The following is a 112,302-nucleotide window of genomic DNA, read 5'->3' as shown; positions in this document are numbered from 1 at the left end:
GGCCGGACCGCGATCGCTTCGTGCTGTCGGCCGGGCACGGCTCGATGCTGCTCTATGCATTGCTGCATCTGACCGGCGGCGACGTCAGCCTCGACGACATCAAGGCCTTCCGGCAATGGGGTTCGAAGACGCCGGGCCATCCGGAATACGGCCATACGCCGGGCGTGGAGACCACGACGGGGCCGCTGGGGCAGGGGATCGCGACCGCGGTCGGCATGGCGCTCGCCGAACGGATGGCCAATGCGCGGCACGGCGACGGCCTCGTCGATCACTTCACCTATGTGATCGCGGGCGACGGCTGCCTGATGGAAGGCCTCAGCCAGGAGGCGATCTCGCTCGCCGGCCATCTCGGGCTCGGCCGATTGATCGTGCTGTTCGACGACAATGGTATCTCGATCGACGGACCGACCTCGCTGGCCACGTCCGACGATCAGCTCGCGCGTTTCGCCGCCTCTGGCTGGTCGGTGCGCAGCATCGACGGGCACGATCCCGAAGCGATTGCGCAGGCGATCGCCGAGGAGCGGGAGACTGCAAAACCGTCGCTGATCGCCTGCCGCACTATCATCGGCTACGGCGCGCCGGATCGGCAAGGCACGGAGAAGGCGCATGGCGCGCCGCTCGGCACTGAGCAGACGGCCGCAGCGCGGCGGGCGCTCGGTTGGGACTATCAACCCTTCGTGGTGCCCATGCCGGTGCTCAAGGCCTGGCGGATGATCGGGCAGCGCGGGCAGGTCGACCGGCTCGCCTGGCTCGATCGCTATGAACGCGCGACGCCGGAGCAGCGCGATCTGTTCGTCGAGGGCAAGGCCGTCGCTCTGCCTGCCGCCTATGCGCTGGCCGCGGCGAAATTGCGCGAGCGCTTTGCCAGCGAGCGTCCGAAGCTCGCGACGCGGCAGGCCTCGCAACAGGTGCTCGACGGTATCGCCGGGACCATCCCCAGCCTGGTCGGCGGCTCCGCGGACCTCACGCATTCGAACCTCACGCATGCCAAGGCGCAGGCTCCCGTCAAGCGCGGGGCGTTCGCCGGCGACTACATCCACTACGGCATTCGCGAGCACGGCATGGCCGCCGCGATGAACGGCCTCGCGCTCCATGGCGGCTTCATTCCCTATGGTGGCACGTTCCTGGCGTTCTCCGACTACAGCCGGCCGGCGATCCGCCTTGCGGCGCTGATGCGGTTGCGCGCCATTCACGTGATGACGCACGACTCCATCGGCCTCGGGGAGGATGGTCCGACGCACCAGCCCGTCGAACACCTTGCCGCGCTGCGGGTGATCCCGAACCTCCTGGTGTTCCGTCCCGCCGACGCGGTGGAGACGCTGGAGGCATGGGACTGCGCACTCAGCTCCGAGAACCGTCCGTCCGTGCTGTGCCTGTCGCGGCAGGCGCTGCCGACCTTCCGCAGCGATGCGCGCGGCAGAAACCGTGTTGCGCACGGCGCCTATCTCGTCGTCTCCCCGGACGGCGGTCGCGACGTGACGCTGATCGCAACCGGATCGGAAGTGTCGATCGCCTTGGAAGCCGCTCGCCTGCTCGCGACCGAGCACGTCCGTGCGGCGGTGGTGTCCGCGCCCTGCTTCGCCCTGTTCGAGGAGCAGCCGGACGACTACCGCGCCACCGTGCTCGGCACCGCGCCGCGCGTCGGTGTCGAGGCAGCCGTCGCCGGCGACTGGCATCGCTGGATCGGCCCGGACGGCGAATTCGTCGGCATGCGCGGCTTCGGCGCCTCGGCGCCCGCGCCGGTGCTCTATCGCGAATTCGGCATCACGCCGCAAAGCATTGCGGAAGCGGCCCGCCGGGCGATTGCCCGCAAGCGTCAATAGGAGGACCAATCGTGGCTCGTATCACCCTTCGCCAACTGCTCGATCACGCGGCCAGCCACGGCTACGCGGTGCCGGCATTCAACATCAACAATATGGAGCAGGGCATCGCGATCATGCAGGCGGCGGCTGAGGTCGACGCGCCCGTGATCATCCAGGCCTCGCGCGGCGCGCGCAGCTATGCCGGCGATCTGATGCTCTCGCACATGATCGACGCGCTGGAGCGGACCTATCCGGACATCCCGCTCTGCATGCACCAGGATCACGGCAATGACGAAGCGACCTGCGCGTCCGCGATCGCCCATGGCTTCACCTCCGTCATGATGGACGGCTCGCTCAAGGCCGATGCCAAGACGGCGGCCGATTACGACTACAATGTCGCGATCACCCGCCGTGTCGTCGATCTCGCCCATTGGGTCGGCGCTTCGGTCGAAGGCGAGCTCGGCGTGCTCGGTTCGCTGGAGCACGGCGGCGGCGAGCAGGAAGACGGCCACGGCGTCGAGGGCAAGGTCAGCCACGACCAGCTGTTGACCGATCCTGATCAGGCCGTCGACTTCGTCCGTGCCACCAAGGTCGATGCACTCGCCATCGCGATGGGCACCTCGCACGGAGCCTACAAGTTCAGCCGCAAGCCGGACGGCGATATCCTGGCGATGCGCGTGGTCGAGGAGATTCATCGCCGGCTGCCGAACACGCATCTCGTCATGCACGGCTCCTCCTCGGTGCCGCAGCCGCTGCAGGACATGTTCAACCAGTTCGGCGGCGAGATGCCGCAGACCTGGGGCGTGCCGGTCGAGGAAATCGTCCGCGGCATCAAGAGCGGCGTGCGCAAGGTCAATATCGACACCGACTGCCGGCTGGCGATGACCGCGATATTCCGCAAGGTTGCGGCCCAAAACCGCAATGAGTTCGATCCACGCAAATTCCTCAAGCCCGCGATGGACGCGATGCGCGAGCTCTGCCGCGAGCGCTTCGAGCAGTTCGGCACCGCAGGCCATGCCAGCAGGATCAAGGCGGTCCCGATGAGCGAGATGGCGCGGCGCTACCGCGCCGGCGAGCTCGATCCGCGCGTCGACGCCCGCGAGTCCGTGGCAGCCTAGTCAATCGCAAAGAGCAGAGAAAAGAGCAGGAGAGAGACATGAACGCACATGCAGGCACCGTCCGCGGCAAAGAGCGTTATCGCTCGGGTGTGATGGAATACAAGCGCATGGGCTATTGGGAGCCCGACTACACGCCGAAGGACACCGACGTCATCGCGCTGTTCCGCGTGACGCCGCAGGAAGGGGTCGATCCGATCGAGGCCTCTGCGGCGGTGGCCGGCGAATCCTCGACCGCGACCTGGACCGTGGTGTGGACCGATCGCCTCACGGCCGCCGAGAAGTATCGCGCGAAATGCTACCGCGTCGATCCGGTCCCGGGCTCGCCCGGCTCGTATTTCGCTTATATCGCCTATGACCTCGACCTGTTCGAGCCGGGCTCGATCGCAAACCTGTCGGCCTCGATCATCGGCAATGTGTTCGGCTTCAAGCCGCTGAAGGCGCTGCGCCTGGAAGACATGCGCTTCCCCGTCGCCTATGTGAAGACGTTCCAGGGGCCGGCGACCGGCATCGTGGTCGAGCGCGAACGCCTCGACAAGTTCGGTCGGCCGCTGCTGGGCGCAACGGTGAAGCCGAAGCTCGGTCTATCCGGGCGCAACTATGGCCGCGTGGTCTACGAGGCGTTGAAGGGCGGGCTCGACTTCACCAAGGACGACGAGAACATCAACTCGCAGCCCTTCATGCACTGGCGCGACCGCTTCCTCTACTGCATGGAGGCGGTGAACCGGGCGCAGGCCGCTTCCGGCGAGGTGAAGGGCACGTACCTGAACATCACCGCGGGCACGATGGAGGACATGTACGAGCGCGCAGAGTTCGCGAAGGAACTCGGGTCGTGCATCGTCATGATCGACCTCGTGATCGGCTACACCGCTATCCAGTCGATGGCGAAGTGGGCGCGCCGCAACGACATGATCCTGCATCTGCACCGCGCCGGTCACTCGACCTATACGCGGCAGAAGAGCCACGGCGTGTCGTTCCGCGTCATCGCGAAGTGGATGCGGCTTGCCGGCGTCGACCACATCCATGCCGGCACGGTGGTCGGCAAGCTCGAAGGCGACCCCAACACTACGCGCGGCTATTACGACGTCTGCCGCGAGGATTTCAACCCGGCCAAGCTCGAGCACGGCCTGTTCTTCGACCAGTCCTGGGCGAGCCTCAATAAGATGATGCCGGTTGCGTCCGGCGGCATCCATGCCGGCCAGATGCATCAGCTGCTCGACCTCCTGGGCGAAGACGTCGTGCTGCAATTCGGCGGCGGCACCATCGGCCATCCCATGGGCATTGCCGCCGGCGCGATCGCCAACCGCGTGGCGCTGGAAGCGATGATCCTCGCTCGCAACGAGGGCCGCGACTACGTCCACGAGGGCCCGGAGATCCTGGCCAGGGCGGCCGAGACCTGCACGCCGCTGAAGGCGGCGCTCGAAGTCTGGAAGGACGTGACCTTCAATTATCAATCCACCGACACGCCGGACTTCGTGCCGACCGCGCTCGAAACCGTTTGAGGAGATTTGACATGAAGCTGACTCAAGGCTGCTTCTCGTTCCTGCCCGATCTCACCGACGATCAGATCACCAAGCAGGTGCAATATTGTCTGACCAAGGGCTGGGCGGTGAATATCGAGTTCACCGACGATCCGCATCCCCGCAATACCTATTGGGAGATGTGGGGCCTGCCGATGTTCGACCTTCAGGACGCCGCCGGCGTGATGATGGAGCTCGCCGAATGCCGCAGGGTGTACGGCGACCGCTACATCCGCATCAGCGGCTTCGATTCCAGCCATGGCTGGGAATCGGTGCGGATCTCCTTCCTCGTCAACCGGCCGCCGCAAGAGGCGGAGTTCGAGCTGGTGCGGCAGGAAGTCGGCGGCCGCGCGATCCGTTACACCACGGTGCGCAAGCCGGCTGCCCACGCCACTCAATAACCAATCTCCTCCGCACGGAGCTCTCCCTGCTCCGTATCCTTGGCGGACCACTGCTTCGCCGCTCCCCCGCGGCGAAGCTCCTTTCTTCGAGGGTAGCTATGCTGGATGTTCCCCACGCAGCCACGACCGAGCCCGGCGAGACACATTTCGATCTCCGCAAGGAGGCCGAAGCGGCGGGGATCACCGAGACGCTGCAGCAGCTCGAGCGGGAGCTGGTCGGATTGAGGCCGGTGAAGAACCGTGTGCGCCAGATCGCGTCATTGCTGCTGATCGAGCGGATCCGGCAGCGTGTGGGGCTGGCGTCCGCGCCACCGACGCTGCACATGTCGTTTACCGGCAATCCCGGCACCGGCAAGACTACGGTGGCGCTGCGCATGGCCAAGATCCTGCACGGTCTCGGCTTCGTGCGGCGCGGGCAGGTGATCTCCGTGACGCGCGACGATCTCGTCGGCCAATATATCGGCCACACGGCGCCGAAGACCAAGGAGATCCTGAAGAAGGCGATGGGCGGCGTGCTGTTCATCGACGAAGCCTATTACCTGCATCGGCCCGACAACGAGCGCGACTACGGTCAGGAAGCCATCGAGATCCTGCTCCAGGTGATGGAGAACCAGCGCGAGGACCTCGTCGTGATCCTGGCCGGCTATGGCGAGCGCATGACGAACTTCTTCGCCTCGAATCCCGGCTTCCGCTCGCGCATCGCCCACCACATCGAATTTCCCGACTATGCCGAGGCCGAGCTGCTCGTCATTGCCGAGCTGATGCTGAAGGAGCGGGGTTATCGCTTCTCGGCGGCGGCGCGCGAGGCGTTCGAGACCTACATCGCGCTGCGCCGGAGCCAGCCGTTCTTCTCCAATGCACGCTCGATCCGCAACGCCGTCGACCGCATCCGGTTGCGGCAGGCCGATCGCCTGGTGTCCGATCTCGACCGCATGCTCGATGTCGCCGACCTCGAAACCATCGATCCCGCGGACATCCTGGCGAGCCGCGTCTTCAGCGGCGGCACTGAAGCGCGGAGTGCAAAGCCATGACCGGAGAGATCGTCATTGCGCCCTCGATCCTGGCTGCGGATTTCGCACGTCTCGGCCAGGAGGTCGCGGCAATCGACACCGCCGGCGCCGATTGGATCCATTGCGACGTCATGGATGGGCACTTCGTGCCGAACATCAGCTTTGGCGCCGATGTCATCAAGGCGATCCGGCCGACGACTAAGAAGATCTTCGACGTGCATCTCATGATCGCGCCTGTCGATCCTTATCTCGAAGCGTTCGCAAAGGCCGGAGCGGACGTCATCACAGTGCACGCCGAAGCCGGCCCGCATCTCGACCGTTCACTGCAGGCGATCCGTGCGCTTGGCAAGAAGGCCGGCGTCAGCCTGTGTCCCGCCACGCCCGAGAGCGCCATCGCCTACGTGCTCGATCGGATCGATCTCGTGCTGGTGATGACGGTCAATCCGGGGTTTGGCGGCCAGTCGTTCCTCGAATCCCAGCTCGAGAAGATCGAGCGGATCAAGGCCATGATCGGCGACCGGCCGATCCGGCTCGAGGTCGACGGCGGTATCACGCGCGACAATGCCGCTGCCGTGGCTGCGGCGGGCGCCGATACGCTGGTAGCGGGTTCTGCAGTGTTTCGCGGCAACAGCGCTGCCGACTATGCCGCAAATATCCAGGCCATCCGCACCGCCGCCGAGACGGGACGGGTTCCAAAGGGTCAAGATAATGCTGTGCAGCCGATGCGCCTCGGCGAAGGCGCGCGCACCCGGTAGATTACGGACCGGCGCAGAAGTCGACGGCTCGGCGCGGGAACTTCCCGGAGTCTTACGGAGAATCTTGGCACGACTCGGCAATACGCTTCACGCCGGGGTAACCAACGGTGTCGAACGACGCGCGCGATTAACGGCGACGCAATGCGCCGTCTCACAATCTGTGGTTCAAGGACTGCAGAGGGCGTGGGATGCAGATTCAATACCTTCACTGGAATGCTGCCCATGGCTGGCGCCGAGCGGACGCCCTGCGCGAGCCTCCCCAGCTCGTGCTCTATTTCGGCAGCCGTGAGCAGCTGCTGGACGGCCAACGTTATCGCGAGCTGCGCGGCCTCTATCCCGATAGCCATATCGTCGGTTGCAGCACCGGCGGACAAATCCACGGCGACGACATCTGCGATGATGAAGTGGTCGCGGTCGCCTTGCGCTTCGCCCACACGCAAGTCCGGCTGGTGCAGGAAGTCGTCGAAACGCGCGTTGCGTCGCGGGCCTGCGGCGCGCGTCTTGCCCGGCAGGTACTAGCGGCGGATCTGGCCGGCCTGTTCGTCCTGTCGGATGGATTGGCGGTGAACGGGGGCGAACTGCTTGCCGGACTCACTGAAGTCCTGGGGCCGGATTTGCCCGTCACCGGCGGGCTCGCCGGCGATGGAATCCGATTTGAACAGACGATCGTCGGAGCCGACGCGGAGCCGTCGCCGAACCGCGTCGCCGCGATTGCATTCTACGGTGCTTGGTTCCGATTTGCGCACGGCTGCGCCGGCGGCTGGGATGTATTCGGGCCCCGCCGCAAGGTCACGAAGGCGCTGGGATCGGTGGTCGGGGAGCTCGACGGCGAGCCGCCGCTGGACCTCTACACCCGCTATCTCGGCGAGGAGGAGGCCGAGGCGATGCCGGGTTCGGGTCTGGCATTCCCCTTGCGCATTCACGACGAGGCTGAGCCGAACCGGCAGATCGTGCGCTCGGTGTTCGCGGTGGACCGCAATGCCCGCACCCTGACGTTCGCCGCCGACATTCCGGAAGGATGCACCGCGCAATTGATGCGCGCCAATTTCGACAGTCTCGCCGCCGGTGCAGGCGAGGCCGGCAGGCAGGCGCGCAGCGCACTCTCGGACGGGGTCGACGGCGACAAGCTGGCGATCCTGGTGAGCTGTACCGGCCGCCGCAGGGTGATGGGGCAGCGCACGCAGGACGAGCTGGATGCCGTTGCCGCCGAACTCGGCGAGGATTTCGTCCGGATCGGATTCTACTCCTACGGCGAGTTCGCCCCGCCGGCGGCGTCCGGCCGCTGCGAACTGCATAACCAGACCATGACGGTCACCGTCATCGGGGAGGCGGCAGCTTGACCACGCATCGGCTGCTCGCAAGACAGATCCGCCAGGCGACGGACGAATCCGGACAGGTCGATCTGACCAGGCTCGGTGAACTCGTCAGCGCGGCCTATGAGGAGAGCGATCGCGATCGCCGCCGCACCGACCGTGCGATCAAGCTGATGATCGAGGAGCTCGAGCAGACGCATAAGCGCGCCGAACAGGATCTGCTGCGGGCGCGCGAATTCCTCGACAGCATCATCGAGAATATCCCGATCGCGGTATTCGCCAAGGATGCGAAGGACTCCCGCTACGTTCTGCTCAACCGCGCCGGCGAAGAATACTACGGAATGCCGCGCGAGGCGATGTTGGGCAAGACTCCGGCGGAGATCTTTCCGGAGAATATCGCCCGCCTCGTCAACGAGCAGGATCGCGGCGTCGTCGAGAGCGGCACGCCGCTGTTCCTGGAGGGGCATCCGCTCGATGTCGGCGGCAAGGGCCGCGATCGTCTCGTCAATTCGCGCAAGCTGCTGATCAGGGACGGTGCCGGTGCGCCGCAATATCTGGTCGGCGTGATCGAGGACGTCACCGAGAGGATCACGAACGAGGCGCGGATCAGCCATCTTGCGCATCATGATGCGTTGACCGATCTGCCGAACCGCAGCGCCTTCAACGCCGCGCTCGGCGAGCGATTGGAGCTGGCCCAGGAGATGGCGACCAGTTTTGCCGTGCTGAGCCTCGATCTCGACCGCTTCAAGGAGGTCAACGACGTGTTCGGCCATCCCGTCGGCGACATGCTGATGCGGGCGGTGGCGGACCGGCTCGCCGCGGAAGCCGACGACGCCTTCGTCGCCCGTATCGGCGGCGACGAGTTCATGATCCTGATGCCCGACCACGTCAGCCGGGAGGACGTTCAGGCGCTCGCCGAACGCCTAATCGAGACGATCGGCAAGGAGCTCGAGGTCGACGATTATCTCCTCCATGTCGGTCTCAGCGTCGGCATTGCGTTTTATCCGGACGACGGCGTCAATGCCGCCACGCTGCTCGCCAACGCCGATTCAGCCCTCTATCGTGCCAAGCGCGAGGGCAGGGGGCGGGTCCGCTTCTTCGAATCCGAGATGGACCAGGAGTTGCGCGACCGCAGGCTGCTGCAGCACGATCTGCGACAGGCGCTGGAGCAGAACCAGTTCGTCGTCTACTTCCAGCCGCAGGCGCGGATCGATGGCGAGGTCATCGGCTTCGAGGCTCTGCTGCGCTGGAATCATCCGACGCGCGGCTTCGTGCCGCCGGACCGTTTCGTTCCGCTTGCCGAGGAGAACGGCCTGATCGTCGAGATCGGCGAATGGGTCTTGCGCGAAGCGTGCCGCGAGGCGGCATCCTGGCCGCGGCCGCTGCAGGTCGCGGTCAATCTGTCGCCGGTCCAGTTTCAGGCCGGCGATCTCGAACGTTCGATTCACCAGATCCTGCTGGAGACGGGGCTGACGCCGACGCGGCTCGAAGTCGAGATCACCGAGGGTGTGCTGATCGGCGATTTCATCGGCGCGCTCCATCTGCTGCGACGGCTGAAGGCGCTCGGCATCCGCATCGCGATGGACGATTTCGGTACCGGCTATTCCTCGCTGTCCTATCTCCAGTCGTTCCCGTTCGACAAGATCAAGATCGATCGCGGTTTCATCTCTAATCTGGAGGCCTCGCTGCAATCGGCCGAGATCGTCCGCGCGGTCCTGAGCCTCGCGCACGCCCTGAATATCCCGGTCATTGCCGAAGGGGTGGAGACGGAAGCGCAGCGTGCCTTCCTGGCGCGCGAGGCCTGCGAGGAGATGCAGGGCTATCTGGTCGGCCGGCCCGACCTGATCGAGCGCTATCTCGACCTGGTCGGAATGACCGTGGAGCGCCGGCACTATGCCTAAAGCGCGATGCGATCAGGATGAATCGTCATCGCGCTTTAGGGTGTTGTTCAGCATGATCTTCTCGGAAAACCGCTGCGCACGTTTCCGGATCGTGCTTTAGTCCTCAGGTCCGGCGACGCGGTTCCGGGCGTCAGCCGGCACCGTTTGGAACTTTGGCCCGGACATATATTTCCTACCAGCGAGGCCAGGCGCGCGGTGGGCGCAGCAAATCTTTTGCATAGCCGCCATCGGCCTGACGCAAATAAGGGCAATAAGCTCTGCAAATGCGAGGGAGGGTCTCATGGAGAACGTACGTCGCTACCGGGCGCTGGCGTCCCTCTGTCGTCAGCAGGCGGCCTACCGGCCGCTTCAGAACTGGGAACTCCTCGGCCAGGCCGAACATTTCGAATATCTCGCCGAGGTCGAGCTCAAGGCGCATTTCGACGCGTGCAACGTGCAACATGACGAGGGCGCCGCAACGCCCCCGACATGGGAGACCCCGGTTGCGGCGTGACGGCGCCTGTTGGTCTCAGTGCGACATCAGCGTCGGGACCGTCATGGCTTCCAGCATGGCGCGGGTGACGCCGCCGAGAACGCGTTCCTGCAGTCGCGAATGGCCGTAGCCGCCCATCACCAGGAGATCGAGCCCCTCGTCGGCCGCCAGCGACAGGATGGTCGGCTGGATGTCGGCGCGCGTCGCCGACAGGGCGACCGTGCGGGTCGACAGTCCGCGCCGGCCGAGATGTCTTGCCAGACTGTTCGCTGAAGCTTCGTCGGAGACCGCGTTCGACTCGTTGATGGTGATGATCACGATCTCATCGGCGCGCGCCAGGAACGGTGCTGCGTCGTGCACGGCGCGGGCGGCGACGCGGCTGCCGTCCCAGCAGATGCCGACCCGCTCCGCCTTGAACGCTCCGTGGAAAGTGTAAGGCAGGAACAGCACCGGGCCGCCCGACTGGAACAGGATCTCGCCCGGCACGTCGTTGTCGAACGAGCCTTGCGCCGGATCGGGCTGAAGCACGACGCTGAGGTCGTGCAGCCGCGCCATCTCGCCGAGCGAGCCGGCTGCGTCCACCGGGATCGCGCCGAGCGGGCGGCAGGCGTAGGAGATGCCGGCGTTCGCCGCTTCGATTTCGAAGACTGAGAGCGCGGCCTCGGCCCGCTCCGCGGCGCGCTCGCGTTCCAGTTCGAACACGGCCGCCACCGCGGCGCCGCCCTCCATCACGTAGGCTGCACTGCTCGCGACATAGCCGACCGCGACCGCGTCGAGATGGGCGTTGAACTGCGCCGCGAGCGAAATCGAGCCATCGATCGCGGGACGCATGGGACGTTCGGTGGGGATGTGGACGAGAATGTCTTTGTACATGGGGCGCCTCCGATGGCCATCATCCGGTGGCCGCAGTCTTTCACTGCCGGGCAGACCCGCGTTGAGCTGCATCAAATGCGAGGGACGACCTTGCCGCAGCCATCGCTTGTTCTTTGCCAAGATTTAATCGGACGGACGGGACGCCGTAAGGTGACGATGTCCATGTTGGACGCAAGGCGACAATTACCCAACATGGACATTAAGACATGAACGATCGCGCCAATTCCGACACCCCGACATCCCGCAAGATATTGAGGCCGCGCCGGCTCGCGCTGCTCGGCACCGTGGCCGCGCTCGGCGTCGCCGTGCTGGCGGCTTCTCCCGGCTCTTCAAAGTTCGGTCCGAGCTCCTTCATCGCGCCGGCCCAGGCCGCCGAATCCGCCGCGACGCCGCCGGGCTTCGGTGACCTAGTCAGCAAGGTCAAGCCCGCCGTCATCTCGGTGCGGGTCCGGATCGACCAGGACAACGACAAGAGCGCCATGCTGCAACAGAACCGGATGGATCAGGACGGCGAGACGCCGTTCGACCAGTTCTCGCGGCAGTTCGGCTTCCGCTTCCCCGGCGGCCCGAATGGCATGCCGCGCCAGCGCCATCAGATGATCACCGGCGAAGGCTCCGGCTTCTTCATCTCCGCCGACGGCTATGCCGTGACCAACAACCACGTCGTCGACCAGGCCGCGTCGGTGCAGGTGACGATGGATGACGGCACGAGCTACACCGCGAGGGTCGTCGGCACCGACCCGAAGACCGATCTCGCGCTGATCAAGGTCGACGGCAAGACGGACTTTCCGTTCGTCAAATTCTCCGACCAGAAGCCGCGCATCGGCGACTGGGTGGTCGCGGTCGGCAATCCCTTCGGTCTCGGCGGCACCGTGACCGCCGGCATCGTCTCGGCCAGCGGCCGCGACATCGGCAACGGTCCCTACGACGACTTCATCCAGATCGACGCGCCCATCAACAAGGGCAATTCCGGGGGCCCGGCCTTCGACATGAGCGGCAACGTGATCGGCGTGAACACCGCGATCTTCTCGCCCTCCGGCGGCTCGGTTGGCATCGGCTTCGACATTCCGGCCTCGACCGCAAAGCTCGTCGTCGCGCAGCTGAAGGACAAGGGCGCGGTGACCCGCGGCTGGCTCGGCGTGCAGGTGCAGCCGGTGACGGCCGACATCGCCGACAGCCTGGGCCTGAAGGAGGCGCGCGGCGCCATCGTCGACAATCCGCAGGACGGCAGCCCCGCGGCGAAGGCCGGCATCGCGGCGGGCGACGTCATCACCGCCGTCAACGGCACCGCGATCAAGGATTCCCGCGAACTCGCCCGTACCATCGCCACCCTGGCCCCGGGCAGCTCGGTGAAGCTCGACGTCTTCCGCAACGGCACGACCAGGACGCTGACGCTCGCCCTCGGCGAGTTGCCGAACGAGCGGCAGGCCAAAGCAAATGGCGGTGCCGACCAGGGCCGAGAGCAGCCGGGCGCCGGCGCGCCACGTCTCGGGCTCGGCCTTGCTCCGGCCGGCGAGGTCCAGGGCGCTGGCCAGAAGGGCGTCGTCGTCACCGAGGTCGATCCGCAAGGACCGGCGGCGCAGCGCGGCATCCAGACCGGCGACGTCATCCTCAATGTCGGCGGCAAGGCCGTTGCCAATGTCGGCGACGTCCGCTCGGAGCTGGCGGAGGCCAAAGCGTCCGGCAAGCGCAGCGTGCTGTTGCAGGTCAGAAGCGCCGAGGCGACGAGGTTCGTCGCGGTGCCACTCGCCTGAGGCGAACATCTATCGGCAGAAACCAAAAAGGCGGCCCTCCGGGCCGCCTTTTCCGTTCACCGACAGAATTGCGACGCCAATCGATAACATTCTCGTTAACGGCAGGGTTGGTGACCCGGTTCATATGAAAAAGCCGTGTTCGCACATAACACTTCGAACTTGGTCAAGGTCCGCCGCGGCAATGACGCCGTGAACGGGTTGCAAGCGTGGAACTCCGAACCTGCCGCCGCTTTGTGGAACTGGCCGGTGGTTCGGATTTGATCGGTGCCGACATGGATCGATTGAAGCTCTCGCTGAGGGGTGCGCTGCTTGCGGCGCCGTTGGTGCTCTGGGGTGGAACCGCGCTCGGTCGTGACGACGGCCGCTACGCGAACTCGCCGCTCAAGCCGTGGTTCGACAGCCTGCGCAGCCACCTCGGTCCGTGCTGCTCGGACGCCGACGGTTTTGCCGTCGCCGATCCCGACTGGGAATCGCACAACGGACGTTATCGCGTGCGTCTCGACGGCGAGTGGATCGAGGTGCCGGACGAAGCCGTAATCACCGAGCCGAACCGCGCCGGCCGCACCATGGTGTGGCCGGTGAAGACCGCTTTCGGGGTCTCGATCCGCTGCTTCATGCCGGGCAGCATGATCTGAGCCGGGTCAGCGTCAACGCTTGCTGGATTTGCGCTTCGACGATTTCTTGGACGATTTCTTGGCCGCCTTCTTGGTCGTCCGCTTCTTGGAGGACTTCTTCTTCGCAGCTTTCTTCGGGACCTTCTTGCCTTTCTTGCGCGCCTTCGACAGCCCGATCGCGATCGCCTGCTTGCGACTCTTCACGCGTCCGCCACGGCCTTTGCGACCGCTCTTGGCGGTGCCCTTCTTGTAGCGGCGCATCTCGCTTTCGACGTCGCTGCCGGAGCTGCGCGAGTAGCGGCGTTTCTTTGCCTTGCGTGCCATGCATGTTCTCCCTTGGCCGGGGAGAACCGTTCGACACAGGCATGGTTCCGAAGCAGCGCACGACGTTCCAGGCGAAAGCCTAGAGCGCGATGAGATGAGGAAGAATCGTCATCGCGCTCTAGGTTATTGTTTGCGCATGATCTTTTCGGAAAACCGCTGCGCACTTTTCCGGATCATGCTTTAGAAGGAGTTCGCCAGCTCGATCTCCGCTTCCAGCACCTGGATGCGCCGCGCGGCCTCGGTGAAGGACAGATCGCGCGCATATTGTGCGGGCTGATAGGCCTCCTCGCTCAACCGTTTCAGCCTCAGCCCCTGCGCCCGGGTCATCTGCGCGGCGAGAAAGATCCTGGCGTCGTATTTACCCTGAACCTGCATCCGTCGTCTCCGTCTTCAAATCGTGGCTTGACTATATGTTCTTATTTTGTTCTAACAAGTCATGGACAACAGAATTAATGAAATTCGACGTAAAATCAGCGCCTTGAGGCTGGAGATGGCCGACGTCGAGGCTTCCGTGCGTGATCGCATCAACGGGGATCGCGATTGCACCGAACAGGCTCTGGCGCAGATGGATCTGCGCCGAAAGATCAACTTGCTGATCGGCGAATGGAAGGCGGCCGGCGGCGGCGATGTCCTGCCCGACGTCCACGACCGGGTGCGCCTTCGTCTCGTGAAGACAGTCGGTATTCCCGGGCGCGCGGCCACGCGCCGCTGAAATCTTTGAGGGGGCGCCGTGGATGAGGGCCCGGACACTTACCGGATCTTGAGGTTACGCGCCGAGATTCTCGAACTGGGCTCTGCCATCCGGCAATTGCAGCGCGCGGGTCTCGACGATGCTACGGCCCAACTTCTGATCGGACGCAAGCGTCCCAGCTCGAGCATCTCGTGAAGACGAATGCTGCGGGCCGCGGGCTCAGCACTGATACACGCCGGCCGCAATGAGCTGGCGTCCCGCCGTGGTCTGATCCGGTGAGTTAAATTGACGCAGGTAGCCGACCGCCACTCAGGCAGGAGTTCCCAGCAAAGTTCGCTCCGCGCCTCAGCGCCGCTTCAAGATTGCTTGTCCTCGGTGAGGATGAACACGACGCCGGTGAGCGTCGCGCCGATCGCGAAGGTCGTCACCAATGTGAGAGCGAAGACGATCGCGGCCTGGCTTCCGCCGTTATTCAGCAGGCTGGCGACGGCGGGATTGCACAGGATCAGCGCGAGACTGAAGGCGAGGCCGAGGGCGGCACCCATCAATGTATGCGTCATCAGCTTGATGAGGCCGGTCGCAGAGATCAGGTCTGACGACTTCTTTGTGCGCATGGGAACTGCATCCCGATTTGGCATGCAAACGCGGGCGACAATTCGCTGGTTCCAGATGAATGAAGGAATTTCATCGCCGGCTTCATCCGACGTTCATGCCGGGTTTGCCAGGATGAGGTCCGGCAACACGGGGAGCATCGATATGGGTAAGGTGGTCTTTCTTTACCGCTCGCTGGCCTATCGCAACGCGGCCGCGGACATTCTTCGCAAGGCCCGCAAGCTGCCGCGCGGGGCGGAGCGAAGCGCGGCGCGCCGCTACGCCAGGGCATTACGCGATCTCGCCCAGACGGAAGCCTGGCTCGAGGGACGGGTTGCGCGCGAACTGCGGACGCCGCGACGCATGACGAGCGCCGCGTCCGGCTAGCTAGCCGGATGCGCGCTGCAATTCGGCCGAGCCGGTGTCCTCGAACTTCTCGGATAGGGGCGTCGCCGCCGGCTTGCGGGTCAACGGCACCTCCAGGCGGCACAACAGGCCCTCGGCTCGCCAATCGAACCGCGCTTGTCCGCCGAGCTGGGACTCCACGCTCGCCAGCAGGCTTCGCGTGCCGAAGCCGCGCGATTTCGGAGTCATGACGAGCGGACCGCCCGATTCCTCCCAGCTCAGCGTCAGCAATTGGTCCTCGACCTGCCAGCCGATCGTGAGCCGCCCCGACCTGGTCGAGAGGGCACCGTACTTGGCCGAGTTGGTGAAGAGCTCGTGCAGGGCAAGCGCCAGCGTCTGGGCCGTGGCCGGCAGCAACTGGACCTGCGGACCTGCCAATATGATCTGGCCGCCGAGCGAATAGGGCGCCAGCTCCTCGTCGATCAGCCTGGAGAGCTCGGCACCCTGCCAGCTCGACAGCGACAGGATGGTGTGCACGCGCGCCAGCGCGTTGATGCGGCCCTCGACGGCGTTGACATAGGCCTTGACCTCGTCGGCCCGGGTGAGACGCACGATCGACTGCGCCAGCGCCAGCGCGTTCTTGGCGCGATGATCGACTTCCCGCGCCAGCAGATTCTGCCGTTCCTCGGCACGCTTGCGTTCGGTGATGTCCACGGTGACGCCGCTGACGCGGACGACGCGACCGCTATCGTCCACCGTCGCCGCCGCCGTGCCGACGCACCAGCGCACTTCTCCGTCGGGCCGCATGATGCGGAACTCGGTCTCGTAGGCCCGCGTGCCCCTGTTGAACTCGGCGATCGCCTTGCGCAATTGATCGACGTCGTCGGGATGCAACAGCGCTTGAACGTTGGCCGGGTTGACCTCGAAGCTCTCGGGGCTGACGCCGAAGATGCGATACTGCCCTTCGTCCCACATCCAATCGCCGCTGATCCAGTCCCAATCCCAGGATCCCATCTTGCCGGCCGCGATCGCCATGCTGCGCCGTTGTTCGCTCTCGCGCAGCTTTGCGGTGGAGTTCTCCAGTTCCGCCGTGCGTGCGCGGACGCGATCCTCAAGCTCCTGGTTCAGCCGTTCGAGCTCGCGGGTCTTGCGGTAGAGCTCGGCAAACACCTTGATCTTGGCGCGCAGGACTTCCGGCACGACCGGTACCGGCACGTAGTCGACCGCGCCCATCTCGTAGCCGCGTAACCGGTCGATGTCGCTGACCTGGATGGCGGAGATGAAGATCATCGCGGTCTTCTGGAAGCGTGGATGCTCGCGGATCATCGCGGCGAGCTCGAAGCCGTCGAGCTCGGGCATGCAGACGTCGACCAGGATCACTGCGATCTCGGTCTTGAGCAGCACTTCCAGCGCCTCGCGCCCCGACGAGGCGATCACGAGGTTCTCGCCGAGATCCTTCAAGATCACCTCATAGGCGAGCAGCTTGGCGGGCTGGTCGTCGACGAGGAGGATGTTGACCTTTTCGTGGTCCATATGCGGATCCAACTCAGCGGTGCAGCCACATGCGGATCGCAAGCAGCAATTGATCGGTGTTGACGGGTTTGGCGAGATAGTCGGACGCGCCGGCCTCCAGACACTTCTCACGATCACCCTTCATCGCCTTGGCGGTCAGCGCGATGATCGGAAGGCGGGCGAAAGCCGGGTTTTCGCGAATGACGCCGATGGTCTGATATCCATCCATCTGCGGCATCATGATGTCCATCAGCACGATGGCGATTTCCGGATTGGATTCGACCAGCGTCACCGCCTCGCTGCCGGTCGTGGCCGTCAGCACCTTCATGCCGCGCCGTTCCAGCACGCTCGACAGCGCGAAGATGTTGCGGGCGTCGTCGTCCACGAGCAGGGCCGTCTTGCCGATCAGGTCCTCGTCGGAACTGTTCAGCTTCTCCAGCATGCGCTGCTTCTCGACCGGAAGCTCGGTGATCACGCGGTGCAGGAACAGTGCGGTCTCGTCGAGCAGCCGTTCTGGCGATTCCACGCCCTTGACCACGATGCTGCGCGCCATGGTGTGGAGTTCCGCGTCCTCCTCGGCCGAAAGCTCGCGGCCGGTGAAGACGACGACCGGAACGTTCGACAGCGCCTCGTCGTTGCGGATCTGATCCAGCACCTCGAAGCCGCTCATGTCGGGCAGGCGGAGGTCCAGCACCACGCAGTCGCAGGGCGTCTGGCGCAACGTCGAGAGCGCACCGGCGCCGGTGTCCGTCGTGACGATCTCGATGTCGTCGTGATGCAGCAGCTCGCGGATCGAGAGCTGCTCGGCCTCGTTGTCCTCGACGATCAACAGCCGCTTGCGCCGCGGCCGGGCATATTCCTTGATCTGGGTCAGCGCCGCGGAAACGCCTTCGGTCGTCGTCGGCTTGTTGACGAAGGAGAACGCGCCACGCGCCAGCGCATGCTGGCGGTCCTCGTCCAGCGTGATGATCTGCACGGGGATGTGGCGGGTCAGCGGATTGTGCTTGAGCTGGCTCAATACGGTCCACCCGAGCATGTCAGGCAGGAAAATGTCGAGCGAGACGGCTCTCGGCTGGTATTGCTTGGCGAGTTCGAGCGCCTCCGCGCCGCGGGCGGCGACAAGCACCTTGAAGCCCTTGTCGCGGGCCAGATCGACCAGCACGCGGGCGTAGTGCGGATCGTCCTCGACGATCAGGAGGATGGTGTCACCGGGCTCGATGTTGAGCCGGTCGTCGGGAAGCTGCTCGATGACGCGCTGCTGGTCGGGCGCGGCCGTCTGTAGCGCCGGCGGCTGGCCGTGTTGCTGCGGCGCAGGCGCCGCGCGCGGCGCGAGCGTCGGACCGGAATATTTGAGCGGCAGATAAAGCGTGAACGACGAGCCCTTGCCCGGCGAGCTGCGCAGATGGATCTCGCCGCCGAGCAGGCTGGCGAGTTCGCGGCTGATCGCAAGTCCGAGACCGGTGCCGCCGTATTTGCGGCTGGTGCCGGCGTCGGCCTGCTGGAACGCCTCGAAGATCAGCTTCTGCTTCTCCAGGGGAATGCCGATGCCGGTATCGGACACTTCGAACGCGATCACGGCCGGTGCGGAGTTCAGCACCGGGTGATCCGTTCCCCAGCCGCCGACCGCGGCGGTGACCTTCAGGCGCACCTCGCCTTCGGCGGTGAACTTGAAAGCGTTGGAGAGCAGGTTCTTCAGCACCTGTTGCAGCCGCTTGGAGTCGGTGACGATGCTGCGCGGAAGGGTCGGATCGACGTCGATCTTGAACGACAGATTGCGGTTGTCCGCCTCGTGCCGGAACGGCCGTCCGACGGTCTCGAGCAGGTTGGCGGTCAGGATTTCCTCGGCGTCGACCGTCACCGTGCCGGATTCGATCTTGGACAGATCCAGAATGTCGCTGATGAGATTGAGCAGGTCGGTGCCGGCGCCGTGGATGGTGCGGGCGAATTCGACCTGCTTGGCCGTGAGGTTGCCGTCCGGATTGTCGGTGAGCTGCTGTCCCAGGATCAGGATCGAGTTCAGCGGCGTGCGCAGCTCGTGGCTCATATTGGCGAGGAATTCGGACTTGTACTTCGAGGTCAGGGCGAGCTCGGTCGCCTTCTCCTCCAGGGCGCGGCGGGCCTGCTCGATCTCCTGGTTCTTGCGTTCGACCTCGACGTTGCGCTCGGCAAGCTGCTGCGCCTTCTGCTCGAGCTGGTCGTTGGTCTGCTGCAATTCGCGCTGCTGGGTCTGGAGCTCGCCGGCGAGCTGCTGCGACTGCTTGAGCAGGCCTTCGGTCTGCATCGTCGCTTCGATCGAATTGAGCACGATGCCGATGGAGTCGGTGAGCTGCTCCAGGAACGTCATCTGCGAGGTCGTGAAGGAGACGAGCGAGGCGAGCTCGATCACAGCCTTGACCTGGCCTTCGAACAGCACCGGCAGCACGACGAGGTTCTTCGGCGCGACGCGGAACAGCGCCGAGTTGATCGGCACCACGTCGGATGGAATCTCGCCGACGACGCGCGGCCGCTTGTCGAGCGCGCACTGGCCGATCAGGCCTTCGCCGAACTGCAGCACGCGGGGATACGGATAGATGCCGTCGCTGGCATAGGAAGCCAGCAGCAGGAGCTGCGGATTGTCCTCGCTCTCGACCTGGTAGATCACGCCGGTATGCGCGTTCACCAGCGGCGACAGCTCGGTGAGAAGCAGCCGGCCGACGGTGGCGAGATCGCGCTGGCCCTGCAGCATGTTGGTGAATTTCGCCAGATTGGTCTTCAGCCAGTCCTGTTCGGTGTTCACGTCCGTGGTGAGACGGAGATTCGTGATCATCGTGTTGATGTTGTCTTTCAGCTCGGCCACCTCGCCGCGGGCGTCGACCTGGATCGATCGCGTCAGGTCGCCCTTGGTGACGGCGGTCGCGACCTCGGCGATCGCGCGCACCTGCGAGGTAAGGTTGGCGGCGAGCAGGTTGACGTTGCCGGTGAGGTCCTTCCAGGTGCCGGCGGCGCCCGGCACGTTGGCCTGACCGCCGAGCCGGCCTTCGACGCCGACTTCGCGCGCCACCGATGTCACCTGGTCGGCGAAGGTGGCGAGCGTCTCGGTCATGTTGTTGATGGTGTCGGCGAGGGCCGCGACCTCGCCCTTCGATTTGACGGTGAGATTCTGCTTCAGATCGCCGTTGGCGACGGCCGTGACGACCTTGACGATGCCGCGCACCTGCTCGGTGAGGTTGGCCGCCATGAAGTTCACGGTGTCGGTGAGGTCCTTCCAGGTGCCGGCGACGCCCGGCACCTGGGCCTGGCCGCCGAGCTTGCCTTCGGTGCCGACCTCGCGCGCCACGCGCGTCACTTCGCCGGCGAAGGCGTTGAGCTGGTCCACCATGGTGTTGATGGTGTTCTTCAGCTCGAGGATTTCGCCCTTGACGTCGACGGTGATCTTGCGGGAGAGGTCGCCGCGCGCGACCGCCGTGGTCACCTCGGCGATGTTGCGGACCTGTGTGGTGAGGTTCGCCGCCAGGAGGTTGACGTTGTCGGTGAGGTCCTTCCAGGTGCCGCCGACGCCGGGGACGACGGCCTGACCGCCGAGCCGGCCCTCGGTGCCGACCTCGCGGGCGACGCGCGTCACTTCGGCGGCGAAGGAGCGGAGCTGCTCGACCATCGTGTTCAAGGTGTCCTTGAGCAGCAGGATCTCGCCGCGCACGTCCACCGTGATCTTCTTCGACAGGTCGCCGCCGGCGATCGCGGTCGCGACCTCGGCGATGTTGCGGACCTGGGCGGTGAGGTTCGAGGCCATGAAGTTGACGTTGTCGGTGAGGTCCTTCCAGGTGCCGGCGACGCCGGGCACCTCGGCCTGGCCGCCGAGCTTGCCCTCGGTGCCGACCTCGCGCGCCACGCGGGTCACCTCGCCGGCAAAGCCGTTGAGCTGGTCCACCATGGTGTTGATGGTGTTCTTGAGCTCGAGGATTTCGCCCTTCACGTCGACGGTGATCTTGCGCGACAAGTCGCCGCGCGCCACGGCGGTGGTCACTTCGGCGATGTTGCGGACCTGGGCGGTGAGGTTGCCCGCCATCGAGTTCACGCTGTCGGTGAGATCCTTCCAGGTGCCGGCGACGCCGGGCACGTTGGCCTGACCGCCGAGGCGGCCTTCGGTGCCGACCTCGCGCGCCACGCGCGTCACCTCGCCCGCGAAGCGGTTGAGCTGGTCGACCATCGTGTTCAGCGTGTCCTTGAGCTGAAGGATCTCGCCGCGCACGTCCACGGTGATCTTGCGCGACAGGTCGCCGCCGGCGATCGCGGTCGCGACTTCGGCGATGTTGCGGACCTGGGCGGTGAGGTTGCCCGCCATCGAGTTCACGGAATCGGTCAAGTCCTTCCAGGTGCCGGCGACGCCGGGCACGCCGGCCTGGCCGCCGAGCTTGCCGTCGGTGCCGACCTCGCGGGCGACGCGCGTCACTTCGCCGGCGAAAGCGTTGAGCTGGTCCACCATGGTGTTCAGGGTTTCCTTCAGCTGAAGGATTTCGCCCGAGACGTTCACCGTGATCTTCTTCGACAAATCGCCCTTGGCGACCGCGGTCGCGACCTCGGCGATGTTGCGGACCTGGCCGGTCAGGTTCGAGGCCATCGAGTTGACGCTGTCGGTGAGATCCTTCCAGGTTCCGCCGACGCCGCGCACGACGGCCTGGCCACCGAGCTTGCCTTCGGTGCCGACTTCGCGGGCAACGCGCGTGACTTCGCCGGCGAAGGCGTTGAGCTGGTCCACCATGGTGTTGATGGTGTCCTTCAGCTCCAGGATCTCGCCGCGCACGTCGACCGTGATCTTCTTCGACAGGTCGCCGCCGGCGACCGCGGTCGTCACCTCGGCGATGTTGCGGACCTGCGCGGTGAGGTTCGACGCCATCGAGTTGACGCTCTCGGTGAGGTCCTTCCAGGTGCCGGCGACGCCGAGCACGTTGGCCTGTCCGCCGAGCCGGCCCTCGGTGCCGACCTCGCGGGCGACGCGCGTGACTTCGCCGGCGAAGGCGTTGAGCTGGTCGACCATGGTGTTGAGCGTCTCCTTCAGCTGAAGGATTTCGCCCGAGACGTTCACCGTGATCTTCTTCGAGAGGTCGCCGCTCGCGATGGCGGTTGCGACGTCGGCGATGTTGCGGACCTGCGCGGTGAGGTTCGAGGCCATGAAGTTGACGTTGTCGGTGAGGTCCTTCCAGGTGCCGGCGACACCGGGCACCTGGGCCTGGCCGCCGAGCTTGCCTTCGGTGCCGACCTCGCGCGCCACGCGCGTCACTTCCGAAGCGAAGGAGTTGAGCTGGTCCACCATGGTGTTGATGGTGTCCTTCAGCTCCAGGATCTCGCCGCGCACGTCCACCGTGATCTTGCGCGACAGGTCGCCGCGCGCCACGGCGGTGGTGACGTTGGCGATGTTGCGCACTTGTGCGGTCAGGTTGCCGCACATCGCGTTGACGGAGTCGGTCAGGTCCTTCCAGGTGCCGGCGACGCCGGGCACGATGGCCTGGCCGCCGAGCTTGCCGTCGGTGCCGACCTCGCGCGCCACGCGCGTCACTTCGGAGGCGAAGGAGCGGAGCTGGTCCACCATCGTGTTGATGGCTTCCTTGAGTTGCAGGATCTCGCCGCGGACGTCGACCGTGATCTTCTTGGAGAGGTCGCCGTTGGCGACCGCGATCGTCACCTCGGCGATGTTGCGAACCTGGTTGGTCAGGTTGTTCGCCATCGAGTTGACGCTCTCGGTGAGGTCCTTCCAGACGCCGGTCACCTCAGGCACCTGGGCCTGGCCGCCGAGCTTGCCTTCGGTGCCGACCTCGCGCGCCACGCGCGTCACCTCGGAGGTGAACACGCCGAGCTGCTTGATCATGGTGTTGACGATGGTCGCCGACTGCAGGAACTCGCCGCGCAGCGGACGGCCGTCGACGTCGAGCTTGACGGTCTGGAGCAGGTCACCCTGCGCGACGGCCGCGACCGCGCGCGTCACCTCGCGCGTCGGCCACAGCAAATCGTCGATCAGCGTGTTGACGGAGCCTTCCATGTCGGCCCAGGAGCCCGAGGCGAGGCCGAATTTCACGCGCTGCCGGGTCTTGCCTTCGCGGCCGACCACCTGGCCCACCAGCTCGAGTTGCTGCGCCATGCGCTGGTTGGCGGCGATGATTTCGTTAAAAGTGTCGGCGATCTTGCCGTCGATGCCGAGATAGTCGCCGCTCATGCGCACCGAGAAATCGCCGCTGCGCATGGCCTGCAGGGCCAGCAGCAATTCGGCCCGGGAATCCGGATCAGACAAACCATTGGTTTTTGGCTTTGGGACGCGACGACCGGAGCGTGATGCAGTTCCGGGATCGAGGTCGCTCATACTTATTTTCCCCCGCAGGCGTCGCCCGAATCCAAGGCAAGACGCAATTGGTCAAAATAGAGCGTCAGCCAAATTCGAAATCAAGCGCCAAGGTTGCGGCGCGAGGAAATGGAACCTGTCTTGCTCAGCCCAACGCCATTAACCGCAAACCCCTGATTTGGTTCCACACGGCTTCGAAAAACAGACGACGCGGGGCCTGCGGTGTCACCGGTCCCCCTTCGGAACGGAGCGCCGCGCTTCGCGGTTAGCCCGCGCGCAGAGGGAGAATGGACATGAAAGCAGGACTTGCCGCGACGATCGTCGTGCTGTTTGCCGGGGCGGCCTTGGCCCAGGGCGGCGCCCCCAGCGGTCGCGGGGCGGTGACCGGCGACCCCGCCGCCAGCTCGGCCAACCCCAAGGCGGATTCCCCGACCACGGGAAGGGCAGCCCGCTCCAACCCTAGCGGAAGCGGGACCTCATCTTCGGGCGGCAAGGACGACAATGGCGATGCGGGCCGGGACAGGATGCCGGAGAGCAACCGCACCGTGCGGCCGGAGAGCCAGCAGCATCGTCCGAACGACAAATAGGGGGACTACTTGTCCGCCATGGTCCGCTCGGCATCCTTGACCTGCGCGCGCAGCACCGGCAGCAGCTCGCGCGCGAAGGCCGCGAGCGCAATGTTGTCGGGCGCCTTCAGATAGCTTTCGAGCAGCTTGATGGCCGATTCATATTCGGGAATCTGCGAGGCATAGAAGCTTCGGACGTAGCTCGGTCCGTCCGAAGTTTCGGGTTCGATCAGGCTGGCGGCGACGGGCGTCGTCTTGCCGACGCGGGGCTCGGCGCCGATCGTCTCCTGAATCTGCTTCAGCGCCTTGTCGCGTTTGGCCGCTTCCTCGGCGCGCAAGGCGGCGAGGTGCTTGACCTCGGCGTTGCCCTTCAGATCGGTGCTCTCCAGTAGACCCTGCTGAAAACGGCTGAAATTGTAGAGGCCGCTGATGACGTCGGTTGCGCTCGGCGGGCGGTCGGGAGGCTTTCGTGCACCGGTGCTGTCGGCAAGCGCAACAGTGCTGATGAATGCCATCATGATGGCGACGAGAACTCGCATCGATATCAACTGCGGATGGCGGGCGAAGTTCCCTGAACGTTACGATGCGGTAAGGGCCATTGCGACCCGGGAGTTCCGTCCCCACGTCCTTTCCATGAAACAGTCTGACATCTTCAGAGACAATGCCGACAATTGCCTTCAGCTCGCCGAGCGCGCCGAAGGACAACCCGCGCACAAGCGCTATTCGCGTATGGCGGACGCCTGGACGGCCCTGGCTCACGAGCAGGATTGGCTGGATGGCGAGGTCCCGCCCGTTCCGGGTCGCTTCCCTCAACAGCGGGACGCGTGAGCGTTCTCCGCTTGGTGATTCGGTGTGAGACCGCTCACGGAATGCAAGCGACCAATCCAGGATGATCGGGAAATAGTCAATCGCGTCGGTTTTCGATTCCAGTAGGAGGTTTGCGATGGCTCCACGTCTGGTTCTGCTTTCCCTGATTTTCGCCTTTGGCGTCTCGGTCGCGTTTGCGACGGTAACGACGGTGCGCCAGGTGCATCTGGGGAGTGCATCGGCCGCGGTCCATGCGACGCACAGCTAAAGCGCGATGCGATCAGGAAGAATCGTCATCGCGCTTTAGGTTGTTGTTTGAGCATGATCTTTTCGGAAAACCGCTACGCACTTTTCCGGATCATGCTTTAGGACCAAGCCGGAACATTCGACGCCGCAGTGCGTAAGCGCTTCGAGACATCACGAGAGGCGAAGGCACATCATGGCCCATTCCGACCACGGCATCGTCAAGGACAAGCGCGCTGAGGAGCAGCCTCGCGACAAGCAGCGTGCACAGTCCGTGCATAAGGCGGATCCGAAAGGTTCCCCCTCGCGGGAAGCGACGCGCGATCCGAAGCTGAACGATAACAGCAAGACGCCTGGCTCCGGCATGACGCCGGATGATTCCGGCGGCGCGCCGAGCGGCTAAAGCATGATCCGGAAAAGTGCGCAGCGGTTTTCCGAAAAGATCATGCTTAAACAACAACCTAAAGCGCGATGAATGATCCATCCTGATCGCATCGCGCTTCAGACCGAACTCCAGCTTTCGCGCGGGGAACGAATCCTCGGGCGTGGAGTCGACAGGTTGCTTCCGGTTGGCATGCCCCCGGTGCGCCGGAAGCAATCTCCAAGGACGGCCCTGGCACCCACCGTGCCGGGGTCGTTTGCTTGTGGCCGGCGTCTACGGCTCAGTCCCGTTGCCGCCCTCTGGATCTCCGTGGGTGTGTCCGTCCGGTCCGCGGCCGAATACGCCGAAGCTGCTGGACTTCACACCGGCCCCCGCCTCGACGCCCGCGGCGGCCAGTCCGAACCTGAGAAGATCGCGGACCGCTGCCGCCCGCGTCGGCATGCGGTGTTTGAACCGGAAATCGTCAACGGCGGCCAATTCTTCCGGTGAGAGCATGACCTGAAGGCGCTCAGCGCGAAGCTCGTTCATGGTCGTTCACACAAATTGAGTAGGTTGAGTAGGTTACTCAACGAACTAACCCCGGCGCGGGTTCCATGAGAGGGCGAGTGACCCGGTGGCGCATTTTCCTGAAGAAGGGAGAGAAGCCATGACGGACGAAGTCAGGTTGCCCCGCAAGCTTTCCCAAGAGCCGGAAGCCTCCAAACCGGTTCGTCCAAGCCACCAGAAGGTCATCGAGCAAGTCGAGCGCTGGGCCAACAGCCCGGGGCTGCAACCCCCCGCGGACGGAGGATGCGAAGACGGTCTGAGCCGAGACGTTGATGTTACGGGACGGTGCCGCGGCGCCTCGCTGAATGCGCGATGCGCTCGGTCCGCGCGGCGCGGGAGGTGATGCGAAGCTTTCGCCTCAACCACCACGCCGAGACCGCAACCGCCGCCCATACCAGAATGGCGGCGACGAATGCGCCGATCGCGGTCGTCGACACCACGACGTAGAAGACCGCGGCGAATGCTGCGAGACCGATGCTTCCGAGGCCGGCACCCGCAGCATCGAGCGCCGCGGCCTGCTGCCCGCGCCTGCGTCCGCTGAGGCCGGCCTTCTCCTTGGCGCGGCGCTCATGGCTTTCGATCAGCGTGGCGCTGGCGCAGAAGATGGCGGGAAGCGCGAGGAAGAGCCCGCCGACGGAGACGCCGAATCGTGAGCTTACGGCCCCCGTAACGACCGTTGCCAGCCCGCCGAGCAAAAAGCGAACACCATACTCGTACCATCGCGTCTGTTTGAGCGCCGATGAAGACAGCTTGACCAGCATCAGGCCGCACCTCCGAAGCCAGCGAGCAGACCGAAGGCGACGACGAGCCATACCGCAAAAGCAGCGACGGTGGCCGGCAATGCGGCGAGATGAAACCTTATCAGGAGATGGCAGACGGCGAGGCTGTAACAGGCGAGCGCGATGGCGCCGTAGATCATCGTCCAGCTCTCGGCGGCGGCATATTGCGGGCCGTGCTGGACGACGGCAATGCTGAGCGTGGCCAGCGCAACCGACGGCGCCGCGCCAAGCAGCCCGGCAAAACTCTTCGGCCGCAGCATGTCGCCCAAGATCGCGAAAGCGGAGACGATCAGACCGCCGGCGATGAAGCGCACGAGATATTCGGTCATGGCCGTATCCACGAGGCTTGAGGCGGCCGCTTCGCCAGCGTGAACGGCCTCAACAGCCGCTCGACGATCACGCCAAGCGCGAAGCCTGCCACCACGTCGCTGGTCCAGTGCGCGAGCACGACGACGCGCGTCAATGACAGGGCCACGGCAGTTGAGCGCACCAGCCGGCGTGGCACGGAGCTCAGCAGCCCGGCCGCCGAGGCCAGCGCGCCCATGTGCAAGGCATGGCCGGAAGGGAACGCATCGCGGGACCGCCCCGAGATGGGAACGCCGTGTGCATGACCCAGCAGCGTCAGTCGGTCGGGCCTGATCTGGTCAAACAGGGACTTGAGCAGGTGCGGCAGCACCGCAGTTGCCAACGAGACTGCCAACACATGATTTGCCGCAGGGCGCGCTTCGGGCCGCCGGATCTGGGCGTAGAGCCATCCAGCCGCAGCGAGCGCGAGCAGCACGTGCTCGTCCGCAGCCCAGGTCAGAGTCTGGGCGGCTTGCTCTATGCCTGAATTGGTGTCGCGCGCAATTTCGCTTGCGATCGCCTGATCGATCCGAGTGGGTTTTACTTTTACAAGTGCCATCGGTCTGGCGAGATATTTTTCGTGACCGTCGTGTAAATTCTGTATGACAATGAATGTTCCTGTGACGTGCCGTGTCGCGTATCACCCGTTGGCGGACATCGTTGCGGGACGAGGAGGACGCCGCGCGGCGGCCTCCCCGGTGAACCCCGTTACTTGGACTGGCCGACGCTCGGCGCCTTGCCGAGCTCCTTGGCCATGTCGAGATGGTGCTTCAGGGCGGGGAGCGTCTTGCCGGCCCAATTCTTGAGCTCGGCATTGTCGCCGCCCTTGGCGTAACGCTCGAACAGCGACACGGCGTCTTCATGAGCGCTGACCTGATAGGAATTGTAGTCCGAGCTGAAGTCCCTGCCGGTCGCGCTCTTGAGCTTGTCGAGCTTGCTCTGGTGTGAGCTGTCGAGCTCCGTCGGAAGCGTGGCCTGGATCTTCTTGTCGCCGACCAGGCCCTTGAGCTCGGTGCTGGTCTTTGTGTGATCGGTGATCATCTGCTGCGCAAAGCTCTTCTCCTGCGCGTTGCCCTTCTGCTGGGCAAGCTTGCTCGACTCGATCTCGAACATGTCGCTGATCGCGACCTGCTTGACGAAGTCGGGGGTGGAAGGTGCGACGCCGAGCGCCGAATTGACGCCGGTCTTCTCGCCCAGCGATTGGGCGAGCGCAGGGCCAGCGAAGAGTACGCAGGCGAGGACGATGACGGCACGTTTCATGTTCGGTCCCTCCTTTCGGATGCGCGGCCTCATGCCGCGCGATGTTGGCGCCGATCAACACGTCGCAGGGGCCGTTGTTCCTAACGGCTAATCTGCGGGATGCCGCCCGGTGCGCGGATTGATGGGGTCGGTCGGTTTGCGCCGAAGCCGCTCGGGCAGAAAGGGCTCGGCGGCGTCGGCCGTGGCGTCGGCACGCACGTCGGCATGGCGCTGCGCGCGTTGGTGCGGCGTCGTGTTGTCGTTGAAGTGGCGTTTTACGTCGACGCCATCGACGGGATCGTTGACGCCGTGCTGGATATCGCGGAAGTCGCTCATGGTTCACCTCATTCCTTTCCGGGCAGGATCGTTTCGAGCACCTGCCGCGCCGCTCCCTTGATCATCCCAGCTTCGTTCGGATCGCCCTTCAGCAGGGCGAGGGAGAAGTTCTTGGCCTGCTGCAGCGTGATATGCGGCGGCAGCGGCGGCACTTCGGGATCGGTCTTCACCTCCAGCACCACGGGCATCGTGCTCGCCAGTGCCTGCTCCCAGGCCGAGCCGAGCTGCTCCGGACTGTCGACGAAGATGCCGCGCAGGCCGATCATTTCTGCGAACCTGGAATAGGGGACGTCCGGTATGCGCTGCGAGGCCTCGAACTTGGGATCGCCATTGATGACACGCTGCTCCCAGGTCACCTGGTTGAGGTCCTCGTTGTTGAAGACGCAGACGATGAAGCGCGGATCCTTCCAGTTGCGCCAGTACTTCGCCGCGGTGATCAATTCGGCCATGTTGTTCATCTGCATCGCGCCGTCGCCGACGAGGGCGATCACTGGCCGATCCGGATGGGCGTACTTCGCGGCGAGCGCATAGGGCACGGCGGCACCCATCGAGGCGAGGCCGCCGGAGAGCGAGGCAATCATGCCGCGCCGCATCTTCAGGTCGCGTGCGAACCAGTTTGCGCAGGAGCCGGAATCGCTGGTGACGATCGCGCGCTCGGGCAGGCGCGGGGACAATTCCCAGGCGACGAGCTGCGGATTGACCGGCGCCGCCGGCTGATGTGCGCGGCCATCCAGCGTCTTCCACCATTTGGTGACGTCATCTGCGATCCGCTGGCGCCAGGCGCCGTCGGCCTTGGCTTTCAGTCGCGGCAACAATGCGCGCAGTGTCTCCGCGGCATCGCCGACGAGGCCGACCTCCATGGGAAAGCGGATCGACAGCATGCTCGCGTCGATGTCGATCTGCACGCCGCGTGCGGCGCCTTCCTTCGGCAGGAATTCGGCATAGGGAAAGGCCGAGCCGACCATCAGCAGCGTGTCGCATTCCATCATCATGTTGTAGCTGGGCTCGGTGCCGAGCAGGCCGATCGCGCCGGTGACCCACGGCAGATCGTCGGGCAGCGCCGCCTTGCCGAGCAGTGCCTTGGCGCAGCCGGCCGACAGCCGGTCGGCGACGGCGATCACCTCGTCGGTGGCGCCAAGCGCGCCGGCGCCGACCAGCATCGCAACCTTCTTGCCGGCATTGAGGACCTCCGCGGCGCGATCGAGATCGGCCTCGCGCGGCGTGATGCTGGGTGCGCTGTAGCCGATGCCGGAATGCAGCGTGCCGTGGGCGCGCGGCGGGCTTTCGTAAGGCTCCTCCTGCAGGTCGTTGGGCAGGATGATCACGGTGGGGGTCCGCCGCGCCAGCGCGATCCGAACCGCGCGATCAATCAGGTGCCGCACTTGTGCAGGCGAGGATGCCTGCATGACGTAGGCTCCGGCGACGTCCTTGAACATCGAGAGCAGGTCGAGCTCCTGCTGGTAGTGCCCGCCGAGGGCATTGCGGGCCTGCTGGCCGACGATCGCCAGCACCGGCTGATGATCGAGCAACGCATCGTAGAGCCCGGTGATGAGATGCGAGGCGCCGGGGCCCGAGGTCGCAATGCAGACGCCGAGTTCCCCAGAGAATTTCGCGTAAGCGGTGGCCATGAAGGCCGACATCTCCTCGTGCCGGGCCTGGATGAAGCCGATCTTGCCTTCGGCCCGGTTCATCGCGCCGAACACGCCGTTGATGCCGTCGCCGGGATAGCCAAAGACGTGGCGCACGCCCCATTGATGCAGACGCTGGACGATGAAGTCGGAGACGGTCTGGGACATCGTGCGAAACCCTGGCTGAGTGTGTGAGCTCAGAGAACGGCTCCTTTCCTGCGATGTTCCTGGCGCGCTCCGGGAACACGTCCGGAACGATCGCGGCCCCCTCGCGATTGATTCACATATGACTGAGTGGAGAATGACGATGCTGAATCAGGGCGAACTGGACCGCGACGAAATGGGCCGGCTGATCGGAAGCGACAAGGTCGAGGGAACATCGGTCTTCGGCGCCGATCGGAACAAGATCGGTTCGATCGAACGGGTGATGATCGACAAGATCAGCGGCAAGGTCTCCTACGCGGTGCTTGGTTTCGGTGGATTCCTCGGCCTCGGCAATGATCATTATCCGTTGCCCTGGCAATCCCTCAAATACGACACCGAACTTGGCGGCTACATTACCGCGATCACGGCCAAGGATCTGGAAGGTGCTCCGAGATACGGCGAGAAGACCGAATGGAACTGGCGCGATGAGGCGGCCGTGCGCGGAATCAATGCCTATTACGGCGTCCCGTTCGTGTAGCGGAAGGATCAACCGATGAGCAAGGAACGCCCTACCGACGATCCCCGTGATCAGAATGATTGGGGTTCGCACAGACAGACGGACAAGCCCTGGAAGGGCAACCCGGAAAAGGAGCAGGGATCGGACGAGGTGAAGCCCGATCTCGAGAAATGGCATCGGACGAAGACGCACTGAGACAGCTGCTCCTCTCAGACTATCGAGACGAGCGCGGCGTGATGCCGCGCTTCCTTTTTTGGCAGGGCGATCACGAATGACGGCGGCGCGTTGGCATGGCCGGAACCATGCTGCCGCCTGATCGAGCACGGCGGCCGTGCTGCGGCCGATCAAGCTGGGTGCGCCAGTGCGGGGCATTGAGGCATGCCCGCCGCCGCTTGCGTCATTGCGAGCGCAGCGAAGCAATCCAGATTCCCTCGGCGGAGAAGAATTCTGGATTGCTTCGTCGCAAGGGCTCCTCGCAATGACGGTATGAGAGCAGCACCGGCCGCCGCAACGGCGACAAGCTGGCGCCGCTGGTGAAGGATATCGAGGCCGCCTGCGGTGAGATCCTCGGGCCCGATGCGCTTGATAATCCCGATCTCTTGATGCCGCCGTCCTCGGTCGCGGACGCCTGTTGGCAGCTCTACCAGCATCCGAAGAGCGCCTGGACCTTTGAAATGGAGATCCGCCCATTGGGAGAGAAATGGTGACCGCGTCGCAAAAGTCCGGCTAGACTGCCTCCAACAGAAGCGAATTCCGGGAGGAGAAACCAAGTGAAGACAGCGATCACCGAGCTGTTCGGCATTGAACATCCCATCATCCAGGGCGGCATGCATTTCGTCGGCTTTGCCGAGCTGGCCGCCGCTGTCTCCAATGCCGGCGGGCTCGGCATCATCACCGGTCTCACCCAGAAGACGCCGGAGCTGCTCGCCAAGGAGATCGCGCGCTGCCGCGACATGACCGACAAGCCGTTCGGCGTGAACCTTACCTTCCTGCCGGCCTTCTCGGCGCCGCCTTATCCGGAATACATCGCCGCCATCGTCGAGGGCGGCATCAAGGCGGTGGAGACCGCCGGCCGCAGCCCTGAAGCCTACATGCCGGCGTTGAAGGCCGCCGGCATCAAGGTCATCCACAAATGCACCTCGGTCCGCCACTCGCTGAAGGCCCAGCGCATCGGCTGCGACGCCGTCAGCGTCGACGGCTTCGAGTGCGGCGGTCATCCCGGCGAGGACGACATTCCCAACATGATCCTGCTGCCGCGCGCAGCGGAGGAATTGAAGATCCCGTTCGTCGCCTCGGGCGGCATGGCCGACGGGCGCAGCCTGGTCGCGGCATTGTCGCTGGGCGCAGCCGGCATGAACATGGGCACGCGCTTCATCGCCACCAAGGAGGCGCCGGTGCATCAGAACGTGAAGAACGCGCTGGTCGCGGCAACCGAGCTCGATACCCGCCTGATCATGCGCAGCTTGCGCAATACCGAGCGCGTGCTCAGAAATGCCAACGTCGATCGTCTCATCGAGATCGAGCGCGAGAAGGGCGACAAGCTGAAGATCGACGACATCCACGACCAGGTTGCGGGCGTCTACCCCAAGATCATGCTGGAAGGCCAGATGGACGCCGGCGCCTGGAGTTGCGGCATGGTCGCAGGGTTGATCCATGACATCCCCTCCTGCAAGGAACTCATCGATCGGATCATGGAAGAGGCGGAACAGATCATTCGCAGCCGCTTGATGGGTTTCCTGGACGGGACGGGGGCGACGCGAAAGGTCGCCTGACACCGCCAAACTTCTTAACCACGGCGGCACCTGGCCGCTGGAATTACGCGCGATGCGTCCTAAATAGGGGTAAATTACCCCTTTCATATTGGAATTTCAGGAGGCGACCGTGGTCCTGAAAAGCGGTTCTTTTGCAATTGCCGTTGCCCTCGTCATCGCATGGGGCGGCATCGCTCGCGCTGACGACTACAAGCCAGACGAATATCTCGGTCTCGATCTCTCCAGGGCCGTGCTCTCGCCGAAGCGGCTCGGGCCCGAGACGCGGTTCGCACCGGTCGCCCTCGAGGCGCGCGGCGGCAACGAGGCGCAGGCGCGCGCGGAGCCCGTCGACGTGCCGAAGAAGGTGGCCGCCGAGCGCGTCCGTGTGGCCGAGCCGAAGGCCGCGCATGCGAAGAGCGCGCAGCCGCGCGGCGCAGCCCGCGCGAAGCTGGCGCATCGTCACGGCAACCCGCTCGACGCACAGGCGATGGACACCCGCATCCAGACCTGGCCCTGCCGCACCGGCGGCATCTGCAACTGGAAGCGCTAGGCGGGATGGGATCAGATTTGATTGCTCCAAGGCAGGTGCGCTCCCTCTCCCGCTTGCGGGAGAGGTGAACGACCTGCGGCAGTCGATTTAACCTAAACCCATTCCGCGCTAGGCAGCGACGCTGCGGCCGCTTCACCTCGCCCGTCATCTTCGCGTCGCAAAATCGTCGGCGGGGAGTCAACAAACCGTAAGCTGGAGGTTAAGGAGCGCAGGCACCTTCCGTCGTGATTCGACGAAGGTTTCTGAATGGCAACGCTCCGCGCTTCGCGCGCATGGACCCGGCGGCAATTCCTGGTCCGTTCGACTTCAAGCTTGGCGGTTGCCTCACTCGGCACGCTCGCAACCCCGTATCTCAGCCGCGCCGCCGACCGTCCGCAGGTCGCCGGCGGGATTCAGTCCGGCGACGTCTGCGATGGCTCCGCCGTGGTCTGGGCGCGCGCGGACCGGGCCGCACGGATGCATGTGGAGTGCTCGACCATCGAGAGTTTCAAGACCATCATTGCGTCGGCTTCGCGCGATGCGCTGGCGGATGGCGATTTCACCGCAAAGCTGCTGCTGAACGATCTGCCGCCGGGACAGGACGTCTTTTACCGCGTCCGCTTCGACGATATCGCAACCGGCCTTCGCGGCGAGAGCCGCATCGGCCATTTCCGCACCGCGCCGGCCGCCGGCCGGTCGATCTCGTTCGTGTGGTCCGGCGACGTCGCGGGGCAGGGCTGGGGCATCGACATCGCGCGCGGCGGCTATCGCGGCTATCGCACCATGCTGGACAACCGCCCCGATTTCTTCATCCATTCCGGCGATCACATCTACGCCGACTGCACGATTCCGTCAGAGCAGAAGCTGCCGAACGGCGAGACCTGGCGCAACCTCGTGATCGAGGAAAAGTCCGAAGTCGCGCACACGCTGGCGCAGTTTCGCGGCAATTACAAATACAACCATCTCGACGAGAACTTTCGCGCCTTCCACGCGGAAGTGCCGATGCTCGCGCAATGGGACGACCACGAGGTCACCAACGACTGGTCGCCGACCGGCAGCTACGATCACGCAGGCTTTGAGGATGACGGCACCCCGCGCCTGGTCGCCCGCGCCCGCCGTGCCTTCTTCGACTTCATGCCGATCCGCGATATCGGCGCGCAGCAGGGACGGGTTTATCGAAAGATCGCCTATGGCCCGCTGCTCGACATCTTCATGATCGACATGCGCAGCTATCGCGACGATAGCTGGAACAGGGGCAGCGACCGGCGCGGCTGGATCTTTGGTGCCGAACAGCTCGCCTGGCTGAAGCGCGAGCTTGCCGCCTCGCGCGCGACCTGGAAGGTGATCGCGGCCGACCTGCCGATCGGTCTGATCAGCCTGGATGCCGTCGCGCTCGGCGACGGGCCGCCCGATCGACGTGAGCACGAGATCGCCGATCTTCTTGGCTCCGTCAAGCGCGCCGGTGTGCGCAACATCGTCTGGCTCACCGCCGACATGCACTACACCGCCGCGCATCATTATGATCCGAACAGGGCGCAATTCCAGGAGTTTGAGCCGTTCTGGGAGTTCGTCTCCGGCCCGCTGCATGCCGGGACCTGGGGCCCGGCCGAGCTCGATAACACCTTTGGGCCCGTCGCGATGTACCAGAACGGCTGCAGCGCGGCGCAGGGTGAGAATCTGGCGCCTTGTTTCGGCCTGCAATTCTTTGGCCGTGTCGACATCGACGGCCGCAGCGGCGTCATGACGGTGACTTTGAAGGACGTCGATAACCGCAGCCTCTGGTCGGTCGACATCGCGCCGCAGCCGCAACCGCGACCGGCCATGGTGGCGCAGCATTCGTAGGTCGCTAACCCGATCTTGATTGGCCGCGCCGCCCTCGTCGGGCTATGCTGCTTGCTCCCGCCGTCTCTTTTCCATCACCGAAAGATCTGCTCACGCGGCCTCGCCGCGCGTCCGGCGGGTGCAATACCTCAGGAGCCTGTCCATGGACAATCTGAAGACCCAGGGCATCAGCATGCCCAAGCTCGGCCTCGGCACTTTTCGCATGCAGGGCGATGCCTGCCGCGCCGCGGTCGAGAGCGCGCTGTCGATCGGCTATCGCCACATCGACACCGCCGAGATGTACGCCAATGAGGAGCCGATCGGATCGGCCATCGCCGCGTCCCGCCTGCCGCGTGGCGAGCTTCACGTCACGACCAAGGTCTGGCACGAAAACCTCACGCCGGACGCGATCCGGCGCGCCTTCGACACCAGCCTGAACAAGCTCAGGCTCGACCATGTCGACCTCTATCTCGTGCACTGGCCCTCAAAATCCGCGAACTGGGGCGCGGTGTTCGAAACCTTGATCAAGCTGAAGGAGGAGGGCCGCACGCGCGCCATCGGCGTCGCCAATTTCACCACGGCGCTGCTCAAGCTCGCGGTCGAGGACGTCAGGGCGCCGATCGCCTGCAATCAGGTCGAATATCACGCCATGCTCGATCAATCGAAGGTGCTGGCCTATCTCGCGGCGAAATCGATCCCGCTCGTCGCGTATTGTCCGCTGGCGCAGGGGCGGGTTGCCTCGGATCCGGTGCTGGCCGAGATCGGCGCCAGGCACGACGCGACCGCCGCGCAGGTCGCGCTGAAATGGCTGCTCGACCAGGACGGTGTCGCTGCGATCCCGAAGGCCTCGCGCCGCGAGAGCCAGCAGGCCAACCTCGATGCGCTGAAGATCACGCTCGACGATGCCGACCGCAAGAAGATCGCGGCGTTGCCGAAGGATCGCCGCTGCGTCAATCCAGGCTTCGCGCCGGCGTGGGATTAGCTCGCGTACCTGGGCAATAGAAATGGCCCCGTGAGGGGCCATTTTCATTCGCGTTGCGCATTAGTCCCAGTGATGGTGGCGGTGGCTGCGCTTGATCACGACCACTCGGTCTCCGCGATGGTGGCGATGCCAGCCGCGATCGTGATGGTGCATGCGATATTCGGCGCGGGCGCCGTACGGGCCGTGATGATGATGGTGATAGCCGCGCTTGATCACCACCGTCTCGGCGCTTGCCAGCGTCGGCGCCGCGATCACGAGCGCACCCACGGCCGCAACCACATAACCAAGCTTCTTCATGATGTCCTCCTCCAATCGAATGCCAATTTAAACCGGGCATTCACGCGAACGTTCCGGGAGAATCACAGGAGAATTCTGAACGGCTGTTCAGGTGGCTAATCGCAGCGTTGTTGCGTTGGCGTCGGTGCGCCCGTCGCGACGTATTTGCCGTCCCGGATCGTGTACTCGCCGCGCTCGCTGCGATTGTAGATTGCGCGCAGGCTGCCGTCCTTCAGGAGCAGCAGCCCGAACTCACGCGCTTGGTGCAGCGAGGGGAAGTACACCATCACATTGAGCAGGCCCTCGGCGCCGACCGTGGCCGACACCACCTCGTTCTCGTCCTTGGCGTCGCCGAAATTGCGCCGGTACATCACCCGGCCGTCCTTCCGGATCTCGTAGGTCAGCAGCGCGCCCTTGTCGCGGTCGGGCTTCGCTGCGCAGTCGACCGCCCATGAGCCGAGCAGGCCCCATTGCTCGACCATCGCGGCCAGCGTCTCGGCACTGGCCGCAGGCGCGATCGCCGCCCACAGCAGCGCAGCCGCGATCCAGCGGCTCAAACAACGCGTCATGTCCTAGAGAACCCCGCCTCGAAGAATTCCAAAGTGTAGCATCCCGCCCGCTTCCGTCCATGGCGGCCGCCGATCACTCGCGAATTTGATCCGCGTCAATGAGCCCGGCTTTTTCGGGAGTAGGATGGCGCTTCCCGAAGGCCAACCTGGATACACCAATGCTGAATCAAGTCATGGATTTTGCGGGCGAAGTGCTGCCGGGGAGCTGTGCCGTGCCGCCTTATTCCGAGACCGAGTTTCTGACCGAGCTGGGCGATCGCCTGCGGTCCTCGCGCATGCGCTGCGACCTGTCGCGCCGCGAGCTGGCCCGCCGTTCCGGGATTTCCGAGCGCTATATCGCCCAGATCGAGGCCGGCAAGGGCAACGTCTCGATCGTGCTTTTGCTGCGGCTTGCCTCCGCAATCCACGGCAGTCAGCCCCAGGCGGCCTGACGCTTCGAGGGGACCGCCATGGGGCAGCTCGTACTCGCCGCCAAGGTCACCCACGTTCCATCGTTGATGCTGTCGGAGCAACCCGGCAGCCCGCTGCGTGCCGCGCGCGAGCCGGCGGTCAGGTCCCTGCGCGAACTCGGCCGGCGGGCGAAAGAGCGCGGCGTCACCTGCTTCGTGGTGTTCGACACCCACTGGCTCTCCAATTTCGGCTACCACATCAATGCCAATGCGAGGCATCGCGGCTCGTTCACGAGCCACGAGGCGCCGCAGATGATCCAGGATCTGCGCTACGATCTGCCGGGTGATACGCCCCTGGCGGAGGCCATCGCTGATAGGGCCGGAGAGGCGGGCCTGAACGTGATCGCCCATCAGGTGGCGAGCCTCGGGCTCGAATACGGCACGATCGTGCCGATGCACTACATGAACCCGGACGGCTTTGCGAAGGTCGTCTCGGTCGCCTCGCCGCTCTTCACCTCGTTCGAGGAGAGCCGGATCGTCGGTGAAGCGACCCGCCGGGCGATCGACGCATCCGGCGAGCGGGTCGCCGTCCTCGCCAGCGGCTCGCTCTCGCACCGGCTCTGGCCGAACAAGAAGCTCGGCCCGGAGGCGTGGACCTCGGTCGCCAGCGAGTTCAACCGCCAGGTCGATTTGCGCGTGCTCGAGCTGTGGCAGAGCCGCCGCTACCGCGAATTCCTCGACATGCTTCCGGACTACGCCACCAAGTGCAACGGTGAAGGCGGCATGGCCGACACCATCATGCTGTTCGCCGCGCTCGGCTGGTACGACTATCGCGGCGCCGCCGAGCAGCTTTGCGACTATTTCCCGTCCTCCGGCTCCGGCCAGGTCAACGTGGAATTTCACCTCGAGGCGTAAGGTGGCGGCCTCAGCCCCGTTTCTCCACGTTGGCGCTGCGGGCCGGCACGCCGAATTCCTTGCGGCAGACCTCGGCCAGCACGGCGACGCCCTCGCGGATCTGCTGGTGCGAGGGACTTGCGAAGCACAGCCTGAGCCGCGAGCTGGAATGGGCCTTGTTGGTCGACCATTCCGGTCCCGGATTGATCGAGACGCCGGCGGCAAGCGCGGCCTGATACAGCTTCAGCGTATCGACCTGCTCGGGTAGCTTCACCCAGAGAAAGATGCCGCCCTTGGGCTCCTCGAATTCCGCCGCCGTTCCGAACTGCTCGTTCAGCGCTTCCATCAGCGTGTCGAGCTTGGTGCGCAGCGCCTTCGTCAAAGCCGGCACGTGGGTCGAAAAATGCGGCTTGCAATAGGTGGCGAGCACCATCTGCTCCAGCGCACCGGAGCCCGCGTCCGTCTTCAGCGCCAGCATCCGCGACATCACCTCCCAGGGCGCGACGATGAAGCCGACGCGCAGCGCCGGCGCGATCGATTTCGAGAACGAGCCGATATGGATCACCCCGCCGTTCGGGCTCATCGCGTAGATCGCCGGTGGCCGCTGCCCCGACCAGACCAGGTCGGCATAGCAATCGTCCTCGAAGATGGGCACGCCATATTCGGTCGCGAGCCGTACCAGCTCGGCGCGGCGGCTCTCGGGCATGATGCTGCCGGTCGGGTTCTGCACGGTCGGAATGGTGTAGATGTATTTCGGACGGATGCCGCGGCTCTTCAGGTCGGCCAGCGTCGCGGCCAAGAGGTCCATGCGCATGCCGTCCTTGTCGAGGGGGACGCCGACCACGTTGACGCCGAGCCGCGCCAGGCGGGTCAGCGAGCCCTGATAGCTGTCCTGTTCGAAGATCACGGTATCGCCGCGGGTCAGCAGCGTCGCGTTGACGAGATCGAGCGCCTGCAGCGAGCCGGAGACGATCAGGAGATCGTCGACGGTGCAGGTGATGCCGGCATCGCGCTTGAGCTTCGTCACCAGGAATTCGCGCAGGGGCAGGTAACCCTGCGGCCCATGCGCCAGCCCGTAGGTGGCGAGCGAGCGGCCCTCGCGGCGCAGCACCGTGCTGGTCGCTTCGATCAGCTCGTCGAGCGGCACCTGCTCGGAATCGTTATTGCCGCCGACAAAGCTGTATTTGGCAAGGCCCGTCCAGCGCGCGGAAGGGGCCGGCAGCCCTGCCGGAAACAGGGGCGCGAAATCGAAGCTGGACGTCATGGGGGCGTTCCTCGTTTCTGTTCTTGTTGAGCCGGCCTGCGTTGCACCGGCCGCCTTACTTCTTGCCGGCGGTCCGGGTCGGACGGCCCTGGCTGATGAAAGCGTAATGCGCATTGGCGATGCCGCCAACCATGAGGGCCTCGACCACGGGCTCGGCGATCTCGCCCGTGGCGGCCCAATCGACCAGGAAATTGGCCCCGGTCCCGCCGCGCAAATCGTCGGTCGGAATGAAGACCGAGACGGTCGCCAGCGGCCTCAAGGCCACCGGCGCCTTCAGATAACTCTCGACCTGCTTGCCTGCGGTGTCGAAATAGGCGATGCGTTTGATCACCAGTGCTTGCGTCTCGGAGGCGTTGTGAACACTCAAGGTCACCGAGAAGTCGACGCGCAGCTTGCCCTGGCTCATCGCCACGCTGGAGTAAGCGGGCACGTAGAACCCGCCGGAGACAGCGAGTTCTTCCTTCGGCATAGCGGTGAGGGAATCGGCAAAGTTCTGTTCGATATTGACCTTGGATTGCGCGGCGGCGGGCACGGCAAAGGCGAGGGGGCATAGCAGCATTGCTGCGAGCAGCCCTTTTCGCATGTGACGAATTGCTCGCTTGCCGCGCCGCAACCCGTCTCTAGGGTGCGGCAAAACGGACCAATTTGGTATGCACGAGCTCATTCGCGACATCACTCTCTCTATCCTCTTTGCCTGGATGCTGGGCCTGCTCGCCCATTTCTCCCGGCAGCCGCTGATCCTGGCCTACCTTATCGCTGGCTTCTGCATAGGTCCATTCGGCGCCGGCTGGGTCCACTCGCAGGAATCGATCAGCGTCATCTCCGAGCTTGGCCTGATCTTCATGCTTTTCATGATCGGCCTGGAAATCGACCTGAAGAAGATCGTGCGGGCAGGGCGGGTGATCCTGTTCGCGGCGGGCAGCCAGCTGCTCGGCGGCTGCCTGCTCGGGCTCCTCTTCTTCGTCGGCATCGGCCTGGCGCTCGGCGGCGGGCACTTCGATGCGGTCTATCTCTGCGTCGCCTGCGCATTGTCGAGCACCGTCATCATCGTCAAGGTGCTCTACGAGAAGCGCGAGCTCGATACGCTGCCGGGCCGCATCACCCTCGGCGTCCTGGTGCTTCAGGACATCTTCGCGATTCTCTTCCTGGCAGTGCAGCCGAGCCTGGCCAATCTGCAGGTCAGCGTCATCCTGCTCTCGATCGGCCGCGTCGCTGTGCTGGTTGCCGCCGCGCTGCTGGTCAGCCGCTACGTGCTGCCGCGCCTGTTCCACCAGATCGCCCGGCGCCCCGAGTTGATCCTGCTCGGCGCGCTGGCCTGGTGCTTCCTCGTTGCCGAGACCGCCGAGCGGCTCTCGCTGTCGCGCGAAATGGGTGCGCTGATTGCCGGCGTGTCGCTCTCGACCTTCCCTTACGCCCTCGACGTCACCGCCAAGGTCACCACGCTGCGCGACTTCTTCATCACCCTGTTTTTCGTCGCGCTCGGCATGACCATCCCCGTGCCTGGCCTCTCGGTGATAGGACTTGCCGTGATGATCGCGGCGTTCACGGTGGTGAGCCGCCTCCTCACCACCTTCACGCCGCTCTACCTGATGAAGCAGGGCCTGCGCGCTAGCCTGTTGCCGGCCCTCAACCTCGCGCAGATCTCCGAGTTCTCGCTGGTGGTGATCCAGACCGGCGTCGCCGATCACCACATCGCAGCCGAGACGGCGAACGCCGCCTCCTTCGCCTTCGTGGTGCTGGCGGTGCTCTCGACCTTCGCGATGAGCCGCAGCGACGAGATCACCCGCTGGGCGATCGGCCCCCTGAAGCGGATCGGCCTGCGCGACCTCGATCACGGCAGCGGCCATGCCGAGGACGGGCACGAGGGCGGCCATGGCGAGGCCCGCCGCGTCGTCATCCTCGGCTTTTTCCGTGCCGCGAGCGCGCTGCTGGCCGAGATCGAGCGGCAGGCGCCGGTGCTGCTGGAGCAGATCACGGTGGTCGACTTCAACCCCAATGTGTACCAGACCCTGCTTTCGCGCGGCCTGCACGTGATCTACGGCGATATCAGCAATGTCGATACGCTGCTCCATGCCGGCATCGGCAAGTCCGAGATGATCATCCTCAGCGTGCCGGATTCGCTGCTGAAGGGCGCCACCAACGAGAAGCTGGTCCGCCACGTGCGCGCGCTCAATCCGACCGCCCTGATCGTCGCCACCGCCGACCTCCTGGCCGACGTCGGGGCGCTCTACGAGGCCGGCGCCAGCTACGTCACCGTGACCCGGCTCAGCGATGCGCACGAGCTATTTACCGTGATCGAAGCCGCCCAGGCCGGCCTGCTCGCCGACAAGCGCGCCGAGCTCGATCAGCGGCTCGGCGAACGGCGCGAGGTGCTGCCTTGACGGCATCCGGCCGCCTTCCTCTCCGGCTGTCTGCGCCTATATCCTGGTATCTTCGGTGCAAGCCGGCCTTCGATGGGCCCGCCGCCCGGAATATGCGGTTGCGTCCAGGACACTAGCGCCCCGGCCCAAGTCCGGCTAAGCCTCCCGGCATAACCGATAGAGATTGGGAAATGCCCGATAGCATTCAGGAAGTCTTGCAGGCCTTTGCCCGGGGGGAGCTCGTCGTCGTCACCGACGACGAGGACCGTGAGGGCGAGGGCGATCTGATCGTCGCCGCCTCGCTCTGCACCGCCGAGAAGATGGCGTTCATCATCCGCCACACCTCCGGCATCGTCTGCGCGCCTGTGACCGGCGATGACGCGCGCCGCCTGCGGCTCGATCCGATGGTGGCCCATAACGATTCCGCGCACACCACCGCGTTCACGGTGTCGATCGACTACAAGCCCGATGGCGGCACCGGCATCTCCGCCGAGGAGCGTGCCTCCTGCTGCCGCGCGCTGGCCAATCCCAATGTCGGCGCCAACGATTTCGCCCGGCCCGGTCACATCTTCCCGCTGATCGCCAAGGACGGCGGCGTGCTGCTGCGCTCCGGCCATACCGAGGCTGCCGTGGACCTCTGCAAGCTCTCGGGCCTTCCGCCGGTCGGCGTCATCAGCGAGCTCATGAACGACGACGGCAGCGTGATGAAGGGCGAGCAGGTCGCCCGCTTCGCCGCCCAGCACAAGCTGAAGCACGTCACCATCGCGGATATGATCGCCTACCGCCAGGCGCGCGAAAAACTGATCGAGCGGGTCTCGACCTTCGTCACCGAGAGCCCGATCGGTCCCTTGCAGGGCTATGCCTACCGCTCGCCGTTCGATTCCATCGCTCACGTCGCCTTCGTCTATAACGGCGTCGGCGACGGCAAGAACGTGCTGACGCGCTTCCACAAGCCGAACATCGTCAAGGACACCTTCACCGGTCACAAGCGCATGGCGGTCGTGCTCGAGCATTTCAAGAAATCCGGCCGTGGCGTGCTGGTTTACCTGCGCGATGGAGCCGCCGGTGTCCCCGTGGCGCCGCTGCCGGACGAGTCCTCGACAGAGGCCGACCGCAACCGCCAGTGGCGCGAGGTCGGCGTCGGCGCGCAGATCCTGCGCGACCTCGGCGTCACCTCGATCCGGCATCTCACCTCCTCGGTGCACGACTACAAGGGCCTGTCGGGCTTCGGCATCGAGATCGTCGCCAACGAGCAACTCGAGAGTTGACACGCAGTGTCATTCCGGGATGGCGCTGAAGGCGCCAGACCCGGAATCTCGATGTTGTAGAAACGAGATTCCGGGTTCGACGCCCCGGACCGCGCTTACGCGGTCCCGTCGCGTCGCCCCGGAATGACCGAAACCAGGACGCAATTGCACTTGTTGCCGCGGCGCTTTAGTTTGTCGGGCAATTGTTGACGGAACCAGACGCGAAAGGACGTTTTATGAGCGTGCGCCCTCAGGCCAAGGACAAGCCGGCTGCGGCTTCTTTCCAGTGGGACGATCCGTTCCTGCTCGACGAGCAACTCACCGAAGACGAGCGCATGGTGCGCGACACCGCCCGCGCCTACGCCCAGGACAAGCTGCTGCCGCGCGTCGCCAAGGCGTATCTCGAAGAGAAGACCGACCGCGAGATCTTCAACGAGATGGGCGAGCTCGGCCTGATCGGCATCACGCTGCCTGAGGAATATGGCTGCGCCAACGCGAGCTACGTGGCTTACGGCCTCGTCGCGCGCGAGATCGAGCGGGTCGATTCCGGCTACCGCTCGATGAACTCGGTGCAGTCCTCACTGGTGATGTACCCGATCTACGCCTATGGCGACGAGAACCAGCGCAAGAAGTACCTGCCGAAGCTCGCCAGCGGCGAGTGGGTCGGCTGCTTCGGTCTGACGGAGCCTGACGCCGGCTCCGATCCCGCCGGCATGAAGACCCGCGCGGAAAAGGTTTCGGACGGCTATCGCCTCACCGGCAGCAAGATGTGGATCTCGAACGCGCCGATCGCGGACGTGTTCGTGGTCTGGGCCAAGTCGGCTGCGCACGACAACCAGATCCGCGGCTTCGTGCTGGAGAAGGGCATGAAGGGCCTCTCCGCACCGAAGATCGGCGGCAAGCTCTCGCTTCGCGCCTCCATCACCGGCGAGGTCGTGATGGACGGCGTCGTGGTTCCGGAAGACGCCCTGCTGCCCAACGTCTCCGGCCTGAAGGGTCCGTTCGGCTGCCTCAACCGCGCCCGCTACGGCATTTCCTGGGGCGCGCTCGGCGCGGCCGAGGACTGCATGCATCGCGCCCGCCAGTACACGCTCGACCGCAAGCAGTTCGGCAAGCCGCTCGCCGCAACCCAGCTCGTGCAGAAGAAGCTCGCGGACATGGAGACCGAGATCGCGCTGGGTCTTCAGGGCTCGCTTCGCGTCGGCCGCCTGATGGACGAGGGCAAGTTCGCGCCCGAGATGATCTCGATCATGAAGCGCAACAATTGCGGCAAGGCCCTCGACATCGCCCGCACCGCCCGCGACATGCACGGCGGCAACGGCATCTCGATCGAATACCACGTCATGCGCCACGTCCAGAACCTCGAGACGGTCAACACCTACGAGGGCACCCACGACGTCCACGCCCTGATCCTGGGCCGCGCCATCACGGGCATTCAGGCGTTTTTCTGATTGTTATTGGCTTCCGTGCCGATTGCCTTGCTCCGCTGTCATCGTCCGCGTAGGCGGACGATCCAGTATCCCAGAGACCTCGCCTTCGCCTCAGGCGCCGCGGCGTACTGGATACCCCGCTTTCGCGGGGTATGACGAAGAGTGGGGTCGTCCGTATAGGAAGTCCCATGTCCGACAACGACGACGTCCCGTTCAACCGCAATTTTCCGCTGAAGCCCGGCATCGTCGAGGAAGTCCGACCCGGCGTGCGCCGCGTGCTCTGCAACAATCCGAGCCCGTTCACCTTCACCGGCACGGTCAGCTACATCGTGGGCCGAGGCAATGTCGCGATCATCGATCCAGGTCCGGACGATGAAGCGCATGCGGCTGCGCTGCTCGATGCCGTGCGCGGCGAGACGGTGAGCCATATCTTCGTCACCCACACCCATCGCGACCATTCGCCCAACACCGCGCGGATCAAGCAGGCGACGGGAGCGCCGGTTTATGCCGAAGGCCCGCACCGGGCCTCGCGCCCCCGTTTCGAGAGCGAGAAGCACAATCCGGAATCCGGCGTCGATCGCGATTTCGCGCCGGACGTCAACCTCGCACATGGCGATGTCGTCGAAGGTGACGGCTGGCGGCTCGAGGCCGTGGCGACGCCGGGCCACACCGCCAATCATCTGGCCTTCGCCTGGCCGGAGCGAAAGTTCAACTTCGTCGGCGATCACGTGATGGGCTGGTCGACCTCGATCGTGGCGCCGCCCGACGGCTCGATGATCGACTACATGGACTCGCTCGACCGGCTCGCCGCGCGCGAGGAAGACCTCTATTTCTCCGGCCACGGCCCGGAGATTCCCGACGGCCAGCGCTTCGTGCGCTTCCTGATCCGGCACCGCAAGGCGCGTGAGGCCTCGATCCTGCACCGCCTCGCCAAGGGCGAGACCGACATCCCGACCATGGTCCGCGCGATCTATATCGGCATCGATCCTAGGCTGACGACGGCCGCCGGCTATTCCGTGCTGGCGCATCTGGAAGATCTGGTCGCCCGCGGCGTGGTCGCGACCGAGGGCGATCCCGTGATCACGGGGACGTATCGGATGGCGAACGCCTAACTCGCTGTCATTCCGGGGCGCCGCGAAGCGGCGAGCCCGGAATCCATCGGGCCTCAGCATTGGTGGATGAATGGATTCCGGGCTCGCGCTAACGCGCGCCCCGGAATGACGGTGGGACTATTTCTTCACCGTCTTTGCCGGTGCCTTCGGCGGCGTCACCGGCGTCTTCTTCACCGGCTTGAGCGCATCGGCATCGGCGGCGGTATTGAGATCGTCGATGAATTTCTTGATCCGCGCCGCGTTGCTGCCGAGATCGCTGTCGAAATTGCGCGAGGCCGAGCGGATATCGACGCGGGAATCATCGCCGTCCGCCACGAACCTCATCGAAATGTCCTCGCGGAAACCCATGATCGGCGTGCGCGCTACCGCCTCGATGCGGCCGATGCGACGCGGCGGCTGCGGTGCACGCTCGTCGATGACGATCCATTTGCGCTTGTGCACGAGCTGGAGCGCGATCGCATAGGCGCGGTCGACGGAAATCTCGAGCTCGACGGGCACGATTTCGGGATAGAAGCGGCGCTGCTGCTCCGCCGAGTAGAGGCCGGCATAGACTGCGGGGTTGGTGCCCTCGCCGGTGCGCAGGCGCGCCATCGCGTCGAAGCGCGGCGGGTCGATCGGGTCGGTGGTGATGTCGTAGATCGCCGGCAGCTTGCGATATTGCAGGGCGAGATAGGCGGGATAGGCGAGGATCGCCCCGTCGATCAGGAAAGCGAGCAGGATGCGCGCCATGCCGCGCGAGCCGTTCTGCCAGATCGCGGCAAAGCCGGCGAGCCCGAACAGGATCGAGAGACCGGCGATCGCGAGCCCGCCCAGGAAAGTCGCAAGCGCCGGCTTCGGCTCCAGGAAGTCGAAGCGGACGACGATGATCGACACCACCACCGCCACCACCGCGAACACGGCCAGATTGCGCGCCCAGCTCGCGAGGCTGGACACGGGCTCCGACTGATAGGGAGCGGAAAACCTGCGGGCCATCGAGTGAGCTCTGCCGGGGTTGGCGATGCCGGCCGATTTGGCGCGACGACGAGCCGTTGAGACCACGGCGCGGCGGCAAATTCAAGGGTTCCGCCATCCCTCTCGCCGTCATGGCCGGGCTTGTCCCGGCCATCCACGCCTATCTTTCTTCAGGTCAGAACGTGGATGCCCGGGACAAGCCCGGGCATGACGGCCGTGGTGACTTACGCCGCCGCGTTCGGGAAGCGATAATCCTTGAACTGGTCGCGCAGCGCCGTCTTCAGGATCTTGCCGGTGGCCGTGTGCGGAATACCTTCGACGAAGGCGACGTCGTCGGGCATCCACCATTTGGCGATCTTGCCGTCCATGTACTTCAGGATCTCCTCGCGCGTGGCCTGCTGGCCCTGCTTGAGCTGCACGATCAGCAGCGGGCGCTCGTCCCATTTGGGGTGGAATACGCCGATCACGGCGGCTTCCGCCACCGCCGGATGACCGACCGCGAGGTTTTCGAGGTCGATCGAGGAGATCCACTCGCCGCCGGACTTGATCACGTCCTTGGAGCGGTCGGTGATCCGCATGTAGCCGTCCTCGTCGATGGTCGAGACGTCGCCGGTGTCGAAGAAGCCTCCCTCGTCGAGGATGTTGCTGTCGACGCGGTAATAGGCCTTGGCGACGGCAGGCCCGGAGACCTTCAGCCGGCCGAAGGTCTTGCCGTCCCAGGGCAGCTCCTTGCCGGCATCGTCGGTGATCTTCATCTCGACACCGAAGGGTGCATAGCCCTGCATCTGGAGCACGTCGAGCTTGGCATCGCCGATGGCGTTGTGGAACGGCGGCTTCAGCGCCGCGACGCTGCCGATCGGGCTCATCTCGGTCATGCCCCAGGCGTGGCGCACGTTCGAGCCCATGTCGAGGAAGGCCTTGATCATCGAGCGTGGCATCGCCGAGCCGCCGCAGATCACCATCTTCAGATCCGGCAGCTTGAGATTATTGGCGGACATGTGCTGGAGCAGCATCAGCCACACCGTCGGCACGCCGGCGGTGTGCGTCACCTTCTCGGTCGAGAGCAACTCATAGACCGAGGCGCCGTCGAGCTTGGCGCCGGGCATGACCAGCTTGGTGCCCTGCGAAGGCGCGGAGAAGGCGATGCCCCAGCTGTTGGCATGGAACAGCGGAACCACCGGCAGCATTGTCTCGGACGCACTCGTGCCGAGGGCGTCGACATTGTTGGCCATCAGCGCGTGCAGCACGTTGGAGCGATGCGAATACAGCACACCCTTGGGATCACCGGTGGTGCCGGAGGTGTAACACATCGCGGCTGCCGTGTTCTCGTCAAAGTCCTTCCATTTGAATTTGCCGTCCGCCTGCGCGATCCAGTCCTCGTAGGCGATCACGTTCTTCAGCGTGGTCTGCGGCATGTGCGCCTTGTCGGTGAGCACGACGTAGCGCTCCACGCTCGGCAGCTTGTCGGCGATCTTCTCCAGGATCGGAATGAAGGTGAGGTCGGTCATCACGATGCGGTCTTCCGCATGGTTGATGATCCAGGCGATCTGCTCGGGGAAAAGGCGGGGATTGACGGTATGGCAGATGGCACCGATCCCCATGATGCCGTACCACACCTCGAGATGGCGCCAGGTGTTCCAGGCGATGGTCGCGACACGGTCTCCGAGCTTGATGCCGTCGCGCTCCAGCATCTGCGAGACCTTGAGCGCGCGCTTGTGGATCTCTGCGTAAGTGGTGCGATGGATCGGTCCCTCGACCGAGCGTGTGACCACCTCCTGCTTGCCATGAATTTTGGCGGCGTGTTCGATGATCCGGTGGCAGAGCAGGGGCCAATCTTGCATCAAACCAAGCATTCCGACGTTCCTCCGAGAAGTCGCTGGGCGCGTTGTCGCTCTCAGCGTTGGGCCAAAGATTGCCATGACTTTTAGCCTGCCGGACTTTCGCCGCAAATGGTCTTGTCGCGGCTATATGTCCGCTGGCGCGGCAATAGTTACCGCTGCGCTCGGGCTATCGCTTGTGCTCGTCGACCGGGCAGAGGCGCGAAGGCAGACATCCCCCCTGGATATCTTCGGTATCGGCGCACCCCGGCCGCGCCCGGCGGTTCATTCCGCCAGGATTCCGCTGCCGAGACCGCGCCCTGAGGAGGCTCCCAAAGCGCCAGAAGCGGCGCCGGCGGAGGCCGAGGACAAACCTTCCCGGGACAGGCCGTCTCCCGACAAGCCCGCAGAGGCCGCGGCGCCGCCCGAGAAGCAGGCCTCGGCCTGCCGTCTCGCGCTGACCGAGGAGATCGCGATCGCGCCCTCCATTCCGGATATCCGCGGCCCCGGCGCCTGCGGCGGCGAAGATCTGGTGCGGCTGGAAGCTGTCGTGCTGCCGGACAAGCGCAAGGTGACGGTCAAGCCGGCGGCGATCCTTCGCTGTACCATGGCGTCCGCGATCGCCGATTGGCTGCGCAAGGACATGGTGCCGTTGGCCAGCAGCCTCGGCTCGACCATCAGCGACCTCGATAATTTCGATTCCTTCGAGTGCCGCGGCCGCAACCGCGTCGCCGGCGCGATGCTTTCGGAGCACGGCAAGGCCAACGCCATCGACGTGCGCTCCATCAAGCTGGCCAACGGGCAGTCGATCGGCCTCACCGACCGTACCATGCCGCGCGAGGTGCGCGAACGCGTGCTGCACTCGGTCTGCGCGCGGTTTTCCACCGTGCTCGGCCCGGGCTCGGACTGGTACCATGAGGACCATATCCATCTCGACCTGGCGCAGCGGCGCAACGATTACCGGATTTGCCAGTGGAATGTCTGGGATCCGCTGCCACAGGTCGCCCCGCTGCTGCCGGCGGAGCGTCCCGAGGAAGCGCCGCCGCGCGAGGTCGCGGCCAAGCCTGAGGTCAAGCCCGAGGTCAAGCCTGAGGCACGGGAAGGCGCTGACGAGGAGGGGGTGGAGAAGGCTCCAGCGCCTGCGGAGAAGTCGGCGGCCAAGGGCGGCAAGTCCCGGCCGCACAAGCCGGCAACAAAAAAGCGCCGGTGAAGCCGGCGCTTTTGGATGTCAGGAAGATCAGGCGGCGATCAGTAGCTGCCCGGCTGGGTGCCGCCAAGCGCAAGCCGCGAATTGTAGGGCGAGTCGCCGTGCTTCGGCTCAAGCACCACGACGAGGGTGCCGACCTTGACGCGATCATAGAGATCGATCGCGTCCTCGTTGGTCAGGCGGATGCAGCCTGACGAGATCGAGGCGCCGATATATTCCGGCTGGTTGGTGCCGTGGATGCGAAACAGCGTGTCCTTGCCGCCGGAGTAGAGATACAGCGCGCGGGAGCCCATCGGATTGTCCGGGCCGGGGGCAACATAGGTCGGCACGCCCAGGCGCGAGATTTCGCCGGGGGTGGGGTGCCAGGCCGGCCACTCGGTCTTGCTGCCTACCTTGGCGATGCCCGACCAGGCCATGGCCTCTTCGCCAACGGTGATGCCGTAGCGGATCGCCTTGCCGCCCTCCAGCACGTAATAGAGATAATGGTTGTCGGAATCGACCACGATCGAGCCCGGCGATTCCTTGCGGTGATACTCGACGATGGCCCGGCGGAACGGCTCCGCGACCGGGGCGTTCTCGTATTTGACCTTGGCGAGGAGTTCCTTGTCCTTCGGCTTGAAGGCCTTGGTGTCGGTCGCCTCATAGCGAGTGGCCTGCATGCAGCCCGACAGCATCAGGCCAGCGGCCAAAATCCCAAACATAACTTTCAGCGACGACATGGTTTGGTTCCAATCAAAACAATACCGTGCGGAATGCTTGAGCTTACCGCCCAAGTTCCTCGACTCCGTTAATCCCATTATCGTTGAAATCTGCCACAATTCCAGCACTGAAGCCCTTTTCCCGCGCTGCGAGAGCCCACCTGTGGCTTTTCTGCCGCAAATTTTGCGGCAACGTGCAGGTTTTGGGGCGAGAAATGGCAAGCTGTCGTTTCCGTGCCACAGTTGAGCCATGGCGCGCCCCCAAATGCAAACGCATCCTTAATGCAGTTGTCATCGTGAATTGGCCAGAATCGCGCTAAGGGCTGTCATTCTGTCGCAGGTCTCCGGAGTCGTGCATGCTTTCGGTGTTTGTTCCCTCGGAGTCCGCCCTGAAGAAGGTCGTGATCGAGGATCTTTCCGCGTTGCCCGAAAGCGCGGTCTGGATCGATCTCGTCAATCCGAGCGCGGCTGAGGACAAGTCGGTGGAGCGGCTCGCGGGCATCGCCATCCCGACCCGGGAAGACATGCAGGAGATCGAGATCTCGAGCCGCCTCTATATCGAGAACGGCGGGCGCTACATGACCGCGACGCTGATGTGCCACTCCGATACCGACATGCCCAGGACCACGGCGGTGACCTTCATCCTCGCCGACCACCGCCTGGTGACGGTGCGCTACGATCTCCCCAAGCCCTTCGCCCTCGTCGAGGCCAAGCTCGCCCGCTCCTGTACGCCGTCCATCACCGGCGAGACGGTGCTGATGGAGCTGCTGGACGCCGTGATCGACCGCTGCGCCGACATCCTGGAGCGTTGCGGCGCCGAGATCGACCAGGTCAGCCACGACATCTTCGAGCCGGAAAGCACGCGCCACGGGCAGGCAAAGAGATATTCCCAGATCCTGATCTCGATCGGCCGCAAGGGCGACCTGACCTCGAAGGTTCGCGAGAGCCTTGTCTCGATCGGTCGCGTCGTCACGTTCCTGTCCGCGGTCGTCGAGGGCGTGAAATGGTCAAAGGACATGCGCGAGCAACTCAAGACCATGCAGCGCGATGTGGCCTCGCTGACCGACCACGCCTCCTATCTCTCCAACAAGATCACCTTCGTGCTCGACGCCATGCTCGGCGTCGTCAATCTCGAGCAGAACAACATCATCAAGCTGTTCTCGGTCATGGCGGTCGTCCTGATGCCGCCGACGCTGATCGCCTCCATCTACGGCATGAACTTCAAGGTCATGCCGGAACTCGAATGGGTGCACGGCTATCCGATGGCGCTGGTGATGATGCTGATCGCCGCGATCGTCCCGTACTGGATCTTCAAATGGAAGAAGTGGCTCTGATCGCGTCGCGCGCTCGGAAAATAGCTACCGAGACCTTACGCCGGTCGCACAGACACGATGAATCGTGTCGCAGAATAGATCGGGATTGAGGCGTCACGGTGATGGGTGCATCGTGCCGCAATTCCTCCGGTAAAATTTGAGCGGTGGGCTGAACGTTTGCGCGAAACTTGTCTGCGATAAGTAGTGCGTAGCCGCGAGGAACCAGCCATGGTTGAAAAACACATAACGTCGCCCCGCAACGTCATCGATCTGGCGAACTATCGTCGGGCGATGACGGGCGGCAAGGCGTCGATGTCGGTGCGCATGTGCCGGCACTGTGGTGCTCCGCTGCTCGACGGTGAGAACGACGACGATTGCTCGACCGCATTCAGCTCGGCCGCTCCGCGGCCGCGCGACAGGTCACGTCGGATTCGAATCGATTGAGGGACGGAAGGCGAGGGCGATCCAGGTCTTGCGGCGGCGTTATCTGGATCGCCTTGCTTCCCGAACGCTAGTTCCAATTGCGTCATTGCGAGGAGCTCTTGCGACGAAGCAATCCAGAGTCTTTCCACGGAAAGATTCTGGATTGCTTCGCTGCGCTCGCAATGACAGTGACGCCTACACGTGCTGGCCGCCGTTGATGTGGATCTCGGCGCCGTTGACGTAGGAGCTGGTGTCCGTGCACAGCACGTAGATGATCTTGGCGACCTCGTCGGGGGTGCCGAGGCGATGCAGCGGGATCTGCTGCTCGACGATCTTCTCGGTGCCCGGCGACAGGATCGAGGTGTCGATCTCGCCCGGCGCGATGGCGTTGACGCGCACGCCGATGCGGCCGAAGTCGGAAGCCATCTCGCGCGTCAGCGAGGCGAGCGCGGCCTTCGAGGTGGCGTAGGCGGCCCCCGCGAACGGATGCACGCGCGAGCCCGCGATCGAGGTGACGTTCACGACCGAGCCCTTGGCCGCCTTCAATTCCTCGATCAGCCCGCGCGCGATCATGATCGGCGCGAAGAAGTTGACGTGAAAGACATGCGTCCAGGTCTCGAGGTCGGTATCCACCGAGCCGAGCCTCGAGCCGCCCGGGCCCTTCGGCGAGATCGCGGCGTTGTTGACCAGCGCATGCAGCATGCCGCCTTCGAGACGGTTGCGGATGTCGGAGATCGCGCGGGTCGTGTCCCTGGGATCGGCGAGGTCGACCTGGATGTGGTCCTCAGGACCAGCATCCCACGGGCAGTCCTCGGGGAAAGGATGCCGCGAGCAGGTGATGACGCGCCAGCCCGCCGAGGAGAAGCGGATCACGGTGGCGTGGCCGATGCCGCGGCTGGCTCCGGTCAGGAGCAGCGTGCGGCGCGGCGCATTGGACGAATGCGGCATGGACATCTTTCAGGTCGGCCCAAAGCTCGAGACAAGGATCAAGATGAGGGTCAAGGATACATCCGCGTCTTGGACCACTTCTGGCCAGCCGCGTCACGACGAAATTCGATGCGGTCGTGCAAGCGGAACGGGCGGTCGTGCCAGAACTCGATCCGCGAGGGCGTGATGCGCCAGCCGCTCCAGCCCGGCGGCCGCGGCACTTCGCCGATGACGTATCTGGCCGCGACTTTCGCGATGGCTTGTTCGAAGGCGAAGCGGCTCTCCAGCGCCTCGGACTGCTTGCTCGCCCAGGCGCCGATCTGGGCCTGCTTGGGCCGGGTGGCGAAATAGGCGTCGGCTTCCGCGTCGGTCACCGGCGTCACGTTGCCGCGGATGCGGACCTGACGGCGCAGCGACTTCCAGTGAAAAAGTAATGCTGCCTTAGGATTTGCGGCGAGTTCGCGGCCCTTCTGGCTGGCGATGTGGCTGTAGAAGACGAAACCCGCGGTATCGAAGCCCTTCATCAGCACCATGCGCACGTCAGGGAGGCCGTCGGGATCGACGGTCGCGAGCGCCATGGCGTTCGGATCGTTCGGCTCGCTCTTGATCGCCTCGTTCAGCCAGCTCTCGAACAGCGCAAATGGCTCGTCGGCGGCGGTGAAATCACCGGATGTTAAGGGTGTCTGGTGTTTCATCGAGGTCGTGTCGGTCATGTCTGGAGTCCGAGTTGCGTCCCGCGGCCCAAAACGCGTTGTTGTCCGCTACCGCCCTATATAGGGCATGGGGACGCGTTGGCCTATCGGCGATCCGGCCGTCCGGCTTCGTCATGACGATCATTCTCATCGGGCTCGGGGCCGGAGGCTGCAGCTTCTCCCGCAACGACCAGAGCGCCTACGCCAAGGCCGACGACAGCGACCTCACCGGCTCGATCGCGCGACCGGCGAAGGACGCGCCGCCGACCGAGACCGATCTCGCCTTCACCCGCAACGCCGCCACCGACGTCCTCAGCAAGGGCGACAAGGATTCCAGCCAGCATTGGGAGAATCCGGAGACCGGGGCGCGCGGCTCGGTGACGCCGATCGCGCAATCCTATGCCGCCGAGGACGGCCGCAAATGCCGCGATTTCCTGGCGAGCTACGTCAACGGGACGACCGAAAGCTGGCTCCAGGGCGCCGGCTGCCAAAGCAGCCGTGGCCGTTGGGAGATTCATACGCTAAAGCCGTGGCGGAGCTAGGAATCGGCGAACGCCCCTAGTTGCAAAAATGCCACTCTCTCCCCACATGGATCGCAGATGGGGCGGGGAGCCCTTTGAACAATTCGAATTCTTGAAGGAGACGTGACGGATGCGCGACCCCTATGAGGTCTTGGGGGTGCCGCGGAGCGCCAGCGCTGCCGCCATCAAGAGCGCCTATCGCAAGCTTGCCAAGAAGCACCATCCCGACAGCAACAAGGGCGACCCGAAAGCCGCCGAGCGCTTCTCCGAGATCAACTCGGCGAACGAGATCATCGGCGACGAGGACAAGCGCAAGCAGTTCGACCGCGGCGAGATCGACGCCGAGGGCAAGCCGCGCTTCCAGGGGTTTCCGGGCGGTGGCGGGCCGCGCGGCCGCGCCGGTCCCGGCGGGTTCGAAAACTATACGTTCCGCTCCGGCGGCGGCCCCGGCGCGGGCGGCGGCGCGTTCGAGGATATCCTCAACAGCATGTTCGGCGGCGGGATGCGCGGCGCCCGGCCGGGGGCCGGCGGCGGAGCTCAGTTCGAATTCGACACCGGCGGCATCGGGCTCGATCTCGACGTCAATGTTGCCATGTCCGTCTCGCTGGAAGAGTCGGTCAAGGGCGGCGAGAAGCGCGTCCGGCTGCCGACAGGCAAGGAGCTCAACGTCAAGATTCCGGCCGGCGTCACCGAGGGTCAGCAGATCCGGCTGCGCGGGCAGGGCGAGAGCGCGCAGGGGCATCCGCCCGGGGATCTCCTGATCACCATCAACATCGCGCCGCACCCTTTCTTCAAGGTCGAGGGTGCCGATCTCAGGATCGACCTGCCGGTCACGCTCTACGAGGCGGTGCTCGGCGGGAAGGTCCGCGTGCCTACTCTCGGCAATGCCGTGGAGCTTTCGGTCCCGAAAAACACCTCCAGTGGCCGGACCTTTCGCCTCAAGGGCAAGGGCCTGCCGAAATCTGGCGGAACCGGGGATCTCTTCGTCACCGTCAGGATTATGCTACCGGATGGGAACGACGCCGAGCTTGAAGCATTGATGGAGAAGTGGCGGGACCAACACCCCTACAATCCACGTAGCGGGCTTGGTTAGAGACGATCGAACTGAAGGGGTTCTTCCAAAGGCCTAGGGCTTCGTCCTGGAGATGATGCTCATCATATGTCTGAGGCGTGGTAGCGCTTCATGAACTCGACGTATCGGCTGTCCGGCGGGGCAGCCGATAAAAAGGTGCGGCCTCGAGAGGGGGACCAGCGCGGTACCAAAAACCCCAATCGAGGCCGCCCGCGTCGATCGGCGGATCGAACGCTGCTCATTTTCGCGTGATCATCCGGTGCGATAATGAGACGCGCCGATGTCTTGATTCCAAATTTTCAATGACGGAATCTGGGCACTGTGCTCAAGCGGTGGTTTAGGTGCCGTTTTTCTCAGCCTGGTCATAGACCGCCTGCGCCACCTTGGTCAGCCGGTCGCGATCGCCGCCGCCGCTGACGACGTAACCCACGCCACGCTCGGCCCAGAACAGCGCGCCGTCCTTGTCGGTCCTGGCGTAACGCATTTGCGTCGCACCATTCTCGGTCTTGGCGGCGTAGATCGTGTAGCGCTCGCCCGAGACGCCCTCATACATCAGGAACGACGCCGGGCCGTTCGGGCCCGGCAAAAGCCGGCCGCCGACCAGCTTCAGCCCGCTGGCCTCCAGGTTCGGCGCAAACACGGTCCAGCCGCAGCGCCGGGTCAGCCAGGCCTGGAGGTGGTCGCGCTCATTGCCGCCGACCTCGACGGGGTGGCGGACCTCGACGACATAGAGGCGGTGAGCGTCGAGCGCATCCGCGGTGAAGCTCTGGAAGGTCGAGGGGGCGCTGGCGGCGCCATGCGCGACCCAGCCGGCCGTGCCGCCGGCGACGAAGGCAACCAGCACAGCCGCGGCGGCGCCATAGAGCCATTGCCGCGGGCGGCGCTCCAGCCGCTCGAGCTCCAGCCGTGCCGGCACCGGCTCGTGGGCGATGGAATCGTAGCGGGCGTGCAGCATCTCCGCCATGGCGCGCCAGGACTGCACGCGCTCGGCCTCTTCAGGATGGGCGACCAGCCAGGCCTCGACGTCGGCGCGGCGCTCGGCCGGCAGCTCGCCGTCGACATAGGCGTGCAGTTCGTCCTCGGTCACTGGGATCTTGCGCTCGTTCATCTCAATCGTCTCTGGCTCTGTGGCCCACAATGTCGTCCAAAGCTCAACTTTGCTCGCGGCATCGGCATGTTGCGGGCGGACGATCCGCGATGCATCGACCCTGCCATCATTTCACCCGCCTGAGCGTCGGGCGCTCGCCTTCCAATGCGGCCTTGACGTGGGCACGGGCACGGGCGAGGCGCGACATCACGGTGCCGATCGGCACGCCCTGGATGTCGGCGACCTCGCGGTAGCTCATGCCTTCCAGCATGACCAGCAGCAGCACCGAACGCTGCTCCTCGACGAGCGTCGCCAGCGCCCTCTCGATGTCGCGCCCTTCGGCTTCGGTGCCGCTGGCATCGGGGTTGTTCTCAGTCAGCTGCATGAATTGCGGCCGCCTTGCCAGCGAGCGCCGCCGGTTCTTGTTGAGGTTGGTCAGGATCGTGTAGAGCCAGCTCCTGACGTCGCCTCCGAGAAACAATCGCTCCGAGCGCAGGGCCCGCACCAGCGTGTCCTGCACCAGATCGTCGGCCACGTCCGCGTCGCGCGTGAGCGCGCGGGCGTAGCGCCGCAACGCCGGGATCATGGCTTCCACACTCTGGCGAAACGCGCTCATTGCGGTCTTGACGTCCTGGTCTCAGGCGCAAGCGCCTATAGGGATCATAACACCCGAATGGAACGGCTATTCCGGTGCTCTAAACAGCGTTAACGCGGCGTATTAGGGCTGTACCGCAAAGGAGGGCTGGTGTACCTCCAGACCTCAGCAAGAGTTCGACGGGACGTTCAAACATGGCGCAGAATTCAGGTCTGATGCAGGGCAAGCGCGGGGTGATCCTCGGTCTTGCCAACAATCGCTCGATCGCCTGGGGCATCGCCAAGGCATGCCACGCCGCCGGCGCCGAGCTCGCCTTCACCTATCAGGGCGATGCGCTGAAGAAGCGCGTGGAGCCGCTGGCCGCCGAGATCGGCGGTCTCGTGCTCGGCCATTGCGATGTCACAGATGCCGCAACCATCGATGCGGCGTTCGCGGTGCTGAAGGAGAAGTGGGGCAAGATCGACTTCCTGGTGCACGCGATCGCCTATGGCGAGCAGCTCGAAGGCCGTTACGTCGACACCACCGCGGAGAATTTCTCGAAGTCGCTGCTGATCTCCTGCTACTCGTTCACGGCCGTGGCGCAGCGCGCCGAGAAGCTGATGACGGATGGCGGCTCGCTGATCACGCTCAGCTATTACGGCGCCGAGAAGTGGATGCCGCATTACAACGTGATGGGCGTGGCGAAGGCGGCGCTGGAGGCCAGCGTGCGCTATCTCGCCGCCGACCTCGGCGAGAAGAACATCCGCGTCAACGCGATCTCGGCCGGTCCGATCAAGACGCTCGCCGCCTCCGGCATCGGCGACTTCCGCTATATCCTGAAGTGGAACGAGACCAACGCGCCGATGCGGCGCAACGTGTCGACCGAGGACGTCGGCGGCAGCGCGTTGTATCTGCTCTCCGACCTCTCGCGCGGCGTCACCGGTGAGGTGCATCACGTCGATTCCGGCTATCACGTGCTGGGCATGAAGAGGCCCGATGCGCCGGATATTTCGTTCGGCGGCAAGGACTGATCTTCAGGCTGGAATGGCCGTGCCCACGATCTACTATCTCCGCCACGGCGAGACCGAGTGGAATGCGCTCGGCAGGCTTCAGGGCACCAAGGACATTCCGCTGAACGCGCGCGGGCGCAGTCAGGCCGTCCAGGCCGGCGGCATTCTCGCCGACCTGTTCAAGCGCGAGGGGCGCGACAAGGCGGCGCTGCCTTACGTGTCGAGCCCGCTCGGCCGCGCGCGCCAGACCATGGAGCTCGCGCGCTTCAAGCTCGAGCTGCCGGTCGCCGACTATGCGCTCGACGATCGGCTGCGCGAGATCGGCTACGGCGCCTGGGAAGGGCTGACGCTGGCCGAGAGCGAAGCGGCTGATCCCGACATTTACGCCAGGCGCCTCGCCGACAAATGGAGGGTGGGCCCCGCCGGCGGCGAGACCTATGCCGATGTTCAGGTCCGCGTGCGCGCCTGGTACGATCAGCTGCGGACCGACACGGTCGCGGTGGCCCATGGCGGGACCTGCCGGGCCCTGATGGTGTGCTTGGGGCTGGAGACGCCGGCCAGCGCCGCGGAACTCTATATCGAGCAGGGGGCGGTCTACGTGTTCCGCGACGGGCGGCTGGAGAAGTTCAGTTAGGCCACCTGCCGTCATTCCGGGGCGGTGCGAAGCACCGAACTCCGGTGCGCCCTGGCGCACCTGAGAATCTCGAGATTCCGGGTTCGCTCTCCGAGCGCCCCGGAATGACCGACTGTGTTTGACCAGGCTGTTCCTCCGCGTTACCACGACAAGTCAGAACTGACTTGCGAACCACCGAGCAGCGATGTCCTTCAACACCTTCGGCCACATGTTCCGCGTCACCACCTTCGGCGAGAGCCATGGGGTGGCCATCGGCTGTGTGGTCGACGGCTGTCCGCCCATGATCCCGCTCACCGAGGCCGACATCCAGGGCGACCTCGACCGCCGCCGTCCCGGCCAGTCGCGCTTCACCACCCAGCGCCAGGAGCCGGACCAGGTGAAGATCCTGTCCGGCGTGATGGCGCATCCGGAGACCGGTGTGCAGGTGACGACGGGCACGCCGATCGGGCTCCTGATCGAGAACACCGACCAGCGCTCGAAGGACTATTCCGAGATCAAGGACAAATTTCGCCCCGGCCACGCCGACTTCACCTATGAGGCCAAATACGGCCTGCGCGATTATCGCGGTGGCGGCCGCTCCTCCGCGCGCGAGACCGCGACGCGGGTTGCCGCCGGCGCCATCGCGCGCAAGGTGCTGCCCGACGTCAGGGTGCGCGGCGCCCTGGTGCAGATCGGCCCGCACAAGATCGACCGCGCGAAGTGGGACTGGGACGAGGTCGCAAACAATCCGTTCTTCTGTCCGGACAAGGACAAGGCCGCGTTCTTCGAGACCTATCTCGACGGCATCCGCAAGAGCGGCTCCTCGATCGGCGCGGTGATCGAAATCGTCGCCGAGGGCGTGCCGGCCGGACTCGGCGCGCCGATCTATGCCAAGCTCGATTCCGATCTGGCGGGCGCGATGATGACCATCAACGCGGTGAAAGGCGTCGAGATCGGCGCCGGTTTTGGCGCGGCGGAATTGACCGGGGAGGAGAACGCCGACGAAATGCGCACCGGCAATGACGGCACGCGCTTCCTGTCCAACCATGCCGGCGGCGTGCTGGGCGGAATCTCCACCGGGCAGCCGGTGGTCGTGCGTTTTGCGGTGAAGCCGACTTCCTCGATCCTGCAGCCCCGCCGGACTGTCGATCGCAAGGGCGCCGAGACCGAAATCTTCACGAAAGGCCGCCACGACCCCTGCGTCGGCATCCGCGCCGTGCCTGTCGGCGAGGCCATGATGGCCTGCGTCCTGGCCGACCATTTCCTGCGTGATCGCGGACAGGTGGGGCGTTGATGTTGCCGTACTAGCCCACCGCGCGGCTTGACGGGTCCACCACTTCATCCGCAAATGAGCTATGAACAGTTCCGAGCTCCAGCGCGTCCGCAACTGGCTGATCGACGGCGTCTGGTCGGTTGAGCCGGCCGTGATGATCACCGACTTCTGCGAACGCCTGGTCGCGGCCGGCCTGCCGGTGTGGCGGTTCGGCATCTTCATCCGCACGCTGCATCCCGAAGTCTTCGGCCGCAACTTCATCTGGCGGCAGGGTGAGGAAGTCGAGATCGGCACCGTCGATTTCGACGTTCTGGACACGCCCGAATTCGCCCGCAGCCCCCTTCGCGTCGTGTTCGAGCAGGCGCTGGAGGTCAGGGGGCGCGCGAACGATCCCGACGATAAGCGCTTTCCGTTTCTCGACGACATGCGCGCTGAAGGCGCGACCGACTATATTGCGGTGCCGGTGCCGTTTCTCGATGGCTCCATTCACGCAACCAGCTGGGTGACGCGACGTCCCGGCGGCTTCAGCGACGACGACATCGCGTCGATCCGGGCCCTCATCGCGCCGCTCGCGCGCGTCAGCGAGATCATCACCCTGCGCCGCACCGCGGAGATGCTGCTCGACACTTATGTCGGTAACCGCGCCGGCGCACGCATCCTCGGCGGCCAGATCCGCCGCGGCCACAACGACACGATGCAGGCCGCGATCTGGCTCTCGGACCTGCGCGGCTTCACCGCGCTGTCGGACCGGCTGCCGCCCGAGACGGTGGTCCAGATCCTCAATCATTATTTCGACTGTCAGGTCACCGCGATCCTCGCCCATGGCGGCGAGGTCTTGAAGTTCATGGGCGACGGCCTGCTCGCCGTATTCCCGATCGACGAATATGTCGGCGATGCCGCGAATGTCTGTTCGCGCGTGCTGGAAGCCGCGCGCGAATCCCGCGCCAGCGTCGAGGCGCTGGCCTTTCCGGTCGGTGAGGCCATCGAGCGCTTCCGCTTCGGCGTCGCGTTGCACGTCGGCAACATCCTCTACGGCAATATCGGCGGCGGCAACCGCCTCGACTTCACCTGCATCGGACCGGCCGTCAACCTTGCCGCAAGGCTCGAGAAGATCACGGGCCGCCTGGGACGGACCGTCGTGGCCTCGGAAGGCTTTGCCAATATCTGCCGCCACGACTGGCGCGAGCTCGGCGAGTTTCCGATCGCGGGATTTTCCAAGGCGCAGCGCGTCTATGGGCTGGCGGATGAGACGCCGGCGCTGGTCGATTGAGCCGCTATTCCTCCGGCTCGGTCGTGAACAGCAATGGGTAGCCCTTGGCGCGGCCGGCGTCGGTGGCGCGCGTCGCCTTGGTCTCGGCGACGTCCTTGGTGAACACGGCGACCACGCAGGCGCCGAGCTTGTGCGCGGTGATCATCACCTTGTAGGCCTGATCCTCCGTCATGCGGAATTCGGACTTCAGCACCATGGTGACGAATTCGCGCGGCGTGTAGTCGTCGTTGATCAGGATGACCTTGTGCAGCTTCGGCCGCTCGACCTTGGTCTTGGTCCTGGTTTTCGGCTTGGTGACGGTCTTCTCGTTCATTCCGCCTCCTGGAATCGGCGGGCTCGGTTCCCAGCCGCGGCGATCAGCCTGCGACCTTCGCACCATATTGCAGGACCTGCACCTTCTCCAAGGTGATCAGCCCGCTCGACATCATGCCGTCCAGGATGGGCAGGAATGCGTTGATGTTGTCCTCGCTGTCGACGATCTCGATCAGCAGCGGCAGGTCTTCCGACAGCCGCAGGATCTTCGAGGTGTGCAGCCGGCTCGATTTGCCGAACCCCATCGGTCCGCGCAGCACGGTGGCGCCCGCAAGGTGCCGCTCGCGCGCCGTCATCACGATGGCTTCATAGAGCGGTTTGCCGTCGAAATGATCGCTCTCGCCGATGAAGATCCGGAGCGAAACTGCCTGATTGGGAATTTGCATGCTCAGCTCCTTGTCAAGCGGTTGTAGCGGCTCGCCATCATATGGCCGATCCATACCGACACCAGCCAGCAGATCACGGATACGGCGATGTAGGCGAGCGCCGTGTATTTCATGCCGTCATGGAACAGGCGGAAGGTCTCCAGGCTGAAGGTCGAAAAGGTGGTGTAGCCGCCGCAGAACCCGGTCATGACGAACTGCCGGTGCTCGGGCCGCGCCAGCATGCGGCCCTCGGGGCCGGTCAGCGTCGCGTAGAAGCCGATGATCAGCGAGCCCATCGTGTTGATGAACAGCGTCGCGACGGGAAAGCCAGGTCCGGTATCGAGCGCCAGCCCGACCAGATAGCGCGTCAGGCCGCCGACGACGCTGCCCGCGGCGACCCAAGCATAGAGTATCGCAGTGCGCCAGCGCTCGGCGGAGGAGGGCGAGTTCATCACACGCTTCCTCTTGCACCTCTCCCCGCAAGCGGGGAGAGGTGAAGATGCCGCGCTGCCGATGCCTTTCCAAATTCCATCCGCTAGCCTCCCAGACCGTCCGCAAGGAGGAAGCCGCAACTGACGGCGGCAAGGCAAAGCCCGACCGAGAACACGATGTTGCCGAGCGCATGCATCGGCTCGCCGCTCCGCGCGAGCGTCAGCGTTTGCAGGCTGAACGAGGACACCGTGGTGTAGCAGCCGAGAAAGCCGGTCACCGCGAACAGCCATGGGGTGGGCGCGGCGAAGGCCGAGCCGGGATGGGTCGCCAGCGCGCCGAAGATGCCGATCACGAAGGCGCCGGTGACGTTGATGGTCAGGGTGCCCCACGGAAACGTTTCACCCAGCCGCCGCGCGATCACACCGGAAACGAAATAGCGCGCACAGCCGCCCAGGGCGCTACCGATCACGATCGCGATTGCCCCGCTCAGCATGATGGACGCTCCCCCGTCATCATTTGTCCTCCGTCGCGAGGCCATTGCCGACGGCAAGCAGCCCCAGAAGCGCAAGCAGCGCGAAGCCGAGCCCCGCAAGGAACGTTCCGGCCGGGCCATAGGCGTCCCACAGCGCGCCCGCGATCACGCTCGCGGCCAGCAAGGCAAGGCCGGTGAACAGGTTGAAATAGCCGAACGCGGTGCCGCGCAGGCTCGGCGGCGCGGCGTCGGCGACGAGCGCCGAGAGCAGGCCCTGCGTCAGTCCCATATGCAACCCCCACAGCGCGACGCCGAGTGCGAGGCCCGAAAGGTTCGGCAGCAGCGCAAGCGCGAGATCGGCACCGGCGAGGAAGACGAGCCCGAGCGCGAGCAGGCCGGTCCGGTTGATCCGGTCCGAGAGCACGCCGGCCGGATAGGCCGACAGGGCGTAGACGATGTTCATCAGCACCAGCACCGCCGGCACCCACATCGCATTGAGCCCGATATTCTGCGCGCGCAGGATCAGAAAGGCCTCGCTGAAGCGCGCGAGCGTGAACACGATTCCGACGGCCACGACACGCCAATAGACCGCTCCGAGCCGCCGCATGGCGGCGAGATTGAGCGGATTTTTTGCGGGCTCCCGGCTCGGATCCGGGTCCGGCTCGCTCACCGCGAACGCGATCAGGCCGAAGGACAGGAAGGCCGGCAGCACCGCCACCCAGAACACGGCGGTGAAATTGTCGGCGGTCCACCACATCAGGCCGATCGCGGCGAGCGGCCCGACGAAGGCGCCGATAGTGTCGAGCGATTGCCGCAGGCCAAAGCTCGCGCCGCGCAGGCCGACGGGGGCGATATCGGCGATCAGCGCATCGCGCGGCGCGCCGCGAATGCCCTTGCCGACGCGATCGACGAAGCGCGCGGCCACCAGCCATTCGACGCTGGGCGCGAGCGGGAACAGCGGCTTGGTCAGCGCGGCGAGGCCATAGCCGAGTGCGGCGAGCAGCTTGCGGCGGCCGAGCCAGTCCGACAGCGCGCCGGAAAAGATCTTCGTGATCGAGGCCGTCGCCTCCGCAATGCCCTCGATGAAGCCGACGGTCAGCGTCGAAGCGCCGAGCACGGTGACCAGATAGATCGGCAGCAGCGCGTGGATCATCTCGGAGGAGATGTCCATCAGCATCGAGACGAAGCCGAGCACCCAGATTCCTCTGGGCAGCCCGTTACGTACAGCATTCGGTGTCGTCGTCGTCACGTCTTCGCCTTCTCCCGGCCTTGCGCCAGACAACAAAAAACCCGCCACCGGCGGGTTTGTCCATGCTCCCGCCGAAGGCAGAGGCTCAAAGATTGCCCCTCCTCAAGCAGGAGTCATCAGCCCATACGGTGATCGACCGCCGGGCGGTTGTCGGGGGACTCCATCCCCATCTGTGCGGCCAACCTAGCACGGAAATCGCTTCGGACAAGTGGGCGGGGAGCTCTGTCCCCGTGCCCGTCGCTCCCGCTTCGCGCATCATGAGCCCGATGGCGCGAGCGCACGAGCGTGTTCCAGCGGCGCAAGCGCGGCAACACGGCGGCAGCATTACGCAAGGCGCGTGTACGCCTGAGCCGCGAATCCCTAACTCGAATGTGAAGCGCAAGCGATCTTCGCGCTTTGCGGCAAGGCGATTGCATGTCACCATCACGTCATACGACGGGAGAGGCTGCGATGCGGTTGCTGTTCTCGATCGGGGCTGTGCTGGTGGCCGGCATGTTTGCCGGAGGGGATGTCGCGGGCATCGCGGCACCAGGACCAAAATTTGAGCCGCCTAAAAATCAGCCGCACCGGCCTGCGGCCGACAGGGACGCGCAGACGGTCGACGTCGAGCTGGTCCTCGCGGTCGACGTGTCCTATTCCATGGACATGGACGAGCTCGCGATCCAGCGCGAGGGCTATGCGCAGGCGATCCAGTCGAAGGAGTTTCTCCAGGCGCTGAAGCTCGGCCCGAACGGCCGGATCGCGGTGACCTATTTCGAGTGGGCTGCCTCCAGCGACCAGAAGATCATCATTCCCTGGCGGCTGGTCGACGGTCCCGAGACGGCGGACGCGGTCGCCGCCGAGATCATGAAGACGCCGATCCGGCGCGCCTCGCGCACCTCGATCTCGGGCGCGATCGCTTTCGCGATGCCGCTGTTCGATGAGGATCCCTATCGCGGCCTGCGCCGCGTGATCGACATTTCCGGCGACGGCCCCAACAACAATGGCGGCCCAGTCACGGTGGCGCGCGATGCGGCGCTCGAGAAGGGCATCGTCATCAACGGCCTGCCGATCATGGTCAAGGAGCCGTCCTATTCGACCATGGATATCGACAATCTCGATTTCTACTACGAGGACTGCGTCATCGGCGGCCCCGGCTCCTTCGTCATCACGATCAAGGACCGCGACAAGTTCAAGGAGGCGATCCGCACCAAGCTGCTGATGGAGGTCGCCGGCCGCACGCCGGAGCGTCCCGTGATGCCGGTCGCCGACAGGGAGCCGCGCGTCAATTGCCTGATCGGCGAGAAGATCTGGTCGGATCGCTGGGGCCGCTGAAGCCCCCCAGCTGAGACCTTTTGCCCGCCCGGGCGATGCTCGAGCTTAACGCCTCGTTAACCGGCGCGTGGCCCTAATCGCATGGTTTCCGTTCGTTTCCAGTCGGCATCCTGACATTGCCGAAGCGAGCGAAAGCGCGGGTTTGTCAGGCCCGTCTCCGAGCAATCCAATGGCCATCGTCACATCGAGCACAAACCAGATTTCGCCGGCCAACGAGCGGCTCTATCACCAGAGTGCTCTGGTCGGTGACTGGAAGGGCAATTGGGTGGGCAACAACCAGCCCGTCGGCTTCAAGGTCGTGAACATCCGCGGCGCCCGGGCGCAGGTCGAGTACACTCATAACGGCCACACCGAGCGCGGCTTCGCCGAGGTCAAGGGCACGCTCATCACCTTCGGCGGGATTACGGTCGGCACCAAGGACGGCAAGAACATGGTGATGCTGTTCTCGTTCGGGGGCGCCGGCAAGCAGACCGCCAATCTCGAGAAGCAGGCCCCGCCGGCCTCCGACAGCCGCCTGATGGGAAGCTGGGGCGGCTATTCCAGCGCCAACGGCAAAAGCGCGAGCTTCAAGGTGCTGTCCGTCAACGGCAAGGAAGCCGAGGTCAGCGTCACCACCGACGGCGTCACCCGTAAGGGCACCGGCTACGTCTACAAGAACGTGATCATGTTCGGGCAGACGCAAATCGCAACCGATGACGGCCAGAACGGCAAGGTCATCTACCAGGTCGGGACGAAATCCTTCATGGTGCCGGTGACGAAATATCCGCCGGCCGATTCATCGTCCTCCGTGGATCGGACCGCATAACTTTCACGACCCCGGTGCACCGGGCTGCGTCAGCGCCTTCAACTGCCGGTCGATCTGGCGCAGGACTTCACAGGCGGGTGCAGGGGCGCCGTCGCCGACCAGCCGCCAGACCTCGTCGATCCGTTCCACAAGATGCGGAAGCGTCAGCGGCAAGAGGGCCGCTTCGTGCAGGGCGCCCTTTTCGTTGATGAGATAGCGTTCGTTGAGCGCGAACAGCACCTGCGCGATGCAGGCGAGCGATCTGTAGAGCGATCCCGCGATGTGGGTTCGGTCACCGCGCGCAATGGCGAGCTCGGCGTTCTCGATGCCAAACAGGATCTCCCACTGGAAGCGCTGGATCAGGGCTTCGCGCAAGGGGCGAGGATAGGGCAGGGCGATCGATTTCAGCCGTGCGATTATGCCCTGCGGATCGTGCAGTGGCTGACAATATGCGATCTCGCCCATCCAGATTGCCGAGCAGAAACCGTGGGGATGGCCGGGTTGATAATCCATCGTGACGAGTCCGCCATGGCAGGCCCTCGTCACGGCTTCGACCGCATCGGCGTTGCGATAGAGCAGATCGACCTTGCTGCCTTGCACCGACAGCCAGGCGCCGCCGACGATCCACGGTCCCCATTCACCGATTGGCGTCACGGTCGCGGCGGCAGGATCGTCGGCGATCTCCTTCGCAGCCGCAAGCAGCCGCTCGGTGTCGAGCGGGCGCGCCGCGGCGAAGTAGAGCCCGACATCATAGTCGGAGGTGAGATGCCCGCTGCCTCGCGCGCGCGAGCCGCCCAGCACGATGGCGGCGAGGCCCGGAACCTCGCGGAAAGCGGATGTCAGGCGCGTGAGCAGGGGAACGTGCGGCATCAGGTTCGGCTGTGGGGAGGCCCTTGGCTGCGACGTTGGCGCGGCCGCTCGGCTGGCATTGGGGATATCAGGGGAGTATATTCTGCAAAAGTCTTGACGGTAGTCTCAATGTCCAGCCTTGCCCCTTCACCCGTTCTTGCAGCTCTGCTCGCTATGCTTTGCGTGACGGCAGCACCGGTTCACGCCCAGGTCGCGCCGCTGAAATACTGGGTCCCCGGCGGGCCTTTCGGCCTCAGCGGTGGCGCCGACCAGAGTTCCGATATTTATGGCAATTCCACCAGCTTCAATGCCGGCGATCCGGATTGGCGCAGCCGCGCGAACGGCTTCTTCGTCGGCAGCCAGCGCGGCAACCTGAATTGGAGCGGCCTCAGTCAGACCGGACTCAGCCAGACCGGCCTTGCCGGCAATTTCAGCGCGCTCTCATATGACAGCACGCAGTTCGGCTACAACACCAAGACCATGGGCGGCATGCCCGTGACGTTCTTTGCCGGTTTCGACACGTTGAAATATGGCAACGGCATCGGCAGCTCGGTTGCGCCGCTGACATCTGGTGCGGCGCCCGGCACCAGCGCATTTGCGGGCGTCGAGTTCAAGCCGACCTCCAATCTCAGCCTGTCGTTCGGGGCTGGATTCATTCAGCGAGATTCGGTCCGCATGGACAGCGATATCAGATCGAACATGCTGCCGGGCGAGTCGCCGGCGCTGAGCGGTTTACGTCGTTAGGGCCGCATCACCTGCTCCGGTGGACGCCGCAGAGATTTCGGCAGGTCCGGGCCGGTTCCGAAACGCATCACGATGTCGGGGCGACGTTCGCCGAGTCCGAGCGAGGTTGCAAATTGCTGCCTCAGCGCCGCCGTCTCGACCGGCTGATTGACGAAGGAGTATTTGAGCCCCAGCGCGGTCGCCTGCAAACCGAAGCGCTGACAGGCGCGGCCGACCGCAATCCAGTGCGATTTGTCACTGCGCTCGGCCGCGAGCACGACGACGCCCGCAGAGCTGGCGAGCTGGTCACGGTACTTCTTGTTTTCCCCGCTCTCGGTAAAGAAGAGCTTGAGCAGCGGCCGCGCCAGCCACGACGGCAGCGAGGGGTTTCCCGAGGCCGGCGCGAACAGCCCGTCCAAGGTCGCGACCGCCTCCGCCTCGTTGAAGCGAATCCAGCTCACGAGCTCGCGCATGAAGGCCTTGTCGCGCATTTGCGCCGAGTTGCCTTCGAGCACGTAGTCGGTGACCCCGGCGATCGCGGCGCGCTCGGTCATCAGGATTGCCGTGACATCAGGTTCGCGACAGGCGCTCTCGAGCCGGCGCAAGGTCTCGGGCGCGGCGGGCCTGCCATCGAACGCCGCGCGGGTGCATTGCCTGACTGGAATCGCGGCGGCCAACGTTGATGCATCCGGCGGGGCTTGCTCGAGCGCGATCACGATCCGCTCGCCGTCGATGACCGGGTCGGCGCGCCAGCCCAGTGCGGACGCAGCGAGGATGAGGTTTTCGGCGGCACAGCCGAGACTGACGAACAAGTGATGATCGTCCGGATCCACGGCCGGACAGCGGCGCGAAAAATCCGGCGCAATCGCGATTTCGTTGCCGTGGGCGGAGAAGATCCACGGCTGGGTGTTGTGGCTGTTGGCCGCGAGGGTGGCAAAGCGCACGAGCTCGCGATCCCGCGGCACGGCCTGCAGCTGAGCCCGTGACGTCGTTACCGCCCCATCGTAGGTCATCGCCGCCGCAGCAGCGGGGAAGTCGCCGACAGCCGCTGTGGAAAAGCCCAGCGCGGCCCCGGTGAACTGTCGTCGGTCAAGCACGAACGTCCGCTCCGCATCCCATGTCGCGCCTCCTGGCGCAGACGCGCTTTTAGCACCCAACGCGTTGCCACGATTGACCGGAATCAAGACGGGCATCGAGGTTAGCGCGTGAAGCGCGCCACCAGCTCCACATGCGGCGTGTGGCGGAATTGATCGACCGGCACCACCGACTCCAGCCGATAACCGCCGTCGATCAGCAGCCGTGCGTCGCGGGCAAAGGTTGCGACGTTGCAGGACACGGCGACCACGACGGGCACCTTGCTTGCAGCGAGCTTCAGTGCCTGCGCCTGCGCGCCCTGGCGCGGCGGATCGAACACCACGGCGTCGAGGTCGCGCAGCTCGGGCGGCACCAGGGGACGGCGGAACAGGTCCCGCGGCTCGCACTTGATCGGCTTCAGGCCTGGTGTGCGCGCGGCTTTCGCCAGTGCTGCGACGGCGCCGGCGTCGCTGTCGTAAGCGGTGATTCGCGCCTTCTCGGCGAGCCGTAGCGCGAACGGGCCGACGCCGCAGAAGAGGTCGAGAACGTTCTTGGCCTTGCCGATGCGCTCGGTGACGAGCGCGGCGAGCGTTTCTTCGCCAGCCACCGTCGCCTGCAGGAACGAGCCCGGCGGCAGCGTCACCTCGGCGCGCCCCATCTTCACCGTCGGCGGCAGGCGTTGCAGTACCAGCTCGCCGTGCCGCGTCAGCCGCGCCAGGCGGTGCTGCTCGGCGACGCGCGACAGCGCCGTGACCAGCGGCGTCGGCAGCGGCCCGGAGCCGCGCACGTCGATATCGAGGCCGTTGGCGGTGGCGGTGACTTGGATGTCGAGCGGCTTGGTCACCGGCATCTTCGACGTCAGCGGTTCGGCGAGCGCCCAGGCGGCATCGAGCGCGCCGTCGAGCGCGGGATCGAGGATCGGGCAGCGGTCAATCGGGATGACGTCGTGCGAACTCGTCGCCGAGAAACCGACTTTGAGAACATCATGCGTGCCGAAGCGGCCGTGCAGCGTGATGCGCCGGCGGCCGGCGCCATGGGCGTCGACCAGCGGCGCCACCTCGCAATCGATACCGGCCTGTGCCAGCGTCTCCACCACGATGCCGCGCTTCCAGGCGTGATAGGGCTCCGCCGCCCAATGCTGGATCGCGCAGCCGCCGCAGACGCCGAAATGCGGGCAGAACGGTTCGATGCGCTCGGGGCTTGCGACATCGACCGCGAGCAGCTTGCGGCGATCGGGATGGTGGCCCACGACGTGATCGACCTCGACGGTCTCGCCGCCGAGCGTATAGGGCACGTAGACCGCGTCGCCCGCGGTGAGGCAGACGCCGTCGCCGCGATGGCCGACATGATCGATGGTCAGCCGCTCAACCACGGCGCGCGCCCAGGAAGAATTCGGCATTGCCGTCACCGCCCGCAATCGCGGAGGGAAATACCTCGATATCGGTGCAGCCGAGCGACGCCGCGAAGGCCGCGATGTCGTCGCAGATGGCCTGGTGCACGGCGGCGTCGCGGACGATGCCCTTCTTGTTGTGCTTCCTGTCAGCCTCGAATTGCGGCTTGATCAGCGCCAGCAGGCTCATCGGCGCGGCGGCGAGGGACAGTGCCACCGGCAGCACCGTCTTGAGCGAGATGAAGCTGACGTCGATGACGACGACATCGGGCCGTGCCGGCAGCCGCTTCCCCTCATAGCTGCGGATGTCGGTCTCCTCCATCGAGACGATCTTGGGATGGTCGCGCAGCGAGGGATGCAGCTGGCTGGTGCCGACATCGATCGCGAACACCAGGCTCGCGCCGTTCGCCAGCAGCACCTCGGTGAAACCGCCGGTGGACGCCCCGACGTCGAGGCAGACATGGTCCTCGATCTCGATTGGATAGCGCTCCAGCGCGCCGGCGAGCTTGACGCCGCCGCGGGAGACGTAGGGGTGCGCGGGCTCGGCCTGGATCACCGCGTCCTCGGCGATGGTCTCCGACGGTTTGGCGACCTGTTTGTCGTCGGCCCTGACGAGGCCGGCCTCGATCGCCGCGCGCGCCCGCGCCCGGCTCTCGAACAGGCCGCGCTCGACCAGCAATACATCCGCACGCTTGCGGGCAGGGGACATCGATTCTCTCAAGAGGGCGTTTTGCCGAGCATGATCTTATCGGAAAACCGCTGCACACTTTTCCGGATCATGCTCTATGTAGCGATCAATCGCGCGGCCGCCATCCGGACGCAAGCCTCGAACGCGGCCAGATCGTGCCAGACGTCGATGGGCGCCACGGCCGGCGTCACCAGCGGGCAGCCATGCAGCTCCAGCGCATGGATCATCATGAGGTTGTCGACGAGGCCGAAATCCTCGACGGTCAGGCCCTGCGCGTCGACCAGCCGCCCGTCCTCGGACGTGACGTCCATGAAGCGGCTGAGGCGGTCGGCATAGGTGGCGCCGTCATTGGCATAAGCGAGGCAGAACTTGCCGCGGCCGGCCATGTAGCCGAGCTCGTAGACGGTGCCGGGATCGGCGCCGGCGCCGCGGAACGGGGTGAGGTTGGCGATGATGGCATCGGCCTCGTCCATCATCGCCTCGTTGCCGCAGAAGATCTGCCGCGCGGCATCGGGCGCCGTGAGGTCGATGGCGTTGTCGAGGGGATAGAGGCCGGTCAGGCCGTGTGCGGCGCAGACATCGACCTTGCGACGGCCGATCTCGATGGCATCCGGCAGGAACACGTCGGGACCTGCCAGATAGATCTTCATGGAGTCAGAACCGGAAAAATTTGGGCAGGGGCGCAAGCCACAGTGGGCGGTCTGCTCCCTCCCCCGCCTGCGGGGGAGGGCTGGGGAGAGGGTTGTCTCCGCACCGGGACAATCTCCCAGAGGATAGAGCCCTCACCCGACGCTTCGCGCCGACCTCTCCCGCAAGCGGGAGAGGTGAACTCACTATCAAGCCAGCTTGACCGTCTCGGCCTTGACGTCCTTGCCGAGCGCTTCGAACACCTTGGCGACGATGCCCTTGGCGTCGAGGCCGGCGCGGGCGTACATCGCGGCGGGCGTGTCGTGATCCTGGAACACGTCGGGCAGCACCATCGAGCGGAACTTGACCATGCCGCTGTCGAGCACGCCCTGGTCGGTCAGGAATTGCGCGACATGCGAGCCGAAGCCGCCGACCGAGCCTTCCTCGATCGTGATCAGGATCTCATGGTCGCGGGCGAGCTTGAGCACCAGCTCGGTGTCGAGCGGCTTCATGAAGCGCGCGTCCGCGATCGTGGTGGACAGGCCGTGAGCGGCGAGCTCATCGGCTGCCTTCTCGCATTCGGCGAGGCGCGTGCCGAAGGAGAGCAGGGCGATCTTGCTGCCCTGGCGGATCATGCGCCCCTTGCCGATCTCGAGCGGAATGCCGACCTCGGGCATCTCGATGCCGCGGCCTTCGCCACGCGGATAGCGCAGCGAGCTCGGACGGTCGTTGATCGCCACCTGGGTCGCCACCATGTGCACGAGCTCGGCTTCGTCCGCTGCCGCCATGATCACCATGTTCGGCAAACAGCCGAGATAGGCGTTGTCGAACGAGCCGGCATGCGTCGCGCCGTCGGCGCCGACGAGACCGGCGCGGTCGATCGCGAAGCGGACGGGCAGGCTCTGGATCGCGACGTCGTGCACGATCTGGTCGTAGCCGCGCTGCAGGAAGGTCGAGTAGATCGCGCAGAACGGCTTGTAGCCTTCGGTGGCGAGGCCCGCGGCAAACGTCACCGCGTGCTGCTCGGCGATGCCGACGTCGAAGGTGCGGTCCGGGAAGGCCTTGTTGAAGATGTCGACGCCGGTGCCCGACGGCATCGCCGCGGTGATGGCGACGATCTTGTCGTCCTTCTGGGCTTCCTTGACGAGGCTCTGGCCGAACACGTTCTGATAGGCCGGCGCGTTCGGTTTTGCCTTCGCCTGGGTGCCGGTGGCGACGTCGAACTTGACGACGGCGTGGTACTTGTCGGCGGAAGCTTCCGCCGGGCCGTAGCCCTTGCCCTTCTGCGTCACGACGTGGACCAGGATCGGGCCGGTCTCCATGTCGCGGACGTTCTTCAGCACGGGCAGCAGATGGTCGAGATTGTGGCCGTCGATCGGGCCGACATAGTAGAAGCCGAGCTCCTCGAACAGCGTGCCGCCGTCCATCATGAAGCCGCGGGAATATTCCTCGACGCGGTTGGCGCGGTTGGCGATGATCTTGGGCAGGCGCTTGTTGATCTGCTTGGCCGCATCGCGCAGCGTGCGATAGGTCTTGCCGGAGTAGAGGCGCGACAGATAGGCGCTCATGGCGCCGACCGGCGGCGCAATCGACATGTCGTTGTCGTTGAGAATGACGATCAGGCGCGAGTTCATCGCACCCGCATTGTTCATGGCCTCATAGGCCATGCCGGCCGACATCGCGCCGTCACCGATGACGGCGATGACGTTGTTCTTGCCGCCGGAGAGGTCGCGCGCCACCGCCATGCCGAGGCCGGCGGAGATCGAGGTCGAGGAATGCGCGGCGCCGAACGGATCGTAGTCGCTCTCGCTGCGCTTGGTGAAGCCGGACAGCCCGCCGCCGGTGCGCAGGGTGCGGATGCGGTCGCGCCGGCCGGTGAGAATCTTGTGCGGATAGGCCTGGTGGCCGACGTCCCAGATCAGCCGGTCGCGCGGCGTGTCGAAGACGTAATGGATCGCGGTGGTGAGCTCGACCACGCCGAGGCCCGCGCCGAAGTGACCGCCGGTCACCGAGACGGCATCGATGGTCTCCTGCCGCAACTCATCGGCGACCTGGCGAACCTGCTCGACCTTGAGCTTGCGCAGGTCTTCCGGCGTCCGGATGGTGTCGAGAAGCGGCGTTTTACTGTATGCGTTCACGGCGATTTCCAATTTGTCAGCACCGGAAGGTCATTCCGGTGCGCGATGGGTTTGCACAATATCGGCGCAGCGCGAGTCCTAACCGTCGGAGCCACCTGCATGGGGCAAAGCCCCGTCTTCAAGCTTAGGTAAGCTTAAGTGCGCTCCGGTTCAGTCTCTGTGATCCCTGTCACTTAGATCGGCTTCGTCCGTCCCAAGCCAATTTCATTAGCAGTTTGAAGCTCTTGTCGTCGGTAATCGGTGCCCACGCAAGGCTTGCAAAAAGCCACACTCCGCGCAGCTTTACACCAAAGCTGGGGCCAAAGCCAACCCGGCGGACCGATTAGGGGTATGCAGATGCAACCGGCGGGCCAGAGTGGTTAACCGTGGCGCCGGACGTCGGGTTCCAGGTTTGCCTGGTCCTTGTCAGCATTTTCGAGCAGTTGGGAGCCCTTTCACCCCCGAGGGACGGTCCCGGAGCCAGACGATCCCGGCCCACCGCCATGGAACCGGGATCCGTCGGGGGCACGCCGCCGTGCGATCATGAAGACCCGGCAGGCGCTGCGCCCAGCGAAGACGTTGCACCGGAGCGCGGTCAGAAATGGATAGGGGGCCTCGGCCTATTGAACGTCGAGCGGCGCCGTGCCGGTGGCCTGGCCGGTGGCATCGGTGGTGATCTTGTCGACGCGCGCCTCGGCCTGGCGCAGCAGTTCCTCGCAGCGGCGCTTCAGCGCCTCGCCGCGCTCGTAGATGGTCACGGATTCCTCGAGCGGCACCTTGCCGTCCTCGAGCCGCTTCACGATCGTTTCGAGTTCCTCGATCGCGCGTTCGAAGGTGAGCCTGGAGACGTCGACTTGGGTGTTTTCGGCCATATCCGTTTCCGATTGCCCGATTCGCTTGGCCCACAGTGAAGGCGGGTTTTGCGGGCTTAATGTGGCGAGTGTTTCAAGCGCCCATCAGGGCGCCGACATGCGCCGTAACAGATTCTTTCAGTCCTTGCAGGTCATAGCCGCCCTCGAGCACCGAGACAACACGCCCTCCGGCGGTCTTGTCGGCGAGATCCATCAGCTTGCGCGTCACCCAGGCATAATCCTCCGCGCGCAAATTCAGCGAGGCCAGCGGATCGCGGTAATGCGCGTCGAAGCCGGCGGAGATGACGAGCAGCTCGGGGCTGAATTTCTCGAGCTGCGGCAGGATCAAGTTCTCGAACGCGGAGCGGAATTCCGGCCCGCCGTCCTCGGAGGCAAGCGGCGCGTTGACGATGGTGTCATGATCGCCGCGTTCGCTCTTGGCGCCGGTGCCCGGAAACAGCGGCATCTGGTGCGTCGAGCAGTACATCACGGTCGGGTCCGACCAGAAGATGTCCTGCGTGCCGTTGCCGTGATGCACGTCGAAATCGACGATGGCGGCGCGCTTGATGCCGTATTTGCGCTGCGCATGGCGCGCGGCGATCGCAACGTTGTCGAAGAAACAGAAGCCCATCGGTTTGCCGATCTCGGCGTGATGTCCGGGCGGACGCACTGCGACGAAGGCGTTGCGATGCTCGCCCGCCATCACGGCGTCGGTCGCCGCAACCGCGCCGCCGACGCCGCGCATCACCGCTTCCCACGTGCCCGGCGACATCGACGTGTCGCCATCGATATAGACCTGCCCGCTGGCCGGCGCGATGTGGCGCAGCTCGGTGACGTAGTGCTCGTTGTGGCAGAGCGTGACGAGATCGAGATCGCCTTCCGGCGCCTGGTCGCGCGCCAGGAACTGGAAGCGCTCATGCGACAGCGCTTCCTCCACGGCACGCAGGCGATCGGGCCTTTCAGGATGTCCCGGCGGCGTGACATGGTCGAGGCAGGCCTTGTGGGACAGGAGAAGCGTGCTCATCAGGTCGGCCTCACAAGAAACGGGCTTTCGTCGTCGCTTGGCGCATCCGGCGCCAAAACGCAATGCAAAATCCAATCTATGCGCTTAGGCGGCAATGGCAAAGGGGCGTAGCGGGCCCAGCCGTTTGACCCGGATCAATTCACCCGCAGGATGCGGGTAGGCGGCAGCGGACCGATCGGCCCGTGCGCCCGGAAGAACGCGAACAGCGCGTCGGCGTCGTAACCGCCATATTGCGGCGACGTGCCCTGCTTGGCGACGGTAAAACCGTCGCCGCCGACGGCAAGGTAGTCATTGAGAGTGACCCGATAGCTGCTGGCAGGCTCGATCGGCCTGCCGTTGAACGTCATTGTCTCGGGGATCACGCGCTCGCCGAATGGCTTCGACGCATCCCAGGCATAGCTGAATCCGTTCGAAACCTGGAGGATCCGCGGCCGCTTCGGGTCCAGCCATTGCTGCTCGAGCATGTCCTTGAGCTGGCCGCCCGTCAGCGTGATCGTGACGAGGCGGTTGCGGAACGGCTGGCTGGCGAAGACGTCGCCGTAGGAAATCGCGCCGTTCTCCTTCGGTACGATGTCGGTGCGGATGCCGCCGGGATTGGTGAGCGCAATGACAGCGCTGCCATCCTTGGCGTCTTTGGTCGCGGCGAGCTGCGCATCCGCGATGACGTCGCCGAGTGCGCTCTCGCCGGCCTCGTTCGGCACGCGCGACAACGTCTGCGTCACCGATCCGGCCGGCCGGTTGGCGATCGGCGCTGAGAGCCTGTCGTAGGCCTCGATCAGCGCGGTCTGCTCCGCGTCCTTCGCCAGCGAGGCATTGGCGACGAGCACGTTCTCGCCCCTGGCGCTGACGATGTCGCGCGTCGCGCGATCGAGCTTCAGGTCGATCGCGGTGACCAGCGTGCCGTACTTGTCGCCGCTGGTGACGAGCCGCCCGTCGATATCGCAGACATAGGCGCGGTGAGTATGGCCGCTGACGACGACATCGACGGCGCGGTCGAACTTCTTCACGATGTCGACGATCGGCCCCGTAATGGCGGGACATTCGTTGTAGTCGCCGGCGGGCTCGCCGCCCTGGTGGATCAGCACCACGATCGCCTCGACGCCGCGCGCCTTCAACTGCGGCACCAGCGCGTTCACCGTCTCGGCCTCGTCGCGGAATTCGAGCCCGGCTATGCCCGCAGGCGAGACGATGCCTGCGGTCTCCTTCAAGGTCAGCCCGATGAAGGCGATTGGGATGCCGTCGAATTCCCTGATCTCGTAGGGCGGCAGCACGCTGTTGCCCGTCGCGGTCTCGATGGTGGATGCCGCGAGATAGCGGAATTTGGCGCCCGTGAACGGATGCGGCCCCTGGCAGCCGTCGACCGGATGGCAGCCGCCGTTCTGCATCCTGAGCAGCTCGGTCGTGCCCTCGTCGAATTCGTGATTGCCGACGGAGCTGATCGCCAGCCCCATCATCGAGAGCGATTCGATCGAGGGCTCGTCGTGAAACATCGCCGACAGGAACGGGCTCGCGCCGATCAGATCGCCGGCGGCGACGAAGATCGTGTTCTTGTGTCCTTCGCGCAGCTGCTTGACCAGCGTCGCCATGTATTCGGCGCCGCCGGCCGCCACCGTCACCTTCTTGCTTTTGTCCTCGGGATCTCCGATGCGGATGCCGCCCGGCGGCGGCCGCAAATTGCCGTGGAAATCGTTGATCGCGAGGACGCGCAGCTCGACGGGGGCTGCGGTCTGCGCGGAGGCGGGGAGGGCGCAGGTGAGGGCGAGTGCGGCGAAGATGGATTTGTATCGCATGGAACCAGATTAATCGTTCGGCGCGAAGATTTCACGAACGTTTCTCGCCGCCATTCCCGAGGCTCGACGTCGTCGAGAAGAGAGGCGGTGGCGGCCTCGTAACTTGAGCCGGGGCCCATGTCGCCGCGATCTCTTCCTGCCATGGGTCCCGGCTCTGCGCAGCAACTCTACGCGTTGCGGCGCGTCCGGGACATAGGAAGCAACCTACCCCAGCAGCACCGCATCCGCCGCCGCGACCGATTCCGCGCTCTCCGTCACCGTGCGCTCGAGCGCGCCGGCCTGCACGGTGATGTTCTCGGCGAAGAAGCGCGCGAGCGAGACGTAGCGCGCGGCGTCGCTGTTGCCGTCGGCCTTGGCGGCGAGCGCCTCGGAAGCAAGCAGGCAGCCGCCGAGCGTAGCGCCGAACTGCTGCAGATAGGGCGTCGCGCCGGCCAGCGCCTCGTTCGGTGCGGACGTGACGCGTTCCAGCAGCCACTTGCTGGTGCGCGTCAGCGCCTCGATCGCCTCGCGCAGCTTCGCTCCCGTGGTGCCGAAGGTGGGGTCGTTGGAGGCCTCGACCTTCTTGACGGTTGCCGAGAGTTCGTCGAGCAGCGCCCATACCGAGGCGCCGCCATTGGCCGCGAGCTTGCGCGTGACGAGGTCGATCGCCTGGATGCCGTTGGTGCCCTCGTAGATCGCGGTGATGCGGGCGTCGCGATAGTGCTGCGCCGCGCCGGTCTCCTCGATGAAGCCCATGCCGCCATGGACCTGCACGCCGAGATAGGCGACCTCGTTGCCGATGTCGGTGGAATAGGCCTTGGCCATCGGCGTCAGCAGCGCCGCGCGCGCGGCGGCTTCAGTGCGCACCTTCGGGTCCTTGGCGCGTGTCGAGACGTCGATCGCGACCGCTGTCGCATAGCAGATGGTGCGCGCGGCGGCCGTCTGCGCCCGCATCCGCATCAGCATGCGCTTGACGTCGGGATGAACGAAGATCGCATCCGAGCCGTCGGTCTTGCTGCCGACGGCGCGACCCTGCTTGCGCTCCTGGGCGTACGACAAGGCCTGCTGATAGGCGCGGTCGGCGACGCCGACGCCCTCGAGGCCAACGCCGAGGCGAGCCTGGTTCATCATCGTGAACATGCAGCGCATGCCCTGGTTCTCTTCGCCGATCAGAAAGCCGATGGCGCCGCCGTGATCGCCCATCGTCATGGTGCAGGTGGGGGAGGCATGCATGCCGAGCTTGTGCTCGACGCCGCTGGCAAAGATGTCGTTGCGTGCGCCGAGCGAGCCGTCGGCATTGACCATGAATTTGGGCACCAGGAACAGAGAGATGCCCTTGGTGCCGGCGGGCGCATCGGGCAGGCGGGCCAGCACGAAATGCACGATGTTGTCGGTCATGTCGTGCTCGCCATAGGTGATGAAGATCTTCGTCCCCTTGATCCGATAGGTGCCGTCGGCCTGCTTCTCGGCGCGGGTGCGCAGCGCGCCGACGTCGGAGCCGGCCTGCGGCTCGGTCAGCTGCATCGTGCCGGTCCATTCGCCGGAGACGAGCTTCTCCAGATAGATCTTCTTCAGCTCGTCGCTGCCATGCGCGTCCAGAGCTTCGATCGCCGAGGCGGTGAGCAGCGGGCAGAGGCCAAAGGCGACGTTGGCCGCACTCCAGATCTCGGTGCAGGCGGCGTTGATCGCGATCGGCAGGCCCTGGCCGCCGAAATCTTCGGGGCCGGACACCGCGTTCCAGCCGCCTTCGGTCCAGCGCTTGTAGGCGTCCGGCCAACCGGGCGCGGTCGTGACCTTGCCGCCGTCGAGCTTGATGCCGTGCTCGTCGCCCACCTTGTTGAGCGGCGCCAGCACGTCGGTTGCGAACTTGCCGGCCTCCTCAAGCACGGCCGCGACGATGTCCAGGTCGAACTCGCCGTAATGACCGGCCTCCACGGCAGCCTTGAGGCCGGCGCCATGGTTGAGGGACAGCAGCATGTCATTGATCGGCGCGCGGTAGGTCATGGCTCACTCCCGTGGACAAATATTGGCGCCGTATTCTCACGAAACGGGGGCGGTCTCAATGGCCGGAAGGCCGGGCGGGCGCCCGCCGGATCCTCCGGGTTCTCCATAATGGAGTGAGGTGTGGCGGATCGGCAGATCGGTGTGGTATTTTGACCCTCCAGGCGGTTGAAATACCGCGCCTCTCCCTATAGACCGGCTGCGACCGAAGGGAATCTGCGGGGGCCGGTTCTTCCGTCGTTCCTCGGTCGCCTGATGGGGCGTAGCCAAGCGGTAAGGCAGCGGATTTTGATTCCGCCATTCGGAGGTTCGATCCCTCCCGCCCCAGCCAGAAGCTCCGCGTCCCCTGAAATTGCTCACGAAACCGGCCTGACTGGGGCGCTGTTGCACAGCGCTGCGACGCACCCCTGCGGCACAAGTGTCGCTCGAAAATGGCTCCCCACATCCTTCGCCGCCGAGCCGTCCGCTATTGGCGGCATACGCCTCCCGCGCTCGCCAAATAAGCATACTGGGCTACGCGCTGCTGAACGCCCCGGGGTGTCACCGCGGGACACAAGCTGCTCTTCCCGGACCTTTTTTCTCTCGGCAGCCATTCGCCCTTGGGTGATCGTTTCTGCAAGGAGTTCAGGCCGATCCTCACGGCCGACATTGCGGAGGAAGGGCTCTCGGCGTTCACGCCGTGCGCCATCTTTTCGGAGCGCAACTGAAAAGGAAGCTGCTGACCAACGAGGATCGTGCGGGCTTGGGCATGATAGCGAGAGCGAAACCACTGAACACGATTGTGAGCCGCACGAGTTCGAAACGCTGTTCGAATTCATCATGAAGCTCGTTGCTCGAGGCCGAGCGACGCCGACCGCGAAGCCGCGGGCGCAAACATCGGCGATGACCGCCTGATCGATTCGCGGCGTGACGATGACGCACCCAGGATCCGGTCAGTGCAACCGCCAGCAGTCTGCGGGCTGGACGATCGATCGACGGATCAATAACGTGATCCGGCATGTATTGATTTGGATCGAAAAGTCTTCTCCCCGAACGAAAGTGTTGATTGTGACTGCGATTGCTGTTGTCGGGATTGGCTGCAGACTTCCAGGACATATCGACTCCCCGGACGCCTTGTGGGGCGCGCTCCTGGCAGGCACCGACCTCGTTGGGGAGATTCCGCCGCAGCGCTGGAATGCCGACGATTATTACGAACCCGTAGCAGGCGTGGCGGGCCGCTCGGTTTCGCGCTGGGGCGCGTTCCTGGACGACCCGTCGGGCTTTGATCATCGCTTTTTCGGCATCGGCGAACCCGAGGCCGTCGCCATGGACCCACAGCACCGGCTGTTGCTCGAGGTCACTTGGGAGGCCGCCGAACATTCCGGTCGCGATCCGCGCCGCCTGTTTGGGACCGATGCCGGTGTGTTCTTCGGCCTCTCGCATCAGGACTACATGCAGGTCACGCGCGACGCAGGTGCAATGGGCCTCGCCTACGCTTTCACGGGAACGCCCTTCAGCATGGCGTCAGGACGGGTCGCCCATGCGATGGGGCTCACGGGTCCTGCCATCACCTTGGACACGGCCTGCTCGTCCAGTCTCGTCGCCGTGCATGCGGCTCGGCGAAGCCTGCTCGCGCGCGAGTGCCACGTTGCGTTTGCCGGCGGGGCCATGTTGATGTTCTCGCCCACGACATTCGCCTCGGCGTCAGGGCTCGGCATGCTGTCGCCGACCGGGCGGTGTCATGCGTTTGACGAGCGCGCCGATGGCTTCGTGCGCGCCGAAGGCTGTGGGGTGGTGATGCTCAAGCTACTGAGCGACGCCCTGCGCGATAGCGATCGCGTGCTCGCGGTCATCCGCGGGAGCGCCGTCAACCAGGACGGACGCACGCACAACATTTTGGCGCCTTCCCGCGCGGCCCAGATCGCGGTGATCGATCGTGCGCTTGCCGAGGCGCAGGTTGATCCGTCATCCGTCGGCATGATCGAGGCGCACGGCACCGGTACACCGGTGGGCGATACCGAGGAGTTCCAAAGTCTCTCAACACGGTATGGACGACATTCGCCCTGCGCCCTCGGCTCGCTCAAGAGCAACCTTGGCCACGCGGAATCGGCGGCGGGCGTCCTGGGCCTGATCAAAGCGACGCTCGCGCTGGCACATGGCGTCGTACCGCGATCCGTTCACTTCCATCAGCTGCCTGCGCATCTCCAGCCGATCGAGACGCGGCTCTTCGTCCCGACGGAAACTGCGCCCTGGCCCTCGACCGGCGCTGACGGACTCCGCCGCGCGCGGCCGTATCGTCCTACGGAATGTCCGGCACGAATGCCCACGTCGTGCTCGAACAAGCCCCTCACGCGCCAGCTTCATCTTGTTCGCCGCAAGCCGCCGGAACACACGATCAGCCGTGGTTGTTTCCGATTTCTTCGACCTCGCCGGAGGCGCTTCGCGTTTCGGCCGGGCGACTTGCCGCTTGGCTGGACGCGAGCGCCGGCCGTCATCGCCCCAGTGACGTCGCGCGGACCCTCGCCTGCAGGCGCGGGCACCGGCCCGTCCGGCACGCGCTCATTGCGACAACGCTCGACGATCTGACAGCGCAATTGCGCGGGCTCGCGGCCGATCAGTCCATCGATGCAAATTGGGCCGACCAGGATAGAAGCGGTCCCGTCTTCGTATTCTCAGGACAGGGCTCGCAATGGGAGTCGATGGGCGCGGCGCTGATCGACATCGATCCGGTCTTCGCCGGGATGGTTGGCGCCATTGAACCTCTGATTCAGACCCACTGCGGTTTCTCTGTGACCGATGCCCTGCGTCGACCGGCGCAACTCGACGGCATCGAACGGATCCAACCCGCCATTTTTACGATCCAGGTCGCGTTGGCGGCGTCCTTGAAGGCCAAGGGTGTGGTGCCGTCGGCAGTGATCGGCCATTCCATGGGCGAAGCGTCGGCGGCAGTCGTGGCCGGCGCACTCTCGCTCGAAGATGGCGTGCGGGTGATCTGTCATCGCGCCATGCTGTGCCAAACGCTCGCTGGATCCGGTGCAATGGCGGTCGTCGGGATGACGCCGGCGGCGGTTCGCGAAGATCTTGCGCGCCGACGGATTGACGACGTCGAGATCGCCGTACTGGCTGCTCCGGCCTCGACGGTGGTGGGGGGCGCTGCCGTGGCCGTGCAGCGCCTTGTCGCTGCCTGGCAGGCTGAAGGCCGCTCCGCCCGCGAGGTCGCGGTCGATGTGGCCTCGCACACGTCGCAAGTGGAGCCGATCCTCGCGCAGTTGTCGGAGCGCCTTGCGGGAGTGACTGCGCACAGTCCGCACACACCGATGTATAGCACCGTGCTGCTTGATCCGCGCGAATCCCCCGTTTGCGATGGCGCTTACTGGATCGACAACCTTCGGCAAGCGGTCCGCTTCCGTCCGGCTGTTCAGGCGGCGCTCGAAGACGGACACCGCGTATTCGTCGAGCTTTCGCCACATCCCATCGTGTCCCACGCGGTGTTGGAGAATGCTTCCGCAACGGACTTCGCCGTCCGCGCGCTTGCGTCGATGACTCGCGGCGAGCCCATGCACAACGGGCTTCTGGACCTGGTCGGCGCCATCTATGTCGCCGGCGCGGCGATCGACTTCAATGTCCTTTATCCGGATGGCCAGCCGCTTGACCTCCCGTTGCCGGCCTGGACGCACTATCCCCTGTTCCTTGCGCCGGCGACGCCGGCCGCAGGTCCGCATCAGGTGCCGTCGACGCATCCGCTGTTGAACGTCCACCGCGTCCTGCACGAAGAGCCGGAACGCCACGTCTGGGCTTGTGAGGTTGGTCTCGATGCCCACCCCTGGCTTGCGGATCACCGGGTGAACGGAACGCCGCTGTTTCCGGGCGCTGGCTTCTGCGAAATGGCGCTCGCCGCCGCGCGCACAGCCCTTGGTACATCGCTCGTCGAAGTGCAGACGATCACGTTCGACCACGCGTTGCGGTTGGAACCATCGATGCCGATCGTCTGCACGGCAGTGCCGGACCGACCGGCTGAGCTGAATTTCAGGCTCGAGAGTCAGGCGAAGAGCGAAGCGCGGGTTCATGCAAGCGCCCGGCTTTCTGGCGCTACCTCTGCAAAGCCGCCGGCCGCGCACGACGTAGCCGCGCTGCGCGCCGCTCACGCGACGCCCGTCGCCGCGGACGAGGTGTGGCGGTGGTTCGACTCGCAGGGCATCCAGTACGGCCCGTCCTTTCGCGCACTGGGCCCGGGCTTGGCGTTGTCCGCGGACGGCGCTTCGCTCTTTGCGGATCTTCGGCTCCCGACCTCGTTCCGAACGACCGCGCGGGGCTATACGGTGCATCCCGTGCTGCTTGACGCGTGCTTTCAGTCCGTCGGGGCGTTCGCCCGGGTCGTTTCGGAGACAAACGGGCGCTTGCTGCTGCCGCTCTCGGTGCGAAGCCTCCGGCTCCACCGCACGGACGCCGACGCCGCCCACTGCATCACCCGCCTGGTCGCGATCGACGCCCTGCACGTCGAGGTGGACATCGATCTGCTCGACGCCTCCGGTCGCGTGCTGCTCAGTGTCGATGGATTGGCAATGGGGAGCGGCGCGGCCGAACAGCATGCCGATGCCGTCGCCTGCAACTCGCGCCTGCTCGACATAACCTGGCAGTCATGGGACATCCCGCGTGCCACGGTCAGGCCGGACGACGGCACCTGGCTGCTGCTCGATGCCGATGATGCGGGACACCGCTTGATGTTGGACTTGGAACGAGACTTGCGCGTTCAAGGGTTCAAGTCCCGCATCCTCAGCAGCGCCGGAGCGGGGAAGGGGGGCGCATGGGGCGGGCAGATCGAAGACGCTCTGCATCAGCATCGCCCTGGAGCCGTGGTGGTGGTCTTGCCACGCGGCAATGAGCCGGCGAGTCCCGACGTATCTCGGGCGAACATAAGCAGCCTGCTCCACGTGACCAACGCACTGAAGCGATGCGAGCGGCGGCCCCGCCTCTTCGTCGTCACATGTATGGCTCAACGCGTACTGCCAGACGACACCGTTCAGCTCGCGCACGCCGGTGTGCGCGGGTGGCTGCGAGCTATCGGCGCCGAGCTTCCCGCACTCCATCCGACCCAGATCGACGTGAACCCGCAGGCGAACGTGTCATTGCTTCGGTCTCAGTTGCTGAGCGGCTCGGACGAAGACGAAACGGCGCTGCGCGGAGCGAGCGCGTATGTCGCACGGCTGCAGCGAAGCTCCCTTGGTCACACTGACCGCCGCATGGTGGACCGCGACGCGACCCGCGATGGTCTTCGCCTGGAAATCCGCGTGCCCGGTGACCTGCAGAGCCTGGAGATGGCGGCCTTCGAGAGGCGTGCGCCGGGCGGCGGCGAGGTGGAGGTCGTCGTCCATGCCACAAGTGTCAATTTCGCGGATGTGCTCGTCGCCCTTGGCCGCTATCCCTCACTTGATGGCCGTGCGCAGGCGCTTGGCCTGGACTTCGCCGGCATCGTCACTGCCGTTGGACCTGGCGTCTCAGCGTTTCGCGTTGGCGACCGCGTGGCCGGGCTCTGCTGTGGGGGCGCCTGGGGCACGTACTTGACTTGCGATGCACGTCTGCTTGTCGCGATACCGCGCAGGCTCACGGATGCCGAAGCGGCCGCCATTCTCACGACGACTGCCACGGCCATGTACGGCCTCGAGGATCTGGCCCGGATCGGGCCTGGCGACAAGGTGCTCATTCACTCGGCGACCGGCGGTGTCGGGCAGGCGGCTGTGGCCATTGCCCGCGCGGCTGGCGCAGAGATATTTGCAACAGCGGGCTCCGAGGCGCGGCGAGAGCTGCTGCGCGCCGACGGCATCCGCCACGTGTACGATTCTCGAACCGCGGCATTCGCCGAGCAGATCCGGCAGGACACGGCAGGTTACGGCGTGGACGTGGTTCTCAACTCGCTCACGGGCGCGGCCCAGCGCGCCGGCCTGGGGCTCCTTGCGGCGGGCGGGCGGTTCGTCGAGATAGGCAAGAAGGACATCTATGGCGGCACGTGGCTGGAACTGGCTCCGTTCAAGCGGAACCTCTCGTTCTTTGCCGTCGACCTTGCGCAGATGTGCACGACTGCTCCGGCTCGCGTGCAGGCACTGCTCTCGCGAGTCTTGCGTCTTGTCGGGGAGGGGCGGCTGCCCCTGCCGGACATCGCGACCTATCCTCTCGCCGACGCGGCTGACGCCATTCGCGTTGTGAGCGGCGCCGGTCACACCGGAAAGCTCGTGCTCACCGTTTCAATGACCGGCCGTTTCCGGGTGCCGGCGGCGCCGGAACGCTTCACGCCGTTCAGGCGCGATGGTGCGTACATTGTCACCGGCGGCCTTGGCGGGCTCGGCCTGTTCCTCGCTGATGCGATGTCTGCCGCCGGGGCCGGTCGCATCATCCTCAACGCGCGCTCCGAGCCCACCGATGCGGCGACGAGCGTGCTGAGCGCGATGAAAGCACGAGGCACCGAAGTTCAGGTGATAAGTGCTGATATCGCGGAGCCGTCGACCGCGCGGCGCGTTGTCGGAGCTGCCACGGCGACCGGCCTGCCGCTGCGAGGTGTCCTGCACGGTGCAGCCGTCGTCGAGGACGGCATCCTCGCCTCCGTCACGGAGGAGAGGCTGCATCGAAACTGGGCCCCCAAGGCGGAAGGCGCCTGGCATTTGCATGCGGCGACGCTGAAGCAGCAACTCGACTGGTTTTGCTGTTTCTCTTCGGTTGCGGCGCTGTTCGGTTCGCCTGGGCAGTCCGCGTACGCCGCCGCCAACGGCTGGCTCGACACATTCACGCAATGGCGGCGCGCCCAGGGGCTGCCGTCCTCGGCGATCGCCTGGGCGGCGTGGGCGGATATTGGCGCCGGTGCGCATCTCTCGGCCCGCGGCGATGCGCGGATGATCGAGCCACGGGACGGTGCTTACGCATTCGAGACGCTGCTGCGGCACGACCGCGGGTATGCCGCGTATGTCCATCTCGACGGGGCCCCATGGCTGACGTCGCTCGCCGCGCGCAGCCCGTTCGGGGCGGCGATGTCGCCGGCCGCAGAGCTCGCGGGCGAACCGGCGCGCCGCCTGCGCGTGGAGTTGAGACGCGCGCCGCCCGACGAGCGGCCGGCCCTGCTGCGGCGTCTGATCATCGAGCATCTCGGTGTCATCTTGCGCCGCCCGGTGAATCCAGACCGCTCGTTTTTCGACTATGGCCTCGACTCACTCGGGACGCTCCAGCTGCTGATTGCGCTCGAGGCCGACACAGGCATCCGGCTCCGTTCCGTGAACGTGACGACCGTGCGTGCACTCGCCGACTCTCTGAGTGGCGCCATGCAGGAATTGCAGCCCGCTGGAGCAGATGCAAGTGACTGATCTGCGTCCGCTGCACGATTGGTCAGGGCCTTCGGCGGTGCTGACGCTGTGGCGTCCGTCTGCTGCGTCGATGGAGAGTGCGAAACGCGCACCAGTGTCTCCCGTATTGCCGAGCTACGAGCAGGAGCAGCATCTGCGCGCCTTCCGTGCCTGTGAGCAGCGGCACGAGGCGATGGCGCGGCTGCTCGTCGTCGTGTGGGAAGAACCTGGGCGGTGTGACCTCAGAGCCATGACCCATGTGGTGACCGAACATCTGCGCAGGCACGACACCTATCACAGCTGGTTCGAAGAGCGCGGCGGAGCAATCGTAAGGCACGTCCTCACAGAACCCGCGGCCATCCAGATGGAGCCTTCGACACTGGGCGAGATATGCGCGGAGGATTGGCAGAAGCATGTCATGGCAACTCCAGCACCGTTTGCATGGGATTGCTTTCGATTTGGCATTCTCCAGCGCGCGAGCGGGTTCACTTGCTTCGCAAGCATTGACCATTTGCACGCCGATGCGACCATCATAGCGTTCCTGATGACAGAGATCCGCTCAGCGTATCGCGCGGTGCTCGACGGCGAGAGGCCGCTTCAGCTCGGATCGCCAGGAAGCTATCTGGATTACTGCAGCAGTCAGCGCCAGCGGGCAGCCGCGACGACGCTGGCGGATCCTGAGGTGAACCGATGGATCGCGTTCCTGCACCGCAACGGCGGGCGGATGCCGTCTTTCGCGCTGCCGCTCGGTGTGCTGGAGGATCGCTATCACGCGGAGTACGTGCATGTGGACATCCTCGAAGAGGCCGTCATGGACGCATTCGAGTCCGCGTGCCATGCTGCCGGCGCGCGGGTGATCGGCGGTCTGTTGGCGTGCGCAGCGCTGACCGAACGGGAATTGGCCGGTCGCTCCCGCTACAGTGTCGTCACGCCGACGACGACGCGAAGATCGCCAAAGGCTTTCAGGACCAGCGGCTGGTGCGTGGGAGTGGTGCCGATCGACTTCGACGTGCAGCAACGAAGGTTTCCTGAACTTGCCTTCACGGCCCAGCGCAACTTTGACGAACGGATGAGCTTGGCAGAGACGCCGATCGAGCTCGTGCTCGAACTGGCGGCCGGACTGCCGACGGTCGGGTCCGTTGCCACAGGCGGCGTCATGCTGTCCTATATGGATGTGAACGTTCCTCCGCTCAGCGCCCAGATCGCCCGCGAATGGCACCAGGCGAATGGGAGGGTCTATATCAACCAGGGCATTGCCGCGCAGGTTGCGATCTGGTTGTTTCGTACGCAACGCGGGCTCTCGCTTACGGCGGCTTATCCGGCAAACGAGACAGCCCGCGCATCGATGCACCGCTATGTCAAGGCGTTTGCGGACGCATGCCGCCGGGCCGCCGACGCATTGACGCCGACGTACTCCGATGTCGGTCGCGAACGATGACGCACGCGATGGCGCACCCGGCGAACGTATCGAGCATGTCGCCGGCATTCTTGTCCTTCGCAGATCAGGCGATTTATCTCGCGCATGACTCGCTCGGGCAGCACGCGGTCATTCAGTTGCTGTGGCGCTACCTGCGGCCTGTAGACGTGGACGCCTTGACGAGGTTTCGTGACAATCTCGCGCATGGTCATCTGGCGCGGCTGATCCGGCCGGCGCTGCTTCCGTTCGGACGGCACCAATGGGTCAGCGCGCCGCCGCCGTCGGCTGCTATAGCGGCTGCGGCGGCGCCGCTTGACCCCGAGGCGATGCAGGCGTGGGCCGACGCGCAGGTGGAGCTTGCATTGGACCCCGTGCGCGGACCAGCATGGACCTTGACCTCCCAGGACTTCACCGATGGCTCCACGGTGGTCTCGCTCGTCGTGTCGCACTGCATCGCAGATGGGCTGACGGTCGCAATGGCCGTGAGCGAGGCGGCGCGCGGAGAGCGGCGCGTTCCAATGTATCCGGGAGCCTGGACGGCGCGGCGCGCTGCGTCAGCACTGGGTGCCGAACTCCAGCGCATCGTGCGTGACACGCCAGCGACATTTCGGGCGCTCGGCCAGCTCGCCCGTACGGCATACACCTCGCTCGGCACGTCCAACACACCCGCCGCATCGCCGGTGGTGGCAACCGAAGATGACCGGACAGTTGTGTATCCGTCGGCCTTCCTACGCGTGCCCACGTCGGTCTGGGACGCCAGAGCACGGAGCCGCGGTGCGAGCCGCCTCGCGTTCCTGGCGGCGATAACCGCGGGGTTCGCCGAGGTGCTCGGTCGCATCCGTGATGATGATGTGACCCTGTTGTTTCCCGTGAACCAGCGCAAAGGTCTGTCGCACACCGGCGGGAACGACGTCGCCCTCGCCACATTCAAGGTGCGTGTCGACGAACCGCGCGGGAGCCTGCATGCGTTGCAGCGGCGTCTGCGGGCTACGCTGCTGCGGACGAGACGGGAGCCCAATCGACTTGCCGCGCTGCTGCCCTTGGTGCCCTTTGTGCCGCGACGCGCATTTTCGGCAGCCAGCCATCTGGCGCTTGGCGCGCTCGCCGACCTGCCGGTCTCGTGCTCGAACCTGGGCGACTTGCCCAAGGACATGCTCCGGATCGATGGCAATGCGGCCGATCGCATGTGCTTTCGCGGCATCGACCGCTCGGTCGCGCGCCGCGCGATCGAGGCGCGTCAAGGCGTGGCGACGCTCTTCGCCGGCGTCATACCTGGATATATCGCCCTGAGCTTCGTTGCCTATCAGCCTGGCGTGGTAACGGAGCCTCGGCATCTTCGTGCGCTCGTGGAAGGTCTCTTGGCTGACTACGAACTCGCTGGCGAGTTTTTTGATGCTTGAGACGAGCACGGCCGGCGCCCCTGCACACACGCGGCACCGCCTCGCCTGGCTGGATCAGCTTGCCTACGAATTGTTCCGAGTCACCGGCCGGAGCCAGCTGATGCAATGCCTCTGGCTCTATGATCGCGACGTGAACCGCGCCGCGCTGGTGCAAACATATGAACGGCTCACGGCGTTGTCCTTCAATCGGCTCATTGAGTCGTCACCTCTACCCTGGGGCAGGCCACGTTGGGTGAAGCCGGCCGCAGGGTCCATTCCGTTCGAGCAGAGTTCGGACCTGCTGCCACGATCGCAGCTGCTGCAATGGGCGAACCAGCAAGCGCGCGCGCCGATGGACCCAGTCATCGGTCCCGCCGGGCGAATGGCCATCCAGAAATTCGACGATGGCAGCACAGCCGTGAGCATCGTCGGATCGCATCTGCTGCTCGATGGGATGGGAGCCTTGCGCGTCATCGCGTCTGCCGTGAACGGCACAGGGGTCCCGAATCCGTACTTGCCCAAAGGCGCCCGCGGGCGGCTGTCCGGGTGCCTGTCGGACGCCTGGCAGATCCTCGCCGACGCTCCGCAGACGGTTGCCGCACTCGCTCGGATCGCACACGCGAACTGGTACAGACGCGCCGCCCCCGTAAAGGGTCCGGCCCTTGCAGCCGTCGAGGCGGGTCACGACCCCTCGACGATCGTGGAGCTTCCAGCCGTTGCGGTGACTGTTGAATCGCGTGCCTGGTTTGCGTGCGAGCAGCGGCTTGGTGGTGGCATGAGCACGCTGCTGCCGGGCTTCGTGGCGTCCTTGGCATCGAGTCTGGGCCGCCGCCGTTGCTCGGATGGCGCCGTCAGCCTGCTCGTCCCAAGAAGCCGAAGGCGTGGGCTGGCCGACGAACGCGCGCTGGCGATCGAATTTCATATGATGAACGTCGCGCCTGAAGGGCTGACCAAGAGTCTGGAGCCCGTGAATGCAGCGAGGGCTCTGCTTCGTGGCGCGAGGAAAAGTCAGACCGATGTGCTGACTTCGTTGCTCCCTGCCATCGCTTGGATGCCCCGCACTGCGGCAAAGACGCTGGTGAACGGGTTGTTTGATTATTCTGATGAGCTGCCGGTAAGCTGCTCCGACCTTGGAATGCTGCCGGAAGGGCTCGCGCGCATCGACGGCGCGCCGTGTCGGCACTTGCTGACACGAGCCGTCGATGTCAACGTCTCACGCCAGGACCTGGAGCGTTCCCATGGTCATCTCGTCGTCGTGGCCTCCCGCTACGACCAGAAGGTTTCTCTGTGCATCGAGGCCTGCCAGTTGCACCCCACACCAACCACGGCCGACGAACTCCGCCTGCTGGTCGCTCGAACGCTGGACGATTTTAGACTTGAGGCGGTCATAGACGCCTGAGGTCGGCGGTTATTGCATCTGGATTCGGAATCAAACGGAGATAGGACTTTGACGGGCGGCGGTCGCCTCGTGCAGCAAGAGGCCAGGGGACCTGAGGGTTGAGCCTTTCTCCTGCCAACAAACGGCGCGGACGGCGCGGCGGGGCGCGCGATGCCCGGGCGGACGACGTCCTGTGCTATATGGACCAGGCCTCATTCGTCGGATTGCGGGCGCTCGGACGCGGGCCGGCGCTGCAAGTCACCTGGCTATATCCGCACGCGATCGATGAGGCCGCCGTGGCGCAGTTCAGCGAGCGGCTCGCACGGGGGTTGCTGGGACGCCTGCTGCAGCGTTCACCCTTGCCCTGGGGGCGGCACCGTTGGGTGGCGAACCCTGCGCCGGGCCCGGTGGCGTGGTTTCGTGATCCGCTCCCTCACGAGTTTCTCCACAAGTTGCGACGTAAGCTGCTCGATCTGCCGGTGGATCCCGAGCGCGGACCTGGCTGGCGCCTGGCAGTCCAGGCGCTGGAGGGCGATGGCTGCGCGCTGACAATGCTGGTGTCGCATACGATCGCCGACATGCAGGCCACCAGCCAGGCCATTGCCGACGCGGTGGCTGGCCGACGTATCGAGCACGGGTTCCCCGCCCCATCCTGGCGATGGTCTCCGGCGAGGCTGGCGCGCGACAGCGTCGAGAGCCTGCGCGCCCTGCCTGGTGTTTCGCGCGCCGTGGTGGCTCTCGCGCGGCGGTCGCGCAAGGGGAGGGCGCGCTCGAACTCCGGCCCGCGAAGCCGGGACGGCTTGGAGCCGGCAGTGGACGTGCCGCTCGTGCAGGCGCTCATCGACGCAGGCGCGTGCCAACAGCGTGCGTCGGATCTGGGCGTTGCCAGCAACACGCTGATCATGGCGTTCGTGGCACGGCTCGCTTTCCGGATGGGCCGCGTGGACCCGTCAGGACGCGTGAAGCTGGTGCTGCCGGTCAGCGACCGTCATTCGGGTGACCGCCGCGGCAACGCGCTGCGGTCGATCACCGTGATGGCGGACCCCGATACTTGCCGCAACGATCCGCGCGCCTTGCAGCGGGATCTCAAGGCTGCACTGGCCTCGCTGATCCGGAACGGCGATGACTTGTCACCGCTATTCCCGCTGATTCCCTATGTGCCGCTGTGGCTGGCGCGCGGTCTGGAGCGGGAGGCGCTCGGGGCGGACCTCCCCGTTGGATGCAGCCTCGTCGGCGAATTGCCGCTCGACGTGAACCGCCCCTGCGGCGAGGCGCTGCTTCTGCAGCTTTCGCTTCTGGAGCGCTATACGGAACTGGAGCTCGAACGGCTCGGTGGCCTCCTCTTCATCGGGTGCTACCGCGTCGGCAAACAGCTGTCTTGTACCGTGTCCGGTTACGTGCCAGGCCGTGTAACGACTCGGGCCGAGCTAATGCCATTCGTGCGCGATGCCCTCGCGGACATGGACTTGCGCGGGACGATCAGCTGACGACCACTGATCAAGAGGCAGATGGAAGCGGAGCTTGATCGAAGACTCCGGCGGAGATGCCGCGGATGGCGGCCAAAGCGGTTGCCGAGCACTCAGGCGACGCGCAGCGCGTCGACGATCTTCATGCGGGCCGCTCGCACGGCCGGCAGGAAACCGCCGAGAAAGCCCATCACGAGAGCGAAGAGGAGCGAGCGCAGCACGATCTCGGGCGTCAGCACAAACCGAAATGCGAGCTCGGAGAGTGACGTCCAGTTCAGAGTCGAGATCTTCACCTGTGTCATGAGGGATGCGAACGAAAGTCCGACGACCCAGCCGATGAGCGAGAGCAGCAGTGCCTCGACAAGGAAGGCAACGAGGATTCGCGAGCGCCGAAATCCGAGCGCGCGCAGAACCCCCACCTCCATCATGCGGCTGGCCACGGCCGCATACATCGTTATCGTCGCGCCGATGACGGCGCCGAGCGAGAACAGCACCGAGAGCGTGAGCCCGAGAACCTGAATGAATCCGGAGAGCAGGCGCGACTGCTCTTCGTAGAAGATGCGCTCGCGCTTGGCCTCGATTGTAAGGCGGGGATCCGCTTCGAGGCGCGCCTTGAGCGTATCGAAGCCGGAGCGATCGGCGAGCCTTACCGTGATCGACGAGAAGAAGTCTCGTCGGAACGATTGCATGAGCTGCTCGCTGTCGCCCCAGATCTCGGAATCGAACCCGCTGCCGCCCGCGTCGAACCGACCTACGATCCGCCACTCCCGCTGGGCAAACCGGAGGCTCGATCCAATCTCGATGTCTTCGAAGCGCCCCGCGAGGGCTCGGCCGATTACGATCTCGTTTGATCCCGGACGAAACATGCGCCCCTCGGCTATTTGCACGTGCGGGCGCACGGCGAGGGCGGCCGGACCGACGCCGCGGATCAACAGGTTGCTCGCCTGCCTGGTCTTGCGCCTTGGCTGCGCGATCAAGACCGCCACTTCCTTCGATACAAGCGGCGCTCCTTCGGCCCCGATGACGATTTCGGGCTGGCTTTCGATGATCCTGGCCTGCCGGCGGTCGATCAGGCTCTGGATCTCGACTTCCGCAGAGCGGCGTACGAAGATGACGTTCGTGTCTTCGCCGGTCGCGACCAGCGTCTGCTTGAGCCCGGAATCAAGCATGAGCACGGCAGCGTAGACGAAGACCACGAGAGCCATGCCCGTCGCGGTGAGAAAATTGGTGAGCTTGCGCTCCTGCAGGTTACGCAAGCTGTAGGAGAGCAGCAGCGGCATGATCAGCCCAACGCCCGAAGACCGTCGACGATTCTGACGCGGGCTGCCCTGCGCATCGGCAATATTGCGGCGAGAATCCCGACCACCAGCGCTGCGAGCGCCTGCAACATGACGGTGTTGACGCTCACGATCAGAGTTGGGAAGAGCGTGGCGGAAAGTTCGGCAAGGCGCGCGGCGATCGGGGGCGTGAGCCCGATGCCGATCGCACCGCCGATCAACGCTATCAAGATGGATTCCCCGAGGATCAATCGCGCCACGTAGCCGGGGCTGAAGCCAATGGCCTTTAGCGTGGCGTACTCGCGGAGCCGCTCGCGGGCCGTCATCGCCATGGTGTTCGCCATCACGGCCAGGATGATGAAGATCACCACGAAGGAGACGACGCGAATGGAAATGAGGATCGCCTCGGTCTGCTTCACGAAACCGATCTGGAAAGCGCGCTCGGTCTCGGTGAGCGTCTCGGCAAGCGAGTTTCGAAACACTTCGTCGATGGCTTGACTGACGTCTGCGACGCTATCCAGGCCGACGACGTCGACGGCGAACAAGCCCACCTGGTCGGCTTGTGCCTTGGAGCGCACACGGAGCGTTTCGTTCAGATAGTCCCAGCGGAAGAAGAGCTGCGACGTGTCCGTTTTGGGGTCGCGGCCGTCGAAGACGCCGCAGATCACAAACTCCCAATTGCCGGGGAAGATGGTCCCGCGCAGCTGGATCACGTCGCCCGGCTTGAAGCCGTAGCGTTTGGCCAGTTTGCGTCCGACGATCGCGCCGCGGCGCTCGCGCAGAAAGGCGCGCCGGACCTCGTCCGGAACCAGTATCTCGGGGTACATATCGAGATAGCTTGCGGCATCGATCGCAAACTGGGGAAAGAAGTTCTTCGAATCCTTGTAGATGCCGCCGAACCAGTTCATGTGCGTGACGCGTCGCACGCCTTCGATGGCGCCGATGCGCTTCTGATAGGATTGCGGCAGCGGCAGCGCAAACGAGATGGCGTTGCGGGTCAGCAGCCGCGAAGGAACGGCGCTATCCACCCCCGCATACCACGTCTTGACGACGGTCTGGAGCACGCCAAAGGCGAGGATCGCGACGACGAGCCCGACGAGTGTCAGGGATGTGCGGAGCCGGTGCCGCAAGACGTTGCGCGCCACGAGCGTGAGCCACTGGCTCATGATCGGCGCTCACTCAAGGCGCTGCTCCACCAGATAGGAAAGATCGCCTTTCTCCAGGTGCATGATGCGTTTCGCATGCGCGGCTGCGCGATGATCATGTGTGACCATCACGATCGTCTTGCCCATGTCGCGGTTCAGCCGCTGCATGATCTCGAGCACCTCCTTCGCCGATTGCCGGTCGAGGTCGCCGGTCGGCTCGTCGGCCACCAGCACGGTCGGGTCGGTGACGATCGCCCGCGCGATCGCCACGCGCTGCTGCTGTCCACCCGAGAGCTCGGAGGGCAGATGTTTGACGCGATCGCTGAGGCCGACCAGACTGAGCGCGAGTTGCGCGCGGTCCCGGCGGTCGCGCCGCCCCAGGCTGGTAAGCGTGAGAGGCAATTCGACGTTCTCGAGCGCCGTGAGCACGGGCATCAGGTTGTAGAACTGGAAGATGAAGCCTACGTTCGCGGCGCGCCAGTCGGCGAGTTCGGCTTCCGGAAGGAGCGTGATGTCCTCGCCCCCCACCGTGATCGAGCCATGATCCGGACTGTCGATGCCGGCGATCAGGTTGAGCATTGTCGATTTGCCCGACCCCGACGGACCCATCAGGGCGAGGAACTCCTTGCGACGGATGTCGAACGTCAGTCTGGAAAGAACCGGGACGATCTGCGCGCCGCGGCGGTAGCTCTTGCTTACGTCGCTCAGCGCGATCAGCACGTCCGCTCCGGTCGGCCGGTCGGAGATGGAAAGCACGGTCACTTCGTGGCCTGCTTCACTGCGCGTCCGTCGACGAGATCTTCCAGCGGCCGGACCACGACGCGCGTGCCGGCCTTGAGGTCGCGAACCTCGATCTGGTCGCCTATCTTTTCGCCGAGATCCACGTTCCGCAGACGGGCCTTGCCATCCTCGACGACATAGAGATGCTGGCGCCCATCGACCTCGAAGACGGCGGCCGCCGGCACCGCGAGAACAGGCTTGCGCTCCTTCTCCGATACTTCACGCTCGAGGAAAGCCACCTTTGCGCTCATCTCCGGAAGCATCCTCGGGTCGCGCTGCACGAACCGGATTTTCACGAGGGTCGACGCCTTGGCGCGATCCACGGTCGGCACCATCCGGCTGACCACGCCCTCGAAACGCTCGCCGGGGATCGCGTCCAGCTGGATCTCGACCGGTTGCCCCACGTGGATGCTCAGGTACGACGACTCCGCCACGTCGGCTTCCACCTCCAGCGAGTCCATGTCGGCAATGGTGACGACCGCGCCCTTGGTGTCGACCGCCTGCGAGAACGGGGTGATGGTGTCGCCTACGTTGGCGTGCCGCGTGAGGACGACGCCGTCGAAGGGCGCTCGGATCTGGGTCTGTCCGACGGCAACTTCGGAGGCGCGGAGATTGGCCTGCGCCGCGGCGATGGCGGCCCCGTATCCGTTAAACGCAGCGCGCGCCTTGGCGAGGCGTGCCTCGGCGCTTTCGCGCGTCGAATCGCTGATGATGTTCTTCTCGCCGAGGGCCTCGGAGCGCTTGAACGCGATTTCCGCCTGCGTCAGCTCCGCCCGCCCTTGGGCCAGGTTGGCTTCCGCAACCTGCACGTTGGCGGCTGCCTGGTCGCGCACCGCCACAGTGTCGCTGCTCTCGAGCCGGGCGATCACCTCGCCCTCGTGCACCTTGCTGCCTTCGAGCACGCCGAGCCACTCGAGACGGCCTGTCGCCTTCGAGGCGACGGACGCCTTGCGTTGCGCAACGACGTAGCCGGTCGCGTTCAGCAGCGTCAGCGCCTGTGACGGATAGACGGAGTAGACGACCGCCGTCTCGACGACGATCTGCGCATGGCTGCGCCACACCCACGTCGCGCCCCCGATGCCGACGAGCAGGGCGAGGAGCAGCACGCGCCCCAGGATGCGGCGCAACTGCCTGCGGCGCCGGGAGCCGGCGCTACGGTCGATTGCAAGCGCGGAAAGATCGGAGGCGTCGGCTGCGCCGTCGCTTAGTAGGGCCTGGGGCAAAGTCATGGTTTGATCATGGATTTCCGAACAAAACAGCGCAGACTTTGAAGAAATATCCCGTTGAGAAAGCCGTAAGCCATGCGCTTGACCGGTGTCATTAGCATGAAGGGTCGCGCTTGACATCCATGATTTCGTATTCTCCAAATCTTCTCATGGCTTGAAACATAGCCGATGGCGCCCGCACCGACGCGATCGCCATGACTCGACACTTCGCAGACCGGAGCGGGACCATCAAGTTTGCCATCGCAGTCCATGGGACACGAGGAGACATCGAGCCTGCGGCTGCGGTTGCACGTGAGCTGCAGCGCCGCGGTCACGAGGTCAGGATGGCCGTGCCTCCCAATCTCGTCGGGTTCGCCGAGTCGGCCGGTCTTTGTTCGGTGAATTCCTACGGTCCCGATTCCCAACGCCAGCTCGAGGCGGAGGTTTTCCGCGACTGGTTCAAGTTGCGCAATCCCGTCAAGGTGCTGCGCCAGGCGCGCGAGTACCTCGCCGACGGCTGGGCGGACATGAGCGCGACCCTGACCGGGTTGACTGCCGGCGCCGATGTGATCCTGAGCGGTACGACCTATCAGGAGCTGGCCGCCAACGTTGCCGAGGCCCAGGGGGTGCCGCTTGCCGCCCTGCATTACTTTCCCGTCAGGGCGAACAATCACATCCTGCCGATTCGATTGCCCCCGACATTGGTCGATACCTTGTGGTCATTCGCCGAATGGTCGCACTGGCGTCTGTTGCGGCCGGCCTATGATGACCAGCGCCGTGCCCTGGGGCTTCCGCACTCCGGAATTCGGGCCGCGCGTCATATCGTCGAATCCGGCGCGCTGGAGATTCAAGCCTATGACAAGGTGTTCTTTCCCGGGCTCGAGGCGGAATGGGGCCGGAAGAGACCCTTAGTGGGCACGATGACCCTGCAATCCGCGACCGAGTTCGACGATTCCGTGAATTCCTGGATCGCCGCCGGCGACCGCCCTCTTTACTTCGGGTTCGGCAGCATGCCAGTCGATAGACCGGCGGAGACCGTTGCCATGATCACAGATGCGTGCCGGGACCTCGGCGAGCGTGCGCTGATCTGTTCGGGAGTCCTGCCGCTTGAAGGCACGGCTCCCACACAGGACGTCATGATCGTGCCTTCGGTCAACCACGCCGACGTCCTGCCGCGCTGCCGGGCCATCGTTCACCATGGCGGCGCCGGCACCACGGCCGCCAGCATGCGCTCCGGCGTCCCGACTCTTGTGCTGTGGATAGGCGCCGACCAGCCCGTATGGGCGACACAAATCAAACGCCTCGGCGTCGGCACCTCGCGTCGTCTCGCCACAACGACCCGGGACACCCTTCGACATGACCTGCGGACCGTTCTGGAGTCAGGCTGCGCCGCCCGGGCGCGCGAGGTGGCCGATCAGATGACACCGCCGAGCCGGAGCCTGACGACCACCGTCGCCCTTCTCGAAGGGCTGGCCGGCACGCGCGCGTGATGTCGAGACCACTCAGAGGACGGAAGCCGAAAGGGTTGGTCGAGGCGCTCGGGGGCCCTCGACTGCCCTACGCGAGCGTTCGGAGAAAACGTTGCAACCGGGGATGCGCGGAGCTGTTGATCAGGTCCGCCGGTCTGCCCCGCTCGACCACCGCCCCGCGTTCCATGAACCACACCTCGTCGGCCACTTCGCGGGCGAAGCCCATTTCATGAGTCACGCAGATCATGGTCATGCCATTGGTCGCAAGCTGCTTGATCGCGGCCAGCACCTCGCCGACCATTTCAGGATCGAGCGCCGAGGTCGGCTCGTCGAACAGCATCACCTCGGGGTCCATGGCGAGCGAGCGGGCGATGGCGACGCGCTGGCGCTGACCGCCGGACAGCTTGCCCGGCATCTCCTCGGCCTTCGCGGCGAGGCCGACGCGGGCGAGCTCGGCCAACGCCCGCTCGCGGGCTTCCGCCTTTCCCATCTTGCGCAGCTTGGTCAGGCCGAGGGTGATGTTGCCGATCGCCGACAAGTGCGGAAACAAATTGTAGGCTTGGAACACGAAGCCGACCCGCTGGCGCAGCCGGTTGATGTTGACGCCGCGCGCGCCGACGTCCACGCCGTCGACCAGCACGCGGCCGCCCTGGATCGCCTCGAGCCGGGTCACGGTGCGGATCAGGGTCGACTTGCCGCAACCCGACGGCCCGACCAGCACCTTGACCTCGCCGCGGCGGACCTCGCCGGAGACGCCGGCCAGAGCCTGCATCGCTCCGTACCATTTATCGACGCTCTCGAACCGGATCATGGCCGCCTCACACTGCCACCGCAACGGCCGGTGTCGCGACGGCGACGCGCCCGGCAGAAATTCGCCGCTCGATATATCGGGCCAGCGAAGTCAGCGCGAAGCACAGCACGAAATAGGTCAGCGCCAGGATGGCGTAGACCTCGAACGGCTGGGTCAGCAGCACGTTGTTGACCTGGCTCGCGGCGAAGGTCATTTCGTGCGCCGAGATGACATAGCCCAGCGACGTCTCCTTGATCGTCGAGACGAACTGGCTGACCATGCTCGGCAGCATGTTGTGCAGCGCCTGCGGCAGCACGATCTTCCAGGTTGTGGTCCAGTAGCCGAGGCCCAGCGCGGAGGCTGCCTCGAACTGGCCCTTGGGCAGGCCCTGGATGCCGGCGCGGATGATCTCCGATAGATAGGCCGCCTCATAGACCACCAGCGCGATGATCAGCGTTTCGACGCCGCCGACCGCGCGGCCGATGATCAGCGGCGAGAAGAAATAGGTCCAGAAAATGAACATGATCAGCGGCAGGCCGCGGACCGTGTGCACGATCGCGGTCGCAGACAGGCGCAGCCAGCGATAGGGGCTGAGCCGCGCCAGCGCCAGGCAAATGGCGAACGGGAAGCACAAAGCGAGCGCCGTCAACGCCATGAACAGCGTCATGGCCAGTCCGCCGATCGGTCCGTGCGGGTATTGCCCGACGAGGAACAGCAACCAGTTGTTCTGCAGGATCTCCAGCATCAGGCGTTCTCGAGCTTGAGGCGGCGACCGGCATAGGCGCCGCAGGCCATGATGCCGAACGAGATGGCGAGATAGATCGCGGTGGCGACTGCAAAGGCTTCGAAGGTCTTGAAGGTGTAGCTTTCGACCTCGCGCGTGCGGTAGGTCAGTTCGCCGACGCCGATCGCCATCGCGAGGCTGGTGTTCTTGAACAGCAAAAGCGTCTGGTTGATCAGAGGCGGGACCGCGATCCGGATCGCCTGCGGCAGCACCACGTAGCCCATCGCCCCGAGATAGCCGAAGCCGATCGAGCGTGCCGCCTCGTTCTGCGCCTTGGGAATCGAGCGGATGCCACTTCGGATGTCCTCGGCGACGTAAGCGGCCGCCGCCAGCCCAAGCGCGATAGTGGCCAGCAAGAACTCGCCGTGATGGCCGTTGATCCACTGCCGGGCCGGGCGGGGCAGCAGTGAGGGGACGCCAAAGTACCAGACGAAGATCTGCACCAGCAGCGGCACGTTGCGGTGGTACTCGACATACAGCGCGACAAACCACTCGAAGGGCCGGAACGGGATCATTCTGATCAGCGTCAAGATGATACCCATCGTCATGGCAAGGCACCACGCGGCGCAGGTCAGTGCGATCGTGACGGCAAGCCCGATCATGAACCAGTCGAAATACTGGCCTGAGAGGACCCCGCGGAGATCAAAGATATATCCCATCGCGCCGGTCGATATCGGTTGCGAACTCAGCCCTTGATCTCTTCGACCGGGAAATCGCGCTTGATGTTGAATGCGGTGCCTTCGCCGAGCCATTTGCCGAAGACCCTGTCGATATCGCCGGAACTTGCGAGCTTGGCGAGCACGGCGTTGACATGATCCTTGAGCGCGGCCTCGTTCTTGCGCAGGCCAAGGCCCCAGGGCTCGACGAACAGCGATTTCTCGATCACCAGCATCGGCGTCTTGGCCTGGCTCTGCTGGCGCAGTTTTACCAGGATCAGCTCGGAGGCGCAGAAGGCGTCGACCTTGTCCTGCACCAGCGCGAGGTAAGCCGACGACGTGTCCTGGAAGGTCACTGTCTCCGCCGTTGGAATCAGGCGACGCACGCCCTGCTCGGAGGACGAGCCCTTGAGCGCCGTGACCTTCTTGCCGGCGAGTTGGTCGAGTGCCGTGATGCCGGATTCCTTGGTCACCATCAGCTTCTGCTGGCTGACGAAATACGAATAGGAGAAGTCGATTTGCTTGGCGCGTTCGGGGGTGTAGCCAAGATTGGCGGCGAGAATATCGACGCGGCCCTGGATCAGCTCGGGGATGCGCGCCTCTACCGCGATCGGCTTCAGCTCGAGCGTAACGCGGAGCGATTCGGCGACCTTCTGGCAGATGTCCACGTCATAGCCGACGATCTCGCGGGTCTGCGGGTGCTGGAACGAGAACGGCTCGGCGGTGCCTAGCGTGCCGCAGATCAGTTTGCCCCGCGCCTTGATGTCGGCGAGCTGGTCGGCGTTGGCGGCGGTCGCCGCGCCGGCGGCGAGAAGGGTGGCCAATCCAAGGATCGAAATCAGTCGCATCGTACGTTCCCCTGCTATCATGGTCGGTGCAGCGCCTCGCAGGCGCGCTTCAGGCGCGCCCCGGCATCCTCGAGCGCATCAAGAGACGTCGCGATCGACAGGCGCAGATAGGGCGACAGCCCATAGGCCGAGCCGTCGAGCACGGCAACGCCCGCGTCCTCGAGGAAATACATCGCCACGTCGAGATCAGTCTCCAGCAAGCTGCCGTCGGGCCGCCTGCGGCCGATCAGGCCGGCACAGGACGGATAAATGTAGAAGGCGCCGTCGGGCGTCGCGCAGCTGATGCCGTCGATCGCGTTCATCAGTTCGACGGCCCGGTCGCGCCGTGCCTTGTAGGCGGCCCGCGCCGTGCCAACAAAACTTTGGTCGCCTTCGAGCGCGGCAGCGGCGGCGGCCATGCTCATGGCGGCTGCAGCCGACGTGGTCTGCGACTGGATCACGTTCATCGCGGCCAGCAGCGGCTTCGGGCCGGCGCCATAGCCGATCCGAAAGCCCGTCATCGCATAGGTCTTGGAAACGCCGTTGACCAGGAGCGTGCGTTCCCGCAACGCCGGCGCGATGGCCACCGGGCACACCGGCGCGCCGCCGTCGAAACGGATCTGCTCATAGATGTCGTCGGTCATCAGCGCGACGTGCGGATGGCGCAGGAGGACGCCGGTCAGCGCAGCCATTTCAGCGGCATCGTAAAACGCGCCGGTCGGGTTCGACGGCGTATTCAGGATCAGCCAGCGGGTGCGCGGCGTGATCGCATGTTCGAGCCCCTCGGCCGTCAGCTTGAACCCGGTATTCTCTCCACAGGGGACGATGACGGGCTTGCCGTCGCAGGCCAGCACCATGTCGGGATAGGACACCCAATAGGGCGCCGGCACGATCACCTCGTCGCCTTCGTTCAAGGTCGCGGCCAGCGCGTTGAAGATCACTTGCTTGGCGCCGCTGCCGACCGTGATCTCGTCGATCGCGTAAGTGACCCCATTCTCGCGCGCGAACTTGGCTGATATCGCCTTGCGCAGCCGCGGCGTGCCGTTGACCGGGGCGTAGCGCGTCTGGCCGGCGGCCATGGCAGCGGTGGCCGCCGCCTGGATATGGGCGGGGGTATCGAAATCGGGCTCGCCGGTGGTGAGATCGATGATATCGCGGCCTTGCGCCTTCAACTGCTGCGCGCGCATGCGCGCCATCATGCTGGGCGAGGGTTTGATCCGCTGGACGCGGGCCGAAAGCGGAATGGCCATCGTGTTCAGGGTGCCTTCGCCACGCCGATATAGGCATTGTCGAGCCGGCCTTCCGCGATTGCTTTCAGCGCATCGGCCTCCCGGGCCTCCTGCTTGCGCACCAGCGCCAGCAATTCGGCGGCATCGGCACGGTCGAACGTCACGACGCCGTCGGCGTCGCCGATCACCACGTCGCCCGGCATCACGACCATGCCGTCGACCGAGACCGGCACGTTGATCTCGCCAGGACCGCTCTTGTAGGGACCGCGATGGGTGACGCCCCGCGCGTAGCAGGGGAAGTCGGCCTTCACGAACGCATCTACGTCGCGGATCGCGCCGTCGATGACAAAACCGGCAACGCCGATCGCCTTGGCCCGGCTCATCATGATCTCGCCGACCAGGGCCTGGGCGAGGTCGCCGCTGCCGTCCACCACCAGCACGTCGCCGGCGCGGAGGATTTCATAGGCCTTGTGCAGGGTCTGGTTATCGCCGGGCCGGGTCTTCACCGTCACCGCCGTGCCGATCAGGCGGCCGGAGCGATGATAGGGCCTGAGACTCTTGCTGCCGTGCAGCCGGTTCATGTTGTCGGAAATGACGGCGACCGCGGCATCGCGAAAATCGTCGAGGATAGCGGCCGGGACGGGAGGGGCGCTGGGATTGATGCGATGGCCGATGGGGGACATGCGTTGATCTTGCTTTGGGAAAGGGCGTTGACGACGATCATGTGACTTGGCTTCAATGATGGAAAGTGAATAATATTCGCAGACATGATCGCTTTTTTTCATAGCTCGTTCGGCCGCTGGCGACCGAGGATTTGCCGATGCCGGTCAGCCTGAAGCAGATCGAGGCCTTCTACTGGACGGCGAAGCTGGGCGGCTTCACCGAGGCAGCTGAGCGGCTCCATCTGGCCCAATCGACGATCTCGAAGCGGATCCTGGAGCTTGAGGACGTCATCAAGGAGCCGCTGTTCGACCGGGCAAGCTACGCGTTGCGACTGACCCGGGCGGGTGCGGCGAGCCTGCCGATCGCGGCCGAGATGCTGACGCTGGAAACGCGCTTTCGCGAAGTCGCCGGCGGCTCGGGGACGTTCTCCGGTCCATTCCGTTTCGGCGTGACCGAGCTCGTGGCGTTGACCTGGCTGCCGAAGTTGATCGTCGCGATGAAACGGGAATATCCGAACCTGATCCCAGAGCCGGAGGTTGCGGCCAGCATCGACCTGTATGGAAAGCTCGCTGCCAACGAGATCGATCTCGTGATCGGGCTCGATCCGCCGCAAACTCCAAACCTGTTGTTGGTGCCGCTCGGGGCGGTGCAGCTCGAATGGGTCGCCGCGCCAGGCTTCGGACCGGCCGAAGACTGCATTCCGCTGCATGAGATGGCGAAATATCCCATCCTGAGCCAGACCCAGGGCTCGGGCCTGCAGCGTCTGGTGCTGGACTGGGCGGTCGCGAATGGCCTGCGGATCAATCGCGTGGTCCAGTGCAACAGCTTGAACGTGCTGGCCGGGCTCGCTGCATCCGGCCTTGGCGTCACCTTCCTGACCGCGAGCTATTTCGCCGACGAGATCAGGCGCGGGCGTCTGCGCGTGATCCGGACCGAGCCTGCGATTCCGCCGATCCGCTATTTCGCTGTGCGTCGCGCCGAGGATCTGTCGCCGCTTGCCGGCCGCATCGCAGACATTGCCCAGGTAAGCTGTGACTTCTCGGCCCGCAGCCTGCCGGGCCGGTGAAGCGGCTCCCGTCCGGCTGCGAGTCTGGCTTGCGCCGATCCCGACGCAAACCTCTTGACAGCGGCCAAAATACTTAACATGTTAAGTATGTGGGGCCAGCTACGCGACTTCGTGCGTCGAAGCGCGCATTGTTCGCTGCCGTCGCCCAAACAAAGAGCTGCCGGTCGCAACGGCTCGAACCAGGGAAGGACCCGTGATGTCCAAGCTTGCGGAAAACATCGCCAAGGCGGAACGCTACCTTGCCCGGTTCGCGGAGCATGGGGTGCTCAACCGCATCGGCGGCGAGGACGTCCCGGCTGCGGACAGCGCGACGTTCGAAACGATTTCTCCCGTCGATCTGAAGCCGCTCGCCAAGGTGGCGCACGGCAAGGCCGCAGACATCGATCGGGCCGCGAAGGCCGCGCACGCAGCCTTTCCGCAATGGGCCGAGACATCCGGGGAGGCCCGGAAAGCGCTCTTGCACCGGGTTGCCGATGCCATCGTCGCCCGCGCCGAAGAAATCGCCTTCGTCGAATGCATGGATACCGGGCAGTCCCTCAAATTCATGGCCAAGGCGGCGCTGAGGGGCGCAGAGAATTTCCGCTTCTTTGCCGACCGCGCGCCCGAGGCGCGCGATGGCAAGTCACTTCGGACCGACGGCCAGGTGAACATGACCACCCGCGTGCCGATCGGTCCGGTGGGCATCATCACGCCGTGGAATACGCCCTTCATGCTGTCGACGTGGAAGATCGCGCCGGCGCTTGCGGCCGGCTGCACCATCGTTCACAAGCCGGCCGAATTCTCGCCGCTGACCGCGCGCCTGCTGATCGAGATCGCGGAAGAGGCCGGTCTGCCCAAGGGCGTCTGGAATCTCGTCAACGGCTTTGGCGAGGACGCCGGCAAGGCGCTGACCGAGCATCCGCTGGTCAAGGCGATCGGATTCGTCGGGGAAAGCCGCACCGGCTCGATGATCATGAAACAGGGCGCCGATACGCTGAAGCGCGTTCATTTCGAACTGGGCGGCAAAAACCCGGTGATCGTGTTCGCCGATGCCGACCTCGACCGCGCCGCGGATGCGGCGGTATTCATGATCTATTCTCTCAACGGCGAGCGCTGCACCTCCTCCTCGCGTCTGCTCGTCGAGGCGAGCGTCTACGACCAATTCACCGCGACGGTCGCCGAGAAGGCCGGCCGGATAAAGGTGGGACATCCGCTCGATCCCGAGACCGTCATCGGTCCGTTGATTCATCCGGTTCACGAGAAGAAGGTGCTCGACTACGTCGAGATCGGCAAATCGGAGGGCGCGACGATTGCCACCGGCGGCCGCAAGGTCGATGGTCCTGGCGGCGGCTGCTACGTCGCCCCGACGCTTTTTACCGGCGCCAACAACCGAATGCGTATCGCACAGGAGGAAATCTTCGGGCCGGTGCTGACGGCGATCCCGTTCAAGGACGAGGCGGAGGCGCTCGCGCTCGCCAACGACGTCCAGTACGGCCTCACCGGCTATCTCTGGACGGCCGACGTCACGCGTGCCTTCCGCTTCACCGACCGGCTGCAGGCCGGAATGATCTGGGTCAATTCGGAGAATGTCCGCCACCTGCCGACGCCCTTTGGCGGTGTGAAGAGCTCCGGCATCGGCCGCGACGGCGGAGATTGGTCGTTCGATTTCTACATGGAGACGAAGAACGTCGCGTTCGCCACCACCGCGCATAAGATCCAAAAACTAGGCGGTTAAGCGGTCCGCAGCAGACCAAGGAGGACATCATGGCATTGCCTACGCCCAACCTTTATCCGCCATTCAACATCGTACGTCTCAGCCATGTCGAATTTGGCGTGAGCGACCTTGCCAAGTCCCGCGCGTTCTATGTCGACACGCTCGGTCTGCAGGTGACGGACGAAAGCTCCGATGCGATCTATCTTCGGGCGATGGAAGAGCGCGGCCACCATTGCATCGTGCTGAGGAAGTCCGACAAGATCGAGGCCCGCGATCTCGGCTTCAAGGTTTTCGGCGAAGAGGACCTCGACAAGGCGGTCCAGTTCTTCGAGAGCAAGGATCTACCGGTCGAGTGGGTGGAGCGTCCCTATCAGTCGCGCACGTTCCGCACCCGCGATCCGCACGGCATACCGCTCGAGTTCTATTCGAAGATGGATCGGTTGCCGCCGATTCATCAGAAATACGCCCTCTACAAAGGTGTGAAGCCGCTCCGCATCGACCATTTCAATTGCTTCTCGCCGAACGTCGACCAATCCGTCGCTTTCTACAACGAGATCGGATTCCGCGTGACGGAGTACACCGAGGACGCGGAAACCGGACGTCTATGGGCGGCCTGGACCCACCGCAAAGGCGGTGTTCACGACCTGGCGTTCACCAATGGCCGCGGCCCGCGCCTGCACCACACGGCGTTCTGGGTGCCGACCCCGCTCAACATCATCGATCTCCTCGACCTCATGGCGACCACCGGATGGGTGTCCAACATCGAACGCGGTCCGGGCCGCCACGGCATCTCGAATGCCTTCTTCCTCTACATCCTCGATCCCGATGGCCACCGCATCGAAATCTACTGCTCGGATTACCAGACCGTCGATCCCGATCTCGAACCGATCAAATGGGACCTGAAGGACCCGCAGCGTCAGACACTGTGGGGGGCGCCCGCGCCGAGATCCTGGTTCGAGCACGGCAGCCTCTTCGCCGGGATTGCGCCGCGCGACGCCGAGCTGGCGGCCCAGCCGATCATCGCCCCCTGATCGGAGAACACGTTCAACAAGGAAGGCCGCGCATGTCTCGTCCAAGGTTCATCAGCTTCACCCGCAACGGTGCGCTCGGCTACGGCCTGCTCGTGGACCATGGCGTGGTCGATCTGTCCGGACGTCACGGCAAGCGCTGGCCCAGCTTGCGTGAAGTGATCGGGGACGCTGCGCTGCTGTCTCTGGCCGAGGAGAGCGCCGCGCTGTCGGCGGATCTTCCGGTCGAAGACATCCGCTATGAGATTCCAGTGCCGGCACCGGAAAAGATCATCTGCGTCGGCGTCAACTTTCCCGACCGCAACGAGGAATACAAGGACGGGCAGGCGGCCCCCTCAAATCCCTCTCTCTTCATCCGCTTTGCGCGCTCGTTCACGGGCCATGGACAGGCTTTGCTGCGTCCCCCGGAGAGCCCGCAGCTCGATTACGAGGGCGAGATCGTCATCGTGATCGGCAAGGGCGGCCGCAGGATTGCGCAGAGCGAGGCGCTCGAGCATATCGCCGCGCTATCGCTGTGCAACGAAGGCACGATCCGTGATTGGGTCCGGCACGCCAAGTTCAACGTGACACAGGGCAAGAACTTCGATCGGACCGGTTCGATCGGACCCTGGCTCATCCCCTATACCGATGAAAGCCAGCTTGCCGACATCAAGCTCGAAACGCGGGTCAATGGCGACGTCCGCCAGCAGGACCGCACGAGCCGGATGATCTTCTCCTTCCGCAAGATCATCAACTACATCTCGACGTTCACGACCCTGGTCCCGGGCGATGTCATCGTAACAGGTACGCCGACGGGGGCCGGCGCACGCTTCGACCCGCCGATCTGGCTGAAGCCCGGCGACGTCGTCGAGGTCGAGGCGGAAGGCATCGGCGTGCTTCGCAACACGATCGCAGATGAGGTGTGATCTGTTGTCGCCGCCACGGCCCGCCGATAGTCGCGCTTGATCAGGCCGCTGATGCGGCCTGCACGCGAATTCGGCCCTGGTCGTCCACGGCGATCGGAATGGCATCGAGAGCGCAATTCAGGCCCAGTCCTTCGACCCCGACGCCGTCCCGAACACGGAATCCGGCGCTGTGATTGGTGCACCGAAGAACGGTTCCATCCGCGCTCAGCAAATTGTCACCGCGATAATCGAGCGGCAGGTACTGGTGCGGACACGCATTGACATAGGCTGCCAGAGTGCCCGCCGATCTGACGATCAGGATCGGAAAATCCGCCGCGCCGGATTTGATCGATTTGAAGCTCCCTTCGCCGACGTCATTGGCGTCGCACAGGATGGTTCCCTCGGCCGGCGCGCCGCGATAGCTCCTCCACGCGTCTTGTATCGCGACCCTCCCTCAGGATGCCTTCAGCACGCCGCGCTGAATCTGATCGGCCTCGATGCTCTCGAACAGGGCCTTGAAGTTGCCCTCGCCGAAACCGTCATCGCCCTTTCTCTGGATGAACTCGAAGAAGATCGGGCCGATCACGGTCTTGGAGAAGATCTGAAGCAGGATGCGCGTCAGCCCGCCGTTGACGACACCCTCGCCGTCGATCAGGATTCCGTGCTTGCGCATGCGATCGAGCGGTTCGGTGTGGCCCTTCACGCGGTCAAATGATTTGTCATAGTAGATCGAGGGCGGGCCCGGCATGAACTGGAGCCCGCGCGCGGCGATGGCGTCGGTCGCCGAATAGATGTCGTCGGTGCCGACGGCAATGTGCTGGATGCCTTCGCCCTTGTACTGGCGCAGATATTCTTCGATCTGGCTCTTGTCGTCGGCGCTCTCGTTGATCGGGATTCGAATCTTGCCGCAGGGGGACGTCAGGGCGCGCGAGGTCAGGCCGGTCAGCTTGCCCGAAATGTCGAAGTAGCGGATCTCGCGGAAATTGAACGTCTGGCTGTAGAACTTGTACCAGGTGTCCATGTTGCCGCGCATGACGTTATGCGTGAGGTGATCGAGATAGTAGAACCCGACGCCTTTCGGGGTTGGGTCGACTTCGCCGGTCCAGTCATACTCGGCCGAATAGGGCGAGCCCTTCGCGCCATAGGTCTCGACCAGGTACAGCAGGGATCCGCCGATGCCGACCACGGCCGGCACGTCGAGCGACTTGTCGTTGCCGGTATATTCCGTCCCGCCGAGCTCCAGGACGCGCTTCAGGGCGTGTTTGGCATCGACGACGCGCCAGGCCATCGCCGGCGCGCAAGGTCCGTGTTCTCCGACGAAGCGCGCCGCATGGGAGTTCGGCTCCCGGTTCAGGACGTAATTGATCTTTCCCTGGCGCCAAAGGGAGATGTCCTTGGTCTTGTGCCGCGCGACCTCCGTGTAGCCCATCTGCTCGAACAGCTTGGCGAGCTGCTGCGGATCCGGATGGGCGAACTCGACAAACTCGAAGCCATCGGTGCCGGCCGGATTGACTGCCGAAATCGTGGCCGGTGGGGCATCGTGAGGGAAGGGGCCCAATGTCGCACTCCTGGAAAGGTATCTGTTCCGACAGGAAATATACTGCCGGCGGCCTGCACGATCTCCGCAAAATCCGCTCGACAAAGCCAGGATATGCGTGAAACATGCATATCTACGCGTTAACGTGCAAGGATAACGCATGGATCAATTCGACGTCAAATTGCTGCAGGCGCTTCAATCCAACGGGCGTCTGTCGAATTTCGAACTGGCCGACGTCGTCGGTCTGTCGGCATCGCAATGCTCGCGCCGTCGCGCGGCCCTCGAGGATACCGGCGCGATTGCGAGCTACCACGCGCATCTCGATCGCGAATTGCTCGGACTCGGCATTGTCGTCTTCGTGCAGGTGACGCTTGCGACACACTCGCCGGACAATTCGCGGCGCTTCCTCAAGCTGATCGAGAGCCTGGAGGAAGTGCAGGAGGCGTATGCGCTCACCGGCGAAGCCGATTACCTCATCAAGGTGACGATCACCGACTTGAAGGCGCTCTCGCGGCTTCTCAACGAGGTGTTTCTGCCGCACGACAGCGTCGCGCATGTGCGCTCGTCCATCGTTCTCGATCGCTTGAAGCAAACCTCGCAATTGCCGCTTGGGCACCTCGTCCCGGCCGAGGCGCGTACTGCGGAGAGATCCGGGGCGCGACGCCGCCAAGGAAAAGCCGCAGCAGGGCGAGATCATCGGCGTAGGGCCGCGCGGCCGTAGCGAGCAGGGTCAGCTCGTGCCGCTCGACGTCAAGGCCGGCGCCGGGTGCTGCTCGAGATGCTCAGATCGCCCGCAATCCGTCCTTGGGCATTTCCTGGATCAGCGCATCGATATCGCTCTGCTCCAGGGTTTCCTTCTCCAGGAGTTTCTTCGCCGCGCGGTCCAGGATCGGCCGCCGCATCTTCAGGATGCCCTGGGTGCGCTGGAAGACCTGGTCGACGATGGCTTTCACCTCGCGGTCGACCGCGGCCGCGGTCTCTTCCGCATAGTCGCGGTCGCGACCCGGGTAGGGGCGGTCCGCGCCTGCAAGGAAATTGCCGGGATCACGCTCATAGGCGACACTGCCGAGTCTCTCGGACATGCCGTAACGCGTCACCATGCTGCGCGCGATGTCGGTCACCCGGCGCAGATCGTCGGCCGCACCCGTGGACAAATGCCCGAACACGATCAGCTCGGCCGCGCGGCCGCCGAGCAGCACCGCCATCTTGTTCTCCAGCTCCTCCTTCGTCATCAGGAAACGGTCTTCGATCGGTCTCTGGATAGTGTAGCCGAGCGCCCCCACGCCGCGCGGAATGATCGAGACCTTGTGCACGGGGTCGGTCCCCGGCAGCGTGAGCGCGACCAAAGCGTGTCCCATCTCGTGATAGGCGACGATCTCGCGCTCCTTGGCATTGAGCAGGCGGTTGCGCTTCTCGAGGCCTGCGACCATGCGCTCGACCGCATTGTTGAAGTCGATCATGCTTACCGCGTCGGCCCCGCGGCGGGTCGCCAGAAGCGCGGCTTCGTTGACGAGGTTGGCAAGGTCCGCGCCGGTGAAGCCCGGCGTCAGGGCTGCGACCGTCTCCGCCTCGACCTGCTCGGCGAGGCGCACCTTCTTCATGTGGACCTTGAGGATCTCGATGCGGCCCTTCTTGTCGGGACGGTCGACCAGCACCTGCCGGTCGAAGCGGCCGGCGCGGAGCAGGGCGGGGTCGAGGATTTCCGGCCTGTTGGTGGCCGCAAGGATGACGAGTCCGGAGCGGGAATCGAAGCCGTCGAGCTCGACCAGCAGCTGGTTGAGCGTCTGCTCCTTCTCGTCGTGGCCGCCGGCGAAGGGGCCGATGCCGCGGGCGCGGCCAAGCGCGTCGAGCTCGTCGATGAAGATGATGGCCGGCGCCTTTTCGTGCGCCTGCTTGAACAGGTCCCGCACCCGCGCCGCGCCGACGCCCACGAACATCTCGACGAATTCCGAACCGGAGATCGAGAAGAACGGCACTCTGGCTTCGCCCGCGACGGCCTTGGCCAGCAGGGTTTTGCCTGTGCCCGGCGGGCCCACCAGCAGCACGCCCTTCGGCATGCGGCCGCCAAGTCGGCCATAATCGGTGGGATTCTTCAGGAAATCGACCACCTCGCGAAGCTCGTCCTTGGCTTCGTCGACCCCTGCGACGTCGGCAAAGGTGACGCCGGTGTTGGACTCGACATAGACCTTGGCCTTGCTCTTGCCGATCGCCATCAGTCCGCCGCCGATGCCGCCGCCTTCCGCCATGCGGCGGCCGATGTACCACCACAGACCGAAGAACAGCAGCACAGGCATGACCCACGACAGGAGGTCACGCAGAAACGTGCTCTCGATCTGTCCGGTGAAGCGGACGTTGTATTTCTCCAGCTCCTGCGCGACGTCCTGGTCGACCCGCGTGGTGACGAATTGCTTCTGTCCGCCGGCGAGCGGCTCCTTGAGCGTGCCTTGCAGGGTCCGATCGGAAATGCCGACGGCGTCGACCTTCCCCTGGCGCAGCAATTGCTGGTATTCGCTGTAGGGGATCACGGCGATTTGGCTGGCCGTGGAGATGAGATGCTGGATCAAGAACACCGCGAAGATTGCGGCTACGGCATATCCGAGATTGAAGCGGACATTCTTGTTCATGCGGGAGCAGATCCGATGTTATTGCGCCGCCGGGTCGCGTCGAGGCGCATGTTGCGCGCGCGATCAGGGCCCGGGACGCGTCCGGACCTGCGTCGTATCGACAGAACTTTTCCTCCTGCCTTCCGTTCCCGATGATCCCCGCGGCGAGGACACGGGCTGACTAGGCCCGGCCGGGGCCGGGCCCTGTCCAGTCACCAGGGGTACCAATAGGGGTAGGCGGGTGGATAGCGGACAGTCCGATAGTACCGGGGTCCATAATAATACCCCGGCGGTCCGTAGACCGGCGCGTAGTAGACCGGCGGGGCGGTGGCCGCGGCCAATGCGCCCGTGAACAGGCCGAGCGCCACGGCTGGACCAATACCCGGGCCACCCCAATGATGATGACCTCGCCAGTGAGCCGAAGCCGGCGCAACCGTTCCGATGAGGAGCGTTGCTGCCGCGGCGATTGCAAGAGCAAGCTTTCTCATGTGACTTCCCTCGAATGCGCGCCCGCGAGCGCGGGCTCTTCTATCCTCTGTATGAGTTTCGTTTCGCCGAACACGCGGCCCGGCAGATTCTGAACTAGGATTGGCGGCGAGGACTTCAAGCCTCATTTTGAGTCTTCCGAGTTTGACTCAACGCCAGCACAGTTAGGCAAATGCCCGCAGCACGCTGCAGCTGGTTGCCAGTCCGTTAACTCAGTCGCGCTCACGTTGCATCAAAGGCACAATGCGTGTTTTTGCTTCGAAGAGCGCGCTCCGTCGTTGTCGAGCT

Annotated in this window: 105 protein-coding genes, 1 tRNA gene, 6 pseudogenes and 1 riboswitch (1 of these 113 running past the window's edge); of the genes and pseudogenes, 58 read left to right on the top strand and 54 right to left on the bottom strand. The window is 65.0% G+C overall.

From position 1 onward, the window contains the following. From tkt to D6B98_RS09470, 9 genes are all read left to right on the top strand, one after another. Nucleotides 1-1,823, top strand: partial view of a transketolase gene (tkt, locus tag D6B98_RS09510; protein WP_126256727.1) — the 3' portion only. It extends 196 nt beyond the left edge of the window; the window shows 1,823 of its 2,019 coding nt (coding positions 197-2,019); its start codon lies off the left edge, out of view; the stop codon is at nt 1,821-1,823. A gap of 11 nt (nt 1,824-1,834) precedes the next feature. Beyond that, nucleotides 1,835-2,920 (top strand): class II fructose-bisphosphate aldolase, encoded by a 1,086-nt coding sequence (gene fba, locus D6B98_RS09505; protein ID WP_126256726.1) that lies wholly within the window; start codon nt 1,835-1,837, stop codon nt 2,918-2,920. Between the two features lie 38 nt (nt 2,921-2,958). Beyond that, nucleotides 2,959-4,419 carry a form I ribulose bisphosphate carboxylase large subunit gene (locus D6B98_RS09500; RefSeq protein ID WP_126256725.1) on the top strand — a complete coding sequence of 487 codons (1,461 nt, stop codon included), beginning with the start codon at nt 2,959-2,961 and terminating at the stop codon, nt 4,417-4,419. A gap of 11 nt (nt 4,420-4,430) precedes the next feature. Beyond that, the gene (locus D6B98_RS09495) at nt 4,431-4,838 is read left to right on the top strand and encodes a ribulose bisphosphate carboxylase small subunit (protein WP_126256724.1); all 408 of its coding nucleotides are present in this window, start codon (nt 4,431-4,433) and stop codon (nt 4,836-4,838) included. Nucleotides 4,839-4,936: 98 nt separating this feature from the next. Next, entirely contained in the window at nt 4,937-5,869 is a 933-nt protein-coding gene (cbbX, locus tag D6B98_RS09490) for a CbbX protein (RefSeq protein WP_126256723.1), read from the top strand. Next, a complete protein-coding gene (rpe, locus tag D6B98_RS09485) occupies nt 5,866-6,603 on the top strand; it encodes a ribulose-phosphate 3-epimerase (RefSeq protein WP_126256722.1) in 738 nt (245 codons plus the stop codon). Before cbbX ends, rpe begins: the two co-directional genes overlap by 4 nt. Nucleotides 6,604-6,869: 266 nt before the next feature. Beyond that, entirely contained in the window at nt 6,870-7,943 is a 1,074-nt protein-coding gene (locus D6B98_RS09480; protein WP_164718485.1) for an FIST signal transduction protein, read from the top strand. After that, entirely contained in the window at nt 7,940-9,817 is a 1,878-nt protein-coding gene (locus tag D6B98_RS09475; protein WP_126256720.1) for a putative bifunctional diguanylate cyclase/phosphodiesterase, read from the top strand. Before D6B98_RS09480 ends, D6B98_RS09475 begins: the two co-directional genes overlap by 4 nt. Nucleotides 9,818-10,097: 280 nt before the next feature. Further along, entirely contained in the window at nt 10,098-10,310 is a 213-nt protein-coding gene (locus D6B98_RS09470) for a hypothetical protein (RefSeq protein ID WP_126256719.1), read from the top strand. A 15-nt stretch (nt 10,311-10,325) separates the two neighbouring features. Here the strand turns inward: D6B98_RS09470 and D6B98_RS09465 are convergent, their stop codons facing one another. Then, nucleotides 10,326-11,162, bottom strand: coding sequence for a universal stress protein (locus tag D6B98_RS09465; RefSeq protein ID WP_126256718.1), 837 nt, complete (start codon nt 11,160-11,162; stop codon nt 10,326-10,328). A gap of 206 nt (nt 11,163-11,368) precedes the next feature. Here D6B98_RS09465 and D6B98_RS09460 point away from each other — a divergent pair, with 206 nt between their 5' ends. Together D6B98_RS09460 and D6B98_RS09455 are read left to right on the top strand one after the other, a co-directional pair. Then, nucleotides 11,369-12,916: a Do family serine endopeptidase gene (locus D6B98_RS09460; protein ID WP_126256717.1), complete on the top strand. Its 1,548-nt coding sequence runs from the start codon at nt 11,369-11,371 to the stop codon at nt 12,914-12,916. 272 nt (nt 12,917-13,188) lie between these two features. Further along, entirely contained in the window at nt 13,189-13,551 is a 363-nt protein-coding gene (locus D6B98_RS09455) for a hypothetical protein (protein ID WP_126256716.1), read from the top strand. Between the two features lie 12 nt (nt 13,552-13,563). Here the strand turns inward: D6B98_RS09455 and D6B98_RS09450 are convergent, their stop codons facing one another. Both D6B98_RS09450 and D6B98_RS09445 read right to left on the bottom strand, forming a co-directional pair. Further along, entirely contained in the window at nt 13,564-13,854 is a 291-nt protein-coding gene (locus D6B98_RS09450) for a DUF6496 domain-containing protein (RefSeq protein ID WP_126256715.1), read from the bottom strand. A gap of 180 nt (nt 13,855-14,034) precedes the next feature. After that, nucleotides 14,035-14,229 (bottom strand): DUF3072 domain-containing protein, encoded by a 195-nt coding sequence (locus D6B98_RS09445; RefSeq protein ID WP_126256714.1) that lies wholly within the window; start codon nt 14,227-14,229, stop codon nt 14,035-14,037. A 115-nt stretch (nt 14,230-14,344) separates the two neighbouring features. Here D6B98_RS09445 and D6B98_RS09440 point away from each other — a divergent pair, with 115 nt between their 5' ends. Both D6B98_RS09440 and D6B98_RS40810 read left to right on the top strand, forming a co-directional pair. Next, nucleotides 14,345-14,566: a hypothetical protein gene (locus D6B98_RS09440; protein ID WP_126256713.1), complete on the top strand. Its 222-nt coding sequence runs from the start codon at nt 14,345-14,347 to the stop codon at nt 14,564-14,566. A gap of 18 nt (nt 14,567-14,584) precedes the next feature. Further along, a pseudogene (locus D6B98_RS40810) lies at nt 14,585-14,793 on the top strand (hypothetical protein). Nucleotides 14,794-14,901: 108 nt separating this feature from the next. On the opposite strand, the gene D6B98_RS09430 reads toward D6B98_RS40810, so the two are convergent. After that, nucleotides 14,902-15,159, bottom strand: a complete 258-nt coding sequence (locus D6B98_RS09430; RefSeq protein WP_126256712.1) for a hypothetical protein — start codon at nt 15,157-15,159, stop codon at nt 14,902-14,904. Nucleotides 15,160-15,301: 142 nt separating this feature from the next. On the opposite strand from D6B98_RS09430, the gene D6B98_RS09425 reads away from it, so the two are divergent. After that, on the top strand, nt 15,302-15,523 hold the full coding sequence (locus tag D6B98_RS09425) for a hypothetical protein (RefSeq protein ID WP_126256711.1): 222 nt from the start codon (nt 15,302-15,304) through the stop codon (nt 15,521-15,523). On the opposite strand, the gene D6B98_RS09420 is transcribed toward D6B98_RS09425, so the two are convergent. Together D6B98_RS09420 and D6B98_RS09415 are read right to left on the bottom strand one after the other, a co-directional pair. Further along, entirely contained in the window at nt 15,524-17,014 is a 1,491-nt protein-coding gene (locus D6B98_RS09420) for an HWE histidine kinase domain-containing protein (protein WP_126256710.1), read from the bottom strand. It abuts the gene before it with no gap. Between the two features lie 13 nt (nt 17,015-17,027). Further along, entirely contained in the window at nt 17,028-23,324 is a 6,297-nt protein-coding gene (locus tag D6B98_RS09415; protein WP_126256709.1) for a HAMP domain-containing protein, read from the bottom strand. Between the two features lie 272 nt (nt 23,325-23,596). On the opposite strand from D6B98_RS09415, the gene D6B98_RS09410 reads away from it, so the two are divergent. Further along, nucleotides 23,597-23,890, top strand: a complete 294-nt coding sequence (locus D6B98_RS09410) for a hypothetical protein (RefSeq protein WP_126256708.1) — start codon at nt 23,597-23,599, stop codon at nt 23,888-23,890. A gap of 5 nt (nt 23,891-23,895) precedes the next feature. Here the strand turns inward: D6B98_RS09410 and D6B98_RS09405 are convergent, their stop codons facing one another. Continuing rightward, complete coding sequence (locus D6B98_RS09405) at nt 23,896-24,408, bottom strand: DUF4142 domain-containing protein (RefSeq protein ID WP_126256707.1); 513 nt, start codon at nt 24,406-24,408, stop codon at nt 23,896-23,898. Nucleotides 24,409-24,502: 94 nt separating this feature from the next. Here D6B98_RS09405 and D6B98_RS09400 point away from each other — a divergent pair, with 94 nt between their 5' ends. The 3 genes from D6B98_RS09400 (at nt 24,503) to D6B98_RS09395 (ending at nt 25,322) form a co-directional block, all read left to right on the top strand. Beyond that, nucleotides 24,503-24,697: a hypothetical protein gene (locus D6B98_RS09400; protein ID WP_126256773.1), complete on the top strand. Its 195-nt coding sequence runs from the start codon at nt 24,503-24,505 to the stop codon at nt 24,695-24,697. A 115-nt stretch (nt 24,698-24,812) separates the two neighbouring features. After that, nucleotides 24,813-24,944: a hypothetical protein gene (locus tag D6B98_RS41390; protein WP_283810151.1), complete on the top strand. Its 132-nt coding sequence runs from the start codon at nt 24,813-24,815 to the stop codon at nt 24,942-24,944. A 171-nt stretch (nt 24,945-25,115) separates the two neighbouring features. After that, nucleotides 25,116-25,322, top strand: coding sequence for a hypothetical protein (locus D6B98_RS09395; RefSeq protein WP_126256706.1), 207 nt, complete (start codon nt 25,116-25,118; stop codon nt 25,320-25,322). 252 nt (nt 25,323-25,574) lie between these two features. On the opposite strand, the gene D6B98_RS09390 is transcribed toward D6B98_RS09395, so the two are convergent. The 7 genes from D6B98_RS09390 to D6B98_RS09355 all read right to left on the bottom strand — a co-directional run bounded on the left by D6B98_RS09390 (nt 25,575) and on the right by D6B98_RS09355 (nt 30,342). Further along, entirely contained in the window at nt 25,575-25,829 is a 255-nt protein-coding gene (locus tag D6B98_RS09390) for a hypothetical protein (RefSeq protein ID WP_126256705.1), read from the bottom strand. A gap of 293 nt (nt 25,830-26,122) precedes the next feature. After that, entirely contained in the window at nt 26,123-26,608 is a 486-nt protein-coding gene (locus D6B98_RS09380) for a hypothetical protein (protein ID WP_126256703.1), read from the bottom strand. After that, nucleotides 26,608-26,955, bottom strand: a complete 348-nt coding sequence (locus D6B98_RS09375; RefSeq protein ID WP_126256702.1) for a DUF3147 family protein — start codon at nt 26,953-26,955, stop codon at nt 26,608-26,610. The genes D6B98_RS09380 and D6B98_RS09375 overlap by 1 nt, the downstream gene beginning before the upstream one ends. Beyond that, entirely contained in the window at nt 26,952-27,530 is a 579-nt protein-coding gene (locus D6B98_RS09370; RefSeq protein ID WP_126256701.1) for a phosphatase PAP2 family protein, read from the bottom strand. The genes D6B98_RS09375 and D6B98_RS09370 overlap by 4 nt, the downstream gene beginning before the upstream one ends. A 149-nt stretch (nt 27,531-27,679) precedes the next feature. Further along, nucleotides 27,680-28,231 (bottom strand): DUF4142 domain-containing protein, encoded by a 552-nt coding sequence (locus tag D6B98_RS09365; protein ID WP_126256700.1) that lies wholly within the window; start codon nt 28,229-28,231, stop codon nt 27,680-27,682. 87 nt (nt 28,232-28,318) lie between these two features. Further along, entirely contained in the window at nt 28,319-28,546 is a 228-nt protein-coding gene (locus D6B98_RS09360; protein WP_126256699.1) for a hypothetical protein, read from the bottom strand. An 8-nt stretch (nt 28,547-28,554) separates the two neighbouring features. Beyond that, entirely contained in the window at nt 28,555-30,342 is a 1,788-nt protein-coding gene (locus D6B98_RS09355) for a thiamine pyrophosphate-requiring protein (RefSeq protein WP_126256698.1), read from the bottom strand. A 139-nt stretch (nt 30,343-30,481) separates the two neighbouring features. Between D6B98_RS09355 and D6B98_RS09350 the strand changes: the two genes are divergently transcribed. The 7 genes and pseudogenes from D6B98_RS09350 (at nt 30,482) to D6B98_RS09325 (ending at nt 35,918) form a co-directional block, all read left to right on the top strand. Further along, the gene (locus tag D6B98_RS09350; RefSeq protein ID WP_126256772.1) at nt 30,482-30,856 is read left to right on the top strand and encodes a PRC-barrel domain-containing protein; all 375 of its coding nucleotides are present in this window, start codon (nt 30,482-30,484) and stop codon (nt 30,854-30,856) included. Between the two features lie 15 nt (nt 30,857-30,871). Next, complete coding sequence (locus D6B98_RS39770) at nt 30,872-31,030, top strand: hypothetical protein (protein ID WP_164718484.1); 159 nt, start codon at nt 30,872-30,874, stop codon at nt 31,028-31,030. A 365-nt stretch (nt 31,031-31,395) separates the two neighbouring features. Then, a pseudogene (locus D6B98_RS09345) lies at nt 31,396-31,542 on the top strand (short-chain dehydrogenase); the annotation flags it as partial. 63 nt (nt 31,543-31,605) lie between these two features. After that, nucleotides 31,606-32,607, top strand: coding sequence for an NAD(P)H-dependent flavin oxidoreductase (locus D6B98_RS09340; protein WP_126256697.1), 1,002 nt, complete (start codon nt 31,606-31,608; stop codon nt 32,605-32,607). A gap of 109 nt (nt 32,608-32,716) precedes the next feature. Next, complete coding sequence (locus tag D6B98_RS09335; RefSeq protein WP_126256696.1) at nt 32,717-33,136, top strand: hypothetical protein; 420 nt, start codon at nt 32,717-32,719, stop codon at nt 33,134-33,136. Between the two features lie 246 nt (nt 33,137-33,382). Beyond that, on the top strand, nt 33,383-34,957 hold the full coding sequence (locus tag D6B98_RS09330) for an alkaline phosphatase D family protein (protein ID WP_126256695.1): 1,575 nt from the start codon (nt 33,383-33,385) through the stop codon (nt 34,955-34,957). Nucleotides 34,958-35,099: 142 nt separating this feature from the next. Further along, nucleotides 35,100-35,918 (top strand): aldo/keto reductase, encoded by an 819-nt coding sequence (locus tag D6B98_RS09325; RefSeq protein ID WP_126256694.1) that lies wholly within the window; start codon nt 35,100-35,102, stop codon nt 35,916-35,918. 60 nt (nt 35,919-35,978) lie between these two features. Here the strand turns inward: D6B98_RS09325 and D6B98_RS09320 are convergent, their stop codons facing one another. Both D6B98_RS09320 and D6B98_RS09315 read right to left on the bottom strand, forming a co-directional pair. After that, nucleotides 35,979-36,215 (bottom strand): hypothetical protein, encoded by a 237-nt coding sequence (locus D6B98_RS09320; protein ID WP_126256693.1) that lies wholly within the window; start codon nt 36,213-36,215, stop codon nt 35,979-35,981. 95 nt (nt 36,216-36,310) lie between these two features. Next, nucleotides 36,311-36,763: a hypothetical protein gene (locus D6B98_RS09315; protein WP_126256692.1), complete on the bottom strand. Its 453-nt coding sequence runs from the start codon at nt 36,761-36,763 to the stop codon at nt 36,311-36,313. A 158-nt stretch (nt 36,764-36,921) separates the two neighbouring features. On the opposite strand from D6B98_RS09315, the gene D6B98_RS09310 reads away from it, so the two are divergent. Together D6B98_RS09310 and hpaD (D6B98_RS09305) are read left to right on the top strand one after the other, a co-directional pair. Beyond that, entirely contained in the window at nt 36,922-37,194 is a 273-nt protein-coding gene (locus D6B98_RS09310; protein WP_128916759.1) for a helix-turn-helix domain-containing protein, read from the top strand. 18 nt (nt 37,195-37,212) lie between these two features. Further along, nucleotides 37,213-38,067: a 3,4-dihydroxyphenylacetate 2,3-dioxygenase gene (gene hpaD, locus D6B98_RS09305; protein WP_126256690.1), complete on the top strand. Its 855-nt coding sequence runs from the start codon at nt 37,213-37,215 to the stop codon at nt 38,065-38,067. A gap of 10 nt (nt 38,068-38,077) precedes the next feature. Here the strand turns inward: hpaD (D6B98_RS09305) and D6B98_RS09300 are convergent, their stop codons facing one another. Both D6B98_RS09300 and D6B98_RS09295 read right to left on the bottom strand, forming a co-directional pair. Beyond that, nucleotides 38,078-39,310: an aminotransferase-like domain-containing protein gene (locus D6B98_RS09300; protein ID WP_126256689.1), complete on the bottom strand. Its 1,233-nt coding sequence runs from the start codon at nt 39,308-39,310 to the stop codon at nt 38,078-38,080. A 55-nt stretch (nt 39,311-39,365) separates the two neighbouring features. Next, nucleotides 39,366-39,893 carry a DUF3124 domain-containing protein gene (locus D6B98_RS09295; protein WP_164718483.1) on the bottom strand — a complete coding sequence of 176 codons (528 nt, stop codon included), beginning with the start codon at nt 39,891-39,893 and terminating at the stop codon, nt 39,366-39,368. A gap of 67 nt (nt 39,894-39,960) precedes the next feature. Here D6B98_RS09295 and D6B98_RS09290 point away from each other — a divergent pair, with 67 nt between their 5' ends. The 4 genes from D6B98_RS09290 to D6B98_RS09275 all read left to right on the top strand — a co-directional run bounded on the left by D6B98_RS09290 (nt 39,961) and on the right by D6B98_RS09275 (nt 45,459). Further along, nucleotides 39,961-41,691, top strand: coding sequence for a cation:proton antiporter (locus D6B98_RS09290; RefSeq protein ID WP_126256687.1), 1,731 nt, complete (start codon nt 39,961-39,963; stop codon nt 41,689-41,691). A 170-nt stretch (nt 41,692-41,861) separates the two neighbouring features. Then, nucleotides 41,862-42,938, top strand: coding sequence for a 3,4-dihydroxy-2-butanone-4-phosphate synthase (gene ribB, locus D6B98_RS09285; RefSeq protein WP_126256686.1), 1,077 nt, complete (start codon nt 41,862-41,864; stop codon nt 42,936-42,938). Between the two features lie 215 nt (nt 42,939-43,153). Further along, a complete protein-coding gene (locus D6B98_RS09280; RefSeq protein WP_126256685.1) occupies nt 43,154-44,368 on the top strand; it encodes an acyl-CoA dehydrogenase in 1,215 nt (404 codons plus the stop codon). Between the two features lie 167 nt (nt 44,369-44,535). Next, nucleotides 44,536-45,459: an MBL fold metallo-hydrolase gene (locus D6B98_RS09275; RefSeq protein ID WP_126256684.1), complete on the top strand. Its 924-nt coding sequence runs from the start codon at nt 44,536-44,538 to the stop codon at nt 45,457-45,459. Between the two features lie 117 nt (nt 45,460-45,576). Here the strand turns inward: D6B98_RS09275 and D6B98_RS09270 are convergent, their stop codons facing one another. Continuing rightward, nucleotides 45,577-46,431: a DUF1499 domain-containing protein gene (locus D6B98_RS09270; protein WP_126256683.1), complete on the bottom strand. Its 855-nt coding sequence runs from the start codon at nt 46,429-46,431 to the stop codon at nt 45,577-45,579. A gap of 203 nt (nt 46,432-46,634) precedes the next feature. Continuing rightward, nucleotides 46,635-48,263 (bottom strand): fatty-acid--CoA ligase, encoded by a 1,629-nt coding sequence (locus tag D6B98_RS09265; RefSeq protein ID WP_126256682.1) that lies wholly within the window; start codon nt 48,261-48,263, stop codon nt 46,635-46,637. A 64-nt stretch (nt 48,264-48,327) separates the two neighbouring features. Here D6B98_RS09265 and D6B98_RS09260 point away from each other — a divergent pair, with 64 nt between their 5' ends. Continuing rightward, entirely contained in the window at nt 48,328-49,437 is a 1,110-nt protein-coding gene (locus D6B98_RS09260) for an extensin family protein (RefSeq protein ID WP_126256681.1), read from the top strand. Between the two features lie 38 nt (nt 49,438-49,475). On the opposite strand, the gene D6B98_RS09255 is transcribed toward D6B98_RS09260, so the two are convergent. Then, nucleotides 49,476-50,153 (bottom strand): L,D-transpeptidase, encoded by a 678-nt coding sequence (locus D6B98_RS09255; protein ID WP_126256680.1) that lies wholly within the window; start codon nt 50,151-50,153, stop codon nt 49,476-49,478. Nucleotides 50,154-50,488: 335 nt separating this feature from the next. On the opposite strand from D6B98_RS09255, the gene D6B98_RS09250 reads away from it, so the two are divergent. After that, on the top strand, nt 50,489-51,466 hold the full coding sequence (locus D6B98_RS09250) for a magnesium transporter CorA family protein (protein WP_126256679.1): 978 nt from the start codon (nt 50,489-50,491) through the stop codon (nt 51,464-51,466). Nucleotides 51,467-51,673: 207 nt separating this feature from the next. Then, on the top strand, nt 51,674-51,889 hold the full coding sequence (locus D6B98_RS09245; protein ID WP_126256678.1) for a hypothetical protein: 216 nt from the start codon (nt 51,674-51,676) through the stop codon (nt 51,887-51,889). Nucleotides 51,890-52,063: 174 nt separating this feature from the next. On the opposite strand, the gene D6B98_RS09240 is transcribed toward D6B98_RS09245, so the two are convergent. Together D6B98_RS09240 and pdxH are read right to left on the bottom strand one after the other, a co-directional pair. Beyond that, complete coding sequence (locus D6B98_RS09240) at nt 52,064-52,816, bottom strand: SDR family NAD(P)-dependent oxidoreductase (protein WP_126256677.1); 753 nt, start codon at nt 52,814-52,816, stop codon at nt 52,064-52,066. Between the two features lie 50 nt (nt 52,817-52,866). Beyond that, complete coding sequence (gene pdxH / locus D6B98_RS09235) at nt 52,867-53,508, bottom strand: pyridoxamine 5'-phosphate oxidase (protein WP_126256676.1); 642 nt, start codon at nt 53,506-53,508, stop codon at nt 52,867-52,869. Between the two features lie 113 nt (nt 53,509-53,621). Between pdxH and D6B98_RS09230 the strand changes: the two genes are divergently transcribed. Both D6B98_RS09230 and D6B98_RS09225 read left to right on the top strand, forming a co-directional pair. After that, nucleotides 53,622-54,029 carry an RT0821/Lpp0805 family surface protein gene (locus D6B98_RS09230; RefSeq protein WP_164718482.1) on the top strand — a complete coding sequence of 136 codons (408 nt, stop codon included), beginning with the start codon at nt 53,622-53,624 and terminating at the stop codon, nt 54,027-54,029. Between the two features lie 109 nt (nt 54,030-54,138). Then, a complete protein-coding gene (locus D6B98_RS09225) occupies nt 54,139-55,101 on the top strand; it encodes a DnaJ C-terminal domain-containing protein (RefSeq protein WP_126256674.1) in 963 nt (320 codons plus the stop codon). Between the two features lie 316 nt (nt 55,102-55,417). Here the strand turns inward: D6B98_RS09225 and D6B98_RS09220 are convergent, their stop codons facing one another. Beyond that, a complete protein-coding gene (locus D6B98_RS09220; protein ID WP_126256673.1) occupies nt 55,418-56,188 on the bottom strand; it encodes an anti-sigma factor family protein in 771 nt (256 codons plus the stop codon). 106 nt (nt 56,189-56,294) lie between these two features. Next, on the bottom strand, nt 56,295-56,783 hold the full coding sequence (locus D6B98_RS09215) for an RNA polymerase sigma factor (protein ID WP_126256672.1): 489 nt from the start codon (nt 56,781-56,783) through the stop codon (nt 56,295-56,297). A gap of 173 nt (nt 56,784-56,956) precedes the next feature. On the opposite strand from D6B98_RS09215, the gene fabI reads away from it, so the two are divergent. The 4 genes from fabI to D6B98_RS09195 all read left to right on the top strand — a co-directional run bounded on the left by fabI (nt 56,957) and on the right by D6B98_RS09195 (nt 60,907). Further along, nucleotides 56,957-57,772 (top strand): enoyl-ACP reductase FabI, encoded by an 816-nt coding sequence (gene fabI, locus D6B98_RS09210; RefSeq protein ID WP_126256671.1) that lies wholly within the window; start codon nt 56,957-56,959, stop codon nt 57,770-57,772. A 13-nt stretch (nt 57,773-57,785) separates the two neighbouring features. Further along, a complete protein-coding gene (locus tag D6B98_RS09205) occupies nt 57,786-58,385 on the top strand; it encodes a histidine phosphatase family protein (RefSeq protein WP_126256670.1) in 600 nt (199 codons plus the stop codon). 184 nt (nt 58,386-58,569) lie between these two features. Beyond that, nucleotides 58,570-59,658 carry a chorismate synthase gene (gene aroC / locus D6B98_RS09200; protein WP_126256669.1) on the top strand — a complete coding sequence of 363 codons (1,089 nt, stop codon included), beginning with the start codon at nt 58,570-58,572 and terminating at the stop codon, nt 59,656-59,658. 61 nt (nt 59,659-59,719) lie between these two features. Next, entirely contained in the window at nt 59,720-60,907 is a 1,188-nt protein-coding gene (locus tag D6B98_RS09195) for an adenylate/guanylate cyclase domain-containing protein (RefSeq protein WP_126256668.1), read from the top strand. Between the two features lie 4 nt (nt 60,908-60,911). Here the strand turns inward: D6B98_RS09195 and clpS are convergent, their stop codons facing one another. The 5 genes from clpS to D6B98_RS09170 all read right to left on the bottom strand — a co-directional run bounded on the left by clpS (nt 60,912) and on the right by D6B98_RS09170 (nt 63,737). Next, nucleotides 60,912-61,220 carry an ATP-dependent Clp protease adapter ClpS gene (gene clpS, locus D6B98_RS09190; protein WP_126256667.1) on the bottom strand — a complete coding sequence of 103 codons (309 nt, stop codon included), beginning with the start codon at nt 61,218-61,220 and terminating at the stop codon, nt 60,912-60,914. Nucleotides 61,221-61,263: 43 nt separating this feature from the next. Then, complete coding sequence (locus D6B98_RS09185; protein ID WP_126256666.1) at nt 61,264-61,605, bottom strand: DUF190 domain-containing protein; 342 nt, start codon at nt 61,603-61,605, stop codon at nt 61,264-61,266. A 2-nt stretch (nt 61,606-61,607) separates the two neighbouring features. Further along, a complete protein-coding gene (crcB, locus tag D6B98_RS09180; RefSeq protein ID WP_126256665.1) occupies nt 61,608-62,036 on the bottom strand; it encodes a fluoride efflux transporter CrcB in 429 nt (142 codons plus the stop codon). 83 nt (nt 62,037-62,119) lie between these two features. After that, complete coding sequence (gene crcB / locus D6B98_RS09175) at nt 62,120-62,509, bottom strand: fluoride efflux transporter CrcB (RefSeq protein ID WP_235884993.1); 390 nt, start codon at nt 62,507-62,509, stop codon at nt 62,120-62,122. A gap of 19 nt (nt 62,510-62,528) precedes the next feature. Continuing rightward, entirely contained in the window at nt 62,529-63,737 is a 1,209-nt protein-coding gene (locus D6B98_RS09170) for an MFS transporter (RefSeq protein ID WP_126256663.1), read from the bottom strand. A 100-nt stretch (nt 63,738-63,837) separates the two neighbouring features. Further along, a riboswitch (Fluoride riboswitch) is annotated at nt 63,838-63,914 on the bottom strand. A gap of 273 nt (nt 63,915-64,187) precedes the next feature. On the opposite strand from D6B98_RS09170, the gene D6B98_RS09165 reads away from it, so the two are divergent. Both D6B98_RS09165 and D6B98_RS09160 read left to right on the top strand, forming a co-directional pair. Next, nucleotides 64,188-65,051, top strand: a complete 864-nt coding sequence (locus D6B98_RS09165; protein ID WP_126256662.1) for a DUF1194 domain-containing protein — start codon at nt 64,188-64,190, stop codon at nt 65,049-65,051. Nucleotides 65,052-65,220: 169 nt separating this feature from the next. Continuing rightward, nucleotides 65,221-65,856 carry a hypothetical protein gene (locus tag D6B98_RS09160; RefSeq protein ID WP_126256661.1) on the top strand — a complete coding sequence of 212 codons (636 nt, stop codon included), beginning with the start codon at nt 65,221-65,223 and terminating at the stop codon, nt 65,854-65,856. Between the two features lie 3 nt (nt 65,857-65,859). Here the strand turns inward: D6B98_RS09160 and D6B98_RS09155 are convergent, their stop codons facing one another. Then, on the bottom strand, nt 65,860-66,705 hold the full coding sequence (locus tag D6B98_RS09155; protein ID WP_126256660.1) for a nucleotidyltransferase domain-containing protein: 846 nt from the start codon (nt 66,703-66,705) through the stop codon (nt 65,860-65,862). 108 nt (nt 66,706-66,813) lie between these two features. Between D6B98_RS09155 and D6B98_RS09150 the strand changes: the two genes are divergently transcribed. Continuing rightward, nucleotides 66,814-67,428 carry a hypothetical protein gene (locus D6B98_RS09150; protein ID WP_126256659.1) on the top strand — a complete coding sequence of 205 codons (615 nt, stop codon included), beginning with the start codon at nt 66,814-66,816 and terminating at the stop codon, nt 67,426-67,428. On the opposite strand, the gene D6B98_RS09145 is transcribed toward D6B98_RS09150, so the two are convergent. The 9 genes from D6B98_RS09145 to D6B98_RS09105 form a co-directional block, all read right to left on the bottom strand. Then, nucleotides 67,425-68,600, bottom strand: coding sequence for an Acg family FMN-binding oxidoreductase (locus tag D6B98_RS09145; RefSeq protein ID WP_245481298.1), 1,176 nt, complete (start codon nt 68,598-68,600; stop codon nt 67,425-67,427). The two genes, D6B98_RS09150 and D6B98_RS09145, sit on opposite strands and share 4 nt — an antisense overlap. A 5-nt stretch (nt 68,601-68,605) precedes the next feature. Beyond that, entirely contained in the window at nt 68,606-69,853 is a 1,248-nt protein-coding gene (locus tag D6B98_RS09140; RefSeq protein WP_126256770.1) for a class I SAM-dependent RNA methyltransferase, read from the bottom strand. Further along, nucleotides 69,846-70,580, bottom strand: coding sequence for a TlyA family RNA methyltransferase (locus D6B98_RS09135; RefSeq protein WP_126256658.1), 735 nt, complete (start codon nt 70,578-70,580; stop codon nt 69,846-69,848). The genes D6B98_RS09140 and D6B98_RS09135 overlap by 8 nt, the downstream gene beginning before the upstream one ends. Before the next feature lie 74 nt (nt 70,581-70,654). Then, on the bottom strand, nt 70,655-71,209 hold the full coding sequence (locus tag D6B98_RS09130) for a nucleoside 2-deoxyribosyltransferase (protein WP_126256657.1): 555 nt from the start codon (nt 71,207-71,209) through the stop codon (nt 70,655-70,657). 186 nt (nt 71,210-71,395) lie between these two features. Then, on the bottom strand, nt 71,396-73,324 hold the full coding sequence (gene dxs, locus D6B98_RS09125; RefSeq protein WP_126256656.1) for a 1-deoxy-D-xylulose-5-phosphate synthase: 1,929 nt from the start codon (nt 73,322-73,324) through the stop codon (nt 71,396-71,398). A gap of 599 nt (nt 73,325-73,923) precedes the next feature. Next, entirely contained in the window at nt 73,924-74,175 is a 252-nt protein-coding gene (locus D6B98_RS09120; RefSeq protein WP_126256655.1) for an exodeoxyribonuclease VII small subunit, read from the bottom strand. Nucleotides 74,176-74,248: 73 nt separating this feature from the next. Then, nucleotides 74,249-75,178 (bottom strand): histone deacetylase family protein, encoded by a 930-nt coding sequence (locus D6B98_RS09115; RefSeq protein WP_126256654.1) that lies wholly within the window; start codon nt 75,176-75,178, stop codon nt 74,249-74,251. 134 nt (nt 75,179-75,312) lie between these two features. Beyond that, a complete protein-coding gene (locus tag D6B98_RS09110; protein WP_126256653.1) occupies nt 75,313-76,968 on the bottom strand; it encodes a bifunctional metallophosphatase/5'-nucleotidase in 1,656 nt (551 codons plus the stop codon). Between the two features lie 204 nt (nt 76,969-77,172). Then, the gene (locus tag D6B98_RS09105; RefSeq protein WP_126256652.1) at nt 77,173-78,951 is read right to left on the bottom strand and encodes an acyl-CoA dehydrogenase family protein; all 1,779 of its coding nucleotides are present in this window, start codon (nt 78,949-78,951) and stop codon (nt 77,173-77,175) included. 253 nt (nt 78,952-79,204) lie between these two features. Here D6B98_RS09105 and D6B98_RS09100 point away from each other — a divergent pair. The 8 genes and pseudogenes from D6B98_RS09100 (at nt 79,205) to D6B98_RS09075 (ending at nt 91,913) form a co-directional block, all read left to right on the top strand. After that, nucleotides 79,205-79,279, top strand: a tRNA-Gln gene (locus D6B98_RS09100). Between the two features lie 581 nt (nt 79,280-79,860). Further along, nucleotides 79,861-81,102 (top strand): annotated as a pseudogene (locus tag D6B98_RS40540) (beta-ketoacyl [acyl carrier protein] synthase domain-containing protein); the annotation flags it as partial. 131 nt (nt 81,103-81,233) lie between these two features. After that, a pseudogene (locus D6B98_RS40805) lies at nt 81,234-85,754 on the top strand (SDR family NAD(P)-dependent oxidoreductase); the annotation flags it as partial. A gap of 54 nt (nt 85,755-85,808) precedes the next feature. Continuing rightward, a complete protein-coding gene (locus D6B98_RS41910; RefSeq protein ID WP_205680468.1) occupies nt 85,809-86,273 on the top strand; it encodes an acyl carrier protein in 465 nt (154 codons plus the stop codon). Continuing rightward, on the top strand, nt 86,266-87,690 hold the full coding sequence (locus tag D6B98_RS09090; protein ID WP_164718480.1) for a condensation domain-containing protein: 1,425 nt from the start codon (nt 86,266-86,268) through the stop codon (nt 87,688-87,690). The genes D6B98_RS41910 and D6B98_RS09090 overlap by 8 nt, the downstream gene beginning before the upstream one ends. After that, nucleotides 87,687-89,069: a hypothetical protein gene (locus tag D6B98_RS09085; RefSeq protein WP_126256650.1), complete on the top strand. Its 1,383-nt coding sequence runs from the start codon at nt 87,687-87,689 to the stop codon at nt 89,067-89,069. The genes D6B98_RS09090 and D6B98_RS09085 overlap by 4 nt, the downstream gene beginning before the upstream one ends. Beyond that, a complete protein-coding gene (locus tag D6B98_RS09080) occupies nt 89,062-90,447 on the top strand; it encodes a hypothetical protein (protein ID WP_126256649.1) in 1,386 nt (461 codons plus the stop codon). The genes D6B98_RS09085 and D6B98_RS09080 overlap by 8 nt, the downstream gene beginning before the upstream one ends. A 98-nt stretch (nt 90,448-90,545) precedes the next feature. Next, nucleotides 90,546-91,913: a hypothetical protein gene (locus D6B98_RS09075; RefSeq protein WP_126256648.1), complete on the top strand. Its 1,368-nt coding sequence runs from the start codon at nt 90,546-90,548 to the stop codon at nt 91,911-91,913. A 92-nt stretch (nt 91,914-92,005) separates the two neighbouring features. On the opposite strand, the gene D6B98_RS09070 is transcribed toward D6B98_RS09075, so the two are convergent. The 4 genes from D6B98_RS09070 to D6B98_RS09055 are packed head-to-tail and all read right to left on the bottom strand — an operon-like array spanning nt 92,006 to nt 96,323. After that, a complete protein-coding gene (locus D6B98_RS09070; RefSeq protein WP_126256647.1) occupies nt 92,006-93,172 on the bottom strand; it encodes an ABC transporter permease in 1,167 nt (388 codons plus the stop codon). A gap of 2 nt (nt 93,173-93,174) precedes the next feature. Next, nucleotides 93,175-94,335 carry an ABC transporter permease gene (locus D6B98_RS09065; RefSeq protein ID WP_126256646.1) on the bottom strand — a complete coding sequence of 387 codons (1,161 nt, stop codon included), beginning with the start codon at nt 94,333-94,335 and terminating at the stop codon, nt 93,175-93,177. Between the two features lie 9 nt (nt 94,336-94,344). Further along, on the bottom strand, nt 94,345-95,034 hold the full coding sequence (locus D6B98_RS09060; protein ID WP_164718479.1) for an ABC transporter ATP-binding protein: 690 nt from the start codon (nt 95,032-95,034) through the stop codon (nt 94,345-94,347). Nucleotides 95,035-95,072: 38 nt separating this feature from the next. Then, entirely contained in the window at nt 95,073-96,323 is a 1,251-nt protein-coding gene (locus tag D6B98_RS09055) for an efflux RND transporter periplasmic adaptor subunit (protein WP_126256644.1), read from the bottom strand. A 191-nt stretch (nt 96,324-96,514) separates the two neighbouring features. Between D6B98_RS09055 and D6B98_RS09050 the strand changes: the two genes are divergently transcribed. Further along, nucleotides 96,515-97,789 (top strand): glycosyltransferase, encoded by a 1,275-nt coding sequence (locus tag D6B98_RS09050; protein WP_126256643.1) that lies wholly within the window; start codon nt 96,515-96,517, stop codon nt 97,787-97,789. Nucleotides 97,790-97,856: 67 nt separating this feature from the next. Here D6B98_RS09050 and D6B98_RS09045 read toward each other — a convergent pair whose 3' ends face one another. From D6B98_RS09045 to D6B98_RS09020, 6 genes are read right to left on the bottom strand one after another with little or no spacing between them, the layout of a single operon-like run. Further along, a complete protein-coding gene (locus tag D6B98_RS09045; protein ID WP_126256642.1) occupies nt 97,857-98,579 on the bottom strand; it encodes an amino acid ABC transporter ATP-binding protein in 723 nt (240 codons plus the stop codon). A gap of 7 nt (nt 98,580-98,586) precedes the next feature. Continuing rightward, nucleotides 98,587-99,303, bottom strand: a complete 717-nt coding sequence (locus D6B98_RS09040; RefSeq protein WP_126256641.1) for an amino acid ABC transporter permease — start codon at nt 99,301-99,303, stop codon at nt 98,587-98,589. Then, nucleotides 99,303-100,001, bottom strand: a complete 699-nt coding sequence (locus tag D6B98_RS09035; RefSeq protein ID WP_126256640.1) for an amino acid ABC transporter permease — start codon at nt 99,999-100,001, stop codon at nt 99,303-99,305. Before D6B98_RS09035 ends, D6B98_RS09040 begins: the two co-directional genes overlap by 1 nt. A 26-nt stretch (nt 100,002-100,027) precedes the next feature. Next, complete coding sequence (locus tag D6B98_RS09030) at nt 100,028-100,846, bottom strand: ABC transporter substrate-binding protein (protein ID WP_126256639.1); 819 nt, start codon at nt 100,844-100,846, stop codon at nt 100,028-100,030. Between the two features lie 17 nt (nt 100,847-100,863). After that, entirely contained in the window at nt 100,864-102,075 is a 1,212-nt protein-coding gene (locus D6B98_RS09025) for an aspartate transaminase (RefSeq protein ID WP_126256638.1), read from the bottom strand. Nucleotides 102,076-102,080: 5 nt separating this feature from the next. Beyond that, complete coding sequence (locus tag D6B98_RS09020) at nt 102,081-102,737, bottom strand: RraA family protein (RefSeq protein WP_126256637.1); 657 nt, start codon at nt 102,735-102,737, stop codon at nt 102,081-102,083. A 137-nt stretch (nt 102,738-102,874) separates the two neighbouring features. On the opposite strand from D6B98_RS09020, the gene D6B98_RS09015 reads away from it, so the two are divergent. The 4 genes from D6B98_RS09015 (at nt 102,875) to D6B98_RS09000 (ending at nt 107,409) form a co-directional block, all read left to right on the top strand. Further along, nucleotides 102,875-103,783, top strand: a complete 909-nt coding sequence (locus D6B98_RS09015) for a LysR family transcriptional regulator (RefSeq protein ID WP_126256636.1) — start codon at nt 102,875-102,877, stop codon at nt 103,781-103,783. Between the two features lie 196 nt (nt 103,784-103,979). Continuing rightward, nucleotides 103,980-105,497 carry a 5-carboxymethyl-2-hydroxymuconate semialdehyde dehydrogenase gene (gene hpaE, locus D6B98_RS09010; RefSeq protein WP_126256635.1) on the top strand — a complete coding sequence of 506 codons (1,518 nt, stop codon included), beginning with the start codon at nt 103,980-103,982 and terminating at the stop codon, nt 105,495-105,497. Between the two features lie 29 nt (nt 105,498-105,526). After that, the gene (gene hpaD / locus D6B98_RS09005; RefSeq protein ID WP_126256634.1) at nt 105,527-106,507 is read left to right on the top strand and encodes a 3,4-dihydroxyphenylacetate 2,3-dioxygenase; all 981 of its coding nucleotides are present in this window, start codon (nt 105,527-105,529) and stop codon (nt 106,505-106,507) included. A gap of 32 nt (nt 106,508-106,539) precedes the next feature. Next, nucleotides 106,540-107,409, top strand: coding sequence for a fumarylacetoacetate hydrolase family protein (locus D6B98_RS09000; protein WP_126256633.1), 870 nt, complete (start codon nt 106,540-106,542; stop codon nt 107,407-107,409). 40 nt (nt 107,410-107,449) lie between these two features. On the opposite strand, the gene D6B98_RS41905 is transcribed toward D6B98_RS09000, so the two are convergent. Both D6B98_RS41905 and hppD read right to left on the bottom strand, forming a co-directional pair. Further along, the gene (locus tag D6B98_RS41905) at nt 107,450-107,779 is read right to left on the bottom strand and encodes a Rieske (2Fe-2S) protein (protein WP_478271729.1); all 330 of its coding nucleotides are present in this window, start codon (nt 107,777-107,779) and stop codon (nt 107,450-107,452) included. A gap of 63 nt (nt 107,780-107,842) precedes the next feature. Further along, nucleotides 107,843-108,946, bottom strand: coding sequence for a 4-hydroxyphenylpyruvate dioxygenase (hppD, locus tag D6B98_RS08990; RefSeq protein ID WP_126256632.1), 1,104 nt, complete (start codon nt 108,944-108,946; stop codon nt 107,843-107,845). Between the two features lie 139 nt (nt 108,947-109,085). Here hppD and D6B98_RS08985 point away from each other — a divergent pair. Together D6B98_RS08985 and D6B98_RS40800 are read left to right on the top strand one after the other, a co-directional pair. Continuing rightward, a pseudogene (locus D6B98_RS08985) lies at nt 109,086-109,544 on the top strand (Lrp/AsnC family transcriptional regulator); the annotation flags it as partial. Between the two features lie 40 nt (nt 109,545-109,584). Continuing rightward, nucleotides 109,585-109,686 (top strand): annotated as a pseudogene (locus tag D6B98_RS40800) (co-chaperone GroES); the annotation flags it as partial. A 21-nt stretch (nt 109,687-109,707) separates the two neighbouring features. Here D6B98_RS40800 and ftsH read toward each other — a convergent pair. Both ftsH and D6B98_RS08970 read right to left on the bottom strand, forming a co-directional pair. Next, a complete protein-coding gene (ftsH, locus tag D6B98_RS08975; RefSeq protein WP_126256630.1) occupies nt 109,708-111,549 on the bottom strand; it encodes an ATP-dependent zinc metalloprotease FtsH in 1,842 nt (613 codons plus the stop codon). 191 nt (nt 111,550-111,740) lie between these two features. Then, the gene (locus D6B98_RS08970) at nt 111,741-112,016 is read right to left on the bottom strand and encodes a hypothetical protein (protein WP_126256629.1); all 276 of its coding nucleotides are present in this window, start codon (nt 112,014-112,016) and stop codon (nt 111,741-111,743) included. Nucleotides 112,017-112,302: the final 286 nt, after the last annotated feature.

It is taken from the genome of Bradyrhizobium sp. LVM 105 (assembly GCF_003957705.1).
In the GTDB taxonomy this organism is placed as follows: domain Bacteria; phylum Pseudomonadota; class Alphaproteobacteria; order Rhizobiales; family Xanthobacteraceae; genus Bradyrhizobium; species Bradyrhizobium frederickii.
The sequence above is the reverse complement of the archived record's forward strand: the minus strand, read 5'-3'. Positions and strand labels throughout refer to the sequence as shown.

Coding starts and splice junctions, on each gene's coding strand:
- D6B98_RS09150 (WP_126256659.1), top strand. CDS start 66,814: ATGTCCAGCCTTGCCCCTTCACCCGTTCTTGCAGCTCTGCTCGCTATG.
- D6B98_RS09030 (WP_126256639.1), bottom strand. CDS start 100,846: ATGCGACTGATTTCGATCCTTGGATTGGCCACCCTTCTCGCCGCCGGC.
- D6B98_RS09255 (WP_126256680.1), bottom strand. CDS start 50,153: ATGTCGTCGCTGAAAGTTATGTTTGGGATTTTGGCCGCTGGCCTGATG.
- D6B98_RS09205 (WP_126256670.1), top strand. CDS start 57,786: ATGGCCGTGCCCACGATCTACTATCTCCGCCACGGCGAGACCGAGTGG.
- pdxH (WP_126256676.1), bottom strand. CDS start 53,508: ATGACCGACACGACCTCGATGAAACACCAGACACCCTTAACATCCGGT.
- ribB (WP_126256686.1), top strand. CDS start 41,862: ATGCCCGATAGCATTCAGGAAGTCTTGCAGGCCTTTGCCCGGGGGGAG.
- D6B98_RS09415 (WP_126256709.1), bottom strand. CDS start 23,324: ATGAGCGACCTCGATCCCGGAACTGCATCACGCTCCGGTCGTCGCGTC.
- D6B98_RS09365 (WP_126256700.1), bottom strand. CDS start 28,231: ATGAAACGTGCCGTCATCGTCCTCGCCTGCGTACTCTTCGCTGGCCCT.
- D6B98_RS09105 (WP_126256652.1), bottom strand. CDS start 78,951: ATGACCTACCGCGCGCCGATCAATGACATGCTGCTGTCCCTCAACCAT.
- D6B98_RS09290 (WP_126256687.1), top strand. CDS start 39,961: ATGCACGAGCTCATTCGCGACATCACTCTCTCTATCCTCTTTGCCTGG.
- D6B98_RS09310 (WP_128916759.1), top strand. CDS start 36,922: ATGCTGAATCAAGTCATGGATTTTGCGGGCGAAGTGCTGCCGGGGAGC.
- D6B98_RS09360 (WP_126256699.1), bottom strand. CDS start 28,546: ATGAGCGACTTCCGCGATATCCAGCACGGCGTCAACGATCCCGTCGAT.
- D6B98_RS09260 (WP_126256681.1), top strand. CDS start 48,328: ATGACTTTTAGCCTGCCGGACTTTCGCCGCAAATGGTCTTGTCGCGGC.
- D6B98_RS09430 (WP_126256712.1), bottom strand. CDS start 15,159: ATGCGCACAAAGAAGTCGTCAGACCTGATCTCTGCGACCGGCCTCATC.
- D6B98_RS09045 (WP_126256642.1), bottom strand. CDS start 98,579: ATGATCCGGTTCGAGAGCGTCGATAAATGGTACGGAGCGATGCAGGCT.
- D6B98_RS09300 (WP_126256689.1), bottom strand. CDS start 39,310: ATGACGTCCAGCTTCGATTTCGCGCCCCTGTTTCCGGCAGGGCTGCCG.
- D6B98_RS09160 (WP_126256661.1), top strand. CDS start 65,221: ATGGCCATCGTCACATCGAGCACAAACCAGATTTCGCCGGCCAACGAG.
- crcB (WP_235884993.1), bottom strand. CDS start 62,509: ATGCTGAGCGGGGCAATCGCGATCGTGATCGGTAGCGCCCTGGGCGGC.
- D6B98_RS09275 (WP_126256684.1), top strand. CDS start 44,536: ATGTCCGACAACGACGACGTCCCGTTCAACCGCAATTTTCCGCTGAAG.
- D6B98_RS09440 (WP_126256713.1), top strand. CDS start 14,345: ATGGCCGACGTCGAGGCTTCCGTGCGTGATCGCATCAACGGGGATCGC.
- D6B98_RS09120 (WP_126256655.1), bottom strand. CDS start 74,175: ATGGCCGAAAACACCCAAGTCGACGTCTCCAGGCTCACCTTCGAACGC.
- D6B98_RS09070 (WP_126256647.1), bottom strand. CDS start 93,172: ATGCCGCTGCTGCTCTCCTACAGCTTGCGTAACCTGCAGGAGCGCAAG.
- hpaD (WP_126256634.1), top strand. CDS start 105,527: ATGGCATTGCCTACGCCCAACCTTTATCCGCCATTCAACATCGTACGT.
- D6B98_RS08970 (WP_126256629.1), bottom strand. CDS start 112,016: ATGAGAAAGCTTGCTCTTGCAATCGCCGCGGCAGCAACGCTCCTCATC.
- D6B98_RS09020 (WP_126256637.1), bottom strand. CDS start 102,737: ATGTCCCCCATCGGCCATCGCATCAATCCCAGCGCCCCTCCCGTCCCG.
- D6B98_RS09405 (WP_126256707.1), bottom strand. CDS start 24,408: ATGCGAGTTCTCGTCGCCATCATGATGGCATTCATCAGCACTGTTGCG.
- D6B98_RS09410 (WP_126256708.1), top strand. CDS start 23,597: ATGAAAGCAGGACTTGCCGCGACGATCGTCGTGCTGTTTGCCGGGGCG.
- D6B98_RS09465 (WP_126256718.1), bottom strand. CDS start 11,162: ATGTACAAAGACATTCTCGTCCACATCCCCACCGAACGTCCCATGCGT.
- D6B98_RS09215 (WP_126256672.1), bottom strand. CDS start 56,783: ATGAGCGCGTTTCGCCAGAGTGTGGAAGCCATGATCCCGGCGTTGCGG.
- D6B98_RS09065 (WP_126256646.1), bottom strand. CDS start 94,335: ATGAGCCAGTGGCTCACGCTCGTGGCGCGCAACGTCTTGCGGCACCGG.
- D6B98_RS09495 (WP_126256724.1), top strand. CDS start 4,431: ATGAAGCTGACTCAAGGCTGCTTCTCGTTCCTGCCCGATCTCACCGAC.
- D6B98_RS09055 (WP_126256644.1), bottom strand. CDS start 96,323: ATGACTTTGCCCCAGGCCCTACTAAGCGACGGCGCAGCCGACGCCTCC.
- D6B98_RS09240 (WP_126256677.1), bottom strand. CDS start 52,816: ATGCCGCATTCGTCCAATGCGCCGCGCCGCACGCTGCTCCTGACCGGA.
- cbbX (WP_126256723.1), top strand. CDS start 4,937: ATGCTGGATGTTCCCCACGCAGCCACGACCGAGCCCGGCGAGACACAT.
- D6B98_RS09380 (WP_126256703.1), bottom strand. CDS start 26,608: ATGCTGGTCAAGCTGTCTTCATCGGCGCTCAAACAGACGCGATGGTAC.
- D6B98_RS09000 (WP_126256633.1), top strand. CDS start 106,540: ATGTCTCGTCCAAGGTTCATCAGCTTCACCCGCAACGGTGCGCTCGGC.
- D6B98_RS09375 (WP_126256702.1), bottom strand. CDS start 26,955: ATGACCGAATATCTCGTGCGCTTCATCGCCGGCGGTCTGATCGTCTCC.
- hpaE (WP_126256635.1), top strand. CDS start 103,980: ATGTCCAAGCTTGCGGAAAACATCGCCAAGGCGGAACGCTACCTTGCC.
- D6B98_RS09325 (WP_126256694.1), top strand. CDS start 35,100: ATGGACAATCTGAAGACCCAGGGCATCAGCATGCCCAAGCTCGGCCTC.
- D6B98_RS09445 (WP_126256714.1), bottom strand. CDS start 14,229: ATGCAGGTTCAGGGTAAATACGACGCCAGGATCTTTCTCGCCGCGCAG.
- hpaD (WP_126256690.1), top strand. CDS start 37,213: ATGGGGCAGCTCGTACTCGCCGCCAAGGTCACCCACGTTCCATCGTTG.
- D6B98_RS09390 (WP_126256705.1), bottom strand. CDS start 25,829: ATGAACGAGCTTCGCGCTGAGCGCCTTCAGGTCATGCTCTCACCGGAA.
- D6B98_RS09085 (WP_126256650.1), top strand. CDS start 87,687: ATGACGCACGCGATGGCGCACCCGGCGAACGTATCGAGCATGTCGCCG.
- D6B98_RS09145 (WP_245481298.1), bottom strand. CDS start 68,600: ATGCCCGTCTTGATTCCGGTCAATCGTGGCAACGCGTTGGGTGCTAAA.
- D6B98_RS09420 (WP_126256710.1), bottom strand. CDS start 17,014: ATGGACCACGAAAAGGTCAACATCCTCCTCGTCGACGACCAGCCCGCC.
- D6B98_RS09110 (WP_126256653.1), bottom strand. CDS start 76,968: ATGCGATACAAATCCATCTTCGCCGCACTCGCCCTCACCTGCGCCCTC.
- D6B98_RS09450 (WP_126256715.1), bottom strand. CDS start 13,854: ATGGCACGCAAGGCAAAGAAACGCCGCTACTCGCGCAGCTCCGGCAGC.
- D6B98_RS09400 (WP_126256773.1), top strand. CDS start 24,503: ATGAAACAGTCTGACATCTTCAGAGACAATGCCGACAATTGCCTTCAG.
- D6B98_RS09270 (WP_126256683.1), bottom strand. CDS start 46,431: ATGGCCCGCAGGTTTTCCGCTCCCTATCAGTCGGAGCCCGTGTCCAGC.
- D6B98_RS09025 (WP_126256638.1), bottom strand. CDS start 102,075: ATGGCCATTCCGCTTTCGGCCCGCGTCCAGCGGATCAAACCCTCGCCC.
- D6B98_RS09155 (WP_126256660.1), bottom strand. CDS start 66,705: ATGCCGCACGTTCCCCTGCTCACGCGCCTGACATCCGCTTTCCGCGAG.
- D6B98_RS41390 (WP_283810151.1), top strand. CDS start 24,813: ATGGCTCCACGTCTGGTTCTGCTTTCCCTGATTTTCGCCTTTGGCGTC.
- D6B98_RS09225 (WP_126256674.1), top strand. CDS start 54,139: ATGCGCGACCCCTATGAGGTCTTGGGGGTGCCGCGGAGCGCCAGCGCT.
- D6B98_RS09425 (WP_126256711.1), top strand. CDS start 15,302: ATGGGTAAGGTGGTCTTTCTTTACCGCTCGCTGGCCTATCGCAACGCG.
- D6B98_RS09130 (WP_126256657.1), bottom strand. CDS start 71,209: ATGAAGATCTATCTGGCAGGTCCCGACGTGTTCCTGCCGGATGCCATC.
- D6B98_RS09185 (WP_126256666.1), bottom strand. CDS start 61,605: ATGCAAATTCCCAATCAGGCAGTTTCGCTCCGGATCTTCATCGGCGAG.
- D6B98_RS09050 (WP_126256643.1), top strand. CDS start 96,515: ATGACTCGACACTTCGCAGACCGGAGCGGGACCATCAAGTTTGCCATC.
- D6B98_RS09015 (WP_126256636.1), top strand. CDS start 102,875: ATGCCGGTCAGCCTGAAGCAGATCGAGGCCTTCTACTGGACGGCGAAG.
- fabI (WP_126256671.1), top strand. CDS start 56,957: ATGGCGCAGAATTCAGGTCTGATGCAGGGCAAGCGCGGGGTGATCCTC.
- D6B98_RS09035 (WP_126256640.1), bottom strand. CDS start 100,001: ATGGGATATATCTTTGATCTCCGCGGGGTCCTCTCAGGCCAGTATTTC.
- D6B98_RS09080 (WP_126256649.1), top strand. CDS start 89,062: ATGCTTGAGACGAGCACGGCCGGCGCCCCTGCACACACGCGGCACCGC.
- D6B98_RS09470 (WP_126256719.1), top strand. CDS start 10,098: ATGGAGAACGTACGTCGCTACCGGGCGCTGGCGTCCCTCTGTCGTCAG.
- D6B98_RS09295 (WP_164718483.1), bottom strand. CDS start 39,893: ATGCGAAAAGGGCTGCTCGCAGCAATGCTGCTATGCCCCCTCGCCTTT.
- D6B98_RS09395 (WP_126256706.1), top strand. CDS start 25,116: ATGGCCCATTCCGACCACGGCATCGTCAAGGACAAGCGCGCTGAGGAG.
- D6B98_RS09220 (WP_126256673.1), bottom strand. CDS start 56,188: ATGAACGAGCGCAAGATCCCAGTGACCGAGGACGAACTGCACGCCTAT.
- D6B98_RS09135 (WP_126256658.1), bottom strand. CDS start 70,580: ATGTCCCCTGCCCGCAAGCGTGCGGATGTATTGCTGGTCGAGCGCGGC.
- aroC (WP_126256669.1), top strand. CDS start 58,570: ATGTCCTTCAACACCTTCGGCCACATGTTCCGCGTCACCACCTTCGGC.
- D6B98_RS09500 (WP_126256725.1), top strand. CDS start 2,959: ATGAACGCACATGCAGGCACCGTCCGCGGCAAAGAGCGTTATCGCTCG.
- D6B98_RS09245 (WP_126256678.1), top strand. CDS start 51,674: ATGGTTGAAAAACACATAACGTCGCCCCGCAACGTCATCGATCTGGCG.
- D6B98_RS09350 (WP_126256772.1), top strand. CDS start 30,482: ATGCTGAATCAGGGCGAACTGGACCGCGACGAAATGGGCCGGCTGATC.
- D6B98_RS09455 (WP_126256716.1), top strand. CDS start 13,189: ATGGATCGATTGAAGCTCTCGCTGAGGGGTGCGCTGCTTGCGGCGCCG.
- D6B98_RS41910 (WP_205680468.1), top strand. CDS start 85,809: ATGATCGAGCCACGGGACGGTGCTTACGCATTCGAGACGCTGCTGCGG.
- D6B98_RS09370 (WP_126256701.1), bottom strand. CDS start 27,530: ATGGCACTTGTAAAAGTAAAACCCACTCGGATCGATCAGGCGATCGCA.
- D6B98_RS39770 (WP_164718484.1), top strand. CDS start 30,872: ATGAGCAAGGAACGCCCTACCGACGATCCCCGTGATCAGAATGATTGG.
- D6B98_RS09115 (WP_126256654.1), bottom strand. CDS start 75,178: ATGAGCACGCTTCTCCTGTCCCACAAGGCCTGCCTCGACCATGTCACG.
- D6B98_RS09250 (WP_126256679.1), top strand. CDS start 50,489: ATGCTTTCGGTGTTTGTTCCCTCGGAGTCCGCCCTGAAGAAGGTCGTG.
- ftsH (WP_126256630.1), bottom strand. CDS start 111,549: ATGAACAAGAATGTCCGCTTCAATCTCGGATATGCCGTAGCCGCAATC.
- D6B98_RS09330 (WP_126256695.1), top strand. CDS start 33,383: ATGGCAACGCTCCGCGCTTCGCGCGCATGGACCCGGCGGCAATTCCTG.
- D6B98_RS09355 (WP_126256698.1), bottom strand. CDS start 30,342: ATGTCCCAGACCGTCTCCGACTTCATCGTCCAGCGTCTGCATCAATGG.
- clpS (WP_126256667.1), bottom strand. CDS start 61,220: ATGAACGAGAAGACCGTCACCAAGCCGAAAACCAGGACCAAGACCAAG.
- D6B98_RS09320 (WP_126256693.1), bottom strand. CDS start 36,215: ATGAAGAAGCTTGGTTATGTGGTTGCGGCCGTGGGTGCGCTCGTGATC.
- D6B98_RS09040 (WP_126256641.1), bottom strand. CDS start 99,303: ATGCTGGAGATCCTGCAGAACAACTGGTTGCTGTTCCTCGTCGGGCAA.
- D6B98_RS09265 (WP_126256682.1), bottom strand. CDS start 48,263: ATGCTTGGTTTGATGCAAGATTGGCCCCTGCTCTGCCACCGGATCATC.
- D6B98_RS09460 (WP_126256717.1), top strand. CDS start 11,369: ATGAACGATCGCGCCAATTCCGACACCCCGACATCCCGCAAGATATTG.
- rpe (WP_126256722.1), top strand. CDS start 5,866: ATGACCGGAGAGATCGTCATTGCGCCCTCGATCCTGGCTGCGGATTTC.
- D6B98_RS09315 (WP_126256692.1), bottom strand. CDS start 36,763: ATGACGCGTTGTTTGAGCCGCTGGATCGCGGCTGCGCTGCTGTGGGCG.
- D6B98_RS09195 (WP_126256668.1), top strand. CDS start 59,720: ATGAACAGTTCCGAGCTCCAGCGCGTCCGCAACTGGCTGATCGACGGC.
- D6B98_RS09280 (WP_126256685.1), top strand. CDS start 43,154: ATGAGCGTGCGCCCTCAGGCCAAGGACAAGCCGGCTGCGGCTTCTTTC.
- D6B98_RS09230 (WP_164718482.1), top strand. CDS start 53,622: ATGACGATCATTCTCATCGGGCTCGGGGCCGGAGGCTGCAGCTTCTCC.
- crcB (WP_126256665.1), bottom strand. CDS start 62,036: ATGAACTCGCCCTCCTCCGCCGAGCGCTGGCGCACTGCGATACTCTAT.
- D6B98_RS09165 (WP_126256662.1), top strand. CDS start 64,188: ATGCGGTTGCTGTTCTCGATCGGGGCTGTGCTGGTGGCCGGCATGTTT.